The organism is Streptomyces sp. NPDC001980 (assembly GCF_040296885.1).
GTDB lineage: Bacteria > Actinomycetota > Actinomycetes > Streptomycetales > Streptomycetaceae > Streptomyces.
Genome location: NZ_JBEOYD010000011.1, coordinates 227332 through 315942 on the forward strand (window position 1 = coordinate 227332; position 88611 = coordinate 315942).

The 88611-nt window shown below is 73.2% G+C and carries 59 protein-coding genes (1 of these 59 only partly in view); 21 read left to right on the plus strand and 38 right to left on the minus strand.

Annotated features, from left to right (window positions below):
• Together ABT137_RS19620 and ABT137_RS19625 are read right to left on the minus strand one after the other, a co-directional pair.
• Positions 1-219 carry the beginning of an acyl-CoA thioesterase gene (locus tag ABT137_RS19620; protein ID WP_351710432.1) on the minus strand. Its footprint begins 648 nt before the window's first position, so the window shows 219 of its 867 coding nt (coding positions 1-219); its start codon is at positions 217-219; its stop codon lies beyond the left edge, outside the window.
• Positions 220-274: 55 nt separating this feature from the next.
• Positions 275-2788 (minus strand): DEAD/DEAH box helicase, encoded by a 2514-nt coding sequence (locus tag ABT137_RS19625; RefSeq protein WP_351710434.1) that lies wholly within the window; start codon positions 2786-2788, stop codon positions 275-277.
• Positions 2789-2933: 145 nt separating this feature from the next.
• Between ABT137_RS19625 and ABT137_RS19630 the strand changes: the two genes are divergently transcribed.
• Positions 2934-3728: a metal-dependent hydrolase gene (locus ABT137_RS19630; protein ID WP_351710436.1), complete on the plus strand. Its 795-nt coding sequence runs from the start codon at positions 2934-2936 to the stop codon at positions 3726-3728.
• Positions 3729-3769: 41 nt separating this feature from the next.
• Here ABT137_RS19630 and ABT137_RS19635 read toward each other — a convergent pair whose 3' ends face one another.
• The 4 genes from ABT137_RS19635 to ABT137_RS19650 form a co-directional block, all read right to left on the minus strand.
• Positions 3770-4030 (minus strand): type B 50S ribosomal protein L31, encoded by a 261-nt coding sequence (locus ABT137_RS19635; RefSeq protein WP_093497627.1) that lies wholly within the window; start codon positions 4028-4030, stop codon positions 3770-3772.
• A 45-nt stretch (positions 4031-4075) separates the two neighbouring features.
• Positions 4076-4546 carry a DUF5709 domain-containing protein gene (locus tag ABT137_RS19640; RefSeq protein ID WP_351710438.1) on the minus strand — a complete coding sequence of 157 codons (471 nt, stop codon included), beginning with the start codon at positions 4544-4546 and terminating at the stop codon, positions 4076-4078.
• A 204-nt stretch (positions 4547-4750) separates the two neighbouring features.
• Positions 4751-6532 (minus strand): ABC transporter ATP-binding protein, encoded by a 1782-nt coding sequence (locus ABT137_RS19645; RefSeq protein WP_351710440.1) that lies wholly within the window; start codon positions 6530-6532, stop codon positions 4751-4753.
• On the minus strand, positions 6529-8379 hold the full coding sequence (locus ABT137_RS19650; protein WP_351710442.1) for an ABC transporter ATP-binding protein: 1851 nt from the start codon (positions 8377-8379) through the stop codon (positions 6529-6531). Before ABT137_RS19650 ends, ABT137_RS19645 begins: the two co-directional genes overlap by 4 nt.
• Before the next feature lie 194 nt (positions 8380-8573).
• Here ABT137_RS19650 and ABT137_RS19655 point away from each other — a divergent pair, with 194 nt between their 5' ends.
• Positions 8574-9377, plus strand: coding sequence for a L,D-transpeptidase family protein (locus ABT137_RS19655; RefSeq protein ID WP_351710444.1), 804 nt, complete (start codon positions 8574-8576; stop codon positions 9375-9377).
• A 33-nt stretch (positions 9378-9410) separates the two neighbouring features.
• Here ABT137_RS19655 and ABT137_RS19660 read toward each other — a convergent pair whose 3' ends face one another.
• Together ABT137_RS19660 and ABT137_RS19665 are read right to left on the minus strand one after the other, a co-directional pair.
• Positions 9411-11411: an N-acetylmuramoyl-L-alanine amidase gene (locus ABT137_RS19660; protein WP_502984543.1), complete on the minus strand. Its 2001-nt coding sequence runs from the start codon at positions 11409-11411 to the stop codon at positions 9411-9413.
• Between the two features lie 215 nt (positions 11412-11626).
• Positions 11627-13168, minus strand: a complete 1542-nt coding sequence (locus ABT137_RS19665) for a M1 family metallopeptidase (protein ID WP_351710446.1) — start codon at positions 13166-13168, stop codon at positions 11627-11629.
• Between the two features lie 142 nt (positions 13169-13310).
• Here ABT137_RS19665 and ABT137_RS19670 point away from each other — a divergent pair, with 142 nt between their 5' ends.
• A complete protein-coding gene (locus ABT137_RS19670; RefSeq protein WP_351710448.1) occupies positions 13311-14909 on the plus strand; it encodes a peptide-N4-asparagine amidase in 1599 nt (532 codons plus the stop codon).
• 209 nt (positions 14910-15118) lie between these two features.
• On the plus strand, positions 15119-16456 hold the full coding sequence (locus tag ABT137_RS19675; RefSeq protein WP_351710450.1) for a cation:dicarboxylate symporter family transporter: 1338 nt from the start codon (positions 15119-15121) through the stop codon (positions 16454-16456).
• A gap of 51 nt (positions 16457-16507) precedes the next feature.
• Here the strand turns inward: ABT137_RS19675 and ABT137_RS19680 are convergent, their stop codons facing one another.
• The gene (locus ABT137_RS19680; RefSeq protein WP_351710452.1) at positions 16508-16960 is read right to left on the minus strand and encodes a MarR family winged helix-turn-helix transcriptional regulator; all 453 of its coding nucleotides are present in this window, start codon (positions 16958-16960) and stop codon (positions 16508-16510) included.
• A 95-nt stretch (positions 16961-17055) separates the two neighbouring features.
• On the opposite strand from ABT137_RS19680, the gene ABT137_RS19685 reads away from it, so the two are divergent.
• Together ABT137_RS19685 and mltG are read left to right on the plus strand one after the other, a co-directional pair.
• The gene (locus ABT137_RS19685) at positions 17056-18978 is read left to right on the plus strand and encodes an ABC transporter ATP-binding protein (RefSeq protein ID WP_351710454.1); all 1923 of its coding nucleotides are present in this window, start codon (positions 17056-17058) and stop codon (positions 18976-18978) included.
• Positions 18979-19247: 269 nt separating this feature from the next.
• The gene (mltG, locus tag ABT137_RS19690) at positions 19248-20156 is read left to right on the plus strand and encodes an endolytic transglycosylase MltG (RefSeq protein ID WP_351710455.1); all 909 of its coding nucleotides are present in this window, start codon (positions 19248-19250) and stop codon (positions 20154-20156) included.
• Between the two features lie 12 nt (positions 20157-20168).
• Here mltG and ABT137_RS19695 read toward each other — a convergent pair whose 3' ends face one another.
• Positions 20169-21245 (minus strand): NAD(P)-binding domain-containing protein, encoded by a 1077-nt coding sequence (locus ABT137_RS19695; RefSeq protein WP_351710457.1) that lies wholly within the window; start codon positions 21243-21245, stop codon positions 20169-20171.
• Between the two features lie 85 nt (positions 21246-21330).
• Here ABT137_RS19695 and ABT137_RS19700 point away from each other — a divergent pair, with 85 nt between their 5' ends.
• A complete protein-coding gene (locus ABT137_RS19700) occupies positions 21331-21759 on the plus strand; it encodes a secondary thiamine-phosphate synthase enzyme YjbQ (protein WP_351710459.1) in 429 nt (142 codons plus the stop codon).
• Positions 21760-21787: 28 nt separating this feature from the next.
• Here the strand turns inward: ABT137_RS19700 and ABT137_RS19705 are convergent, their stop codons facing one another.
• The 4 genes from ABT137_RS19705 to ABT137_RS19720 all read right to left on the minus strand — a co-directional run bounded on the left by ABT137_RS19705 (position 21788) and on the right by ABT137_RS19720 (position 25826).
• Complete coding sequence (locus ABT137_RS19705) at positions 21788-22243, minus strand: FtsX-like permease family protein (protein ID WP_351710461.1); 456 nt, start codon at positions 22241-22243, stop codon at positions 21788-21790.
• Positions 22240-22593 (minus strand): PadR family transcriptional regulator, encoded by a 354-nt coding sequence (locus ABT137_RS19710; RefSeq protein WP_351710463.1) that lies wholly within the window; start codon positions 22591-22593, stop codon positions 22240-22242. Before ABT137_RS19710 ends, ABT137_RS19705 begins: the two co-directional genes overlap by 4 nt.
• A gap of 104 nt (positions 22594-22697) precedes the next feature.
• Entirely contained in the window at positions 22698-24182 is a 1485-nt protein-coding gene (locus ABT137_RS19715; RefSeq protein WP_502984544.1) for a glycoside hydrolase family 76 protein, read from the minus strand.
• Positions 24183-24314: 132 nt separating this feature from the next.
• Complete coding sequence (locus tag ABT137_RS19720; protein WP_351710465.1) at positions 24315-25826, minus strand: glycoside hydrolase family 3 protein; 1512 nt, start codon at positions 25824-25826, stop codon at positions 24315-24317.
• A gap of 280 nt (positions 25827-26106) precedes the next feature.
• Here ABT137_RS19720 and ABT137_RS19725 point away from each other — a divergent pair, with 280 nt between their 5' ends.
• Genes ABT137_RS19725 through ABT137_RS19745 form a run of 5 tightly spaced genes read left to right on the plus strand, consistent with a single transcriptional unit; the run spans position 26107 to position 31466 of the window.
• Entirely contained in the window at positions 26107-27180 is a 1074-nt protein-coding gene (locus ABT137_RS19725; RefSeq protein ID WP_351710467.1) for a phytanoyl-CoA dioxygenase family protein, read from the plus strand.
• Positions 27162-28481 carry a DUF6271 family protein gene (locus tag ABT137_RS19730; RefSeq protein WP_351710469.1) on the plus strand — a complete coding sequence of 440 codons (1320 nt, stop codon included), beginning with the start codon at positions 27162-27164 and terminating at the stop codon, positions 28479-28481. The genes ABT137_RS19725 and ABT137_RS19730 overlap by 19 nt, the downstream gene beginning before the upstream one ends.
• Positions 28478-29674 carry a type III PLP-dependent enzyme gene (locus ABT137_RS19735; RefSeq protein ID WP_351710471.1) on the plus strand — a complete coding sequence of 399 codons (1197 nt, stop codon included), beginning with the start codon at positions 28478-28480 and terminating at the stop codon, positions 29672-29674. Before ABT137_RS19730 ends, ABT137_RS19735 begins: the two co-directional genes overlap by 4 nt.
• A gap of 59 nt (positions 29675-29733) precedes the next feature.
• Entirely contained in the window at positions 29734-30255 is a 522-nt protein-coding gene (locus ABT137_RS19740) for a GNAT family N-acetyltransferase (protein ID WP_502984546.1), read from the plus strand.
• Positions 30255-31466, plus strand: coding sequence for an MFS transporter (locus ABT137_RS19745; protein ID WP_502984545.1), 1212 nt, complete (start codon positions 30255-30257; stop codon positions 31464-31466). The genes ABT137_RS19740 and ABT137_RS19745 overlap by 1 nt, the downstream gene beginning before the upstream one ends.
• A gap of 13 nt (positions 31467-31479) precedes the next feature.
• Here the strand turns inward: ABT137_RS19745 and ABT137_RS19750 are convergent, their stop codons facing one another.
• From ABT137_RS19750 to ABT137_RS19795, 10 genes are all read right to left on the minus strand, one after another.
• Entirely contained in the window at positions 31480-32616 is a 1137-nt protein-coding gene (locus tag ABT137_RS19750; protein ID WP_351710475.1) for a tetratricopeptide repeat protein, read from the minus strand.
• Positions 32617-32782: 166 nt separating this feature from the next.
• The gene (locus ABT137_RS19755; RefSeq protein WP_351710477.1) at positions 32783-34666 is read right to left on the minus strand and encodes an esterase/lipase family protein; all 1884 of its coding nucleotides are present in this window, start codon (positions 34664-34666) and stop codon (positions 32783-32785) included.
• A 154-nt stretch (positions 34667-34820) separates the two neighbouring features.
• Positions 34821-35561 carry a class I SAM-dependent DNA methyltransferase gene (locus ABT137_RS19760; RefSeq protein WP_351710479.1) on the minus strand — a complete coding sequence of 247 codons (741 nt, stop codon included), beginning with the start codon at positions 35559-35561 and terminating at the stop codon, positions 34821-34823.
• On the minus strand, positions 35548-36426 hold the full coding sequence (locus tag ABT137_RS19765; protein WP_351710481.1) for a helix-turn-helix transcriptional regulator: 879 nt from the start codon (positions 36424-36426) through the stop codon (positions 35548-35550). Before ABT137_RS19765 ends, ABT137_RS19760 begins: the two co-directional genes overlap by 14 nt.
• A 164-nt stretch (positions 36427-36590) precedes the next feature.
• Positions 36591-38456, minus strand: a complete 1866-nt coding sequence (locus ABT137_RS19770; RefSeq protein ID WP_351710483.1) for a hypothetical protein — start codon at positions 38454-38456, stop codon at positions 36591-36593.
• Positions 38453-41962, minus strand: coding sequence for a vWA domain-containing protein (locus tag ABT137_RS19775; protein ID WP_351710485.1), 3510 nt, complete (start codon positions 41960-41962; stop codon positions 38453-38455). The genes ABT137_RS19770 and ABT137_RS19775 overlap by 4 nt, the downstream gene beginning before the upstream one ends.
• Positions 41963-41966: 4 nt before the next feature.
• On the minus strand, positions 41967-43130 hold the full coding sequence (locus ABT137_RS19780) for an ATP-binding protein (protein WP_351710487.1): 1164 nt from the start codon (positions 43128-43130) through the stop codon (positions 41967-41969).
• Positions 43131-43176: 46 nt separating this feature from the next.
• On the minus strand, positions 43177-48129 hold the full coding sequence (locus tag ABT137_RS19785; protein WP_351710489.1) for a hypothetical protein: 4953 nt from the start codon (positions 48127-48129) through the stop codon (positions 43177-43179).
• The gene (locus ABT137_RS19790) at positions 48126-48980 is read right to left on the minus strand and encodes a DUF4132 domain-containing protein (protein WP_351710491.1); all 855 of its coding nucleotides are present in this window, start codon (positions 48978-48980) and stop codon (positions 48126-48128) included. The genes ABT137_RS19785 and ABT137_RS19790 overlap by 4 nt, the downstream gene beginning before the upstream one ends.
• 209 nt (positions 48981-49189) lie before the next feature.
• Positions 49190-49582: a DUF5997 family protein gene (locus tag ABT137_RS19795; protein WP_351710493.1), complete on the minus strand. Its 393-nt coding sequence runs from the start codon at positions 49580-49582 to the stop codon at positions 49190-49192.
• Between the two features lie 178 nt (positions 49583-49760).
• Here ABT137_RS19795 and ABT137_RS19800 point away from each other — a divergent pair, with 178 nt between their 5' ends.
• Positions 49761-50561 carry a LysR family substrate-binding domain-containing protein gene (locus ABT137_RS19800; RefSeq protein ID WP_351710495.1) on the plus strand — a complete coding sequence of 267 codons (801 nt, stop codon included), beginning with the start codon at positions 49761-49763 and terminating at the stop codon, positions 50559-50561.
• Positions 50562-50702: 141 nt separating this feature from the next.
• Positions 50703-51734 carry a methyltransferase gene (locus ABT137_RS19805; RefSeq protein ID WP_351710497.1) on the plus strand — a complete coding sequence of 344 codons (1032 nt, stop codon included), beginning with the start codon at positions 50703-50705 and terminating at the stop codon, positions 51732-51734.
• Positions 51735-51819: 85 nt separating this feature from the next.
• Here the strand turns inward: ABT137_RS19805 and ABT137_RS19810 are convergent, their stop codons facing one another.
• The 3 genes from ABT137_RS19810 to ABT137_RS19820 all read right to left on the minus strand — a co-directional run bounded on the left by ABT137_RS19810 (position 51820) and on the right by ABT137_RS19820 (position 54675).
• Positions 51820-53313, minus strand: coding sequence for an MFS transporter (locus ABT137_RS19810; RefSeq protein ID WP_351710499.1), 1494 nt, complete (start codon positions 53311-53313; stop codon positions 51820-51822).
• Positions 53314-53487: 174 nt separating this feature from the next.
• Positions 53488-54183 carry an HAD family hydrolase gene (locus ABT137_RS19815; protein WP_351710501.1) on the minus strand — a complete coding sequence of 232 codons (696 nt, stop codon included), beginning with the start codon at positions 54181-54183 and terminating at the stop codon, positions 53488-53490.
• A gap of 15 nt (positions 54184-54198) precedes the next feature.
• Positions 54199-54675, minus strand: coding sequence for an Lrp/AsnC family transcriptional regulator (locus ABT137_RS19820; RefSeq protein ID WP_351710503.1), 477 nt, complete (start codon positions 54673-54675; stop codon positions 54199-54201).
• A 214-nt stretch (positions 54676-54889) separates the two neighbouring features.
• Between ABT137_RS19820 and ABT137_RS19825 the strand changes: the two genes are divergently transcribed.
• Both ABT137_RS19825 and ABT137_RS19830 read left to right on the plus strand, forming a co-directional pair.
• A complete protein-coding gene (locus ABT137_RS19825; protein WP_351710505.1) occupies positions 54890-56377 on the plus strand; it encodes an FUSC family protein in 1488 nt (495 codons plus the stop codon).
• A gap of 123 nt (positions 56378-56500) precedes the next feature.
• Positions 56501-57532, plus strand: a complete 1032-nt coding sequence (locus ABT137_RS19830; RefSeq protein WP_351710507.1) for a lactonase family protein — start codon at positions 56501-56503, stop codon at positions 57530-57532.
• Positions 57533-57707: 175 nt separating this feature from the next.
• On the opposite strand, the gene ABT137_RS19835 is transcribed toward ABT137_RS19830, so the two are convergent.
• Together ABT137_RS19835 and ABT137_RS19840 are read right to left on the minus strand one after the other, a co-directional pair.
• Positions 57708-58631 (minus strand): sirohydrochlorin chelatase, encoded by a 924-nt coding sequence (locus tag ABT137_RS19835; protein WP_351710509.1) that lies wholly within the window; start codon positions 58629-58631, stop codon positions 57708-57710.
• Positions 58632-58773: 142 nt separating this feature from the next.
• Positions 58774-59703, minus strand: a complete 930-nt coding sequence (locus ABT137_RS19840; protein ID WP_351710568.1) for an N-acetylglucosamine kinase — start codon at positions 59701-59703, stop codon at positions 58774-58776.
• A 275-nt stretch (positions 59704-59978) separates the two neighbouring features.
• On the opposite strand from ABT137_RS19840, the gene ABT137_RS19845 reads away from it, so the two are divergent.
• On the plus strand, positions 59979-60656 hold the full coding sequence (locus ABT137_RS19845; protein ID WP_351710511.1) for a uracil-DNA glycosylase: 678 nt from the start codon (positions 59979-59981) through the stop codon (positions 60654-60656).
• 128 nt (positions 60657-60784) lie between these two features.
• On the opposite strand, the gene ABT137_RS19850 is transcribed toward ABT137_RS19845, so the two are convergent.
• The 4 genes from ABT137_RS19850 to ABT137_RS19865 all read right to left on the minus strand — a co-directional run bounded on the left by ABT137_RS19850 (position 60785) and on the right by ABT137_RS19865 (position 63433).
• On the minus strand, positions 60785-61156 hold the full coding sequence (locus tag ABT137_RS19850; RefSeq protein WP_351710513.1) for a DUF2255 family protein: 372 nt from the start codon (positions 61154-61156) through the stop codon (positions 60785-60787).
• 71 nt (positions 61157-61227) lie between these two features.
• Entirely contained in the window at positions 61228-62112 is an 885-nt protein-coding gene (locus ABT137_RS19855; RefSeq protein WP_351710515.1) for an aldo/keto reductase, read from the minus strand.
• Positions 62112-62402 (minus strand): hypothetical protein, encoded by a 291-nt coding sequence (locus tag ABT137_RS19860; RefSeq protein WP_351710517.1) that lies wholly within the window; start codon positions 62400-62402, stop codon positions 62112-62114. Before ABT137_RS19860 ends, ABT137_RS19855 begins: the two co-directional genes overlap by 1 nt.
• Positions 62399-63433 (minus strand): alcohol dehydrogenase catalytic domain-containing protein, encoded by a 1035-nt coding sequence (locus ABT137_RS19865; RefSeq protein WP_351710519.1) that lies wholly within the window; start codon positions 63431-63433, stop codon positions 62399-62401. The genes ABT137_RS19860 and ABT137_RS19865 overlap by 4 nt, the downstream gene beginning before the upstream one ends.
• Positions 63434-63740: 307 nt before the next feature.
• On the opposite strand from ABT137_RS19865, the gene ABT137_RS19870 reads away from it, so the two are divergent.
• Together ABT137_RS19870 and ABT137_RS19875 are read left to right on the plus strand one after the other, a co-directional pair.
• A complete protein-coding gene (locus tag ABT137_RS19870; RefSeq protein WP_351710521.1) occupies positions 63741-64652 on the plus strand; it encodes a helix-turn-helix transcriptional regulator in 912 nt (303 codons plus the stop codon).
• A 25-nt stretch (positions 64653-64677) separates the two neighbouring features.
• Positions 64678-65697 carry an aldo/keto reductase gene (locus ABT137_RS19875; protein ID WP_351710523.1) on the plus strand — a complete coding sequence of 340 codons (1020 nt, stop codon included), beginning with the start codon at positions 64678-64680 and terminating at the stop codon, positions 65695-65697.
• 43 nt (positions 65698-65740) lie between these two features.
• Here ABT137_RS19875 and ABT137_RS19880 read toward each other — a convergent pair whose 3' ends face one another.
• From ABT137_RS19880 to ABT137_RS19900, 5 genes are all read right to left on the minus strand, one after another.
• The gene (locus ABT137_RS19880) at positions 65741-66832 is read right to left on the minus strand and encodes an HAD-IIIC family phosphatase (RefSeq protein ID WP_351710525.1); all 1092 of its coding nucleotides are present in this window, start codon (positions 66830-66832) and stop codon (positions 65741-65743) included.
• 29 nt (positions 66833-66861) lie between these two features.
• Positions 66862-67959, minus strand: a complete 1098-nt coding sequence (locus ABT137_RS19885) for an acyl-CoA dehydrogenase family protein (protein ID WP_351710527.1) — start codon at positions 67957-67959, stop codon at positions 66862-66864.
• Positions 67952-68218 carry an acyl carrier protein gene (locus ABT137_RS19890; protein WP_351710529.1) on the minus strand — a complete coding sequence of 89 codons (267 nt, stop codon included), beginning with the start codon at positions 68216-68218 and terminating at the stop codon, positions 67952-67954. The genes ABT137_RS19885 and ABT137_RS19890 overlap by 8 nt, the downstream gene beginning before the upstream one ends.
• Positions 68215-69069 (minus strand): 3-hydroxyacyl-CoA dehydrogenase family protein, encoded by an 855-nt coding sequence (locus ABT137_RS19895; RefSeq protein ID WP_351710531.1) that lies wholly within the window; start codon positions 69067-69069, stop codon positions 68215-68217. Before ABT137_RS19895 ends, ABT137_RS19890 begins: the two co-directional genes overlap by 4 nt.
• A 141-nt stretch (positions 69070-69210) precedes the next feature.
• Complete coding sequence (locus tag ABT137_RS19900) at positions 69211-69879, minus strand: O-methyltransferase (RefSeq protein ID WP_351710533.1); 669 nt, start codon at positions 69877-69879, stop codon at positions 69211-69213.
• A gap of 727 nt (positions 69880-70606) precedes the next feature.
• Between ABT137_RS19900 and ABT137_RS19905 the strand changes: the two genes are divergently transcribed.
• Positions 70607-86851: an SDR family NAD(P)-dependent oxidoreductase gene (locus ABT137_RS19905; RefSeq protein WP_351710535.1), complete on the plus strand. Its 16245-nt coding sequence runs from the start codon at positions 70607-70609 to the stop codon at positions 86849-86851.
• A partial coding sequence (locus ABT137_RS19910) for a type I polyketide synthase (RefSeq protein ID WP_502984547.1) occupies positions 86848-88611 on the plus strand: 1764 nt, incomplete at its 3' end. The genes ABT137_RS19905 and ABT137_RS19910, both read left to right, overlap by 4 nt.

Consider the following 88611-nt stretch of genomic DNA (forward strand, 5'->3'; position numbering starts at 1 on the left):
CGGCACGCCCGGCCGGCCCGGGCGCAGGAAGTACGCGTGCAGCGAGTGCACCGGGCGGTCGCCCTCCGCGGTGCGGCTGGCGGCTACCAGCGCCTGGCCGGCCACCTGGCCGCCGAAGACCCGCTGGAGGGACTCCTGGGGGCTGCGGCCACGGAAGATGTTGACCTCGATCTGCTCCAGGTCGAGCAGGTCGACCAGTCTCTCGGCCGGGTTGGTCATCGGTTGGATTCTCCTGTGCTGGGACCTGTGCTCGGACCTGTTCCGGGGCTCGTGCTCAGAGCTGGCCGACATCGGTGACGCGGACGATCGCGCGGCCCTCGGCGTCGGAGGCCGTCAGGTCGATCTCCGCGCTGATGCCCCAGTCGTGGTCGTCGTTCGGGTCGTCGAAGATCTGCCGGACCCGCCACAGCCCGTTCTTCGGCTCCTCCTGGATCACGAGCAGCTTCGGGCCGCGGGCGTCGGGGCCGGTGCCCAGGTCCTCGTACTCGTCCCAGTACTTGTCCATGGCCTCGCCCCAGGCATCGGCGTCCCAGCCGGAGTCCGCGTCCATCTCGCCCAGTTCGTCGACCCGGTCGAGGGCGGCGAGCTCCACCCGGCGGAACATGGCGTTGCGCACCAGGACCCGGAAGGCACGCGCGTTGGCGGTGACCGGCTTGACCTCGTCGGCCTTCTCCTGGGCCTCCTCGGCGGTCATCTCCTCCGGGTTGGCGAGCTGCTCCCACTCGTCCAGCAGGCTGGAGTCGACCTGGCGGACCATCTCGCCCAGCCACTCGATCAGGTCCTGCAGGTCCTCGGACTTGAGGTCGTCCGGGATGTTGTGGTCGAGGGCCTTGTACGCGCTCGCGAGGTAGCGCAGCACGATGCCCTCGGTGCGGGCCAGCTCGTAGAGCGACACCAACTCGGTGAAGGTCAGCGCCCGTTCGTACATGTCCCGGATGACCGACTTCGGGGACAGCGGATGGTCGCCGACCCAGGGGTGGCTCTTGCGGTAGGTGTTGTACGCGTGGAAGAGCAGCTCTTCCAGGGGCTTCGGGTAGGTGACGTCCTGGAGGCGCTCCATGCGCTCCTCGTACTCGACGCCGTCCGCCTTCATCGCGGCGACGGCCTCGCCCTTCGCCTTGTTCATCTGGGCGGCCAGGATCTGGCGCGGGTCGTCCAGGGTGGACTCGACGACGGACACCATGTCGAGGGCGTAGGACGGCGACTCGGGGTCGAGGAGTTCGAACGCGGCCAGGGCGAAGGTCGACAGCGGCTGGTTGAGCGCGAAGTCCTGCTGGAGGTCGACCGTGAGCCGGACGATACGGCCGGTGGCGTCGGGCTCGTCGAGCTTCTCGACGATGCCGCCGTCGAGCAGCGAGCGGTAGATGGCGATCGCCCGGCGGATGTGCCGCAGCTGCTGCTTGCGCGGCTCGTGGTTGTCCTCCAGCAGGTGGCGCATCGCCTCGAAGGCGTTGCCCGGGCGGGCGATCACCGACAGCAGCATCGTGTGCGTCACCCGGAACCGCGACGTCAGCGGCTCCGGCTCGGACGCGATCAGCTTCTCGAAGGTGTTCTCCGTCCAGCCGACGAAGCCCTCCGGAGCCTTCTTGCGCACCACCTTGCGCCGCTTCTTCGGGTCGTCGCCCGCCTTCGCCAGCGCCTTCTCGTTCTCGATGACGTGCTCGGGCGCCTGCGCGACCACCAGCCCGGCCGTGTCGAAACCGGCCCGGCCCGCGCGGCCGGCGATCTGGTGGAACTCACGGGCGCGCAGGGTGCGCACCCGGTTGCCGTCGTACTTGGTGAGCGCGGTGAACAGCACCGTGCGGATGGGCACGTTGACGCCCACGCCCAGGGTGTCGGTGCCGCAGATGACCTTCAGCAGACCGGCCTGGGCGAGCTTCTCCACCAGGCGCCGGTACTTGGGGAGCATGCCGGCGTGGTGCACGCCGATGCCGTGCCGGACGTACCGGGAGAGGTTCTGGCCGAACTTGGTGGTGAAGCGGAAGTTGCCGATCAGCTCGGCGATCTGCTCCTTCTCCTCCTTCGAGGACATGTTGATGCTCATCAGCGCCTGCGCCCGCTCCACCGCCTGCGCCTGCGTGAAGTGCACGATGTACACCGGCGCCTGCCTGCTCTCCAGGAGCTCGGTGAGCGTCTCGGTCATCGGGGTGAGCTGGTACTCGTAGGAGAGCGGCACCGGGCGGGTCGCCGATCGGACCACCGCGGTGGGGCGGCCGGTGCGGCGGGCCAGGTCCTTCTCGAAGAAGGAGACGTCGCCGAGGGTGGCCGACATGAGGATGAACTGCGCCTGGGGCAGTTCGAGGAGCGGGATCTGCCAGGCCCAGCCGCGGTCGCCCTCGGCGTAGAAGTGGAACTCGTCCATGACGACCTGGCCGACGTCCGCCTGCTTGCCGTCGCGCAGCGCGATGGAGGCGAGGACCTCGGCGGTGCAGCAGATGACGGGCGCGTCGGAGTTCACGGAGGCGTCGCCGGTGAGCATGCCGACGTTCTCGGTGCCGAAGAGCTTGCACAGCTCGAAGAACTTCTCCGACACCAGCGCCTTGATCGGGGCCGTGTAGAAGGTGACCTCGTCCCGGGCCAGCGCGGCGAAGTGCGCGCCCGCGGCGATCATGCTCTTGCCGGAGCCGGTCGGCGTCGACACGATCACGTTCGCCCCGGAGACCGCCTCGATCAGCGCCTCCTCCTGGTGGGGGTAGAGCGTGAGACCGCGCTCCTGGGCCCACGCCTCGAAGGCTTCGTACAGGGCGTCGGGGTCGGCGGTCGGCGGCAGCTGATCGATGAGGGTCACGCCCCCATCTTGCCTGGCCCACCCGCCCAGGGGGGAATCGGCTTCGAGCACGAAGATCACGGCCGCTACGCTGTGTCGCCGACGGAGCGTCATCGCACCCGGTCAACTGGACAGCGGCATACGAGGAATGGGGCGGGCAAAGGCCATGATGGGACCAGCACACTCACTGTCGGGGGCGGCCGCCTGGCTCGGCGTAGGAGCCGCGGCGGCGGCGACCGGGCATACGATGCCCTGGCCGGTGCTCCTGGTAGGGGCGCTGATCTGCGCCGGCGCCGCGCTCGCCCCGGACCTCGACCACAAGGCGGCGACCATCTCGCGGGCTTTCGGACCGCTGTCGCGCTGGGTCTGCGAGATCGTCGACAAGCTGTCGTACGCCGTCTACAAGGCGACCCGGATGGCGGGCGACCCGCGCCGCAACGGCGGGCACCGGACGCTGACGCACACCTGGGTGTGGGCGGCGCTGATCGGCGGGGGCTGCTCGGCCGCGGCGATCCTCGGCGGCCGCTGGGCGGTGCTGGCGATCCTCTTCGCGCACATGGTGCTGGCGATCGAGGGCCTGCTGTGGCGGGCGGCGCGCGGCTCCAGCAGCGACATCCTGGTGTGGCTGCTGGCGGCGACCAGCGCCTGGATCCTGGCCGGCACCCTGGACAAGCCGGGCAACGGCTCGGACTGGCTGTTCACCCAGCCCGGCCAGGAGTACCTGTGGCTGGGGCTGCCGGTGGTGCTGGGGGCGCTGGTGCACGACATCGGGGACGCGCTGACCGTCTCCGGCTGCCCGGTCCTGTGGCCCATCCCGATCGGCCGCAGGCGCTGGTACCCGCTGGGCCCGCCGAAGGTGATGCGGTTCCGCGCGGGCAGCTGGGTCGAGCTGAAGGTGCTCATGCCGGTGTTCATGGTGCTCGGCGGCATAGGCTGCGCGGCCGCGCTGAACGTGATCTGACCCGCGGCCCGGCCGGCCACGGACCCGGTGTGCCCCGGGGGTCAGCCCGCCGTCCCCGAGCCACCGCCGTAGCGGCGCTCGAACGCGGCGACGCGGCCCTCGGTGTCCACCGTGCGGGCCTTCCCGGTGTAGAAGGGGTGGCTCTCGGAGGAGATCTCCACGTCGACCACCGGGTAGGTCTGGCCGTCGTCCCACTCGATGGTCTGGTCGCTGGTCGCGGTGGACCGGGTCAGGAAGGCGTATCCGGCCGCGCGGTCGCGGAAGACCACGGGGTGGTAGTCGGGGTGCTTGTCCTGCTGCATGGCGGCTCCTCGAAGGACGGGGCGGTAGGGCGGGGGCAGGCGGACTCAGCCGTAGGCGGTGTCCTCGTCGACGATGTGCATCGCGGCCTCCTCCGCGGAGGCCCCGGCGCCGTCGATGCCGATGTCGGTCGCGACAAGGCCGTTCTCGTCGTCCTCGTGTGCTCCCTCGTTCGGGGCCACGAGCCGGCCGGAGCGCAGGTCGCCGACCTCGTTGTCCAGAAGTTCGCCGTCGCTGCCCTGGCAGTCGCCGATGCCGTCGCCGTCGGGGACCACCGGTTCGGGCAGCTCCTCGGCGAGCCGCTGGTCCAGCGTCTCGCCCCGGTGGCGCTCCGCCGCGGTCACCCCGTTGTGCTCCACCGCCCACGGCCGCTCGGGCGGGGACCAGCCACGGTCCAGGGGATCGCTGACGCCGTCGGACTCCAGCGTGTCCTCCACGTCGAGCAGCCCCGTGTCCTCCCGGATCTCGGATCCGTCGGGCTGGTAGACGTCGTCCCCCCATCCGTCGGCGGTGGTCACGGCTACCTCCAGGGAGTGAGGACGCGGTCCGCGGGGCGGGCCGCCGGCACGCTCGGCACGGGTGCGCGGCGCGAACCGTACGGTTCCCGGCCGGTCCCCGAACCGGTGCCGCTCTCCAGCCTTCCACCCCTGCTCGCACCCGCGCAACGGCACGGGGCGCGACCTGCGACGCACCACACCCCGCGCCCCGGCCGCCGCGGACTGTCACCCGTGCCACGACCGCCACAGCGCCGCGTACGCGCCGTCGGCCGCCACCAGCGCGTCGTGGCTGCCGAGCTCGCTGATCCGGCCGTTCTCGACCACGGCGATGACGTCCGCGTCATGGGCGGTGTGCAGCCGGTGCGCGATGGCGACCACCGTGCGGCCGTCCAGGACCCGGGCCAGGGACCGCTCCAGATGACGGGCCGCGCGCGGGTCCAGGAGCGAGGTCGCCTCGTCCAGGACCAGCGTGTGCGGGTCGGCCAGTACCAGCCGGGCCAGCGCGATCTGCTGTGCCTGCGCCGGGGTCAGGGCGACCCCGCCGGAGCCGACCTCGGTGTCCAGACCCTCCTCCAGAGCCCGCGCCCAGCCGTCCGCGTCGACGGCCCCGAGCGCCGCCCACAGCTCGGCGTCCGCCGCGCCGGTCCGGGCGAGCAGCAGGTTGTCGCGCAGGGAGCCCACGAAGACGTGGTGCTCCTGGTTGACCAGGGCGACATGGGAACGGACCCGTTCGGCGGTCATCCGGGACAGTTCCGCGCCGCCCAGGGTGATCCGGCCGTCCCGGGGCGCGTAGATCCCGGCGAGCAGCCGGCCGAGGGTGGACTTGCCCGCGCCGGAGGGGCCGACCAGGGCCAGCCGGGTGCCGGGCGCCACCTCCAGGGAGACCTCGCGCAGCACGTCGACGCCCTGGAGGTAGCCGAAGCGGACCTCGTCCGCGAGCACCTCCCGGCCGGCCGGGGCCAGCGCGGCGTCCCCGGCGTCCGGCTCGATGTCCCGGACGCCGACCAGCCGGGCCAGCGACACCTGGGCGACCTGGACCTCGTCGTACCAGCGCAGGATCAGGTTCACCGGATCGACGAGCATCTGGGCGATGAGCGCGCCCGTCGTCAGCTGTCCGACGTCGATCCAGCCCTTCAGGACGAGGACGCCGCCGATCATCAGCACCGAGCCGAGGACCGTGGTGTGGGTGGCGTTGACGGCCGGGAACAGCACCGACCTCAGCCACAGGGTGTAGCGCTCCCAGGCCGTCCACTCCTTGACCCGGCGTTCGGACAGGGCGATCCGGCGGGCGGCGAGCCGGTGTGCCTCGATGGTGTGCCCGGCGTCCACGGACTCCGCGAGGGCGGCGGCCACGGACGCGTACCCGGCGGCCTCGGAGCGGTAGCCCGAGGGCGCCCGCCTGAAGTACCAGCGGCACACCACCACCAGGAGCGGCAGGGCGAGCAGCACGGTGGCGGCCAGCGGCGGAGCCGTGACCACGAGCCCGCCGATCAGCAGCACGACCCACACCACGCCGATCGACAGTTGCGGCACCGCCTCCCGCATGGCGTTGGCGAGCCGGTCGATGTCCGTGGTGATCCGGGACAGCAGGTCGCCCGTGCCCGCCCGCTCCAGGACGCCCGGCGGCAGCCCGACCGACCGGACGAGGAAGTCCTCCCGCAGATCGGCCAGCATCCGCTCGCCGAGCACGGCACCCCGCAGCCGCACCTCCCGCACGAAGACGGACTGGACGGCGAGCGCGAGCAGGAACAGGCCGAGGGTCAGGCCCAGATGGAGCTCGCGAGCGCCGTCGGAGACCCGCTCGACGAGCCCGCCCAGCAGGTAGGGCCCGGCCATGGAGGCGACCACGGCCACCGTGTTGACGGCGATGAGGAGGATGAAGGCCCGGCGGTGCCGGCGGAACAGTTCGGCCACGTAGGCCCGCACGGTCGCGGTGGCACCGACGGGCAGGGTGGTGGCCGTCGTCGGGGCCGCCGGGTCGTACGCCGGTGGCGCGACGCCGATCATGCGCTCTCCTCGATCTCTTCCAGCGCCCTGCGGCTTCGCAGCGCGACTTCGGTCTCTTCGGGCGCCGCGCCTCGCTGCGCGGTCTCCTCGTCGTTCTCGCCCCGCACGGTGGCCTCGTCGTCCGTCTCACGTGTCACCACCGCCCGGTACCGCCGCTCGGTGCGCACCAGTTCGCGGTGCACGCCGACCGCCGCGACCTCGCCCTCGTGGACGAGGACCACCCGGTCGGCCCGGTCAAGCAGCAGCGGCGAGGACGTGAACACCACGGTCGTACGGCCGGACCGCAGTGCGCGGATTCCCTCCGCGATCCGGGCCTCGGTGTGCGAGTCGACGGCGGAGGTGGGTTCGTCGAGGACGAGCACCCCGGGGTCGGTGATCAGCGACCGGGCCAGCGCGAGGCGTTGGCGCTGCCCGCCCGACAGGGACCGGCCCCGCTCGGTGATCCGGGCGTCGAGCGGGTCGGTGACGTCCAGCGAGCCCTGGACCAGTGCCTCCAGGACGTCGGCGCACTGGGCGGCGGCCAGCGCGTCCTCGGCCCGCACGAACCCGGAGGCCGGCACGTCGAGCAGTTCCCGCAGCGAACCGGAGAGCAGCACCGGGTCCTTGTCCTGGACGAGCACCGCGGTGCGGGCGGCCTCCAGGGGCAGTTCGTCGAGCGGTACGCCGCCGAGCAGCACCGAGGTGCCGGCCTCGGCGGGGTGGCCGCCCAGCCGTTCGGCGAGGTGCCCGGCCGCGTCGGGGTCTCCGCAGACCACGGCGGTCAGCCGGCCCGCGGGCGCGAGCAGGCCGGTGGCCGGGTCGTACAGGTCGCCCTCCGGCACCGTGTCCGCCCGCGAGCCGCCGGTGTCCGTGGCCCGTTCCAGGGAGAGCACCCGAGCCGCCCGTTTCGCCGACGGGCGGGAGAAGGAGTAGGCCATGGCGATCTCGGTGAAGTGCTGCAAGGGGTAGTTGAGGATCATGACCGCGCTGTAGACGGTCACCAGTTCGCCGACGGTGACGCGGCCCTGCCGGGCCAGGTGGACGCCGTGCCAGACGACCGCGATCAGCAGCAGCCCGGGCAGCAGCACCTGGATCGCGGAGATCAGCGACCACATCCGGGCGCTGTGCACGGCGGCGTGCCGTACCTCCTGGGAGGCGCGGCGGTAGCGGTCGAGGAAGAGGTCCTCGCCGCCGATGCCGCGCAGTACGCGCAGTCCCGCGACGGTGTCCGAGGCCAGCTCGGTGGCCCGGCCGGCCTTGGTGCGCTGGAAGTCGGCCCGCCGGGTGGCCCGGGGGAGCAACGGCAGCACGGACAGCGCGACCAGGGGCAGGCCGGCGGCGACGATCCAGCCGAGGGCCGGCTGGTAGAAGACCAGGGCGACGCCGACCACGACGACCGTCAGCGCGGCGGCGGTGAAGCGGGAGACCGCCTCCACGAACCAGCCGATCTTCTCGACGTCGCCGGTGGAGACGGCCACCACCTCACCGGCCGCCACCCGTCGGGTCAGCGCGGAGCCCAGCTGGGCGGCCTTGCGGGCGAGCAGTTGCTGGACCCGGGCGGCCGCGGTGATCCAGTTGGTGACGGCGGCCCGGTGCAGGAAGGTGTCGCCGACGGCGATCGCCGTGCCGCACAGCACCAGCAGACCGCCCGTCAGGGCCAGCCGGGTGCCGGAGCGGTCGACCACGGCCTGGACGGCGAGGCCCACGCAGAACGGGAGCGCGGAGACGGACACGAAGTGCAGCAGCCCCCAGGCCAGTGCCTTGAGCTGACCGCCCAGCTGATTCCGCCCCAGCCACCACAGGAACCGGGGACCGGAACGCGCGTCCGGCGCGCCCGGATCGGAATACGGAAGATCTTGAATTTGCATGGCGTCCCAGCGGCTCGGGTCGGGGGAGGTGGCGACAAGCCGTGAAAGGTTCGCGTCGGAGCGTCGTCGAAATCAAACGGTTTTCCCGTCGGCCGTCGAAATCCGCTCCCTTCAGGCCAGGGCGCGCAGCTCAACACGCACTGAATGCCCGGATATTTAATTAATCGACAGGAATGTGATGTCAGGATGACCGGGTGCAGACCAAGAGCATCCGGCGGACGGCCGTCACGGCGGCGACGGTCGTCGGGGCCGTCCTGGTGACCCTGAGCGCCTGCCAGGCGTCACCGGGCGGTGGCGGGAAGAACGGCCTGCCGGGGCCGCACCCCACAGCCCCGAGAAGCCCGTCAGCCGCGAGAGCCGCCGCAGCGGGCCCGGACTGGCAGCAGCCGGACCGGGCCGGGCCCGTCGGGGATCCGGGCCGGCTGCCGGGCGTCGGCGAGCTGTTCCGGGCGGAGATCCCCGCGGACTCCCGCCAGGTGGTCGCCGTGTACGGCGAGGGCGCGGACTCGGCCGACTCCACCGTCGTGCTGTACACCCGGGAGGACCGAGGCTGGCGGCCGGTGGGCAGTTGGCCCGCCCACAACGGGCGGTCCGGCTGGACCATCGACCACCACGCGGGTGACGGACGCAGCCCGGTCGGCGTGTTCACCGTCACCGACGCCGGCGGAGTCCTTCCCGACCCGGGCACCCGGCTCTCCTACGCCCAGGGCCGGGACCTCTACACACCCCCGCACTACTGGAGCCCGGCGTACCGGCACGACTTCGACTACGTCATCGCCATCGACTACAACCGCCTGCGGGGCAGACCGCCGCACGACACCACCCACCCCTGGGGCAGCAGCCTGGGCGGTGGCATCTGGTTGCACCTCGACCACGGCAGCGGCACCTCGGCCTGCATCGGCCTGCCCAAGGAGGCCATGGAGTACCTGCTGCGCACCCTCGACCCGACCCGCGATCCCGTCGTGGTGATGGGGGACAGGCCGAGCCTGCTGCTCTGACGCGGCCTCAAGCCCCGGGCCGCGGTGCGCCGGTCACTGTCCGTCCGGGGCGGCCTCGCTCCCGGACGAGCCCACCGTGCCGTCGGCGCGCGTGTCCAGCACATTCACGTCGTCCGCCCGGACGTAGGCGAGCCGGTGGCCGAACTGGATCTCGTAGTACCGCTCCTGACCCACCACCACGGGCTGAGGTGTGGCGGAGAAGGTGGACCGGTCGACGTAGGAGCCGCCGAGGCCGGACTGCGTCACATACCGCTGGCCCGCCCGCAGGCTGTACGGCAGCGGTGACTCGTCCTCCTCCTCCATTCCGTCCGGGTAGGCCTCCTCCTCCGGCAGGGCCCGCCCGAACACCGGGATCTCGTCCAGGCCCTCCTTCGGCGTCACCATGCGGCCGCTCGCACCGACGGCCGTCGGATGCACCGCGGGGTTCTTGAACCACGCCTTGTTGCCCTGGTACCAGATCGCCGTCCACTCGCCGCTGCGTTCGGCCACGGCGAAGGTCTGGCCGGTGGAGACCCGCGAACCCAGATCGCTCACGTCCTCCGTGGACGGGTCGCCGTCCGGCCTGCGGCCCGGGTCCTGGATCAGCGGAGCGTTCTCGTCCGGCCGGGTGTACAGGCGTACGGCGCTGGAGCCGTGCGGCAGGCACCGTTTGCCGTCGCCCTCGCACCCCGTGTACCGCGGTTTGTGGGTGGCGTAGTCCGGCAGGATCATCACCATGGGGCTGTCCGGTCCGGCCGTGGCCTTCAGCGGTGCGCCGAGGAGGTCGAAGTAGTGCCGCCAGTCCCAGAAGGGCCCCGGGTCCTCGTGCATCTCGGGGATGCTGTCGCCGGTCGGGGACGGCACGTTGTCATGGCCGAAGATGTGCTGCCGGTCCATCGGGACGTCGTACTTCTTCGCCAGGTAGCGCACCAGGCGGGCCGAGGAGCGGTACATCTGCTCCGTGTACCAGGTCCCGGGGTGGGCGAGGAAACCCTCGTGCTCGACGCCGATCGAGCGGGCGTTCACGAACTTGCTGCCGGAGTGCCAGGCCTCGTCCTTGGTCCTGACGTGCTGGGTGATGTGGCCGTCGCTGGAGCGGATCGAGTAGTGCCAGGACGCCTCGGTCGGGTCCTGCACGGTCTTGAACATGTTGGGCAGCGTCGACTCGGTGTCGTGGATGACGATGTACTCGATCTGCTGGTCCCGGGGCCGGTCGGCGAGGTCGTGGTTGCCGTAGTCGCCGTCGTCGTCGATCTGCTCGTAGGGTGCGGCGAGCCAGTCGCAGGCCAGGTCGGTCGGGCACTCGACGTCCTTCGGCCGTTTCGGGGCCGGCGGGCCGTGGTGCGGGCTGACACCGGGAGTGGCGGGCAGGGCGACCTCCTGTCCTTCGATGGTGGTCCGGTGCGCGCCGCGGCGGATCAGGTCGAACACGTCGTTGGCGTACGTCGTCGCCGACGTGACGTCACGGGTGCCGGGGAAACGTTCCACCGCCTGCCACCAGTCGTCCGGGTCGGCGCTGAGCGGCTTGCCGAGATGCCGTTGCGTGGCGGCCAGCAGCGCCGCGCCGCCGCGTACGTTGGCAGCGGCGTCCGTCCGCAGCTTTCCGGCGGGGACCTTGATCAGCCGTGCGGCGCGTTGCAGGTCCGCGGGCTGCACGGCGTGACCGCCCGCGGTGAACGCCGTGCCCGCGAGCGGATCGGCCTTGCCGCCGTCCGGCGCCGCCGGGCCCGGTGCGGGCGACTGGACCGAGGCGCGGGCCCGGGCGGTGTCCACCAGGTGCATCGGGCCGTAGCCGCCCGCGATGCTCGGGGCTCCCGGGTGCATGTCCCAGCGGGACTGCATGTAGGACACGCTCATGAGCACGCTGCGCGGCACGTGGAACTCGCGCGCCGCGTCCGTGAAGGTGTTCTGCAGACGCTGGTCCTCTGCTTCGTCGGTGCCGGACGCCGGGAGGATCAGCAGCGGTGGCAGCAGCGCGGCCGTCGCGATCAGGCAGGCCGCCAGGCCGCACGTCCGGAGGGCACTGGGCACACGTGGAGCGACAGTTCTTCTCATACCAGAGGGTCTCCAACCGCTTGCTGAGGGTCTCCAAGCACGCTCGTCGCAACCAGGGCAAGGGGGTTGCCCTTCACGTCACCCCTCGTACGTTTCCGTGCCCGGCGCGACACGGCGCGCCGAGCGTCGACCGGGTGGCCCAGCGCTCCGGCAGAGGCCACCCGGTCGGCGGGCAACGGCCCGGCGGCCGGCGACGGCCGCCGGGCCGTGCGGGCTCAGTCCTCGACCGGGTCCACCTGCCAGTCGGGATGGCCCGGCATCGGCGGCGTGTCGGGCCCGTACAGCCACGGCGTCAGAAACGGCGTCAGATCCTCACCCGCGACCCGGGAGGCGAGCGCGACGAAGTCCTTCGTACCGGCCGCGCGCCCCCGGTACCGGGTGACCCAGGTGCGTTCGATCCGGTCGAACGTGGCGTCACCGACCTTCTCCCGCAGGGCATACAGGACCAGTGCCGAGCCGTCGTAGCGCATCACCTTGAACAGCGTCGGTTCCGTGGGCTCCGCCGGGGCGCCGTCGTCGTGGCGCCACTGGTCGTGCTGCTCGTACGCCGCCCGCATGGCGTCCGCCATGCTGACGCCGCCGTGCTCGGCGGAGTACAGCCGTTCGTAGAAACGGGCATGACCCTCGCTCAGCCACAGGTCGGACCAGCGTCTGACGGCGACGCTGTCGCCCGTCCAATGGTGTGTCAGCTCGTGGACGAGATTGCGTTCGGCGTCGACCCGGTCGCCCAGCAGGTCGTCCTTCGGTACGACGGACAGCGACTGCGTCTCCAGCGCCACCGGCAGGTCGGTGTCGCCGACGAGGACGCCGTAGCGGCGGAACGGATACGGGCCGAGGCGCTGTTCCAGCCAGGCCAGGTGCTGCGGGGTGAGCGAGCGTTCGGCCTCGGTGTCTGTGACCAGGTCGTCCGGCACCACGTCCCGCACGGCCAGCCCGCCCGGCCCCCTGCCGGCGACGAACGTGAACTTCCCGATCGCCAGCTGGACCAGCTGTGCCGCGATGGGATCCTCGGAGTCGTACGTCCACTGCACCCGCCCGTCGGGCTGACGGACGCGTTCGACGAGCCGGCCGTTGGCCACCGCGCTCAGATCGGGTGGGGTGGTGATGTGGAAGGTGACGGGCGCCCGGAGACTGGGGTGGTCGTCGGCCGGGAAGATCATCTTGGCGCCGTCGGGCTGTGCGCAGATCAGGGTGCCGTCGGGGGTGGGCACCCAGCCGTACTCGCGGATCGCGTCGCTCCGGTGCCGTCGCTGGGTCGGGTCGGCCGTGTAGGCGACGCGGACGGTGAACGTGCTGCCGCGCGGGATCGGCCGCGCGGGCGTGACGACGAGTTCGTCGCCGTCGCGTACGGCGCCGGCCGGCGCGCCGTCGACGGTGACCCGGTGCAGGGTGTTGCCGGCGAAGTCCAGGTCGAAGCGGGACAGGGCCTGGGTGGCGGTGGCGCTGATGGTGGTACCGGCCGGAAAGGGCGTCTCGGGGGCCCGCCAGTCGAGGTCGAGTGTGTAACGGCGGACCGTGTAGCCGCCGTTGCCGTCCAGCGGCATGAGCGGGTCGCCGATGCCGGGCGCGCCGGGGGACGGGGCGGCGCCGGCCGGGGCCGCCGAGGCGCCGGGGGCGGCGGAGCCGTGGCCCCGGTGCGGGACTCCGCCCGCACAGCCGGTGCCGGTGAGCGCGACGGCTCCCGTGAGCGCGAGGGCGGCGCGCAGGGCGTGGCGCCGGCGTACGGCGCAGTGGTCGCGGGCAGTGGTGATCTCCATGGCAGCACTGTGACAGTGTCATCCGCTTATAGCACCATTTGCGGCAATGGTGTATATCCGCCCGGGCCGGGTGGCCGAACGGGCCGCTGTCGACCGGTCGGGGCGTTGCGGCCGACGGTCAACTCCCCGTAGAACACCGGCCATGAGAAGACGGATCGTCATGTCCATGCTCGCCGGAGCGGCCCTCCTGGCGAGCGCGCTCCTCGGTACGGGGGCGCCCGCCGCCCGTGCCGCCGACGTCCCGGCCGAGTTCGGCACCGACTGGCACGACCCGGTGACCGCGGCCCCGCCGGTGTCCGTGCCCAAGGGTGCCAAGTCCTGCCAAGTCACCCTGGCCGAGGCCCAGTTCCGTGACTTCACCCCGTACCGGGGAACGTACACGCCCCCGCAGGGCTGCGGCGACCGCTGGAGCAAGGTCGTCCTGCGGCTGGACGGCAAGGTGAAGGGCCGTCAGTACGACCGCCTGGGCTACCTGCACGTCGGCGGCGTCGAGGTGCTGCGCACCTCCACCCCCGAGCCCTCGCCGGACGGCATCGAGTGGCACGTGGAGAAGGACGTCACCCGCTACAGCGACACCTTCCGCTCCACGCAGGACGTCGAGATGCTCATCGGCAACGTTGTCGACGACACCTACACCGGCGTCATCGACGTCAAGGCCACGCTCACCTTCTACGCGGGACGCCCTGAGGCCTCGGTCCCGGACAAGGTGCTCACCCTCGCCGACGACGGCACCACCCTCACCACCCCGCGCAACAGCGAACGCATCGTCGCCGAGGTGTACGCCACCGGATCCGGCGGCGGCTGCGAGGAGTTCTGGTACCTGACCGTCGCCGACCCGGCGCCGTACTCCTGCAAGGCGGACAAGGGCCCCTACCGGGAGGTGCAGATCAAGGTCGACGGCCGACTGGCCGGAATCGCCGCGCCGTTCCCGAACGTGTGGACGGGCGGCTGGTCCAACCCGTTCCTCTGGTACGTCGTTCCGGGCCCGCGCGCCTTCGACGTCAAGCCGATCGAATACGACCTGACGCCGTTCGCGGGGATCCTCGACGACGGCCGCCCACACCAGGTCGAGATCTCCGTCGCCGGCGTGCCCGAGGGTCAGGCCGGCTGGAGCGCCCCCGTGAACGTGCTGGTCTGGCAGGACGCGCACCGGGCCCAGGTCACCGGCAGTCTCACCGGGGCCACCGCCTCCGAGCCCGTCAACTCCTCCGTGTACACCCCGGGGTCGGGCGAGTACCGGGTCGACACCGACGCCGGGCACCGGCTCACCGTCTCCGGATACGTCGACACCTCGCACGGCCGGGTGACCACCACCGTCAGCCGCACGCTGGCCAACACCTCCGTGCACCGCTGGAACGACGGCGAGACGACGGACGCGCTCGACGCCACCTGGACGGACGACCAGGGCGTCACGGTGAAGGCGGGCGGTGCGGCCCGAACGACCCGCACCGACCGGACGTACACCATGGACGGCGCCACCGCCATCGGCACCGACGACCGGCTGCGCACCGAACTCACCCTCGGCGACCGGGCGGCGGTCAGGCGGTCCGGAGGCGGCTGGTCGCGGCTCGACGACACCTACAGCGGGGACGCGACGTACACCCTGAACGTGCCGCGCGACCAGCGGCACGCGGTCGGCACGTCGAGCGAGCGCTACCGGCTGTACGGATCGGACGGCTGCTACGACCGCTCGCTGGCCACCGAACAGGGGGTGTTGACGGTGGACCGCAGCCGCTGCTGAGCGGTCGCTGCAGGCGGTCGCCGCCGAGCGGCGGCCGCTGAGCCGAGTTGTGTGCGACGCGTCACCCGGCACGTGATTTACACGGCTGTGACACGGCGGTCTCCAACGGGATCAAGAACGCCTCCAGAGTGATCGGCACGGAAAACGCTTTCCGTATCGCAGAAGTCCCGCTCGGCTTCCGCGAGTCGATCCCCCCACTAGGAGTGCCCGTGCCGCCGTCCGTACCGTCCCTGCCGCGACGCGTCGCACGCATACTGCGTACCTCTCTCTTCGCGCAGGTCGCCTGCGCGCTCGTGCTCGGCATCGTCGTCGGGCGGCTGTGGCCCGGGTTCGCCTCGGACCTCCAGCCGCTCGGCGACGGCTTCACCCGGCTCATCAAGACGATCATCTCGCCGCTGGTGTTCTGCGTGGTCGTCGTCGGCATCGCCAAGGCCGGTGACCTGAAGGCCTTCGGGCGGATCGGGCTCAAGGCGCTGATCTGGTTCGAGGTGGCGAGCACGCTGGCGCTGGTCATCGGACTCGTCGCCGCCAACGTCGTCCAGCCCGGTGCCGGGATGCACGTCGATCCGGCCACGCTGAGCACCAAGGCGGTCGACGCGAAGACGGGCGGCGGCTCGCTGCCCACCACGACCGAGTTCGTCCTCGACGCGCTGCCCACCAGTTTCATAGGCGCCTTCGCCGAGAACTCCCTGCTCCAGGTGCTCGTGCTGGCCTGCCTGGTGGGTGCGGCGCTGCTCCACCTCGGGCACACCAGGGTGCCGCAGGTGCTCCCCGCCGTCGAACAGGCCCAGGAGATCATCTTCGCGATCGTCGGCTTCGTGATGCGCCTCGCCCCGATCGCAGTCTTCGGCGCGATGGCCGTCCTGATCGGCCAGTACGGCCTCGGTGTCATCGAGACCTACGCCAAGCTGATCGTCCTCTGCTACGCGGCCGCCGCGCTCTTCGTCGCCCTGCTCGCCGTCGCCCTGAAGGCCCTCACCGGGCTCAGCCTCTGGAGGTTCGTCCGCTACATCCGTGAGGAGCTGCTGCTCGCGCTGGGTACCGCCTCCACGGAGTCCGTGCTGCCGCGCGTGATGCAGAAGCTGCGCAGGGCCGGCGCCCGGGACGACGCGGTAGGCCTGGTGCTGCCCACCGGCTACTCCTTCAACCTCGACGGCGCCTCGCTCTACCTCTCCATCGGCACCCTGTTCATCGCCCAGGCCGTGGGCGTCGACCTGAGCCTCGGTCAGCAGATCACCGTGGTCCTGGTGCTGATGCTCACCAGCAAGGGCATGGCCGGCATCCCCGGCTCGGCCTTCCTCGCCCTGTCCGCGACCGCCTCCTCGCTCGGGGCCATCCCGGCCGGTGCCGTCGCCCTGCTGCTGGGCGTGGACCGCATCATGGACTCGATGCGCGTCGTCACCAACCTGCTCGGCAATTGCGTCGCCGTCTTCGCGGTCTCCCGCTGGGAGGGCGCGCTGGACGTCGAGCGGGCGAAGCAGGTGCTGGGCGGTGAGGCCGAGGTCGTGACGGAGGAGCCGGCCGAGGAACTGGTGTCCGGAGGCTGACCGTACGCCGCAGCGGCTCCCCTTGCCGACGGGGAGCCGCTGCGCCGTGCCTCAGCAGTGCTTCGCCGCCGCCGGCCCGTCGACCAGCGTGTCCAGGAGTCCGCCCAGCATCTCCCGCTGCTCCGGCGAGAGCGGAGCCAGGATCTCCGCGGCCGCCGACCGCCGCGCCGCCCGCAACTCGCGCAGGGTCTCGTGCCCCTCGTCCGTGATCTCGATCCGGGTCACCCGGCGGTTCGTCGGATCCGGTACCCGGCACACCTTTCCGCTCGCCTCCAGGCCGTCGACCAGCGTCGTCACGGCGCGCGGCACCACCTCCAGGCGCTCGGCGAGGTCGGCCATGCGCGGGGGTGCCTCGTAGTGCGCCAGGGTGCGCAGCAGCCGAGACTGGGCGGGGGTGACGCCCAGATCGCGCGCCGCCAGATGGCGCTTCTGGATACGCCACACCCGGCGGGTGAGGCGCAGCAACTGCTCGGCGAGCGGGCCGTCGGGGTCGGGGGTGCTCATGCGGGAATAATAACAGGACTTTGTTCATTGTGAGCGTAGGTAACAGTGAGCTATGCTCCGTGAGTCCGTACACACCACACCCATCCGTAGGAGCCATGCCCCGAGACGAGATCAACTGGACCCCTGACGGCACCTCGGCCGGTCAACCCCGCCAGGTGCGCCGCATCCTCAAGCTCTTCCGCCCCTACCGCGGCCGGCTCGCGATCGTCGGCCTGCTGGTCGGCGCCGCCTCGCTGGTCTCGGTCGCCACCCCGTTCCTGCTCAAGGCGACCCTCGACACCGCGATCCCGCAGGGCCGCACCGGACTGCTCAGCCTGCTCGCGCTGGGCATGATCCTCAGTGCCGTCCTCACCAGCGTCTTCGGCGTCCTGCAGACGCTGATATCCACCACCGTCGGCCAGCGCGTCATGCACGACCTGCGGACCGCCGTCTACGGCCGGCTGCAGCGCATGTCGCTCGCCTTCTTCACCCGCACCCGCACCGGTGAGGTGCAGTCCCGCATCGCCAACGACATCGGCGGCATGCAGGCCACCGTGACCTCGACGGCCACCTCCCTGGTCTCCAACCTGACCAGTGTCGTCGCCACCATCGTCGCGATGATCGCCCTCGACTGGCGGCTCACCATCGTCTCGATGGTCCTGCTCCCGCTCTTCGTGTGGATCAGCCGCCGGGTCGGCAACGAGCGCAAGAAGATCACCACGCAGCGCCAGAAGCAGATGGCCGCGATGGCCGCGACGGTCACCGAGTCGCTCTCCGTCAGCGGCATCCTGCTCGGCCGCACCATGGGCCGCGCCGACTCGCTCACCGCCTCCTTCGCCGACGAGTCCGAGCAACTGGTCGACCTGGAAGTCCGGTCGAACATGGCGGGCCGCTGGCGCATGGCCGTGATCACCATCGTGATGGCCGCGATGCCCGCCGTCATCTACTGGACCGCCGGCATGGCCCTCCAGACGGGCGGCCCGCAGATCTCGCTGGGCACCATCGTCGCCTTCGTCTCCCTCCAGCAGGGCCTGTTCCGCCCCGCCGTGAGCCTGCTGGCGACCGGCGTCCAGATCCAGACCTCCCTCGCCCTCTTCCAGCGCATCTTCGAGTACCTCGACCTGCCCATCGACATCACCGAGCGCGACGAGCCGGTCCACCTCGACCGCGTGAAGGGCGAGGTCCGCTTCGAGAAGGTCGAGTTCCGGTACGACAGGGACAACGGCAAGGTGGGTCCCGTCCTCGACGGCATCGACATCACCGTCCCGGCCGGCACCGGCCTGGCCGTCGTCGGCCCCACCGGCGCGGGCAAGTCCACGCTCGGCTACCTGGTGCCCCGGCTCTACGACGTCACCGGCGGCCGGGTCACCCTGGACGGCGTCGACGTCCGGGACCTCGACTTCGACACCCTCGCCCGCGCGGTCGGCGTCGTCTCTCAGGAGACGTACCTCTTCCACGCCTCGGTCGCCGACAACCTGCGCTTCGCCAAGCCGGACGCCACCGACGAGGAGCTGCACGCGGCCGCCCGCGCGGCCCAGATACACGACCACATCGCCGCGCTGCCCGACGGCTACGACACCGTCGTCGGCGAACGCGGACACCGTTTCTCGGGCGGCGAGAAGCAGCGGCTGGCCATCGCCCGCACCATCCTGCGCGACCCGCCGGTCCTCATCCTCGACGAGGCGACCAGCGCCCTGGACACCCGCACCGAACACGCGGTCCAGGACGCCATCGACGCCCTGTCGGCCAACCGGACGACCATCACCATCGCCCACCGGCTCTCCACGATCCAAGGTGCCGACCAGATCGTCGTCCTCGACTCCGGACGGGTGGCCGAACGCGGCACCCACGAGGAACTGCTCGAACTCGACGGCCGGTACGCGGCACTGGTGCGCCGGGACGCCCGGCTGGAGACGGCAGGGGAGCCGGCACCGGAACAGGCCGGAACCGGCGAGGCGGCCCAGCGGGAGGCGGTCCTCCGGCCGGTGCGCAGGCGGGGCGACCGGGGACGCAGCCACGCGACACCGCCGGCGGGCTGAAGCCGACGGCGGGAGCCGGCCGACCGGAGCTGACCGGCCGGAGCTGACCGACCGGAGCCGGCCGACCGGAGCCGGCCGACCGGAGCCGGCCGACCGGAGCTGACCGACCGGAGCCGGCCGACCGGAGCCCGCAGGCCGAGTCGGCCGATCCACGACGCCCGCCCGCCCCGGCCGACTCACGTCGGTCGGGCATGCCGAAGCCGACACAGCGCAACCGACAAGCAGAAGATATGTCGGGTTTATGGAGATATGCGAGCTAACGTGCCCGCATGCAGATGAACACTCCGCCACGGAACCCGAGTCGACGGACGCCCGCCGGCCGAGGCGCCTCGACACGCGGCAAGTCGATCCGGCTGACCCGCCGGGGCAGGCTCGTCCTCGTCGTGACCGGCGCCGTCGTGGCCGGTGCCGCCGTGGTGGTGCCCCTGCTGTCCCTGGCCGGCGGCAGGGCCGGTACCGCCACTCTGGTCATCCCGGAGGGCTGGCGCGCGTCCCAGGTCTACGACGCCGTCGACAAGGCCCTCGCCCTCCCGGCCGGAAGCACCAAGAGCTCCGTCGGCAGCGCGGACCTGAAGCTCCCCGGCGAGGCCGGGGGCAACCCGGAGGGCTACCTCTTCCCGGCCACCTATCCCCTGGACAAGGACGCGACCCCGCAGTCGGTGCTGCGGTTCATGGTCGACACCGCCAACCAGCGGTTCGGCTGGGCGCCCGTCGCGGCCGGTGCGCAGCGCGACGCGATGAACGTCTACCAGGCGGTGACCATCGCCAGCATCGCCCAGGCCGAGGCCGCCGCCAAGGCCGACATGGGAAAGGTGGCGCGCGTCGTCCTCAACCGGCTGCAGCGCGGCATGCCGCTCCAGATGGACTCCACCCTCAACTACGCCCTCAACCGCAGCACCCTCAACACCACGGTGAACGACACCCGCGTCGAGAACCCGTACAACTCCTACCAGCGCATGGGCCTGCCGCCCACCCCGATCGACAACCCGGGCACGGACGCGATGCGTGCCGCGCTCAACCCGCCGCCGGGCAACTGGCTGTACTTCGTCACGGTCAAGCCGGGGGACACGCGGTTCACCGCCGATTTCGCCGAACACCAGCGCAACGTCGCCGACTTCAACGCCGTACAGAAAGCCAAGGGCCAGCGCTCGCCGCAGGTCACGCAGCCGCCGCGGTGAGCGGCCGGTGCGTCACGCGGCGACCGGTTCCCCGGCCAGCAGCCGCCTGATGTCCCGCACGGCGTCGCGCCCCGCGCGGTTGGCGCCGATGGTGCTGGCGGACGGGCCGTAGCCGACGAGGTGGACGCGCGGATCGGCGACCGCGCGGGTCCCCTCGACCCTGATCCCGCCGCCCGGCTCGCGCAGCCGCAGCGGCGCCAGATGGTCCAGGGCCGCCCGGAAGCCGGTGGCCCAGAGGATGACATCGGCGTCGACGTGCCGCCCGTCGTTCCACGCCACACCGTCGGACGTCACGCGGTCGAACATCGGCTGCCGGTCCAGGACCCCGTCCTCCAGGCCCTGCCGGATCGCGTCGTTGAGCGGGAGCCCGGTGACCGAGACCACGCTCCGCGGCGGCAGCCCCTGCCGTACCCGCTCCTCCACCAGCGCCACCGCGGCCCGGCCCACGCCCTCGTCGAAGGGGCCCTCGCGGAAGACCGGCGGCCGCCGGGTGACCCAGGTGGTGGCGGCCGCGTACGGGGCGAGCTCCAGCAGGTGCTGGGTGGCGGAGGCGCCACCGCCGACGACCACGACGCGCTTGCCGGCGAACTCCTCGGGACCCGCGTACTGCGCGGTGTGCAACTGGCGCCCGCGGAAGGTCTCCTGGCCCGGGTAGCGCGGCCAGAACGGCCGGTCCCAGGTGCCGGTGGCGTTGATCAGCGCCCGCGTCGACCAGTCACCGTGGTCGGTCTCCACGAGCAGCCGCCCGCCCTCGCCCTCGCGCACCGCGCGGACGTCGACCGGCCGGTGCACCCGCAGGCCGAAGGTGCGCTCGTAGTCCGCGAAGTACTCCCCGATGACCTCCGCGGACGGCCGCGCCGGGTCGGCCCCGGTCAGCTCCATGCCCGGAAGCGCATGCATCCCGTGCACCTTGCCGTACGTCAGGGACGCCCACCGGAACTGCCAGGCGCCGCCGGGTGCGGGGGAGTGGTCGAGCACCACGAAGTCGCGGTCCGGCTCGAAGCCGGTACGCCGCAGGTGATAGGCGCCGGACAGACCCGCCTGACCGGCGCCGATGACGACTACCTCGACCTCATGCGTATTGTTCACGCTTCTACCAACAGCGGGGACGGCCGTGGATCTTCCCGGGCCGGCTGCCCGTCCGCCCGTCCGGCGCATGGGCCAGGATGGAGGCATGTCGGATGCCTTCACCACACGAGAGCTCGATGTCGCCACCGGTAGCCGGGAGCGGGTCGTCGACCTGACCGGCGACTGCGGGGCCTTCCTCCGCGAGGCCGCCGCAGGCCGCGACGGACTGCTGAACATCTTCGTCCCGCACGCGACGGCCGGAATCGCCGTCCTGGAGACCGGCGCCGGCAGCGACGACGACCTGCTGGCCGCGCTGCACACCCTGCTCCCCGCCGACGACCGCTGGCAGCACCGGCACGGTAGTCCCGGCCACGGCCGCGACCACGTCCTCCCGGCGATCGTCCCCCCGCACGCCACCCTCCCGGTGATCAACGGCCGCCTGGCACTGGGCACCTGGCAGTCGGTGTGCCTGGTCGACACGAACCGGGACAATCCGCAGCGAAAGGTTCGCGTCACGTTCCTCGCGGGCTCCTGACCTACCCGGCTCGCCCGATGGAGGTGATTCAGACGGCTTCGGCGCTGAGGGTCCGGGCGACGGACCGGCGGGCCGCGATGCGGGCGGGCAGGGCGGCGAGTGCGGCGGTGGCCACCACCGCCGCGAGCGCGGCACCGAACAGCCACCAAGCCGGCGGGTAGATCGTCCCCGCGCCGCTGAAGGGCAGGCAGAAGGCGATGCCCAGGGGGACTCCGGCGAGGGCGCCGGGCACGGTGGGCAGGAGCTGTGCGGCGGACAGCCCGGCCGTGACCTGCCCGGGAGTGGCGCCGAGAGTGCGTGCGACGGCCACGGTGTGCCGTGCCTCCAGCGCCGTCGTCCAGGTGGACGTGAGGGTGTTCACGGCGGCGAGCACGACCAGCGCGGCAGCCACGGCGGCCATCGTGTGCCGGCTCTGAGCGTCCTTCAGGTTGCCCAGGTGGGGCGAGTCGATCCCGTAGCCCGCCCGGCGCTGAACGAAGATCACGAGCAGTGCCGTGAGCGTGATGACGGTGGCCGCGATGCTGCATGCCTGCAGGAACGCGCGGCCGAGCCGGCGGGCTCGGCCAGCTCCTGCTTCGGCCAGTTCACCTCCGTCAGCCAGGCGGCGACCCGCTGCTGTCCGGCCGGTGTCAGCGCGTACACCTTCCGGTCCGGTGGCCCGTCCGCTTGTTCGCGGACGACCAGTCCCGCCCGTTCCAGCCGGGCCAGGGTCACGTAGATCTGGCCCGCGTTCATCGACTCACCCAGCGGACCGAGCGCACGCCGCAGCCACTCACGCAGGTGGTAGCCGTGCGATGGCTCCTTCGCGAGCATCGCCAGCACCACGTCTTGCATGCGCCCCCCTAACGGCTGGCCAATAGACAGCGGTTAGCCGTCGCGGGAGTCAACCGGGCTGTGATCGCAAGAGAGTTGGTGCGGCGGGCAACGTTGTCGGACGGTCAGGACGCCGCGTCGAGCAGATCGACGGCGCTCTGCTGGCGGGCGGCGTCCACCTGGTCGAGCGGCCCGTACCAGCGCAGCCCGTACTGGTCGAGGGCGTTGCGGTCGCTCGCGTGGGCGCGGTCGGCCTGGCGCTTGAGGTAGGCGGTGTAAGGGTGGTCCGGGAGCACCGAGTTGAGCTTGCCGAGACCGCGTACGTCGGCGCCCTTGAAGGACGGGCCGTCGCCTCCGCAGTCGCCGCTCTCGCACGGATCGCGCAGGATGCCGTCGGCGGTGTGGAGCAGAGAGGTCGTGGTGGCGGCGTCGGCGATCTGCCGCGCGTTGGTGAGCAGTGTGCTGTCGCCCGTGGCCCGGTACAGCTCGGCGAGCGCGCCGAGGAGGACACCCTGGTTGTACGACCACACGGCCTGCCCGTTGTTGCCGCAGGTGGACAGGTCGATGCCGTCGTTGACCAGGTGCGAGCCGTTGACCATGCCGGTGCCCTGGAACCAGGTCCAGCCGGCCCGGGCCCGGCCGAGGTATGTCGTGTCGCCCTGGACGCGGTTGTGGAGAGCCGCGTTGAGCTGGATGTAGAGGGAGTTGGCGATCGCGTTCTTGTACGTCCTCGCCGTGCTCCACCACACCCCGCCGCCGCAGGTGGAGTCCCAGTAGGCGGCCATGTGGTCGGCGTCCGCGCGGGCCGTGTCCAGGTAGCGGCTGTCGCCGGTCAGGTCGTAGGCGGCGACCCAGGCGAGGCCCCACCAGCCGGTGTCGTCGATGTAGTCGTTGCGGAACTGCCCGCCCTGCGCGTTGATGTTCAGGTCGTAGGTGCGGGCGATCGCGTACCGGTAACTGCCCATGCCCGTCACGCGGATGTTGTCGATGACCGCGGTCAGGGCGTTGGCGGAGTTCCACCAGCCGGTGGTGTCGAACAGGCCGGTTCCGTAGTCGTAGAAGGTCATCAGGCCGGTGGCCGCGGCGGTGCGCGGCTCGCCCGCGTTCCAGGTGGTGCGGGCCCAGGGGGTGCACGCGATCTCGGCGCGGTCCCCGGCCTTTCCGCAGGCGCGCAGGGCGCCGACGCCGAGGTTGTTCCAGTCGTCGACGTTGTACATGAGCGTGCGCCAGCCCCGCTGGCCGGTGGGCACGCTGGTGTCGCCGAGCTTGCTGCCCGAGCTCCAGGTGCGGCCGCCGTCGAAGGAGCGGTCGAGCCACACCTCGTCGCCGGGGTTGCCGTTGTCGATGGAGGCCCAGCCCATGGCGTCGGCGTCGTCGAAGTGCAGGACGATCGACCGTGCGTAGATGCTCGCCGTGACCGGGGTGCGGTCACCCGGGGAGAGCGCGGGGTCCCGGGTGTCGCAGTACTTGTTGCAGATGGCGGCCGCCGCGCTGGTGTCGGCGGCGGACGCCGGGGGCGTGAGGGGGACGAGGACGGTGAACAGTGCCGGAGCGAGTGCCGCCGCCAGCCGGCGAAGGGTGCGGCTGACCGGTCTGCGCACGGGGAACATGGCACCTCCCTGCTTCGAGGGACGGATGTGAGAGCGCTCTCGGACGGTAGGGAAGGGGAGGGGAGGCGTCAACGTCGCTCACGGGTACGGACGTTGCACTCAGGTCCGTACCAATGTGCACTCAGGTCTGCACTAAAGGGCACCCGCCAGCACCTCGGCGGCGGCCACCCCGGAGGCGGCCGTGGCGCCGTGCGTGAAGATCTGGGCGGCCGAGGGGACGACGGTGCCCGGCAGGCCCATCTCCACGACGATCGCGTCGGGCCGGGCGGCGACGAGCTCCGCGAGGGCCTGCGCCATCCACGTGTGCCGGGCGGCGTCGCGCACCACCACGACCAGGGGCCGACCCGAGGCGGGGGCGAGGGCCCGTGTCTCCAGCGTGCCGGCGCGGGACAGCAACTCCTCGCGGCCCACCCGGACGGAGGTGGTCCCGGGCAGCCGCTCGCCCAGCGGGGCGGCCACGCCCCAGGGGGTCTCCTTCCCGATGGCCAGGTTGGTGGTGGGCACCAGCTCCACCACGTGCGGCGCGTTGACCAGGGGCAGGGCGTGCCGTACGGCTCCGGTCAGCCGGATGGCGCGGCGGGCCGCCGTGAAGCCGATGCCGTCGGCGTCCCAGACGGCGGCGCCGGCCGGCCTCAGCCCCGCCGACCAGACCGCGAACTCCCGGACGCGAAGGCTCGCCTCGGCGAGCCGCTCCTCCGGCAGCCCGCCCGCCAGGACGGCCTCCACGAGGGCGTTCACGAGCAGGCCGGCGGTGGCCTCGTCGGCGTTCTCGCCGCCGACACAGACGGCGTCCGCACCGGCGGCGACGGCCCGAACCGTGGCCCCGCCGATCCCGTACCGGCCGGTCACGGCGCCCATCTCGATGGCGTCGGTGACGATGATGCCGTCGAACCCCAGCTCCTGACGCAGCAGTTCCTCCAGGATGCGGCGGCTCAGCGTGGCGGGCAGGTCGGGGTCGTAGGCGGGGACCAGCAGATGGCCGCTCATCACCGCACGGACGCCCGCGTCGAGGGCGGCCCGGAACGGCGGCAGGGCCTGCTCGGCGATCCGGTCGCGGTCGGCCTCGTAGACGGGCAGCCCGTGGTGGGAGTCGACGGCCACGTCGCCGTGGCCGGGGAAGTGCTTGGCGCAGGCGGCGACGCCGGCCGACTGGAGTCCCCGGATCCAGGCGCCGGTGTGCCGCGCCACCACCTTGGCGTCCACGCCGAAGGACCTGACCCCGATGATCGGGTTGTCGGGGTTGGAGTTCACGTCCGCGCTCGGCGCGTAGTCGAGGCTCACCCCGGCCGCGCGCAACTGGCGGCCCAGGTCGGCGGCGACGGCCTCGGTCAGCTCGGTGTCGTCGACCGTTCCGAGTGCGAAGTTGCCCGGCCGGGTGGAGCCGGTCGCCGACTCGATCCGGGTGACGTCGCCGGCCTCCTCGTCGATCGCGATGATCAACTCCGGGTTCTCCGCGCGTAGTTGCCCGGTCAGGCGCGCCACCTGTTCGGGCGTGACGATGTTGCGGGAGAAGAGCACGACCGATGCCAGCCCGTCCCCGATCTCGCGCAGCACCCAGTCGGGGGCCTCGGTGCCCACGAACCCCGGCTGCAGGACGGAGCGCGCCAGTCGTCGCAACTCCTGGCTGTGCTTGCTGGAGACCATAGCGTGCGCCCTCCTCTTGGTACAGACCAATGCGTCTCCGTCAGGCTAACCGGACGTGTCAAGGGGGCCCGGATCGTGCCCTGTTGGCGAAACGCGCCCTCAACTGGGGTGTTTGACAGGATGAGTTGGTCTAGTCCAAGTTGGAAGTACGCGAGTTCGAAGAGGGGCTGGTGTGGCCCGTGGTGCAGTGACCCTGCCGGCACGGTCCCCTTCCCTCACTCCGCGAAGTTGGCGACCCGGTCGGGCCGCCGGTACCTGATATCGAGGTGTGGAGCACCGCATGCCCACGACTGACCGTTATCTCCATCGAGCCCCCTCGGACATCCCCTACTTCAGCTCGGACGGCGAGACCTACCTCGCCCAGACCCCCCTGCGGGACCTGACCAAGACCCGCCCGCTGCGAGTCCTCTCCGAGGAGGACCTCGCCCACTGGCAGACGTACGGCTATGTGGTGGTGAAGCAGGCCATCCCCGCCGCCTCCGCCCGCCGACTGCTCGACTTCGCCTGGGAGTTCCAGGGGCTCGACCCCGAGCGCCCGGACACCTGGTACGAGGAGCGCGAGTACCGCTCCGACCTCGACCGGGACCTGCACGTCTACGGCTTCGTCGAGGCCTACCACCACCAGCTCATCTGGGACAGCCGCCAGACCCGCCGGGTCTACGACGCGTTCGTCGACGTCTGGGACTGCGAAGAGCTGTGGGTGACGCTCGACCGGCTCAACCTCAACCCGCCCAACATCAAGAACCGTGACCGGGCTCTGATCCCGGGCACGGCCGAGGGCTTCGACATCGAGCTGCACTGGGACGTCGACACCACGCTCGGCGTCCTGCCGCAGCGGGTCCAGGGGATCATCGCCCTGACCGACACCAGGCCGGAACTGGGCGGCTTCCAGTGCTGCCCCGAGCTGTTCAAGCGGTTCGACCAGTGGAAGGCGTTCCAGCCGGAGGACCGCGACCCGATCCGGCCCAGGATCGACCGCGCCGAGTTCCCCGTGGTGCGCCCGGAGCTCGAAGCCGGCGACCTGCTGATCTTCAACGGCCTGCTGGCGCACGGCGTGGCACCGAACACCTCCGAGCAGACGGTACGCGCGGTCCAGTACCTGTCGATGATGCCGGCGCTGGAGTCCCACGACACGATCAGGCGTTCCCGGGTCGAGTCCTGGCGCACCCTCGCCACACCCGACTGGAACGCGACGCTGCTGGGCGACGCCACGCGGCACGAGTCCCTGCGGTACGGCAGGGCCACGCTCGACGAACTCGGCGCCAGACTGCTGGGCCTCACGTCCTGGAGCGGGGCGGACCTCGACGGTACGCAGCGCTCGGCCGGAGAAGAGATATGCGCCGAATCTGCCTGACCCTGCCGACCAACAGGCCCTGCGCGGCGACGATCACGGCCCTGGCCGAGGAAGCGGCCTACGCCGTCCGGCACTTCGACGCCGAGGTGCACCTCCTGATCCTGGACTCCTGCGCCGCTCCGGCCTATGCCGAACACGCCGAGGCCGTGCGCCGGATACCCGACGATCCGCGGATCGTCGTCCACCATCTCGACGAGGCACGGCAGCGGGACTTCCTGCGGATCGTGATCGACCGGTCCGCGGCCACGAAGCCCGACCTCCTGCTGGACCTGATGCTTCCCGCCGGCGTCTCCTACGGCGCCTGCACCAACCGCGCCTTCCTCCTTGCAGCCGCGCTCGGCTGCGAGTCCGTGCACCGCAGGGACTCCGACAGCCGGTACCAGGTGGTGGACGGCGAGCCGGTCTTCCCCGTCCACCACGAACTGCTCTCGCTCGGCAGGCGCGCGGCCGACGCCGCCCGCCACGTCACCGAGACCGCACTCGCCGCCGACCGCATGGACCGGCAGGTGGCCATGGTCGGCAGCTCCTTCGTCGGCGAACTGTCCGTGGACATCGGCGAGATACTCCGGATCGACCCGGACGTGTATCACGACATGGTCGGTCTGTGGGCGCCCGCGCACTGGTCGTCCGAGCAGAAGAGGGAACTCGTCGAGGAGTCCTTCCGGGGCGCGGGCACGGACGCCTTCACCACGGACCACTCCACCCTGACCCTGGTCGACCCGATGCGCGTGGACATGTGCAACATCGCCTTCCACGGCGTGCACGAACACGTGCCCCTGCCGCCGGCGACCGACACGATCGGCAGCGACTACTTCCTGATCCATCTGGTCCACGACGCCGCGCTGCCGGGCGTCCTGCACAACCGGAACATCGTCAACTTCTACACCGGCGAACGCCGGACCGACTCCGGGTTCGTCGCGTACCAGCTGCGCTTCGTCAAGTTCCTGCTGTCGATGCTCTACTTCAACTCCGTCTACGACCACATGGCCCGGGCCGGTGAGTCGCTGCTCGACGCGCAGGGGCAGGTACGCGCGTCCGTCGTGGCCCGGCTGGCCAGGGAGAGCGCGGGACTCGACCGGGGCGAGAACGTCCACCGGCTGGACGTCCTCGACACCGCGTACCGGAGCCTCGGCGGCCGGTACGCCGAGTTCGCCGACCTCCTGGGCGGGCGCCGCGAACGCCTCCTGGACGAAGCGCGCGGCGACATCGAGGACTTCGCCCTGCTCACGGAGGCGTGGGAGCCGCTGGTCGGCGCGGCCCGCCGCACCTCCGTACCCCGGACGCCCGGGCAGCAGCGGTGACGGCGGCCACGGCCCGGGCCTCCGCACCCCTGCTCGCCGCACTGGCGGGCGCCACCGAGGACGGGATCTTCTTCGACCTGGCCGGGATCCGGCGCGGCTACCACACACTGCGGCGTGAACTGCCCGGCGTCGACGTCCGGTTCGCCCTGAAGTCCTGCCCGGTGGACGAGGTGCTCGGCTGCCTGGCGAGCGAGGGCGCGGGGGTGGACGGGGCGAGCCCCGGGGAACTGGAGCAGGCGCTGCGCGCGGGCGTGCCGGTCGGCAGGACGCACTACGGCAACACCGTCAAGTCCGACCGGGACATCGCCGACGCCCACCGGCTCGGCGTCCGGGACTTCGCGACCGACAGCGTCGAGGACCTGACGGCCATAGCGGCCCACGCTCCGGGAGCCCGCGTGTTCTGCCGGCTGGCGACGAGCGGCGACGGGGCGCTGTGGGGACTGAGCAACAAGTTCGGCTGCTCGCCCGCGGACGCGGTGCGGATCCTGGAGGCGGCCCGGGGGCTGGGGCTGACACCCTCCGGTCTGTCCGTGCACGTCGGCTCCCAGCAGATGACGGCCGACGCCTGGCACAACGCCGTCGAGTGCCTGGCGGACGTCCTGGCCGCCCTGGGGCGGCGCGGGATCGTCCTGGACCACGTCAACCTCGGCGGCGGGCTGCCGGCCCTGGGCTACCTCGACCGGCACGGCCTGCCCCTGGAACCGCCGCTGGACAAGATCTTCGCCGTCATCCGCGAGGGGATGCGCCACCTCAGGAAGGTCCACGGCGAGCACCTCGCGTTCGTCATGGAGCCGGGGCGTCACCTCGTCGCCGACCACGGGGCCATCCGCGCCCACGTGGCCCGCCTGTCCGAGCGGCGCCGGCCGGACGGCGAGCGGCAGCACTGGCTCTACCTGAGCTGCGGCAAGTTCAACGGCCTCTACGAGATGGACGCGCTCCAGTACCCGCTCGTCTTCCCCACCCACCCCGACGCCGGGTCCGAGTACGTCCCGGCCGTCCTGGCGGGGCCCACCTGCGACAGCGACGACGCCTACCCGCAGGGGCACGCCCCCGTCCGCGTCCCCCGGGACCTGGCCTCCGGCGACCCCGTCTGGGTGCTCTCCAGCGGTGCCTACGCGATCAGTTACACGACCCAGGGCTTCAACGGCTTCGCCCCCCTCCCGTACACCTGCGTCGACGGAGGACACCCGTGAGCGGCGACGGCGTACGCATACGCCACATCGCCGACGCCGACTGGGACGCCATCACCGCGATGGAATCCCGGGCCTATACGGAACTCGGCCTCACGGAGGGGCGCGCGGCCCTTCGGTCCAGGGCGGACGCCTCACCGGAGACCTGTTTCGTCCTCGACGTCGGCTCCGAGCCGTCCGGGTACGTGCCGTCCGGGTACGTGCTGGCACTGCCGTATCCGCCGTTCAGATACCCGGACCTCGAACGGGCGGAGGAGGCTGCGGCCGTCCCCCCGGGCCCGCCACGCAACCTGCATCTGCACGACATCGTCGTGGCGGAGCGGCAGCGCGGCAGGGGACTGGGACAGCGTCTCCTCACCCACCTCACCCGGACCGCAGGCGCCCGCGGATTCGAACGGATCTCGCTGATCGCCGTCGGCCGCAGCGAACCGTTCTGGTCGACGCGCGGGTTCACCGCGTACCCGGGGATCTCCCCGGACGGATACGGCGCGAACGCCGTCTACATGTCCCGCCCGAACACCCCGGGCGCGCATGTCCAAGACCTCCACGTCCAAGGCGACGGCCGTGCCCACGAAGCGAGTTGATGCGCGTGTTCCCTGTCCGTGATCCCTTCCAGCGCAGCCGGGTGGCGATCGCCGCACTGTTCTGCTCCCTCGGCTTCCAGTACGCCACCTGGGCCTCCAGGATCCCTGCCGTCAAGGCGGACCTCGGGCTGACCGCGGCCGAGGTGGGGGTGCTGCTGATGGCGGCCGGTATCGGCGCCGTGGCGTCGTTCCCCCTGGTGCCGGTGCTCATGAAACGGCTGGGCTCCGCACGGCTGGCACTGCTGTCGGCCCTCTGCCTGACCCTTCTCCTCCTGGCGCTCGCGCTCGCCCCGGACTATCCGGTCGCCCTGCTGGTCATGGTGGCCGACGGCGTGTTCGTCGGGTGCCTGAACGTCGCCATGAACGCACAGGGAACGGCCCTGGAGACCCGGTACTCCCGCAATACCATGGCCCGGCTGCACGCGACGTTCAGCGCCGGCTCGCTGCTCGCCGCGCTGCTCGCCTCCGGCATGAACGCGGCCACCTCCTCGGTCACGGCGCACTTCGGCGTGGCCGCCGTCGTCCTCGTCGGGCTGGCGGCTCTGGCGCGCCCCGGTCTGCTCGAGGACGAGGCTCCCGCGGCGGAGAAGGAGAGCAGGAGCCGCACCGGGTGGAGCCTGCCGTCCCGTGTCACGCTCTGGATGTGCTGCGCCATGGCGTTCGGCACGGTGACCGAGGGCGCCATGAACGACTGGTCCGCCCTCTACCTGCGCGAAGTCGCCAAGGCGACCGCCGAGTTGGCGCCGATGGGCATCGCCGTGTTCTCCGGCATGATGGTCCTGGCCCGCCTCTTCGCGGACGGCTGGCGCAGCCGCTGGGGCGACGGCCGCGTCGTGCTGTTCGGCAGCGCCCTGGCCGCCGCCGGGCTGGCCTTCGCCCTGCTGAGCGGGGGAGTGGTGGCGGCACTCGTCGGGTTCGCCTGTGTCGGACTGGGCTGTGCGGCGGTGACCCCGTGCGTCTACGTCGCCGCGGCCAAACAAGGTTCGGAGGCGCTGGCCCTTGTCGCGGCCATGGGCACGACGGGCCTGCTGGCCGGGCCGCCGCTCATCGGGTTCGTGGCGAGTTCGAGCAGCCTGGTGTGGGGCCTCGGAGTCGTCGCCGCGGCGGCCGTCGTGGTCTCCCTGTGCAGTACGCGGATCCAGTGGACACCGGTGAGCAAGGCCGGTTCACCGATGGGACACGCCGTTCACAGTGCGGATCCCCAGGGATGAGCACCCCGTCCGATCATTCATCGGCAGCTCTTGACCGGTGGTCCTCGCCGCACGGGCAGACCAGGACGCGGCCGCCGGAGTTCGAAGACCGCAGCAGGTGCCGGCTCTGCCGGGCGACCACGATCGCCTGGCGGACCGCCTGGAGGGGATTGCGCACCAGTTCCTCCCTGAGATACAGCCAGGCAGCGCGGGCCATGAGGAGCGCGAGACCCGCCAGGCGCCGTTGGCGCAACCGGAGGTGGAGTTTCTGGGCGAGCAGCACGAGTTCGACCCTGGGCCCCTTCTCCCGGCGGCTCTTGTCGATCCCCTCGGCCAACGCCTTTTCGGCCCTGCCCAGTTGACCGGTACGGACGTAAAAGCGTGACCAGGTGCCGAAGAGCAGTGCCATGCCGTGGCTCTGCTGGCCGACCTGGTCGAAGGTCTGCTGGCTGCGCCGGAGGTGGAACTCGGCCTCCTCGGTGCTGCCGTGGTCGATCAGGACCTCCGCCATCCGCTGGTGGTAGAAGCCGTGTCCGGAGAGGTAGTCGTCCGACGTCGCCTCGGCCTCGACGTAGAGCCGCAGGGCACGGTCGAACTCGCCCCGCTCCGCCGCCGCGCGTCCCAGGAAGTGGAGGGACGAGGCGACAGGCTGGCTGGTACCGAGGCGGTCGAGCAGCGGACGCCCGAGACGGACCGACTCCTCGAAATGGTGGGCGGCTTGTACGGGGTCCGAGTAGTAGTAGGTGAGCCCGAGACTGTGCTGGTACTCCGGGCGCCACTCCGCCGCGGTTTCGTCCTCCAGCAGTTCGGCGCACTCCGCCAGCGCCTGCTGGGCTCCGCGGTAGTCACTGACATCGGTGCGGGCGCGTGACTGGGTGAGCAGTGCTCGTATGCGCTCGTCAGCGGTGCGACTGGCGGCCACCGCCCGCGTGATGAGGTCGCGTCGGGTCCGGTCGCCGTTGGCCAGGAGAGCCTCGAAGCGGGCAGCCGAGAGGAGGTGGCCCGAAACAGGTGCACCTCGCCGGTCGAGTATCTCGATGAGGGCCAGCGTGGACTGCCGAAATTCCTCGTACTCGCGGAAGCGGCTTCCCGCTCCCACGGTCAGCGAGGTCTCGAAGGCCAGAGTCAGCAAGTCGCCGATCATTTCTGCGGTGAGGGACGATTCGACCACAGCGGCACCGTTGACGAGTCGTGCAAGTCTCGGGAATCTGCCGGTGTCCGCGTACAGATCAGGCCGGCTCAAGGCACGCGCGATCCGGGGTGGATACTCGCGTCTTGCCTCGTCCAGCAGCTCTTGCTGCCAAGGCGTCAGCACGCCGGTGGCCGACTGCATGCGGTCAGCTCTGCCTCAACTGGGCTACCGGGCAAGTGTGTTCGTAGAGCAGGCTGTGGATCGAATAGCGGCGCTCACGTCCAGAGGCACGCACCAGTCCCAGACGGCAGGCGGCGGTCAGCAGGGCGTTGAACCGGCCGGTGTCCGCTGGATCGACGCTCTCCTCCAGCAGCTCCTCATAGGTCATGGCTCCGCCGCGGCCGTTGGCGCAGAAGGAGAAGATCAGCCGCCGTGCGTCCTGCCGTGCCGAGCGCTCCGCCAGCTCTTCCAGGGACTTTTCGAAGAGCCACAGCCGTACCTTCTTGCCGAGGTCGCCGGTGATCCGGCCCAGCTCGTCGATGATCTGCGGCAGGGGAAGTCCGCTGACGGCATAGCGACGGGCGATCAGTTTGATCAGGAAGGGATTCCCCTCCGTGATGTCGAAGATCGAACGCAGCTCTTCGTTGCGTGCGCCGGCGAGTTCGGAGTTGCCGTCGCGGGCCGCCAGCCGTACCAAGTTGTACGATTCCTGCTCGCCCAGTGGTGTGATGCGGATATTGCGCACGTCCAGTTCGTCTTCTGAGGCCTGCCACCGGGTGGTCGCCACGATGCGGTGCGGTCGGCGCAGCCCGAGGGCGCGTAGCTGCTCGATCACTTCGTCGGCGGCATGCACGACTTCCAGGTTGTCGACGACCACCAGGAGGCGGGCTTCGGGGAGCTGGGTCTCGATGTGAGTGCGGAGTTCGTCTTCCCAGAGTGCCTGGGCGGCCGGGAGCGCGCAGTCCAGTTGCCGGGCGATGATGCGCAGCAGGTCGTGCCAGTAGATCGAGTTGACCGAAATCTCGCTGACGTTGGCCGCGGAGAAACGGGTGTTCCTGGCGGAGGCCCAGACGAGGTGGGTGAATCCGCTGTGTGCGGCGACTCGCTGCACGGCCGCATACGTGATCGCGGTCTTGCCGAGTCCCCCCTCGCCCCAGACGGCCACCGCCGACCTGGCAGTGGCGCCGGTGTCCTCGATGGCGGTGGCGACATCGTCGATCACCTTGTCGACGTGGATGAGCTGGTCGGGTTCGATGAGCGCGTAACGCTCCCACGAGGTCAGGGACCGGTGCTTCACCTGGTTCACCGTGCCGACGGGCGGACCGGCGGTCATGTCCGGGGGAGCGTCCGCTCGGCCGGGAGCCGCAGACCCGGGACGTTCGTGAAGCGCCAGCAGCTTGGCCTTCAGATGCCGGTAGGAACTGTCCGCGGTGGTCTTCGGGCGGATGATCGTCTTGTGATCACCCGGGAGAACTCCCCAGTCGGGAAAGACGCTGTGGGCCGACGCCTCGGTGACGATTCCGTCCACCTCGCCTGCGTAGCTGGCGATAGGGATGGGCCAACTGCCGGCGCCCGCCTCGGTGGCGTGGACAACGCGGTTGATGACCGTCTGATGGGCACGGGACACGGCGGCGTTGAGTGGACGCAGTTCGGGTTCTTGGGGGTTCCAGCTCAACAGTCCGCTGCGCCGAAGGCTGAGCGCCAGCTGGGAGCCTGTGTTGGGACAGGAGAACATCACGATCTGACTGATCCTGCGCAGGCGGTGTCCCTGTGCGTCGCTGAGGGTGCGGTGCAGATAGCGCTGGACGATCAGGCCCCCCTGGCTGTGGGTGACAAGGACCAGGCGGGGGAACTCGGAAGCTTCGACGTCGATGAAGCCGGCCAGCATGCCGCTGATGGAGTCGTAGGTCGGCACTTTCCGCAGCGGGCGAATCTGGGCGCGGGGCGTGGAGTAACGAAACAGCAGCGGTGTGACGAAGTCCAGCTCAGGATCGTTGTCGATCAGATCGACGAAATCTTTCCATGCTTTGGGGCTCGACATGAACCCGTGCACGAAGATCAGGCCGATCATGTCGTCGCTTGTCGCCATGCAGATCTCCGTCTCCACCGCGGGTCGTCTGTTCGCATGAGAGCCCGACTCAGATTACGGCGGAATGCACGGGATTCTGACGGTGATGGTCAATCAACTCGCGTCGCGGGAGAAGAGCGTGCCCGCGGGCACCCGCCTCGTGGGCGGGCACCGGTCACGACGGTTTGCGCCACACCGAGATGTGCTTCGTGGCGTCCTGGGTGAACGGCGAGCCGTCCCAGTCGGCCACCCGGCGCTCCAGCGCGAGGCCCGCGATCCGGGCCATCAGGTCCAGCTCCGCGGGCCACGCGTACCGGTGCCGGGACGCGTCCCGGCGGTAGCGGCCGTCCTCGCCGTCGCGGGTGAGGTGGTGCGAGACGAGGATCTGCTCGACCAGGTCGAAGGTGTCGAAGCCGAGGTGGCCCGCGGAGACGTCGAACGGCACCGCGACCTGGCCGGGCGGCAGCAGCCGCAGCGGCGGCACCCCCAGTTCGATCACGAACCGGCCGCCGGGCCGCAGATGCCGGGCCGCGTTGCGGAAGCACTCGACCTGCTCGTCCTGGGTGAGCAGGTTCGAGATCGTGTTGTAGACGAGGTAGACCAGGGCGAACTCACCGGACACCGTGGCGGTGGCCATGTCCCCGACCACGACCGGCAGGGTCTCCTCGTCGGTCTTCCGCCGCAGGACCGCCACCATGTGCTCGGAGAACTCGATGCCCGCCACCGGCACCCCGCGTTCCCGGAGCGGGACACCGACCCGTCCCGTGCCGATGGCGAACTCCAACGCCCGCCCGTCTCCGGCGAGTTCGGCGAGGAAATCGACGGTCGGACCGAGTACCGCGGCCGAGGACATCTCGTTCTCCTCGCCGTCGTAGCGGTCGGCTTCCGCCTGGCTCCACAGCTCACTGGTCGTCACGGGCGGCCACTGTGCCGGGCGGACGGCGGCGCTGTCCACCGGATTTGCCGGTCGCCGGCCGTCGGCCGGCCCGGGCCGGATCGGGCGTCGGAACCAGCCCCAGCCGCTGGGCGTGCAGCACCGTGCCGAGGCGGTCGCGGGTGCCGAACTTGCGGTAGATGTTCTCGACGTGCTTGTGCACCGTGCGCGCCGAGATGCCCAGCCGACGGCCGATCGCGTCGGCGGTCAGGGCGTCGGTGAGCAGGAGGAGAACGGTGAGCTCCCGGGGCGTCAGCGCACAGTCCGCCGCGCTCTCTTCCGCCTCGCCGGGCGTCGCGGACAACCGGCGCCACTGTTCCAGGAGCCGGCGCTGCTGCTCGACGGCGGCCAGCAGGGGCTGTGCGCGCTCGGCGATCCGCACGTGGTCGTCGGTGAAGTCCGTACCGGAGCGGTAGACCAGGCAGCCCGTGATCGGTGCGACCGTGCCGGGCAGCGGGAGCGCCAGCACCTCCTTCAGGTCCAGGCTGTCACCGAGCACCCGCGCGGTCTCGCTCACCGGCCAGGCCCGGCCCGCCAGCCGACGGGCCGTCACCGGTGTACGGCCGAGGCCGGCCGCGTAGTGGTGGGCGAACGGGTAGCCGGACCGCAGCACCCCCAGCGCCTCGTCGCCGAGCCGGTCCAAGGCGTCGGCGGCAGCGGGTGACAGGCCGAGCGTGCCCTTGCCCTCGCTCCAGTCGTCGAGTTTGTAGATCAGCGTCTCCCCGCCGCACAGGCCGGTCACGGCGTCGGCCAGCAGTGGCCAGAGCCGTTCGGGCTCGCGTTCGTTGAGCGCGGCGACGGCCAGTTCGGTGAGGCGTTCGTAGGCCCTGTCCAGCCCGTGTACCACGTGTTCCTCTCCGCTCGTGCCCTACGCAGTTATACGCATACCCAGGCGACGGCCGGGTGTCGCATGCTTCAACCGGGCGCCGACACCGGATGGGACGAGTCCGGTCACGCGGGCCGCCGGCACGGGGGAGCGGCGGCCCGCATCCGGGTCGTCGCCGTGCCCGGTCATCCGCCCCAGGCGGCCGCGCAGAGCACCCGGTCGACCTCCTCCGTGTAGCGCCCCGCGGCCAGCCAGGCCCGGGCGAAGCGGCCGGTGTCCGCCGGAAGGAGACGGCCGAAGGCGTCGCGCGAGCGTTCGGCGGCCGCGGCGAGCAACTCGTCGAGGATATCGCCGGCCGTGCCCAGACCGTGCCGGTGCAGACGCCGGGCGTCGGCCGCGGAGTCTCCCGGGAAGGCCAGCACGCGCCGCCCGCCCGCAGCCGCCTGCTCGATCCGGCGGCGCAGCAGGTGCAGGGGCGCCTCGTCGGGCGCGAGCACCGCGTCGATCGGCGCAGACGGTGAGGGAGCCGGGGCGGGCGCCGAGGGGGGAGACGAAGGGGGATGCGGCGACGCCGGAGCCGGCAGGTCCGCGTGCTGGAGCCGGTCCAGCCCCAGGTCGATACGGCTCCCCGCGCTCTTGGGGTGCTCCGTCGCGAGGAGCTGGGCGCGGGCGTGCGGGGCCGCGGTGAGGCGTGCGATCACCCGCAGCCTGCTGCCCCGCGCGGCGGCCAGCAGGCGCAGGTTGTCGCGGTGCGGGAGCGCCGGATGGTCGTGCGCCGCCGTCAGCCGCAACGGCACACCGCCGCAGTCGGCCAGCAGACAGTCGCCCGCCGCCTCGCGCACCGCGCCGACCAGCGTCACCTCCAGGAAAAGCAGATCGTGCCCGCCGCCCAGGGCACGCCCGACCTGCTCGGCCACGGGCACCGCCCACAACCGGTCCAGCGGTTCGGCCCGCCAGTCCGCCCCGGACGCGCGCACCGCCCGTACCCCCGCGCCCGCCCCCAGCCGGCCGGTCGGCGACACCGTCGCCCCCGACACCGCGAGCCCCGCCCGAGCCAACTCGCGGTGCGTGAGCGCCGTGTCCCCGATGCGTACGGCCCGGTCGGCGGCGCCCACCGCCCGGCCCGCGCCGCCCGGCGCCACGTCCGAGACCGTGTACAGCCGCCCCTCGGCGTCGCCGGTCCAGGTCACGGCCCCCGCGTAGCCGCTCGCGGTGAGCACCGGCTCCGAGAACAGGCCGTACAGCCGCAGCGAACCGTCCGGCGTGTACGGCTGCCGTACCGTGCCGCGCAGTCCGGCCAGTTCGGCGCCCATGGCGTACGGGACACGGTGGGCCACGGACAGGGCCTCCGACACGGCGCTGACGAGTTCGGCGAGCCGGAACGCGGGATCGGCCGCGCGGGCCGCGCGCAACGCGGTGACCACGGAGACCGCCGCCGCGGCCGCCCGGGGCAGACCCGCGAGGCGCGCGGTGTGCGCGGCACGCAGCAACTCCGCCTGGAGCACGGCACCGGAACCGTCCGTACCGGCGTCGAGCACGGCGGCCACGGCGTCGAAAACGGCGTGCGCGGCGCTGCGCTGCGGAGGCGTCGCCGACTGATCGGGAACGGATGCCTCACCGGAGCCCGAGAGGGACGTCGGCTGCTCGGCGGTCTCCGCGCCCCCGGTACTCACCGCGCCTTCTGCGCTCTGCGCGGTCCCCGTGCTCGCAGCGCCGGCCGACCCGCTCTCCGTCCTCCCGGCGGCCTCCGCCATGTCGGCCACCGGCGCCGCCGAGGCCGCCGCCGCGCGGTGCAGGCAGTCCGGGGCCAGCAGGCAGCCGCAGCGGATGGCCGCCGCGTCGGCCACGACACCCCCGGGGGCGTGCAGTTCGAGCTCGGAGCCCTCGTCGTCGACGGTGACGCGGACGGTGTCGCCGTCGCGCACGACCGGCCGGTCCGCCAGCTTGGCGATGCCCGCGTCCAGCCGCCTGCGCAACCGGGGCGAGAGGGCCGCGACCAGCTCGGCGGTCACGGCCGGGGCGACGGCGGGCAGTTCCCGTTCCGTGCTCATGCGATCTTCTCCCCTACCCAGCGGGCGAGTTCGAGCGGGCTGAGGGCGGCGACCGGCATCCCGGCGGCGACCAGCTGACCCGCGATCCCGGTGGAGTAGCGGGGGCGCCCCGAGTCGTCGAGGCTCGCACAGCCCAGGACCTGGCAGCCCGCCCCGACCAGCGCCCGGACCTCGGCGAGCAGTCCGCCGACCGGATATCCCTCCTCGAAGTCGCTCACCACGACCACGAGCGTGCGGGAGGGCACGGTCACCAGCTCGCGCGCGTGCCGCAGCCCGGCCGCGATATGGGTGCCGCCGCCGACGCTCACCTCGAGCAGCAGCGACAGCGGGTCGTCGACGTGCCCGGTGAGGTCGATGACCTCGGTGGAGAACGCGAGGAAATGCGTGGACAGGGTCGGCACCCCGGCCAGCACCGAGGCGGTCAGCGCCGCCCAGATCGTCGACGCCTCCATGGACCCGGACACGTCCGTGACCAGGATCAGCCGCCAGTCGGCGGCGCGCCGGGCCCGGGTCCGGAAGACCGGGCGCTCCGGGACCACCCGGACCGTGCCGTCCGCCGCCCGGCGGGCGGTGGCCAGGTTGGCCCGCAGTGTGCGCGGCAGGTCCAGGCCGCCGCCGGGGCGCCGGCTCGGCCGGGGCAGGGCGGTACCGTGCAGCGCGGGGCGCAGCCGGGTCGCCAGCTCCCGGGTCAGCGCGTCCACCAGGCGCCGGACCAGCGGGCGGAGCGCGGCCAGCCGGGCCTCGGGCAGTCCGCCCGCGTGCCGCAGGACCGACCGCAGCAGGTCCACGGAGGGCCGCACACTGTCCGGATCCAGCTCCGCCAGCACGTCCTGCCGTCCCGTCGCGGCAGCCGCCGCCAGGACCTCCTCCCGGATGCCCGGCCCGAACAGCGCCGCCAGTTCCTCCGACCACTCCCGCACCCCGGGATACGACGCCTCGCGTCCGCCGCCCGTGCCGCCGAGGTCACCCCGGCTGCCCTCGCCGCGCCCGCGGCCGTACAGCTCGTCCAGTGCGGTCGCCAGGGCCCGTGCCGACTTCGGGAGTTGATCGGCGCGTCGGCCGAGCAGCAGACGCCAGCGGTCGGCGGGGGCCAGCCGACGGTCCGGCAGGGCCGCGGGGGCGTGGGCCGGTTCGGCCTCCTGGTGCGTCCGCGGCGGTGGCAGCAGGCCGAGCGTGCGCAGGGTTTCGCGGGCGGTGAGGTCCGCGCGGGTCCAGGTGGCCAGCGCGGCCGGGTCGACCGCGCCGGTGTCGGCAATCCGGTCGACGCCGAGCCGCTCCTCGACCCCGGTCAGCAGACGCTCGCGGTCGGCCGGACTCAGCGTGTCGAAACCACCGCGCAGGGCCGGCAACCGATCCAGGAAGTCCTGGTCGGACAGGTCCGACACCCGCACGGCCAAGGGCTCCAATGCCGGTGCGGCCGCCTCCAGCAGCCGCCCGGCGGCCGTCAGCAGGCCCGTCAGCCGGGCGGTGAGCGCCGACCGCGACTCGGCGTCGACCGCCCCGTCCACCCAGGAGGCGACCAGACCGCCGAACGCCGCCGGATCCTCCTGGCCGAGCAGGACGCGAACGGCTCCGGCGGCGCCCCGCATCAACGGAGAGCCGTCGGCGGCCAGCCGGGCCAGGGCGTCGGCGAGCCGGATGCCGCCCGACAGGTCGGCGCGGTGCGCGAGTTCGAGCAGGGCGTGGGCGTCGGCCGGATCCTCGGAACCGGTCAGGCCGTCGACCTGGCGCACCGCGGCCGCCGTCAGCAGCCCGGCCACGTCGACGGCCCTGGCCGTACGGTCCTCGTCCGCGTCGAGACCGGCGAGGTGCCCGGTCCGCAGCCGGTCCAACAGGGCCAGCCCGGTGAGGAGTTCGGGCAGGGTACCGGCGTCCGGGAGCACCTCGGCGGTGTCGCCGAGCCGTTCCTCGACGAGGCCCGGCAGGCCGCAGAGTGCCGCCTGCTCCAGGCCGTCGAGCACCTGCGCCGCCGTCGGGCCACCGGCGTCCCGCTCCCTGCGGCTCCGCTCGCGCAGCAGGCCCTCGGCCGCCTGGGCAGGGGTGACCCCACGGACACCGGCCGCGGTCAGCATCGCGGCGGTCGCCGGGGTCCAGCGCACCTCCCAGCGCGAGGTGAGAGCGTCGGCCCCGCCGGTCCCGGTCACCGACCTGGGCTCGGCGTACGGCACGGAGCACAACGCCAGGCGGTGCAGCAGCAGTTCGCGGCGCCGGTCGAGATCGGAGCGGAGGGGATCGAGCCGCAGGTCCCGGGCGGCGCCGGGGCCGCCGTCCGCGGGGCCGGGCAGGCCGAGTTCGGCGAGCTCGGCCTCGACGGCGGGGGCGAGACCGCTGCGGGGCGCCTTCGGCGCGGGACGGCCGACGCGGGTGCCGACCAGTACGTTCTCCATCGCCCTGGCGACGGCTCGGCCGCGACCGTACGGCTCGCCCTGTGCCAGCACGGTCTGCGTCGCCTCGACCAACTCGCCGCGGCCCGCGGCGGGGAGGTTGCGGAGGCGGGCGAGGTCTCCGGCGAGGCGGGCGATCTCGCGGGCGTCGGCGGGGCCGGAGGGGTGACCGAGGGTGCGGAGTTCGGCGCAGATGCGGACGGCCGCACGAGTCAGCATGTCCGTCAAAGTGCAGGGTTCACCGGCCGCTTCGAGGACCATGTGCTGCCACTCGGGGTCGCGGATGCCGGCGGGGTAGCCGGAACGCTCGTCCAGGAGGGCGTAGGTGTACGGGATGAGGGAGGTTGTCCATGCGGGTGCGGGTGCGGGTGCGGGTGCGGGTGCGGGTGGGTGGGGGCTGGTCGCGCCCACGCGGCGGTAGCCGCACATCGAATGCAGCCCCGCGCCCCTGACGGGGCGCAGCAGTGCCGGGATGTGGAAGGCGCCGACCACTGCGGCTGCTCGCTCACCGTTCTTCGTGGCCGCGGCCAGCTGAGAACACATCCACTCCTCCCGCCGCAGATCCACCTCCGACACGGCCGACTCCTCCCGCAGCGCCCACCCCGTCAGCAGTGCGGCCCGCCGCAGTGCCTCCGGTGTCGAACCGGGCGCGGCGGCCTCGACGAGGCGGTCCCAGAGGTCGTCGCCAGGCCGGCCGGTGAGCCGGGAACGCAGGGCGCCGGACAGCCGACCCGGCCCCTGCGGAACACGCTCCCCTTCCCGCCAACCCCGATCCGCCAGCGGCAGATCGCAGGCGACCACCGGCACCCCGCTCCGCCCGGCCCACCGCACCGCCGCCAGTTCCGGGGAGAAGTCGGCGAACGGATAGAACGCCGGGCCGCCGCTGCCGTCCGCCGGGGCCGCCGCGAGGGCCACGGGGGCCCGGGTCTCCTCGTGGGCCAGCCACGGCAGCCAGTCCTGCAGCTCCGCGGGCAGTTCGACGAGCAGCACGTCCGGGTTCGCCGCGTCCAGCAGGGCCGGGACGGCGGCGGCCAGCGAGGGTGCGTGGTGCCGTACGCCGATCAGGTAAGGCCCCGCCGGGTCGGTGAGAGCGGCCAGGGCCGCCTCGGGGGAGTCGGGCACCGGGTCACGCCTCCAGGACCGTACGGCGGTCCCACAGCGTGCGCCAGGTCGCCGAGCCCTGTTCCGCGCGCCGCCGTACCGGGCCGTCCCAGTAGCCGCGCAGCCGGGCCGCGTCGGCGGGATCGTCCTTGCGCACGACACCGAGCAGATGGCCCGGGAGCAGGCCGAGGACGTCACGGTCCCCGGGGAAGTAGGCGGCCGCGAGGGCCAGCGCGCCCGCCACCGACACCGCTTCCGCCGTGCTCATCACCGTGGACGGGCGCTCCACCTCCCAGCCCTCCGCCGACCGTCCCTCGCGCAGGTCACGGAACGCGGTGACCAGGGCTTCGAGGACCGCGTCGTCGACCTGGAAGGGCGCCCCGGCCCGCTCCACCGACGCCCGGGCCTGGCCGCGTACCAGCGCGGTCTCGGCGTCGAGGTCCGCAATCGGGCCCACGGTCTCGAAGTTGAAGCGCCGCTTGAGCGCGGCGGACATCTCGGAGACACCCCGGTCCCGCAGGTTGGCCGTGGCGATGAGGGTGAACCCGGGCGCCGCATGAGCCAACGCGTCCTCCGTGCCCGCTAGTTCGGGCACCGCGATGCGCCGCTCGGACAGCAGCGAGACCAGGGAGTCCTGCACCTCGGGGAGGCAGCGGGTGACCTCCTCCACGCGTGCGACGGCACCCCGGGACATCGCGGTGAGGACCGGCGAGGGCACGAGCGCCTGGCGGGTCGGGCCCTGGGCGAGCAACAGGGCGTAGTTCCAGCCGTACTTGAGCTGGTCCTCCGTCGTCCCCGCGGTGCCCTGCACGACCAGGCCGCTGGTGCCGCACACCGCGGCCGACAGCAGTTCGGACAGCATCGACTTGGCGGTGCCGGGCTCGCCGACCAGCAGCAGCCCCCGCTCACCGGCGAGGGTCACCACACAGCGCTCGACGAGGGCCCGGTCGCCGACGAACTTGTCCGCCACGACCAGCCGGCGCGGCACGCCGTCCGGTGCCTCGGCGTCGTCGGGCAGCCGCAGCGCCCGGCCGCCGCTGCCCATGACGAAGGTGACGACGGCCCGGGGCGTGAGCCGCCAGGCGGGCGGGCGCGGACCGGCGTCGTACGCGGCGAGGAAGGCCAGTTCGGTGGCGTACCGGTCCTCGGGCGGGACGATCTGGCGCGGGGGCGCGGTGCTGAGGGTCATCGGCGGTCGTCCTTCGGGGCGGTTCGGGCGGTGGTGCGGATCGTGGTCATCTGCGGCGGCCTCCGCGGGTGGCCCGCGTGGTCAGCTGCTCGTACGCGGGTGCGTCTCCGGCGCGTACGCGCTCCCAGGCCCGGGCGAACAGCTCCGGCACCGGGACCAGCGGGAGGGTCCGGTGGCCGTCGGAGACCGGGTAGAGGGTCTCCTTCCAGGTCTCCGACGGCAGGGCCGGAGCCCTGAGCTCGCGCCAGCCGCCGGGCAGGAAGAGAGTGCGGCCGGCGCGCGGGCGCTTCGCCTCGACGACCAGATCGGTCACCGCCAGTTCGGCGCGCGCCTTCTTGATCCGGGCGGGCTTCCAGCCGGTCCAGCGCGCGCAGTTGCGGTCGGTCGGGTCGGGCAGCGCGAGCAGCTGCAGGTAGAGCACCGCCGCGTCCTCGCCGAGACCCTGCGCCGCGGCGACCTCCGCGACCAGCGCGGGCACGGAGACCGTGGGGTCCTGGGCGTAGCCGACGGGTCCCTCGGCCGCCACGGCACGGGCGAGGTCCTCGCCGAGGAGCGTCCGCACGGACCGGAGCCGGGACGCGCGCCCCTCGCCGAGCAGGCCCTCCAGGAGTCCGAAGACGGGGTCGTCGGCTCCGGTCAGCGCTCCCGGCCGGAGCAGCACATGCTCCGTGTCCGAGTACCAGGGGCGCAGCACCAGCGTGTCACCGGCCCTCGTCAGGCCGTGCGCGTCGGCGCCGCCGGCCTCGGGCAGGCCGAAGACCTTGCGCAGCTGCACGCAGGTCGGGCCGCCCTTCTCCGTCCACTCCAGGTCCAGGTCCAGCAGCAGCTCGGGGTCGGCCAGCCGCCGGCGCAGCGCGCCGAGCCCGTCCGTCAGCCCGGCCCGCAGCGGATGCCCGTACGGCAGTACGTACGCCAGCGCGGCCAGGCTCTCCATGGCTCCGGCCAGCGTGTACGAACCGGGCACCGCCGACGGGTCGGCGGGCGCGAAGTCGCCGTCCTTGTCGAGCCGGAACACCGTGGTGCGGGCGAGCCAGGGGGTGCGCGCGGGGTTGAGCACGGCCTCGGCGTGACCGGCGCCCACACCGGTGAGATCGGTGCTGAGGTCCTCCGGCAGGCGCACCAGGGTGCCGAGGCGCTCGGCCCACAGCCGGGCCGCGGCCGCCGTGTCCGGGCCGGCCGTCCACAGCTCGGCCGGGTCGTCCGGCAGCAGCGCGCCGAGGAGCGCCCGCTGCTCGTCCTGGCCCAGTGAGTTCAGCAGCTGTGCGCCGAAGGTCCGCTGCCCGGGCCTGAGTCCGACGGCGGCGAGCCCGTCGGCGACGGGGGCGTGCGGGTGGCCGGCCAGCAGCACGGCGGCCTGGAGGGGGCCGAGCCCGCCGTTCGTCGCGGTCGCCAGCGCCTCGGGGGCCTCGGGCCGCCAGGGCGCGGCGCCCTTCTCCCGGACCAGCCGGGTCAGTTCGGCCAGCCGGTCCGCCGGGATCCCGGCGGCGTACCGGGTCTCCCGGACCAGCGTGAAGTGCCCGACGGCACCGAACGCCCCGGACGGGTCGTGGTCCAGCGCCAGCCACTCGACCGTTTCCAGCCGGACGTCGACGCTCTGGCACCCGAGCACCGCCACGGTGCGGCCGTCCCGGCGCAGCACCTGCCCCACCCGCTGCTGCTTGTCGTGCGGCTCGCTCAGCACGACCACGCGCAGCGTGGTCCCGAGTGCGGGGAGCGGTCCCTCGGTCAGTGCCTCGAACAGCAGGAGCAGCGGCTCGCGCTGGACGTCGGTCAGGGCCGGTGAGGCGGCGCGGTAGGCGAGCGGCCGCAGGGCGCCCAGGACGGGCGTCCAGTCCGCGCCGATGGTGGGCACGGTGTGCTCGTCGCTCTGCCAGCCGTCGCCGACGGTGGCGACCCGCTCGCGTTCCGGCAGCGGCTTGCCGTCGGCGGGCCTGCCGGACAGCACGTGGTTGACGGCGCGGATCTGGCGCAGCGCGGCCCACCCGCCGTGCCACGCGTTCTGCACGGTCACGACTCCGGCCGCGGCGTCGCGCAGTGCCCGGTCCTCACCGTGGAGCGGCGAGAAGTCGGCGAACATGCCCTCGGTCCGCTGCCGGGGCTGCCGCGGCCGCTCCTGCGCGGGCCTGGCCAGGGTCGCGGCGACCTCGGCGAACCGCAGCGCCGCACGGACGAGGGAGGCGACACCGGCCAGCAGCCGCCGGTCGGTCAGCCCGGGCAGCGCCCGTGCCACCGCGGCCACGGCGACCGCGTCCGTGGTCGGCACCGCGGCCCTGGCCCTTTCGTCCTTCCCGGCTTCGGCGAGCGCCTGCTGCCGTTCGTCCAGCGCCGTCGCCGTCGCCCGCATCAGCGCACCGGCCGACGCGTCGGTCAGGGCGCGCAGTACGGCCGACCCGCGTTCGTCACGGGGGCGCAGCGCGTGCCAGAACGCGACCGGCGGCACCAGCCGGGTACCGGCCGCGTACGCCCCGCCGGACTCGCCGAAGGACACCCGCCCGAGCTCGGTGCCGTCGTCCGCGTGCAGGGCGACGCTCTGGTACATCTGCGCGGCGATCGGCTCGGCCCCGCCCGGCAGCCGCAGCGCGCCCAGCGGCACCCCCGGCACCCGGCCGTTGCGGGCCGCCCGCAGGGTCGCCGTCCGCCCGTCCGGCGTACCGGCGGTCGTCCGCGCCTCCGCGTCCTCGCCCTCCGTGCGCACCCACCGCCCGAGGACCGTGCCGTCGGTACCGAACGGGCTGTGCTCAAGCCCGGGTTGCAGCGGCAGCACCTCGCAGGAGTCGTGCAGCAGCGAGGCGTCCTCGTGGACGGCCGACGCCAGCAGCGCGGGCAGCGAGGCCCGCCCGTGCTCGCCGGTCGCCGGGTCGTACTCCAGCCACAGCGACTGCCGGCCCTGCCTGCCCTGACGCCAGTACGTGGTGCCGTCGCCGATGACCGGGCGGCTCGGCGGCAGGACCGTGTCCCCGGCGTGCAGGGTGCGGCCACCGGTGGCCCGGCCGCCACCGGGCAACGGGATCGACGCGTTGGCCGCGTCCATGCCGGACCACCAGCTCGGGATCAGCTCACCGCCGAGCGGGACCACCTCGGACGGGCGGTTCGACCAGTAGCCGTGCTGCTTCGAGCCGTCCCGCCACATCACCAGCAACTCGCCGTCGACGTACCGGAACCGGGGGCGCTGCCAGCGGTCCAGGTCCGCGGGCAGCCGCAGGTCGTGGGTGAGCAGGATCCCCTCGGGGCCGACGACGATCGCCTTGTGACCGCGCACCAGGATCAGCGCGGGCCACGCCTCGGTCACCGACAGCGTGTTGTCCCGGTCCTTTCGCACCTCGGCGTCGAGCAGTTCCAGCGCCTCATCCAGCGCGGGCCAGCCCAGTTCGTCCAGGATCCCGGTGCGGAGCGTACGGCCGAGGACCGGCACGATGTCGTACCCGGTGAGCCGGCGCACCGCCTGCGGGCTCTCCTGCACCACCGCCCGGAAGGGCCGCAACCGCTCCAGATTCGCGTCGACGCCGGGCAGTCCGGCGCCGGCGGCGAACTCCGCGGTCGCCTCCTGCAGCCACTCGCGCAGCACGTCGCCGAGCACCGGATGCGCGGCCACCTTGGGCAGTTCCGCAGGCCCCTGCCCCCGGCCGAGGCCCTCGACCGCGTCGAACAGCAGCGCGCGGTAACGGGATTCGGCGGCGACGGCCTTCAGGTCCCGCTGCCCGGGCCGCTCGTCGCGCAGCCAGACGGCGAGCGGCAGGTGCACATGGGTGTCCGCGTCGAGTACGGCCAGGGGGATGCCCTCCGCGACGCACAGGTCCAGCAGATCGAGGTCGGCGCCCGCCTGCCAGCGCCCGGTGAACAGGTCGACGGGGCGTCCGCCCGCCCGCAGCCGGGGCGCCATCCGCTCGGCCAGCGCCAGCGTCGCGGGGGAGCGGTGCGAGTACGCCGCTCCGTGCTTGCGGTGCTGGGCCCACCGGCCGAGCCAGTCCGCCGGATCGACCTCCCCGGCGCCGTCCTCGGTGAGCAGCAGGTCCGCCCCGCACTCCGCCAGCAGCGTGAGCCAGAACTCGTCGTCCGCCACGTCCCGGCCGAGGCCGGCCGGCATGATCTCCAGCAGCCGTACCCGGATCCCGGGCCGCCGCTCGGCGAGCACCGGCAGCACGCTCCGGTACGCGTTCCAGAAGGAGGCGGGTGCCCGTACGGCGGCCGGGGACGCGAGCAGGTCGGCGACCAGCGCGCACTCCTCGGTGACCCGGTCGAGTCCCGCCGCCTTGATCAGCCCGCGCGCGTCCTGCGGCAGCGAGGCGTACGGCGGCATACCGGCCGCGCAGCGCTCCACCGTCAGCTGCCGGAACTGCGCCCAGGCGGTGGCCGGTTCGAGCCGCCGCGCGAGGTCCTTCACGTACTCCTTGAGCGCCTTGACGGTGAGCGCCCCGGCGAAGGCGAACTCCAGGAACACCGCCCGCTGCCGCTCCTCGTCCACGGCCAGGGCGTGCACCCGCTCGGCCTCGCGGGCCTTGCCGAAGAACGCGGCCGCGTAGGTCGTGTTCTCGTGCTGGAGGAAGATGCGGGCGGCCTGCTCGTAGAAGGTCGGCAGGAAGTGCGGGACCGCGCGGCCGAGCCGCTCGCCGAGCGCCTCGAAGCCCTCCTTCGCGTTGCCCGGCTTGGACTTGGCCTGCCGGGCCAGCCGCTCGACGTCCTTGACCAGGGCGAGGGCGTGATGGCCGTTGGCCGGGTCGTGCACCAGCGCCCAGGCCGGGAAGCCCAGGGTCTCCCGGCGCACCTGACCGACCTCGGGCGCCTCCGGCTCCCGGCCCAGACCGAGGAACTCCAGCGCCAGGTCCTCGGCCTCACCGAGGGTGCCCGGCACCAGCCGGACCACAGTCCGCTCGTCGAGGGCGGGGTGCGTGTACGTGCGCGCGGTCAGGACGTCGGCGTCCTCCCGCGGGCTCGTGCCCGGGGGCAGGATCGCGCCGGCGTCGAGCAGCGCGGCCGTGGTGGTGTCGTCGTAGCCGGTCATGCCGCCCGCTCCTCGTCCTCGATGTCCCGCCCGGCGTACAGCGCCGCCGCCATCCGCATCCCCTCCGACCAGGCGACCGGGCCGACCTGACCCAGCCTCAGCGTCCGGCCCGCCGGATCGGTCCACGCCAGCGGGCCGGTCTCGGTCTCGAAGTAGCTGTCGTAGTCGCCGATCCAGACCCGGGCCTCGGCCCCGCGGCCCTCCTCCAGCACGGAGCACACCGCGTAACCGCCGCGCACGCGGTACCCCAACTGCGTGGCCCTGCCGTGCAGGAACCGCAGCTCCTTGAAGACCCCGCCCGCGTACTCCTCGATCTGGGTGCCCTCCGCGTCCAGCGCGTCCGGGCGGTGCCAGACCTCGCGGAAGAGCTGCTGGGCCTTCTGCTCGACGCCGAGTTCCACGGCGAACTCCCGCAGCTCCGCCAGGTCTTCGAGGAGCACCGGGTGCGGTAGCCGGACCAGCTCGGGGGCGATGCGCACGGTGTCGCCGTCGAGGTCGACCAGGCCGAGCCCGCGTTCGGCGTCGGCGTCCCGCAGGAAACCGGCGACCTCGCCGTCGGCGCCGGTGACCACCAGGTCGCGCAGTGCCGCCTGCCAGGCGGGGTCCGGCCACACCCGCGTAAGGACGGCGAGCGGGACCGGAAGGGACCGGGTCATCCACCGCTCCACGTCGGCCAGGCACTGCCGTTCGTGCCGTTCCAGCCACTCGGCGAGCTGCCGCAGCCCCAGGACGGCCGGATCCTCCGCCAGCTTCGCGGGCACGGACTTCAGCCGCCGCCCCGCCGCGTTGCGGCAGACCACCTTCCCGTCGTCCAGGGCCACCTCGTAGTCCCCGGCCGTCACCCACCCCATGCGTGCCTCCCCGCACCGCAGTGATCAAGTGATGGCGACTGTAGGGGAGAGCACTGACAACGCCTGCCGCGGTCTGCGCCGAGTGGGGAAAACGCAGTTCAGCGTGGGGTGCGAAGGCCGGCAGGAGGGTCGGGCCGGCACGGCGACGGCCCCGGTCCGCAGGCGGAGGTGCCCGGACCGGGGCCGTAGGAAGTCACGCGGGAGGGAGCTCAGCCCTGACCCGACTCCTTGTCCCGCTTCAGGTTCTTCAGCCGCACGGTCTCCTTGCGGACCTCGGCCTGCGTGGCGCGCTCCTTCTCCAGCCACTCGGGCAGTTCGCGCTTGAGCTCCTCGATCTGCTCGGTGGTGAGCGGTTCCGTCACCCCGCCGCGCGCCAGCCCCGCGATGGACACGCCCAGCTTGGCCGCGACCACCGGACGCGGGTGCGGCCCGTTGGCCTGCAGCTCGCGCAGCCACTCGGGCGGGTTCGCCTGGAGTTCGGTCAGTTCGGCGCGCGAGACGACGCCCTCCTGGAAGGCGGCGGGCGTGGCGGGCAGGTACACGCCCAGCTTCTTCGCCGCGGTCGCGGGCTTCATCGTCTGGGCGGTCTGGTGCGAACTCATGAGGTCAAGGGTATCGGCCGGGCACGGAAGCCCTGACCACGGCCGATGGCGCCGGCCCTGCACCGCCGACGGGGGCAGCCCGCGCCGGCCGATGCCGGGGCCAGCCTGCGGCGGCCGATACCGGGGGCCGTCCGTGGCCGATGCCGGGCGGCCGTCCGCGGCCCGTTAACCTGGCCTGGTGACAGGCTCGGAGGAAACACCGTCGTTCCGGCTCGCGTACGTCCCCGGCGTGACGCCCGCCAAATGGGTTCGGATCTGGAACGAGCGCCTGCCCGGCATCCCCCTCACCCTCCTCCAGGTCCCCGCCGCCGAGGCGTCCGGCCTGCTGCGCGCGGGTGACGCGGACGCCGGTCTCGTACGGCTTCCGGTGGACCGTACGTTCTTCAGCGCGATCCCCCTCTACAGCGAGACCACGGTGGTCGTCGTCCCCAAGGACCACGTGATCACGGCGGCCGAGGAGGTCACCGTCGCCGACCTCGCCGACGAGGTCCTCTTCCACCCCCTCGACGACGTCTTCGACTGGGACACCCCGCCCGGCGAGCCCGCCTTCGAGCGCCCCGCGACCACCGAGGACGCCGTCGAGCTGGTCGCCGCCGGTGTCGGTCTCCTGATCGTCCCGCAGTCCCTGGCCCGGCTGTACCACCGCCGGGACCTCACCTACCGGCCGCTCACCGACGGCCCGGAGTCGACCGTCGCCCTGTCCTGGCCCGAGGAGGCCACCACGGACCTGGTCGACGACTTCATCGGCATCGTCCGCGGCCGCACGGTCAACAGCACCCGCGGCCGTCAGGCCGCACCGGCCTCGAAGCAGACGAAGACGGCGGGGGCAGCGGCGGAGAAGGCCAAACGGACGCAGAAGCCGGCGGCCGGGGCCAAGGCGACGCCGGGCGCCCGCACCGCACGCGCGCGTGCCACCGGCGCGAAGTCCGCGAACCCCGCCAAGCCCGCGAAACGCGGCAAGCCCCGCCGTCGCTCGTGAGCGGCGGCCGGACCGGCCCCTCCCTGCCTCACACCCGCTCCCGATCTGCTCCCGCGCGCCCCGATCACGTTCCGTGATACCGGGTCCGCGCAGTGTCACGATGCCTGCGGACATCCCGGACATCCACCGCTGGAGGCGCCCGTGAGCCCGCAAGGAGCCCCGGACGAATTCGTCGACCCCCGTGCGTCGTCCGCGTTCCTCGTCGACGAATCGCTCGGCTACCTGTTCCCGGCCGCCCTGCGCGCCGCCGCCGTCGTGGGCGTGGCCGACCATCTGGCCCACGGCCCGCGCACCCCGGCCGAACTGGCCGAGGCCACCCGCACGGACCCGCGCAACCTCTACCGGGTGCTCCGGCTGCTGGCCACGCGTGGCGTCTTCGAGGAGGACGCCGACGGCCGCTTCCGGCTCACCGCCGCCGGGGACGCGCTGCGCACCGACGCGCCCTGCTCGGCGCGTTCGGCCGTGCTGATGAACACCGACCGCAGCATGTGGCTGCCCACCGCCGATCTGAGCCGCTGCGTGACCGAGGGGACCTCCGCGTTCGAGCACCTCTTCGGGCTGCCGTTCTTCGACTACTTCGGGCAGGACGAGGACACCGCCGACGTCTTCCACTGCGGCATGGCCGCGATGTCCGACGCCGAGAACGAGCCCATCGCCGCCGCCTGCGACCTCCCGGCCACCGGGACGGTCGTCGACGTCGGCGGCGGCCACGGCGGGCTGCTGCTGGCCGTCCTCGACCGCCATCCCGGTCTGCACGGCGTCCTGTACGACCGCCCGCACGTGCTGGCCGGACACCGGCTGGACACGCCCGGGACCGCCGGACGCTGGTCCATCGAGTCCGGCGACTTCTTCACGGCCGTACCGGAGGGAGACGTCCTCGTGCTCAAGCGGATCATGCACGACTGGGAGGACGAACAGTGCGTGACCCTCCTGGACCGCTGCCGTGCCGCGCTGGCGCCGGGCGGGCGCATCCTGGTCGTCGACGCGGTGGTCCCGCCGGGCAACGCACCCCATCAGGCCAAGGCGCTCGACCTGTTGCTCATGGCGTGTCTGGTGGGCAGGGAACGCACCGGGGCGGAGTTCGCGGCCCTGTTCGAGTCCGCCGGTCTGAAGCTGTCGAGGGTCGTGCCGACGCCGACCGTGCTCTCGGTGGTGGAGGCGGTGGCCGCCTGAGCGCTCCGCTGGAAGTGCCGCGATCTGCCGTCTGCCGTCTGCTGTCTGCGGCGGCGTCGTGGCCGATCGCGCAGTTCCTGCTTGGTCAGGGCGCCAGGGGCTCGGGCTCCGGCACCTCCGGCGGCATCTCCCGCGCTTCCCGCGCCTCCGGCGCCTTCACCCGCTCCCCCAGATCGGCCACCGCCAGGCCCAGCGCCACCAGGATGAACCCGACGGAGGTGAGCAGGCCCAGCTGGAGCGCCTCGGTGGCCGGGCCGCGGTGTGCGAGGTGGGCGAAGTACACCGAGCCCACCACCGCGATCCCGCCCGCCGAGCCGACGCGCTGGCCGGTCTGCAGCACCCCGCCGGCCGCACCGGCACGCTTCACCGGGACGCGGGTCAGGGTCAGCGTGGTGTTGGGGGAGACCGTGATGCCGGAGCCGATGCCGCCGATGACCATCGGCACCGCCGCGGCCCACCCGAAGCTCTCCAACGGCACCAGCCGCACCACCGCGATGATGCCGAGCAGCCCCAGCGCCACCCCGCTGAGACCGATGACGACCACCTTGCGTCCGTGGCGCATCACCAGCCGGCCGCCCAGAGCGGCACCGACCGCCGAGGCGACCGCGAACGGCAGCACCGTGACTCCGGCCGCCAGCGCGCTGTATCCCGCCGCGTTCTGCAGGAACAGGGCGAGGACGAAGAAGACCGTGGTGAAGCCGGCGAAGTAGGACAGGCTGATCAGCGCGCCGAGGGTGAAGGACCGCATCGAGAACAGGCTCAGATCGAGCAGGGGCGCCTGTCCGAGCCGGCCCTGCCGCCGTTCCCACACCCAGAACAGGCCGAGCAGCACCGCGCCCACCGGCAGCAGCGCCCACTTCTGTGGTCCGGTCCACTGCTGCTCCTGCACCAGCGGCAGCATCAGCGCGAGCACGCCGCAGCCGAGGAGCAGCACTCCGAGCGGGTCGAACCGCTCCCGCCGGTCCGCCGACGCGGGATATCGGGGCAGCAGCCGCAGGCCCGCGGCGAACGCGGCGACCCCGATGGGGAGGTTGACGAAGAACACCCAGCGCCAGCCGTCGTCGGTGCCCACGGAGTCGATGATCACACCGCCCACCAGCGGGCCGACCGCCGTCGAGACCCCGATGACGCTGCCGAGCAGCCCGAAGGCCTTGGCGCGTTCGGAGCCCTGGAACATCTGCTGGATCAGCCCCGAGGTCTGCGGCGCGACCATGCCCGCCGCCGCGCCCTGGATCAGCCGGAACACCACCAGCCGGTCGGGGCTCGTCGCGAGCCCGCAGGCCGCCGAGGCCACCGTGAACACGGCGAGCCCGATCAGGAAGGCCTGGCGCCGCCCGCGCAGGTCGCCGAGCCGCCCCGCCGGGACGAGTGCCAGCCCGAAGGTCAGCGCGTACCCGGAGACCACCCAGGCCTGGGCGGCCTCCGTGGCGCCCAGGCCGCGCTCCATCGAGGGCAGCGCCACGTTGACGATCGAGGTGTCGAGCAGCGAGATGAAGCCGGCTGCGAGGCAGACCCCGAGCGCCTTCCACCGCCGGTCGTCGGTGGCCGGCAGCTGCGGCTTTGAGCAGGTCGTGGTCATGTGGCCACGCTATGCAGGCATCCCGGGCATCGCACGACCGGCGGAGCGAACGGATGGCCGAACTACTCCCTCCGGGTGACGGCCCGGGCGTCTCCCGCCAGGAGGCCGCCGCCGCGTCGGCGTGCGAACGACGCCTCCCGCGCCGTGCCACCACCCGGTCGCCGTGCGCCCTGGTCAGCGGCCCGGCCGCCACCCGGACGAGGTGAGCCAGTCGTAGGCCGCGCGTGCCGTGAACTCCGCCTGGCCGCCGCGCAGCAGAAGATCGGCCGTGGTGAACCGATCGGCCTGAGCGGTCACATAGGGGACCGCGATGCAGCGCATCCCGGCGGCGTGCGCCGCCGCCACGCCCGGAGCGGCGTCCTCCAGCACCACGCAGTCGGCCGGTGCGGCGCCGAGGCGGCGGGCCGTCTCCAGGAAGACGTCCGGCGCCGGTTTGCCGCGCGGTACCTCGTCGGCCGAGACCGCCGTGCGCAGATACGCGCCGAGGCCCGTGCCGGCCAGGATCGCCTCGATCGCCTCGGGGGAAGAGCCGGAGGCCACCGCCGACGGGACGCCCTCGGCCGCCAGCAACTCCACGAACTTCCGCATCTCGGGGTACGTGCGCGTGCGGGTCCGGGCCAGCTCCAGGTAGCGCCGGTTCGTCTCGGCGAGCAACTCGGCCACCGGGGGCCGCAGTCCATGGCGGTCGCGCAGCAGGGTCACCGTCTCCAGCGTGCTGATGCCGACGAGGCGCTCGTGCTCCGCCCAGGTGAAGTCCGGGACGCCGTGCCCGGCCAGCATCTGCCGCGTCGCCTCGTAGTAGTTCGGCTCGCTGTCCACGAGTGTTCCGTCGAGATCGAAGATGACCGCAAGGCCGCCGAGATCGCTCATGGGACCAGGATGCCGTTACGCGCGTGCGGCCCGGCCGATGGACTCCACCAGCGGCAGCAGCCGGTGCGGAACCCGTTCGCGCAGCGCCACCTCCGTGCGGGTGCGCACCACGCCCGGCAGGCTGATCAGCTTCTGGATCACGTCCTCCAGATGCGCGTTGTCCCGCGCCACCACCCGGGTCAGCAGATCCCCGCCGCCCGTGATCGAGAACGCCTCCACGATCTCCGGCACGGCGGCCAGCGCGTCCCCGACGTCGTCCAGATGCCCCTGGGTGACCTCGATGTGCACGAAGGCCAGCACCGGGTGGCCGAGCGCGCCCGGGGAGAGGGAGGGGCCGGTGCCCGTGATCACACCGTCCCGCTCCAGCCGGTCCAGCCGGGCCTGGAGCGTGCCCCGGGCGACCCCGAGGACCCGGGCGTACTCGCGCACGCTGGTGCGTGGCTGCTCCAGCAGCAGCCGCAGGATGCGGGTGTCGAGCTCGTCCACCGTCATGACGTACGACTGTACCAATGGCTCACCGGCCTGCTCCGCCGACCTGGACCATTGGCATTTCGACCGCCATCACACGTCTTCATGCACTGGACCATTGGCACAGCAGAATCGACGCCACTTGAGCCAGCGGCCCCTCCGATGCTCTCATGGGTGTGTCGATGGCGCTGCGGATCCCCGCGGCGCCTTTTCTGTGCCGTCCGCGGGAGGGGAAGCAGTGCTGAAGAGGGTGTTCGTGGCTCCGGACCCGGGGCGGGTGCGGCTGCGCTTCGCCGCGCGGGCCGTGCTGGGCATCGGACTCGCCGTCGTGGTCTGCGGACTGGCCGGGCACTCCCTCACGGGCGCCGTCACCGGCGGTCTCGCCGCGCTGCTCGCGCTGTTCACCGTCGCGGACGCCACGGTGCGCGGACAGGCCGTCACCACCGCGCTGCTGCCCGCCGTGGGCCTGCCGGTGCTCGCGGCCGCGGCCGAGCTGCACGACGTCCCGGTCGCCCGCGACCTGGTCTTCCTCGCCGTGGTCGGTGCGGGCGTCTACGCGCGCCGCTGGGGTCCGCGCGGCCACAGCCTGGGTGTGTTCGCCTTCATGACCTTCTTCGTCGCCCAGTTCCTGCACGCCACCCCCGGACAGCTGCCCGAGCTGTACGCCGCCGTCCTGCTCTCCGTGCTCAGCGCCGCCGCCGTCCGCTTCGGCCTCTGGTGCTACGAGCGCCGCCTGCCCCCGCCGCCGGTGCCCGCTCCGCCCGCCGGCACCGGCCTGGTCCGGGTGACCACCCGGCAGGCGGTCCAGGCGACCGCGGGCGCGGGTTTCGCGCTGGTCGCCGGCCAGCTGGTGTCCGGCCAGCGCTGGTACTGGGCGGTCGGCGCCACCTGGTGGATCTTCGTCAACACCGCCTCGCGCGGCGAGACCCTGGTGCGCGGCTTCCGCCGGGTCCTCGGCACCGTCATCGGCATCGCGCTGGGCCTGCTGGTCGCCGCCCCGGTGCACGGCGCCCCGGTTCCCACCGCCGTCCTCGTCGCGGCCGCCGTCTTCGGCATCTTCTACACGGCCGCCGTCTCCTACACCTGGATGATGCTCTGGGTGACCTTTCTCGCCGAACTGCTCTACGGCCTCCTGGGCGTCCTCACCCCCGGCCTGCTGGCGCTGCGGCTGACCGAGACCGCGGTGGGCGCCCTCGGTGCCGTTCTCGCCGTGCTGTTCGTGCTGCCGGTCACCACCCACCTCACCACCGACGCCTGGATCCAGCGCGCCCTGCGCTGCGTGCACGCCTGCACGGCCGAGGCCGCCGCCCGGCTCGCCGACTCCGCCACCGCCGACCCGGCACCCCGGGTGGCCGAACTGGAACAGCTCCTCGCCCGGGTACGGCTCTCGGTCGCCCCTCTCGTGCACCCCCTCAACCCGATGCACGGCCGCAAGCGCCGCGCCCGCCGCGTCCTCGCCCTGCTGGACGACTGCGCCCGCGAGATCCGTGGCCTGGTCGCGGTCGCCGCCGACCCGGAGGCCTCGCACGACGCCCGGCTGGCCGCCGCCTGCTGGCGCGTCGAGGCGGCCGTCGAGGCGCTCACCAGAGGCTCGGAGCACATCACCGCGCCCACCGAGCCGCCCGTCGAACCCGCCCTGGCGCACCTGCACGGCCTGGAGCGCGCCCTGTCCGAACTCGCCGAGCCGCTGCGCACCCCCTCGGGCTCGCCCCTGGTCGGCGCCTGAGACGCGCCGCCCCACACGCCCTGGTCTAGACCGCAAGCTGCTACCGTCGGCCCCGGGCGGGCTCGTACCGACTCGCACCGACCAGTACCGGCTCGTGGTGGCTTGCAGCGTTAGGGGACAGCGGTGGCAGACGGCGACAGGCGGCGCAGGGCGTTCATCGGGTCGTTCACGGCCGCGGGCGGCCCGGGGGTCGTCACGGCGGCGGTCCGTCCGGACAGCGGCGCCCTGGCCCTCCTGGAGAGCGTCGACGGCGTCCCCGACCCGTCGTTTCTCGCGCTCGCGCCCGGCGGGCGCACCCTGTACGCGGTCAGCGAGACCGCCGACGGCGCGGTGGCCGCCTACCACGTCCACGACGACAAGCCGCGCCTCGCCGGGCCGCCGGTCCCGGTCGACGCCAGCGGCCCCACCCACCTCAGTGTCTTCGACGGCCACGTCCTGACCGCCAACTACGGCTCCGGCAGTGTCACCGCCGTCCCCGTCCGCCCCGACGGCACCCTCGCCCCCGCCCCCTCCGGGCAGCTCCAGCACACCGGCTCGGGCCCGCACGAACGACGCCAGCGCGGCCCGCACGCCCACCAGGTGCAGTCCGACCCCAGCGGCCGCTGGGCGGTCAGCGTCGACCTGGGCACCGACTCGGTCCGCGTCTGTACCCTGCACGGGGGCGCCCCCGCCCTGCACCGCGAGTTCGCCCTGCGTCCCGGCTCCGGCCCCCGCCACCTGGCCTTCCACCCCGGCGGCCGGTACGCCTACGTCGTCAACGAACTCACCCCGACCGTGACCGTCTGCCGCTGGGACGCCGACACCGGCATCCTCAGACCACTGACGGAGACCCCGGTCCTGCCCGGCGCGCCGTCCGGCGACGTCCACCCGTCCGGCATCGCCGTCTCGCCCGACGGCCGTTTCGTCTGGACGGCGACCCGGGGCGAGGACGTCCTGACCACGTTCGCGGTCGACGGGGACCAACTGCACCTGACGGCGACGGTCCCCTGCGGCGGCCACTGGCCCCGGGCGATCACCGAGTCGGGAGGCTTCCTCTACGCCGCCAACGAGCGCTCGGGCAACATCACCTGGTTCACCCTCGACCAGCAGACGGGCCAGCCCCGCTACGACGGCTCGGTGGAGGTCCCGGCAGTGTCCTGCATCGTTTTTGACTGAGGGTGCCCGGGGCGCCCCGTCAGGGGCGCCGGGGGTACCCCCGGCCGAAGGCTGGGGGAGGAACTGCGCGCTCGACCCCCACCGGCCGGCGGCCGAGAACTGTCCCCACCACCCCGAAGAAACAGACGACGGGGCCCTCTCCGAGAAAGAACCCCGTCGGGAAAGGCTCCCCGCGTCAGCGAACCGGCGCACCCTGCGGCTGCTGCGGAGCGATCCCCAGCGCCGTCGTGTACTTGGCCAGCGCCAGCTTCCCGATCGCCGGGTACGCCCCCAGCGGCTCGGCGGTGGCACAGCCGGCCTCCTCCGCCGCGGCGGCCAGCAGCGCCGCGTCGATCTCCGGCCCTATCAGGTACGGCGCCAGCGCCAGCTGCTGCGAGCCCGAACCCCGCAGCTGCTCCGCGACGGAGGCGATCGAGCCCTCCTGGTCCAGCGCGGCGGCCATCACCGGCACCGCCAGGCGCGCGGCGAGCAGCATGCCGGTGATCCCGGCGGCCTGTACGGCCTCGTCGCCGCCCACGGACGCGAGGATGATGCCGTCCGCCGCCGTCGCCACGGTGAACAGCCGGGCACGGTCGGCACGGGCCAGCCCCGCCTCCGAGAGGCGCACGTGCAGCGCCTCGGCGAGCAGCGGGTGCGGGCCGAGGACGTCGGTCAGGTCGGCGGCGACCCGGCTCTCCATGACCGCGTGGCGGACCTGGCGCAGCAGCGCGCTGTCCGGACCGGCCAGCAGCGGCACGACGACGGCGACCGGGCCGTCCGGGGCCTTGATCCCCTCGACGCCGGCGGCGACGGCCTGCTCGTAGCGGGCGGTGCGCTCCTCGGCGGCACGGGCGAGCACGGACTGGAGAGTGGGGAACTCCGCGTCGTCCCCGTCCAGGTACCCGATGCGGGCGTCCAGGCCGGGCAGCTCGGAGCGGGCGATGCTCACGACCTCCTCGGCGAGGCCGCGCGTGGCCGCGCTGGGCGTACCCGGCACCGCGAGGACGAGCGAGGGCGCGTCCTCGGGAGCCACCAGCGGCTCGGGGCGGCGGTGCCGTCCGGGCTGGCGGGGGCGCGGCATTCGTACAGGCAGGCCGGCGGGCCCAGTGGGGGAGCTCATGGCGCCGCATGTTACTGGCTATCTGGGCTCCCTTGTTCGGGGAGGGTGCAGGTGAGCGGTATCCGTCCGCTTTTGTCTGATGAGTTACGCATGATTCGGAGGGGATTCCGCCACCTGTCGGATGCTTCGTGTCCCAGCGGGATCAATAGCCTTTTTTCTGTACAAGTTTTATGTGCACGACGGAGAGCAGATTTTCATCACTCGGCAGAGTGAGCCGCCCGGCGACCAGGTCACTCGCGACGCGTACCGCTCCGTGCAGCGGATCGCCCTCCGCCGGCACCCGCCGTGCCTGCGGGAGCAGCCGCGCCAACTCCTCGGCCAGCGGTAGGAGCAGCGGGTCGCCCAGCTTGAACAGGCCGCCGGTGAGGGCGACCAGGGGGTCACCCTCCGTGGGGCAGACGGCGGCGGCCGACTCGGCCATGTGCCGGGCGGCGGTGCGCAGGATCGCGACCGCGACCGGGTCGCCCGCACCGGCGCAGTCCGCGACGCGCGGGGCGAAGGAGGCCAGTACGGCGGGCCGGTCGGCGCGCGGATAGAGCTGCCCCGGCAGGCCGGGCAGCGGCCCGAACCGGTCCTCGGCGCCGGCACGCAGCGCGGCCGAGCCGCCGTCCCGCCCGTCGAAGGCGCGTAGCGCCGCCTCCAGACCGGCCCGGCCGATCCAGGCGCCGCCGCCGCAGTCGCCCAGCAGGTGCCCCCAGCCGTCCGCGCGCCGCCACCGGCCGAGATCGGTACCGATCGCGATCAGCCCGGTCCCGGCGGCGACCACCGCGCCGGGTCGCGGCCCCAGGGCGCCGACGTACGCGGTCACGGCGTCGGCGGCCAGCGCGACCGTCCGCACCCCGAGCTCGCGGGCCAGCGCGCCCGGCAGCTCGGCCCGCAGCGCATCGCCGAGACTGGCCAGCCCGGCGGCGCCGACGACGGCTGCCGTCACCCGCCCCAACCCGTACGAGTCCGCCAACGCCCGTGCCATGGGCAGGAGTTGTTCCAGCAGGTGCCCGGGGTCGATGCCCCGCGCCCCGGTCCGTACCGGTTCCCGGGACTCCAGGGGTGCCGACGGCTCGCGCCCCGGCATGCCCACGACGACCCGCAACCCGGAGCCGCCGGAGTCGACGGCGACGAACCCCGCGTCCCGGGATCCGCTGTCCCCGTCGCTCACGGCAGCAGTGGGGTGCGAGGACGGCGGCGGAGTGGCTTGGTCACCGGATGCAAAAGGCTCCCCCTCCTTCCCGGTGGCCGACCGCGCGCATCACCTTGATCAGGAGGAAGGGTAGCGCCGAGGGCGTCGTGCGTGGGCGGGGTCCGGTGCGTCTGTGTGGAACCCGGCGTCTGCCAGTAGGGTGACGCGCTGTGGCACCACGACCGTTGTATGAACTTGTCGAAGCAGGCTGGGCGAAGGCTCTGGAACCTGTGGCCGAACGCATCGCTGCGATGGGGAACTTTCTCCGGGCCGAAGTCGCGGCCGGCCGGACCTACCTTCCGTCCGGGGCGAATGTCCTGCGGGCCTTCCAGCAGCCCTTCGACGACGTGCGCGTCCTGATCGTCGGTCAGGACCCCTATCCCACGCCGGGTATGGCCATCGGGTTGAGTTTCGCGGTGGCGCCCGAGGTGCGTTCGTTGCCGGGGAGTCTGGAGAACATCTTCCGGGAGCTGCACTCCGACCTGGGACTGCCCAGGCCGTCCAACGGCGATCTGACGCCGTGGACGGAACAGGGGGTCCTGCTGCTGAACAGAGCGCTGACGACGGCGCCGCGCAGTCCCGGCGCGCACCGGGGCAAGGGGTGGGAGGAGGTCACCGAGCAGGCGATCCGGGCGCTGGCGGCGCGTGGCAAACCACTGGTGTCCGTCCTGTGGGGACGTGACGCCCGGAATCTGGGGCCGTTGCTCGGGGATCTCCCGGCGATCGAGTCCGCCCACCCCTCCCCGATGTCGGCGGACCGCGGTTTCTTCGGCTCGCGGCCGTTCAGCCGGGCCAACGACCTGCTGATCCAGCAGGGGGGACAGCCGGTGGACTGGCGACTGCCGTAAGCCCCGGTGCGTGTGACGGCTCGGAGGACGGCGGCCCCCTGCCCGGGGCGCGGGGCCCTCGTCGGGCGTGGGGCACGAAGCTCCTTCCCGGCCGGCTTTCCCCCGTCCGCCCTCGGCGGAGGGATGGGTCAGCGCGGTTCGAGGCGGAGGGTGGACTCACGGGCGCGGTCGGTCAGGACGTGCTCGACGATGCTCGTGTACCGGCCGTACTTCTCCCGGTAGGCGGCGTCCACCGCCGCGTACTCGTCGTGGTCGGCCGGCCGGAAGGTGACGTCCTGCCGCACGCCGCCGGCGTGGATACGGCCCTGGCGGCGGGACCGGGTGCCCCGGTACCAGGGGCCGGTGGTGCCCTTGACCGAGCGGACGTAGACATGGTCGCCGGCCCGGACGGCCCACATGGTCACGGGGGCGCGCAGGGTGCCGTCGGCGCGCTCGGACTCCAGGTCCAGCTCTTCCGCCGCGCCGACCCTCGCCAGGTCGGCGTCGTTCCAGTACGTCAAGGTCTTTCCTCCGGGCTGGTCATGGGTGTCAGAGGGGGGCTGCGGGGTCGGTGCTTCTCCGGACGGCCGATTCAGGCTTCGGGGATGGCGCGGCCGTAGGCGGCGAGGGTGACGTTCTCGGGCTCGGGGCCGCCGCGCCGGCCGGTTTCCAGCGCGTCGAGGGCGGTGAGCTCCTCGGCGGTGAGCTCGAAGTCGAAGACGTCGATGTTCTCGGCGATGCGTGTGCGCCGGGTGGACTTGGGGATGACCGAGCGGCCCTGCTGGATGCCCCAGCGCAGCAGCACCTGGGCGGGGCTCTTGCCGTGCGCCTCCGCGATGCGGGTGACGGCGGGGTCCTGGAGGACGCTCTTGCGGTCCTCGCCGTAGCCCGGGTAGAAGGTGATCCCGCCGATGGGGGACCACGCCTGGTTGAGGATGCCGTGCCGGTCGTCGAAGTCGAGCACGGCGCGCTGCTGGAAGTAGGGGTGGATCTCCAGTTGGTTCACCGCCGGGACGACGGAGGTGACGTCGAGCAGTGTCGTCAGGTGGTCGGTCATGAAGTTGCTGACACCGATGGCGCGGACCCTGCCGTCGGCCAGGAGCTTCTCCAGGGCGCGGTAGGCCGCGACGGTCCGGTCGAAGTCGGACGGCAGGGCCTGGTGCAGGATCAGCAGGTCGATCCGGTCGACACCGAGCTTGGCGGCGCTCTTGTCGAAGCCGTGCAGGGTCTCGTCGTACCCGTAGTCGCTGATCCAGATCTTGGTCTCGACGAAGAGGTCCTTGCGGGGTACCCCGGAGTCGCGGATGGCCTGGCCCACCTCGCGTTCGTTGCCGTAGGCGGCGGCGGTGTCGATGTGCCGGTAGCCGAGGTCGAGCGCGGCCGTGACGGCGGCCCTGGTCTCGTCGGGCGGGGTCTGGAAGACGCCGAGTCCGAGAGCGGGCATCTCGACGCCGTTGTTGAGGGTGAGGGTCTGCATCACAGGGACCTTTCGTCGTGGGTGGCCCGTGCGGGCACGTCGAGGATGAGGACGGTCAGGACCGCCGGCGCGATCAGGACGGCGGAGCCGGTCAGGGCTGTGCCCGAGCGGAGCTCCGTTCGATCGCTGCGTCGCGGGTACCGGCGCGCAGTGCGCGGTGGTGGCCGTCGCGTCACCGGCCCCGTCGCCGGCTTCCCGGCGTCGGTTCCGGTGATCGCCCGGACGGCGGACGGGGTGCAGCGGAGGCGCGCGGACGTGTCCACCGGGCTGATCACAGGTTGCCTGCTCACGGCCGTACCAGCACCTTGAGGGCCTCGCGCGCGTCCATGGCCCGGTAGCCCTCGGCGACCTCGTCGAGACCGACGGCGCGGTCGAAGACCCGGCCCGGCTCGATACGGCCTTCCAGGACGTCGGGGAGAAGCTCGTCGATGTAGGCGCGGGCCGGGGCGGGGCCTCCGGTCAGGGTGATGTTGGGGCCGAAGAGGCTGCCGAAGCCCACCGGGGCCTCCTCGTACTGGGGCACGCCCACCCGGCTGATGGTGCCGCCGGGGCTGACCACTCCGTAGGCCTGCTCGTAGGCGGGCCGGTGTCCGACCGCTTCGAGAACGATCGGGCTGCCGCCGCCGGTGAGCTCACGTACCTTCTCGATGCCTTCGGGGCCGCGCTCGGCGACGACATCGGTCGCGCCGAACGCCAGGCCGAGGTCGGTACGGGCCCGGTGCCGGCCCATGAGGACGATCTGCTCGGCGCCGAGCCGTTTGGCGGCGAGCACGGCGAGCAGACCGACGGCGCCGTCCCCGATCACCGTGACGGTGCTGCCGCGCCGCACTCCGCCGCGCACGGCGGCGTGATGGCCGGTGCCGAGCACGTCGGACAGGGTGAGCAGGGACGGGACGAGCGCGTCGTCGACGCCGACCGGCAGCTTCACGAGGGTGCCGTCGGCCAGCGGCACGCGGGCCGCTTCGCCCTGACCGCCGTCGATGCCGTTCCTGGCCCAGAATCCGCCGTGCTCGCAGGAGGTCTGCAGCCCGGCCCGGCAGTGGGCGCAGGTGCCGTCCGAGTAGGCGAACGGAGCGACGACGAGGTCGCCCTTCCGCACCGTCCTGACTTCGCTGCCGGTGTCCTCGACCACGCCGATGAACTCGTGGCCCATGCGGACCGGGCCGGCGGAGCCGGACAGGGAGCGGTAGGGGTGCAGGTCGCTGCCGCACACGCAGGCCGTGGTGATGCGGACCAGCGCGTCGGTTACCTCCTTGAGGGACGGGTCGGCGACATGCCCGACGCGGACGTCGCCGGCTCTGTACATGAGTGCTGCGCGCACGGTGTTCCTTCAGGTCGGTTTCGGGTTCGGGCCCATGTCGGACTCGCGGTCCTCGGCCGTCTCCAGAGAACCGCGCGCAGCCGCACAGGTGGGAGTCACTGCTGTTCCAGGTAATGGCAGTACCTCGCAGGCGCTCGGCGACGGACCTACCGTGAAGTGGCCGGCACCGATCCACACCACCCGATCAGGAGGAGGTCCCCGTGCCCTTGGCCGCCACCGAAGCCCTCACCCACTCCGCGCTCGACGCCGGCTGGTCCGAGGCCATGCCCGCCGACGGCGCCGCGGAACAAGCCCCCGGGGGTTGACCATGGCCGACAGCGACAAGAAGAACCTGGCCGCCGAGGTGCGGGAGTTCCTGAGCACCCGGCGGGCGCGCGTCACCCCGGAGCGGGCCGGGCTGCCGGTCTACGGCGGGAACCGCCGCGTGGCGGGCCTGCGCCGCGAAGAGGTCGCTCTGCTGGCGGGCATGAGCGTCGACTACTACGTCCGGCTGGAGCGCGGGAATCTCAGCGGCGCCTCGGACTCGGTCCTCGAGGCCCTCGCGCACGCACTGCAGCTCGACGAGGCCGAACGCACCCACCTCTACGACCTGGCCCGCGCGGCGACCCCGTCGGGCCGGCGGCCCACGGTGACCTCGTCCCGCGTGCGGCCCACGATCCTGCGTCTGCTCGACTCCATGACCGACGTGCCGGCGTACGTGCGCAACGCCCGGTTCGACATCCTGGCCGCCAACACGCTGGGGCGTGCGCTGTACGCACCGGTCTTCGACTCGCCGCTGTTCGCCCAGCGCGGGCCGGCCAACAGCGCTCGTTTCATGTTCCTGGACCCCGCGAGCAGGGATTTCTGGGTCGACTGGGACAAGGGCGCCGACGACGCGGTGGCTTTCCTGCGCACCGAGACGGGCCGGGCGCCGCACGACAAGGTGCTGACCGACCTGGTCGGAGAGCTGACGACGAGGAGCGACGACTTCGCCCGCCGGTGGGCGCGCCACGACGTCAAGTTCCACCGCTCCGGCGTGAAGAATCTCCACCATCCGCTGGTCGGTGATCTCGCGCTGCCCTATGAGGCGATGGACCTGCCGTCCGACCCCGGCCTCCGTCTCAACTTCTACACCCCCGAACCGGACTCGCGAGAGCGGGAGGCACTCGGCCTCCTCGCCGCGTGGGCGAGTGCGGGCACGGTCGTCCCCTCGGGGAACGACCGACCGGGGAACGACTGACCACACGAACGAGGAGAAGAGCTTCATGCAGTACCGACCGCTCGGCCGCACCGGCGTCCAGGTCAGCCCGCTCTGCCTGGGCGCGATGATGTTCGGCCCCTGGGGCAACGAGGACGAGGCCGACTCGATCCGGATCATCCACCGGGCCCTCGACGCGGGCGTCAACTTCGTCGACACCGCCGACGTCTACTCCGGCGGCGTCTCGGAGGAGATCGTCGGCAAGGCGCTCAAAGACCGTCGCGAGGACGTGTTCCTCGCGACCAAGTTCTTCATGCCGATGAGCCAGGAGGACCCCAACCAGCGCGGGGGCTCGCGGCGCTGGATCATGCGCGCGGTCGAGAACTCCCTGCGGCGCCTCGGCACCGACCACATCGACCTCTACCAGGTCCACCGCCCCAGCCCGGACACCGACGTGGACGAGACCCTCGGTGCCCTCTCCGACCTCGTGCACCAGGGCAAGGTCCGCTACATCGGCTCCTCGTCCTACGCCGGCTCCCAGATCGTCGAGGCCCAGTGGACCTCCCGAGAGCGGCGCCTGGAGCGGTTCGTGACCGAGCAGCCGCCGTACTCGATCCTGGTCCGCGGCATCGAGGAGGACGTCCTTCCCACCGTCCGCCGCCACGGCATGGGCACCCTGACCTACAGCCCCCTGGCCGGCGGGTGGCTCTCGGGCCGCTACCGCAAGGACAGCACCTCCGGCCCGGCCTCCGCGGCGCGCCCCGCAGCCCGCTTCGACATGACCAGCCCCGCCAACGGGCGCAAGCTCGACGCCGTCGAACAGCTGGCGCTGCTGGCGGAGAAGGCCGGCCTCACTCTGATCGAGCTGGCCGTCGCCTTCGTCATCCGTCACCCGGGTGTCACCTCGGCGATCATCGGACCGCGCACCATGGAGCAGCTGGAGGCGTTCCTGCCCGCCGCCGACGTCACCCTCTCGGCCGACGTCCTCGACGGCATCGACGAGATCGTGGCACCCGGGGTGACCGTCAACCCCGCCGACAACAGCTACGGCGACTTCGAGCTGCGAGCCGAGCAGCGCCGACGCTGACCCGATCCGGCCTACGGTTCAGGCGCGGCCACCGTGCCCGGCCCTACTGAGATGTCCCTTTGGCGAGGTCGACCGCGTCGAGCGACATGGTGGCCGGGCCGGGACGCGGTGCGGGAACCAGGTGCAGGCGCTGGACATCGGCGGCGCCGTCGGCCGACGCCTCCTGTCCGTCGTGGCACCCGCAGGGCTGGTCGTCGAAGCCGGCGAACCGGTAGGCGATCTCCATCATGCGGTTGCGGGCGGTGGCCCGGAAGTCGGCGCTCAGATGCGCTCCAGCCGTGGCGGCCTGATCGATGAGCCAGTTGAGGATGACCGAGCCGGCACCGAAGGACACCACGCGGCACGAGGTCGCCAGCAGCCTGAGGTGCCATGTCCCGGGCTGCCGGCGCAGGAGGATCAGGCCCACCGCGCCGTGCGGCCCGAACCGGTCGCCCATGGCGACGACCAGCACGTCGTGCTCGGGGTCGGCCATCAGCCGGCGCAGCGTCGCGTCGTCGTAGTGCACCCCGGTCGCGTTCATCTGACTCGTGCGCAGGGTCAGTTCCTCGACGCGGCTCAGTTCGTCGTCGGTCGCCCTGCTGATCGACATCCACAGATCGAGCGAGCGCAGGAAGTCCTCGTCCGCGCCCTTGTACTCCTCGCGCTCGGCGTCCCGGCGGAAACCGGCCTGGTACATCTCACGGCGTCGCCGCGAGTCCACCGTGACGGTGGCCGGACTGAACTCCGGCAGGCCCAGCAGGTCCGTCACCTGCCCGGCGTCGTAACAGCGCACCTCCGGCAGGTGGTACGACACCTCGGCGCACTCGGTCGGTGTGTCGTCGATGAACGCCATCGTGCCGTGGGCGAAGTTGAGCCGCTCGGCGATGGACCGGACCGAGTCGGACTTCGGTCCCCAGCCGATGTGCGGGAGGACGAAGTACTCGGCCATGCCCAGTTGCTCGAGCCGCTGCCACGCGAGGTCGTGGTCGTTCTTGCTGGACACCGCCTGCAGGATGCCCCGCCGGTCCAGTTCGGCGACCACCTGCTTGACGCCGTCCGTGATCCGGACGTCGTCTCCGTCCAGCAGGGTGCCCTGCCACAGTGTGTTGTCGAGATCCCAGACGAGGCACTTCACCGTCGCCGGCCGCTCGGCCATGGGCCGTCTCCTTCGTGAGTCCGACGTCTCTACGCGTCCGACAGCACGTGCTCGGCCAGCATGATCTGGCACAGCTCGTTGCTGCCCTCGATGATTTCCATCAGCTTGGCGTCCCGGTAGGCCCGGGCGACCGGGCTGCTGTTGTCCGCGCCGGCGGATGCCAGGACCTGCACCGCCGCGGCGGCCCCCCGTGCCGCCTGGGTGGCACCGACATGCTTGGCCAGGACGATGGCGGTGACCGCGTCGGGGGCGTTCGCGTCCCAGAGGGCGCTCGCGTGCTCGCAGGTCCGCGTGGCGATCTGTTCCGAGACCAGCAGCTCGGCGAGGTGCCGGCCGACCAGTTGGTGTTCACCGAGGGGCTTGCCGAACTGGTGGCGGGAGCGGGCATGCGCGGCCGCCGCGGCCAGGCAGGCCCGGAGGATGCCGACACAGCCCCAGCCCACGGACATGCGGCCGTACGCCAGGACGAGGGTGACCAGCATCGGGAGCGGCATTCCCGCCCCGCCCAGCAGCCGGCGTGCCGGTACCCGGACGTCCGCCAGGCGGATCGTGGAGTGTCCGGCGGCACGGCAGCCCAGCGGATCGGGAACCCGCTCGACGGTGACACCGGGAGTGTCCGCGGGGATCACGACGGCCGCGCCGCCTTCCCCGTACCGCCCGAAGACCACGAGTTCGTCGGCGTAGTGGGCCGCGGTGATCCACACCTTGGTGCCGTTCACCACCACGTCGTCCCCGTCGGGCCGGACGGTGGTGGTCATGGCGGAGATGTCGCTGCCCGCCTCGGCCTCGCTGAAGCCGACGGCCGCCAGCCGGCCTCCGACCAGGCCGCTCAGGAGGTCGGTGTGCTGCCGGGCGTCACCGAGGCGCTGGATGGCCCAGGCGGCCATGCCCTGGGAGGTCAGCACGCTCCGCAGCGAGCTGCACAGGCTCCCCACGTGCGCGGTGAACTCGCCGTTGAGAGCGCTGTTCAGGCCGAGACCGCCGTACTCCTGGGGGACCTGGGCGCAGAGCATGCCGCGCACGGACATCTTCCGTAGCAGCTCGTGCGGGATCAGTCCGGTCCGGTCCCAGTGGTCGGCCTGGTCACCCACCAGCTCGGTGACCTCGGCGGCGAGCCGGTCAGGCACGGGTGTCCCCGCCCAGCCGTGTGACGAGCCCGACCATCGAGTCGACCGTGCGGAAGTTCTCCAGGCGCATGTCGGCGCCGCCGATGGAGATGCCGAACGTCTTCTCCAGGTGCACCACCAGCTCCATGGCGAACAACGAGGAGAGCCCGCCGGCCGCGAAGATGTCGGCGCCGGGGTCCCAGCTCGTCTTGGTCCTGGCCTCGACGAAGGCCAGGACGGCCGCCTGTACGTCCGCGGGCCGGTCTGTCGGGACGGTCATGTCGTGCTCTCCTCGTACTCGTAGAAACCGCGTCCGGTCTTCCGGCCGTGGTGGCCGTCGGCGACCTTCTGCAGCAGCAGGTCGCAGGGGCGGCAGCCTTCGTCGCCGGTGCGCTTGAGCAGCACCCACAGGGAGTCGACAAGGTTGTCGATACCGATCAGGTCCGCCGTGCGCAGTGGTCCGGTGGGGTGGCCCAGGCAGCCCTGCATCAGCGCGTCGACGTCCTCGGCGGACGCCGTGCCCTGCTGGACCACCCGTGCCGCGTCATTGATCATCGGGTGCAGCAGACGGCTGGTGACGAAGCCGGGTGCGTCGCGGACCACCACGGGCTTGCGACCGACCTCGTGGAGCAGGCCGCGTACCGCCTCCAGGGCCGACTCACCGGTGCGCACGCCGCGGATGACCTCGGTGGTGCCGATCAGGGCCGGCGGGTTCATGAAGTGCGTGCCGATCAGGTCGGCGGGGCGGCGCACGGCGTCGGCCAGTTCGTCGATGGGGATCGAGGACGTGTTGGAGACGATCGGAGTCCCCGGGGGCACGAGCGCGGAGACCTCGGACAGCACCGCGTTCTTCAGGCCGGCGTCCTCGGTGATCGCCTCGATCACCAGTCGCGCGCCGCGGACCGCGGACGCATCGCCGTGCGGGCTCACCTCGCCCTGGGCACGGTCCCGGGGCAGGGCGCCCATCAGCTGGGCCATGCGCAGTTCCTGGCGGATCCTGCCGGGCGCCCGCGTCAGTTTCCCGGGGTCGTTGTCCACCAGCCGTACCGGCAGGCCGTGGCCCGCCAGGAGCGTGGTGATACCCACGCCCATCACTCCGGCACCGAGAACCGCGATCGGCTCGGTCGTCATCGTCGTTCCTGCTTTCTGGGCATGGCTCGTGGCCGGCGGCCGAGTATGCGGACGGGGGGGGGCCGCCGCGGCCGGCGGGAGCCGGACACTCTTCACAGCCGTCCTGCCGTCGCCGTTCGGGCCGCGGTGGTGGGGGAGTCCTCAGGCGGATCGCTTACGGGCGAGGGTGATGCCGTCGGCCATCGGAAGCAGGGACACGTCGACCCGCTCGTCCTCGCGCAGGAAGGCGTTGAACGCGCGGATCGCGACGGTGTCGGCGTCCTGCGCCTCCGGATCCACCACCCGCCCGAAGAACAGGGTGTTGTCCACCACCACGAGACCGCCTGGTCGCAGCAGCTCCAGCGACTTCTCGTAGTAGTGCAGGTAACCGGTCTTGTCCGCGTCGATGAAGACCAGGTCGAAGTGGCCCGCACCGTGCTCCTGGTGCAGCGCGTCGAGGGTCTCCCTGGCGTCACCGATCCGCAGCTCGATGCGGTCCTCGACGTCCGCCTTCCGCCAGTAGTCGACTGCGATGCCGGGCCAGCGGTCGGTGATGTCGCAGGTCGTCAGGCGGCCTCCGGGCGGCAGGGCCCGCGCCATGCACAGCGTGCTGTAGCCGGTGAAGGTACCGACCTCGAGGACATTGACCGCGCCGGTCAGGCGGACCAGGAGGGCAAGGAGCTGCCCTTCCTCCGGTGACACCTGCATCGCGGCGCCCCCCGGCAGTTGCGCGGAGAAGTCGCGAAGGGCGGTCAGTACCGGATCCTCCCTGAGCGAGACCTCGCGGAGATACGCATGCAATGCATCGGAGAAAGCGAGTTGTTCGGCCATCGTGTATTCCCGTCGGCAAACGTCCGTTTTGCGCAGAGTGGGGTGGGGTCTGACCGCGGCGGCCTTCGGTGTCGTGGTGGTGAATGGCCCCGGGTGATTTCCGCATCGGAAATATGAAGGTTTATTTTGAATTTAGTTGCTTATGGCTCCGGTCTGGCTGGGGGAACGCTCGGATTGCGGCCGAGTTAAAAGCAGATTGCGTCTGGATCTCTTGACGCGGCTTTGTCGTCGAGTGGTTCCGGGGAACCTCCGGGTCGCCTGCCGGGAATGGCCATACCGTGCTTGTCTACCCTGCGCGCGATCGGCTTGTCCAGTCCGGTCGAGTGCTCAAGTGCCTTGCTGTCGAGGTGATCTGAAGCACTGTGGGTGGTTTCCGGACTGGCGCGAATCTGCTGCTCGGGGCCCTCTCATCCCGATACGTGGGGTCTGTCCAGTTGGCGGTGGATATAAAGCGGAGAAGGGCTCGCATTCCAGGATGTGGCTCAAAAACTCTGGCGTGAATCATGTCCATGGTGTGCGCTAGCATCAAATGGTCGTTGCCTGCTGCATGCGTAGCTGTGACCATTGGGCTTTGGTCTCTGTTCTTATGGAGGCCGTGAGGTTGGGCGGCATTGGGTTGGATTGATCGGCGGTGCTTCGTGAGATCGCGTTGGATACCTGTACCTGTGAACCTGCTGAACAGCTCGGAAACAATGCGAAAAAGGTCCGGCACGTTGAGGAGTACGCGGTGACTACGACGGACCTGCCCCAGGCTGCAATCGCGGTCATCGGCTATTCGTGCCGACTGCCCGACGCGCCCGACCCGGAGGCCTTCTGGCGCCTCCTGCTCGACGCACGGCATGCCATCACCGAGGCGCCGGCCGACCGGTGGACCCTCGCCCAGCTCGATGCCGCGGGAACGCCGAACGCCGCCAGTGCGCGCTGGGGCGGGTTCATCGAGCATCCCGACGCGTTCGACGCGGCCTTTTTCGGGGTCTCGCCCCGCGAGGCCGCGGCGATGGACCCGCAGCAGCGGCTCGTCCTGGAACTGGGCTGGGAGGCCGTCGAGCGCGCCGGCCTGCTGCCCGCCGCGCTCGCGGGCACCCGCACCGGCGTGTTCGTCGGCGCGGGATGGGACGACTACGCCACGCTGCGGCGGCAGTCCGCCGACGAGATCACCCACCACACGCTGGCCGGCACACAGCGCGCCCTGATCGCCAACCGGCTCTCGCACACCCTCGGTCTGCGCGGCCCGAGTCAGCTCGTCGACACCGGGCAGTCCTCGTCCCTGGTCGCGGTGCATCTGGCGTGTCAGAGCCTGCGCAGCGGTGAGTCCGTCACCGCGCTGGCCGGTGGCGTCAACCTGAACCTGGCGCTCGACACCGCGCTGGTCGCCGCCGGCGTGGGCGCCCTCTCCCCGACCGGGCGCTGCCACACCTTCGACGCGCGGGCCGACGGCTACGTCCGCGGCGAGGGCGGCGGCCTGGTGCTGCTGAAGCTGCTCGACCGGGCCGTCGCCGAAGGCGACACGGTCCACGGCGTACTCCTCGGCAGCGCCGTCAACCACGACGGCGACGGCAGCGCGCTGACCGTGCCCGACGCCGAGGCGCAGCGCGAGGTGGTGGAACTGGCCCAGCGGGCCGCCGGGGTGTCGCCCGCCGACGTCGACTACGTCGAACTGCACGGCACGGGCACCAGGGTCGGCGACCCCGTCGAGGCGGCCGCGCTGGGCGCCTCGATCGGCTCCGCGCGCCCGGCCGGCTCACCGTTGCTCGTCGGCTCGGCCAAGACCAACGTCGGCCACCTGGAGAGCGCCGCCGGCATCGTCGGCCTGCTCAAGACCGTCCTGGCGGTCCGCCACGGCGAGATCCCGGCCAGCCTCAACTTCGACACGCCGCCGCCCGGCATCCCCCTCGACGAGCTGAACCTCGCGGTGGCCACCGAGCGCGGCCCCTGGCGCGGGAACCGCCGGATCGCAGGCGTCAGCTCTTTCGGCCTGGGCGGCGCCAACTGCCACGTGGTGGTGGCCGGTCACGAACCGGACCGGTCCGCGACGCCGGCCTCCTCCGACCGGCCCGCAGCACCCGGCGCCACGCCCCTGGTGGTGTCCGGGCGCACGCGGGCCGCGCTGCGCACGCAGGCCGCGCGGCTGGCCGACTGGATCGACGACCACCCTGGTACGGACCCCGTCGATCTGGGCGGTTCCCTGCTGTCGACCCGCACCCTCTTCGACCACCGTGCGGTGTCCCTGGGCGGGACCGGGCTGCGGACGCCGGCGGCGGGCGGAGCCGGGGAGGACCTGGTCACCGGACACGCCGCGGCACTCCTCGGCAGGACGGTGTTCGTCTTCCCCGGGCAGGGCTCGCAGTGGGTCGGCATGGCGCGTGAACTCCTGGACGATTCACCGGTGTTCGCCGCCCGCATGGCCGAGTGCGAACAGGCCCTGGCACCGTTCACGGACTGGCGCCTGGCCGACGTATTGGGCGACGCGGACGCGCTGTTACGCACGGAGGTCGTCCAGCCCGTCCTGTGGGCGGTCATGGTGTCGCTGGCCGCGACGTGGCGGTCATGGGGCGTCGTCCCCGACGCGGTGCTCGGCCACTCCCAGGGCGAGGTCGCGGCCGCGGTGGTGGCGGGCGCCCTGTCGCTGGAGGACGGAGCGCGTGTGGTCGCCCTGCGCGCCAGGGCGCTGCGCGCCCTGGCCGGACGCGGTGGCATGACGTCCCTGGCGCTGCCGGCCGCGGAGGCCCGCGCGCTCATCGGGCCGGAGCTCTCGGTCGCCACGGTCAACGGCCCCTCGTCGGTCGTCGTGGCCGGCGCCCCCGAGGCGCTCGCGGAGCTGGAGGCCCGTGCCGAGGCACGGGGCGTCCGCGCTCGTCGGCTGCCCGTGGAGTACGCCTCACACTCCGCGCAGGTGGAGGAGATCGAGGAGCAGGTGCTGGACGCCCTGCGGGACGTGACTCCCCGCGCGGGAAGCGTCCCCTTCTTCTCGACCGTGGACGTGGACTGGGCGGACGGCACGGAGCTCGACGCCGGGTACTGGTACCGGAACCTGCGCCGGACCGTCGAGTTCGAAGCGGCCGTACGGACCCTGGCGGACGCGGGATACGGCGTGTTCGTCGAGGTCAGCGCGCATCCGGTGCTGACCGCGGCGGTGGCGGAGACCGCCGGTGACGTGATCACGGGCGGGACGCTGCGCCGGGACGACGGGGGAGGGGAGCGGCTGAAGCGCTCGGCGGCCGAACTCTTCGTCCAGGGCGTCGACGTCGACTGGTCCCCCGCGCTCGCCGACGCCACCCGCGTCACCCTGCCCACCTACGCGTTCCAGCGGCAGTCCTACTGGTTCGACCGTGCCGCCGGGCCCGCCCCGGCCGTGACGGAGGTCGCCGACACCGGACTGCCCGCACTGACCGACCTGGTCAGATCGCACGCCGCGGCCGTCCTGGGACACGCGAGCGCGGACGACGTCGATACCGGGCTGGCTTTCCGGGCCCTCGGCCTCGACTCGCACTCCTCGCTGGATCTGCGCGGCCGGCTGGCCGCCGCCACCGGCCTGCGACTGCCCGCCGCCCTGGTCTACAACCACCCCACCGTCGAAGAGGTCGCGTCCTTCCTGCACCGCGCACTGCACGGCGCCGACAGCGCCGCGGCGGACGCCGTGCCGGTGGCCGGGCCGGTGGACGAGCCCGTCGCGATCGTCGCCATGAGCTGCCGGCTGCCCGGCGGGGTGGGTTCCCCCGAGGACCTGTGGCGGCTCGTGGAGTCCGGCACCGACGCCATCGGGCCACTGCCCGAGGACCGAGGCTGGGACCTGGACGCCCTGCTCGGCACCGACGGCGGCGGCACCTCCCACACCGGCTTCGGCGGATTCCTGGACGGCGTGGGCGACTTCGACGCCGACTTCTTCGGCATCTCGCCGCGCGAGGCGCTGGCCATGGACCCGCAGCAGCGGCTGCTGCTGGAGACCAGCTGGGAGGCGTTCGAGCGGGCCGGCATCATCCCGGCCGCGCTGCGGGGCAGTGCCACCGGAGTCTTCGTCGGCGCCATGAGCCAGGACTACCTGCCCCGGCTGCACGAGATACCGGCCGAGGCCGAGGGATACGGCCTGGTCGGCACCGCGGGCAGCGTCGCCTCCGGTCGTATCTCCTACACCTTCGGCCTGCACGGTCCGGCCGTGACCGTCGACACGGCCTGCTCGTCGTCGCTGGTGGCGCTGCACATGGCGGCACGCGCGCTGCGCACGGGCGAGTGCGCCCTGGCCCTGGCCGCCGGAGCCACCGTGATGTCGGGCCCCGGCATGCTGATGGAGTTCAGCCGGCAGAACGGCCTTGCCCGGGACGGCCGCTGCCGGTCCTTCAGCGACGACGCCGCCGGCACCGGCTGGGGCGAGGGCGTCGCCGTACTGCTGCTGGAGCGGCTCTCGGACGCCCGGCGCAACGGCCACCCGGTGCTCGCGCTCGTGCGCGGCAGCGCCGTCAACCAGGACGGCGCCTCGAACGGGCTGACCGCGCCGCACGGACCCTCGCAGGAGGGTGTCATCCGCGACGCCCTGGCCGACGCGCGGCTGACCGCGGCCGGGGTGGACGCCGTCGAGGCGCACGGCACCGGCACCGTCCTGGGCGACCCGATCGAGGCCGAGGCGCTGCTGGCCACCTACGGCCAGGACCGCGAACAGCCCCTGTGGCTGGGCTCGTTGAAGTCGAACATCGGACACACCCAAGCCGCCGCGGGCATCGCCGGAGTCATCAAGACGGTGCAGGCGATGCGGCACGCGACGCTGCCCAGGACGTTGCACGTCCGTACGCCGTCGTCCCGCGTGGACTGGTCCGCCGGCGCGGTGCGGCTCCTCACGGAGCAGTCGGCGTGGCCGCATGCGGGCCGTCCGCGTCGGGCCGGCGTCTCGTCCTTCGGCGTGAGCGGTACCAACGCCCACGTCATCCTCGAAGAGGCCCCGCCTGCCGTACCCGACCCGGCCGAAGACGCCCCGGACGCGGTGTCCGGGTCGGCCGAAGACGTCCCGGACGCGGCATCCGAGGCGGCGGAACACGCCCCGGACACCGCACCGGCCGCCCTGCCCTGGATCCTGACCGCCCGGGACGCGCACGCCCTGCGCCGGCAGGCCGACCGGCTTTCGGCGTACCTGGCCGTCGCCCCGCAGCCGCGTCCCGTGGACGTCGGCCACTCGCTGGCGGCCGAGCGGACCGCGTTCGACGAGCGTGCGGTGCTGCTCGGCGGGCCGGCCGGACTGCGCCCGCTCGCCGAAGCGGCGCCCGGTGACGGACTGCCGCTGCCCGGCGTGGTCCGCGGCACCGCGCTGCCCGGCGCCAGGACCGTCTTCGTCTTCCCCGGACAGGGCTCGCAGTGGGCCGGCATGGCCCTGGAACTCGCCGAGGCCGCACCCGTCTTCGCCGAGCGACTGCGGGCCTGCGAGGACGCCCTGGCGCCGCACGTCGACTGGTCGCTGTCCCAGGTCCTCGCCGAGCCCGGAGCACCCGGACTGCAGCGCGTGGACGTCGTACAGCCCGCCCTGTTCGCCGTCATGGTCTCCCTGGCCGCCCTCTGGCGCTCCCACGGCGTGCGGCCCGACCTGGTCGTCGGTCACTCGCAGGGCGAGATCGCCGCGGCCGTGGTGTCCGGTGCGCTGACCCTGGAGGACGGCGCGCGCGTCGTCGCACTGCGCAGCAAGGCGCTGCGCGCCCTCGCCGGGCGCGGCGGCATGGTCTCCGTCGCCGAGCCGGAGGAGGCGGCCGTGCGCCGCCTCGCCCGCTGGGGCGACCGGCTGTCCGTCGCCGCCGTCAACGGCCCCGGAGCGGTCGTCGTCTCGGGCGACCCCGAGGCGCTGGACGAACTCCTCGCCGCGTGCGCGGAAGAGGGCTGCCGCGCCCGCCGCGTCCCGGTCGACTACGCCTCCCACTCGGCGCACGTCGAGGAGATCCGCGAGGCGGTCGTCGAGGCGCTGGACGGCATCGAGCCCCGCCGCGCCACGGAGCCGTTCCTCTCCACGGTCACCGGCGAGATGCTCGACGGCACGGAGCTCGACGCCGCCTACTGGTACCGCAACCTGCGCGGCACGGTCCGCTTCGGCCCGGCCGTCGCGGACGTGCTCTCCCACGGCTCCGCGCTCTTCATCGAGGTCAGCCCGCACCCGGTGCTCACACAGGGCGTCTCCGAGTCCCTCGACCGGGCCCCCGACCGCCCGGCGGCGGCGCTGGGCACACTGCGCCGGGACGACGGAGGCCCCGAACGGTTCCTCACCTCCCTGGCCGAGGCGTACGTGCACGGGGCACCGGTGGACTGGGCGGCGCTGTACGAGGGCAGCGGTGCCCGGCGCACGGAGCTGCCGACCTATCCGTTCGAGCGCCGGCGGTACTGGCTGGACACCTCGCGGGCCGCCGCGCCCGCCCGCCCCGGACCGGACACCTGGCGCTACCGCGTCACCTGGACCCCGCGGCCCGACGCCGACCGGGCACCGGCTCCGGACGCCCTGCCCGGGCGCTGGCTGGCGGTGGTGCCCGAGCACCTCGCCGAGGACCCGTACACCGCCGGGGTGGCGGCCGTCCCGGCCGCGTACGGCGCGGACGTCCGCACCGTGGCCGTGGCGGCCGCCGACGACCGGGCGGCCCTCGCCGGGCGGCTGCGCGCCGCGGCCGGGGAGGGACCCGTCGCGGGCGTGCTCTCGCTGCTCGCCCTGGACGAGCGGCCGTGCCCCGGGCACCCGGCGGCGCCCGGCGGTCTGGTGTCCACCGTGGCGCTGGTCCAGGCACTCGGCGACACCGGCCTGACCGCACCGCTGTGGCTGGCCACCCGGGGCGCCGTCGCCGTGGCCGCCGCCGACCGGCTCACCGCCGCCGCGCAGTCCGCGGTCTGGGGGCTCGGCCGGGTCGTCGGCCTGGAGCACGCCGACCGCTGGGGCGGTCTCGTCGACCTCCCGGCCGCCCTGGACGAGGACACCCGCAGCCGACTGGCCGCCGTCCTGGCGGGTCTGCCCGCGGACGGCGCGGCGGACCCGGCCCGCGGCACCGAGGACCAGGTGGCCGTGCGCGCCACCGGCGTGTCCGTGCGCCGCCTGACACGGGCGACGCGGGGCACCCGCTCCGGGGCTCCCCGCGCCTGGGAGCCCCGTGGCACCACGCTCGTCACCGGCGGCACCGGCGCCCTGGGCGCGCACGTCGCCCGCCGCCTCGCCCGCCGCGGCGCCGGCCACCTGCTCCTCGTCGGCCGCGGCGGGCCGCAGGCCCCCGGTGCCGACGCGCTCCGCCGGGAGCTGGCGGAACTCGGCTGCCGCGTCACGATCGCCGCCTGCGACGTGGCCGACCGCGACGCCCTGGCGGCGCTGCTCGCGACGGTCCCGCAGGAGCACCCGCTCACCGCGGTCGTGCACACCGCCGCCGTCCTGGACGACGACACGGTGGCGGCGCTGCGCCCCGAGCAGATCGACCGGGTACTGCGCCCGAAACTGGCCGGCGCGCGGCACCTGCACGAGCTGACCCGGACGCTGGACCTCGACGCCTTCGTGCTGTTCTCCTCCGTGGCGGCCACCCTCGGCATACCCGGCCAGGGCAACTACGCCCCGGGCAACGCCTTCCTGGACGCCCTCGCCGAGGAGCGCCGCGCCGAGGGGCTCGTCGCGACCTCCGTCGCCTTCGGCCCCTGGGCGGGCGCCGGCATGGCGGGCCTCGACGGTGTCGGCGACCTGCTGGCCCGGCACGGCCTGCCCGCCATGGACCCCGAGGACGCCCTGACGGCGATGGAGCGGGCCGTCACGGACGACGAGACCTGCCTGACCGTGGCGGACGTCGACTGGGACCGGTTCTTCCTGGCGTTCACCGCCTCCCGCGTCCGGCCGCTGCTGCACGACCTGCCCGAGATACGGCGCATCCGCGCGGCGGCGGCCACCGCGGCCGGGGAACCCGGCGCGGCGGGAACCGGGCTCGCCCGGCGGCTCGCCGACGCCGGCGAGGAGGAACGCGGCCGGATCCTGCTCGACCTGGTGCGCGGTCACGTCGCCGCCGTGCTCGGTCACTCCGGCGCCGGGGCGGTCCCGGCGGAGCGCACGTTCAAGGAGCTCGGCTTCGACTCGCTGACCGGCGTGGAGATCCGGAACCGGCTGAGCGCCGCGACCGGACTGCGGCTGCCGGCCACCGTGGTGTACGACCACCCGACCCCGGCCGCCCTGGTGCGCCACCTGCGCGCCGAACTGACCGGCTCCGTGGCCGCCGTACCCGGTCCGGACCGCGCACCCCGACCGGACCGCGCGCCCGGGCCGGCCGCGGCCGACGACGACCCGATCGCCGTCGTCGCGATGAGCTGCCGCTTCCCCGGCGGCGTCCGCACCCCCGAGGACCTCTGGCGCCTCGTCGCCGACGGCACCGACGCGATCGGTGCCTTCCCCGCCGACCGCGGCTGGGACCTGGACGGGCTGTACCACCCCGACCCGGCGCACCCGGGCACCACCTACGTCCGCGAGGGCGCCTTCCTCGACGACGCCGCCGGCTTCGACGCCGACTTCTTCGGCATCTCGCCGCGCGAGGCGCTCGCCATGGATCCGCAGCAGCGCGTGCTGCTCGAGACGTCCTGGGAGCTGCTGGAGCGCGCCGGCATCGACCCCACCGCGCTGCGCGGCAGCCGTACCGCGGTCTTCGCGGGCACCAACGGGCAGGACTACCCGGCGCTGCTCGCCGCCGCGCCCGCGGACCATGCCGACAGCGAGGGCTACGGCAGCACCGGCGCCGCGGCCAGCGTCGTCTCCGGCCGTGTCTCCTACACCCTCGGCCTGGAGGGACCCGCCGTCACGGTCGACACCGCCTGCTCCTCGGCACTGGTGGCCCTGCACCTGGCCTGCCAGTCGCTGCGCCGGGGCGAGGCCGACCTGGCCCTGGCCGGCGGCGTGACCGTGATGTCCACACCGGGTCTGTTCCTGTCGTTCAGCCGGCAGCGGGGCATCGCCCCCGACGGGCGCGCCAAGGCGTACGCCGCCTCCGCCGACGGCACCGCCTGGGGCGAGGGCGCCGGACTGCTGCTGCTGGAGCGGCTGTCGGACGCCCGGCGCAACGGCCACCGGGTGCTCGCCGTGGTGCGGGGCAGCGCCGTCAACCAGGACGGCGCCAGCAACGGTCTGGCCGCCCCGAACGGGCCTGCGCAGCAGCGGGTCATCACGGCGGCCCTGGCCGACGCCGGCCTGCGGGCCGACGAGGTGGACGCGGTCGAGGGCCACGGCACCGGCACCCGGCTGGGCGACCCCATCGAGGCCCAGGCACTGATCGCCACGTACGGGCACGGCCGCGACGCCGACCGGCCGCTGTGGCTGGGCTCGGTGAAGTCGAACATCGGGCACACCCAGGCCGCGGCGGGTGCCGCCGGCGTCATCAAGATGATCATGGCGATGCGGCACGGTGTCCTCCCCGAGTCCCTGCACCTGGACGCACCCTCCGACGTCGTGGACTGGACCGCGGGGGCCGTACGGCCGCTGGCCGAGGCGCGCCCGTGGCAGCCCCGGCCGGGGGCGCCCCGCCGGTTCGGGGTGTCCGCGTTCGGCATCAGCGGCACCAACGCGCACGCCGTCCTGGAGGAGCCCGGGCAGCAGGACGCCGAACGCACCGCGGAACGGCCTGGCGACGGCGACCGCCCGGCCGCCGGAGCCCGGCTGTTCCCGCTCGCCGCCAAGGGCCGCCCCGCCCTGCGCGCCCAGGCCGCGAGCCTGTCGGCGCTCCTCGCCGGCGGGTCCGTGGCCGGCGACGGGCTGACGGACGTGGCGTACTCGCTGGCCACCACCCGCGCCGCGCTGCCCGACCGGGCCGTCGTGCTCGCCGAGGACCGCGACGCCCTGGTGCGCGCGCTCGACGCGTTCGCCGACGGCAGGCCCTCGGCCGGGGTCTTCGAGGGCAGCGCCCGTGAGGACGTCGCCCGGCCGGTGGCCTTCCTGTTCACCGGGCAGGGCAGCCAGCGCCCCGGCATGGGCGCCGAACTGCGCGTCCGCGTCCCCGCGTTCGCCGCCGCCCACGACGAGGTCTGCGCGGAGCTGGACCGGCACCTGGACCGGCCGCTGCGCCAGGTCGTGGACGAGGACGCCGAGGCCCTGGAGCGCACCGAGTACGCCCAGCCCGCGCTGTTCGCCGTCGAGGTCGCCCTCTTCCGGACGCTGCGGGAGTGGGGAGTGCACCCGCAGTGGCTCGCCGGCCACTCCGTCGGTGAACTGGCCGCCGCGCACGCCGCCGGCGTCCTCACCCTCGCCGACGCCGCCGTCCTCGTGACCGCGCGCGGGCGGCTGATGCAGGCCCAGCGCGCCGACGGCGCGATGCTCGCCGTCCAGGCGTCCGCCGACGAGGCGGCCGGCCCGCTCGCCGCCCACGGGGACCGGGTCGCCGTCGCGGCCGTCAACGCCCCGGGGTCCGTGGTGCTCTCCGGCGACGCCGACGCGATCGCCGAACTCGCACGGCACTGGCGCGACCGGGGCCGCAGGACCAAGCTGCTGCGCACCTCCCACGCCTTCCACTCCGCGCACCTGGACGGCATGCTCGCCGACTACGAACGGATCGCGGCCGGCCTCTCCTACGCGGCGCCGCGCATCCCCGTCGTCTCCACCGTGACGGGCGCCGAACTCACCCCCGAGGAGGCGTGCTCGCCGGCCTACTGGGCGCGCCAGGCCCGGGCCACCGTCCGGTTCGCCGACGCCGTACGCACGCTGCGGGCCGCCGGCACCACCACGTTCGTGGAACTCGGCCCCGACGGCGTGCTCTCGGGCATGGTGCCCGACTGCCTGCCCGAGGAGAGCCCGCTGGCGGTGTCCCTGCTGCGCGACGGCCGGCCCGAGGAGCAGACCCTGCTGGCCGCCGTGGCCCGCCTGCACACCGTGGGCGCCGGACCGGACTGGGAGGCGCTGTTCGCCCCCACCGGCGCCGTCCGCCGCGCGGTGCCCACCTACCCGTTCCAGCGCAAGCGGTTCTGGCCGAACGTACCGGCCGCCTCCGGCGCCCCCGGGCGGACCGCCGACCGGTGGCGCTACCGGATCGGCTGGACCGAGCCGGCGCAGCCCGCCGGGACGGGTGCGCCGGACCGCACCTGGCTCGCCCTGGTGCCCGACACCGAGGACGGCGGCAGCCCAGCGCTGGCCGCCTGCCGCGGCTGGCTCCGCGAGCTCGGCACGCCCGTCGTCCCCGTCGCCGCCGGCACCGATCGGGACACGCTCGCACGCCTCCTGCGGGACGCGGCCGGACCGGACCCGGTGCCGGGCGTCCTGTCGCTGCTCGCGCTCGACGAGCGGCCCCATCCCGACCACCCGGCGGTACCCGCCGGCCTGGCCGGCACCCTGACCGCCGCCCAGGCACTGACCGACGCGGCGCTCGGCGCCCCGCTGTGGCTGGTGACGCAGAGCGCGGTCACCGTGGATCAGGACCGGGACACGGCACGGCCCGAGCAGGCGCAGATCTGGGGCCTCGGCCAGGTCCTCGGACTGGAACAGCCCGAGCTGTGGGGCGGTCTGGTCGACCTGCCCGCCGAGGTCGACGAGACCGTCCTCGCCCGGCTGGCCGCCGTGGTCACCGCCGGCGGCGACGAGGACCAGCTCGCCGTGCGGGCCGGCGGTGTCCGGGCCCGCCGCCTGGAGCACGCGCCGGCGGCCGGTCCGCTCTGGCAGCCGCGCGGCACGGTCCTCGTCACCGGCGGCACCGGTGCGCTCGGCCGCCGCGTCGCGCTGCGCCTGGCCCAGGACGGCGCCGAGCACCTGGTGCTCACCGGCCGCCGCGGCCCGGCCGCGCCCGGCGCCGACGCGCTCCGCGAGGAACTGGCCGCCCTCGGCGCGCGCGTCACCGTCGAGGCGTGCGACATCACGGACCGCGAGGCGGTCGCCGCGCTGCTGGCGGCGCACCCGCCGACCGCCGTCGTGCACGCCGCGGGCGCGCTCGGCCTCGGGGGCGCCGTCGCCGACGACAGCGTGGCCGCACTCGCCGAGGTCGCCGCGGCCAAGGTGCTGGGCGCCCGCCACCTGGACGAACTGCTCGGCGACACCCCGCTGGACGCGTTCGTGCTGTTCTCCTCCATCGCCGGCGTCTGGGGCAGCGGAGGACAGGGCGCCTATGCCGCGGCCAACGCCCATCTGGACGCGCTGGCCGCCCGGCGCAGGGCCCGCGGGCTCACCGCCGTCTCGGTCGCCTGGGGGCCCTGGGCCGGCGGCGGCATGGCCGACGACGAAGCGCTGGACCGGCTGCACCGCCGCGGCCTCACCGCGCTGGCGCCCGCCGCGGCCGCCGCCGCCCTGCGCACCCTGCCGGCCGGGCCGGACGCCACGGTCGCCGTCGCCGACGTCCGCTGGGAGGACTTCGCCCCTGCCTACACCGCGGCACGCTCGCGCCCGCTCGTCGAGGACCTGCCCGAGGTACGGGCGGTCCTGGCGGTCCGCGCGGAGGACCCGGCGCCGCCGGCGTCCGCGTTCGCCGCACACCTCGCCGGGCTGCCGGCGGCCGGCCGCGAGGACGCGGTGCGGGACCTGGTCCGCGACCACGTCGCGGCCGTCCTGGGCCATGACTCCGCCGAGGGCGTCGCCGTCGACCGGGTCTTCCGCGACCTCGGCTTCGACTCCCTGACCGCCGTCGAACTGCGCAACCGGCTGGTCGACGCCACCGGGGTGCGGCTGCCCGTCACCGAGGTGTTCGACCACCCCACCGTCGGGGACCTGGCACGCCGGCTGTACGCCGGCCTCGACGGCACCGCGCCCGGAACGGAGCACCGTGCGCCCGCCGCGGCCACCCCGCCGACGGACGCCGACGAACCGCTGGCGATCGTCTCGATGGCCTGCCGGTTCCCCGGCGGCGTGACCTCGCCCGAGGACCTGTGGCGGCTGGTCGCCGACGGGAAGGACGCCATCGGCGACCTTCCGGCGGACCGCGGCTGGGACCTGGAGCGGCTCTACCACCCCGACCCCGACCACGAGGGCACCAGCTACGCCCGCGGCGGCGGCTTCCTCCAGGACGCCGGTGCCTTCGACGCCGCGTTCTTCGGCATCGCCCCGCGCGAGGCGCTCGCGATGGACCCGCAGCAGCGGCTGCTCCTGGAGACCTCCTGGGAGGCGCTGGAACGGGCGGGCATCGACCCGACGTCGCTGCGCGGCACCCAGGGCGGTGTCTTCGTCGGCGCCGCCACGATGGGCTACGGCAGCGGGTCCACCGACGGCGTCGAGGGACACCTGCTCAGCGGCACCGTCACCAGCGTGGCATCCGGCCGTATCGCCTACACGCTGGGCACCGAGGGCCCCGCGGTCACCGTGGAGACGGCCTGCTCGTCGTCCCTGGTGGCGCTGCACCTGGCCGGCCAGTCGCTGCGCTCCGGCGAGTGCGCGTACGCCCTGGTCGGCGGCGCCGCCGTGATGGCGTCCCCCGACGTCTTCGTCGAGTTCAGCCGACAGCGCGGGCTGTCCGCCGACGGCCGGTGCCGGTCGTTCGCCGAGGAGGCCGACGGCACCGGCTGGTCCGAGGGCGTCGGCGTGCTCGTCGTCGAGCGGCTGTCGGACGCCCGGCGCAACGGCCACCCGGTGCTCGCCGTGGTCCGCGGCTCCGCCGTCAACCAGGACGGCTCGTCCAACGGCCTGACCGCACCCAACGGCCTCGCCCAGCAGCGGGTCATCCGCCAGGCGCTGGCCAACGCCGGGCTGACCCCCTCCGACATCGATGTCGTGGAGGCGCACGGCACCGGCACGGCCCTCGGCGACCCGATCGAGGCACAGGCGCTCCTCGCCACCTACGGCCAGGACCGCGCGGAGCCCCTGTGGCTTGGGTCGTTGAAGTCGAACATCGGCCACACCCAGGCCGCGGCCGGCGTCGCCGCGATCATCAAGACGGTGATGGCGATGCGCCACGGCACCCTGCCCAGGACCCTGCACGCCGAACAGCCCAGCACCAGGATCGACTGGACGGCGGGGAACGTCCGCCTGCTCACCGAGGCCCGCCCCTGGACGGGACCGCGCCGGGCCGGCGTGTCGGCGTTCGGCATGAGCGGCACCAACGCCCACGTCGTACTGGAGCAGCCGGAGCCGGAGCCGGAGCCGGTGCCGGTGCCGGTGCCGGTGCCGGTGCCGGACGAGACGACGCCCGCGCCCGGCACCCCGGACCGCCCCGCGCCCCTGCTGCTGTCCGCCCGGACCGCCGGAGCCCTGCGCGACCAGGCCGCGAGCCTGCACCGGCTGCTGCGCGACACCGACGTCCGCGCCGCCGACGTGGCCCGCACGCTGGCCGGCCGGCCCCGCTTCGAGCGGCGTCTGGCGGTCCTGGGCACCGACCGGGACGCCCTGCTGTCCGCGCTCGCCGCGCCCGACGCCGCACCGAACGCCGTGACAGGCGAGGCCGGCTCCGGCCGCACGGTGTTCGTCTTCCCCGGCCAGGGCACGCAGTGGACCGGCATGGCCCTCGAACTCGCCGACGCGGAACCGGAGTTCGCGGCCCGCCTGGACGCGTGCGCCGAGGCCCTGGCGCCGCATGTGGACTGGTCCCTGCGCGAGGTACTCGCGGACGAAGCCGCCCTGAGCCGGGTCGACGTCGTCCAGCCCGCCCTCTTCGCCGTCATGGTCTCGCTGGCCGCGCTGTGGCGCTCCTACGGTGTGCGGCCGGACGCCGTCGTGGGCCACTCGCAGGGCGAGATCGCCGCGGCCGTGGTGGCCGGTGTGCTGAGCCTGGACGACGGCGCGAAGATCGTCGCGCTGCGCAGCCGGGCCATCCGCCGGTCCCTGGCGGGCAGGGGCGGCATGGTCTCCGTGGCGGCGGACGAGCCCACCGTCCGCGGACTCCTGGACGGCCACGCCGGGCGCATCGGGATCGCCGCGCTCAACGGCCCCGCCGCGACCGTCGTCTCCGGCGACCCCGAGGCGCTCGACACCCTCGTCGCCGACTGCGAGGCCCGCGGCGTTCGCGCCAGGCGCGTCCCCGTCGACTACGCCTCGCACTCCGCCCACGTGACGGAGGTCCGGGAGGAACTCCTCGCCGAACTGGCCGGAGTCCGGCCCGCCCCGGGCGAGATACCCCTGCTGTCCACCGTCACCGCGGACTTCGTCGACGGCACCACGATGGACGCCGAGTACTGGTACCGGAACCTGCGCGAACCGGTCGCCCTCCACGCGGCCACCGAACGCCTGCTGCGCACCGGCCACACCCTGTTCGTCGAGGTCGGCCCGCACCCGGTGCTGGTCGCCGGCATCGAGGGCACGGCCGCGGACGCCGGACTCCCGGTCACCACCGTGGGCACCCTCCAGCGCGGCCGGGGCGGCCGGGACCGCATGCACGCCGCCCTCGCCGAGGCGTGGACCGCCGGCGCCGACGTCGACCGGACCGCCCTGACCGGTACCGGCCGCCATGCCGAGCTGCCGACCTACCCCTTCCAGCGCGAGCACTACTGGCTGCCCACGCCCGGCAGATCCGCGGCCGGCGCCCCGCGACAGGCGCCCGACCTGCTGTACCGGATCGAGTGGCACGCCCTGCCGGACCAGGACACGCCCGTACCGCTGGACGGCTGGGCGGTCGTCGTGCCCGACGGCGGCCACCCGCTCGCCGCCGCCCTGCCCGGATCCGTCACCACCGACGCCGACCTCAAGGGCGTCACCGGCCCCCTCGCCGGCGTGCTCTCCCTGCTGCCGCCCGCCGACACGCCGGCCCTGGTGCGCACCCTGGGAGCCGTCGGCATCCAGGCACCCCTGTGGTGCGTGACCACCGAGGCCGAACGGGACCCGGAGCAGGCCACGCTGTGGGGCCTCGGCCAGGTCGTCGGCCTGGAGCAGCCGCAGCGCTGGGGCGGCCTCGTCGACCTGCCCGCCGACCTCGACGACACGGTGGTACGCCGACTGCGCACCGCCCTGGCCGGCACCGAGAACCAGGTCCGGGTACGCGCCGACGGCACGTACGCCCGGCGCCTGGTGCGCACTCCGCAGGCCGCGCCGCCCGCCGAACGCTGGGCACCCGGCCGCGTCCTGGTCCGCGGCGCCGACGAGTCCCTGGCGAGCGGTCTCGCCGGCTGGCTGGAGCGGCACGGCGCCGAGGGCGTCCGGGTCAGCACCGACCCCGCCGCCCCGCCTGCGGCCGACGAACGCACCGTGATCCAGATCGCGTCCGCCGAACCGCCGGCCGGCCCGGTCACCGAGGCCGTGCTCTCCGTGCCGGCCGAACCGGACGGCGCCCCGGACACCTTCGTCCTGCTGCACCCGCTCAGCGGCGTCTGGGGCGCGGCACGGCAGGGTGCCGCCACCGCCCGGTACGCGGGCCTGGCCGCGCTCACCGGACGGCTGCGGGACCGCGGTGTCCGCGCCGTCTCGGTCGCCGTCGGCGGCTGGGAGCCACAGGCACCCGCCGAGACGCCGGTACCCGCCGACGCGGTGATGGCGGCGGTCCGGCGGGCCGTCGAACGCGACGAGCCGGCGCTGATCGTCGCCGACGTCGACTGGGACCTGGTCGTCTCGGCGGCCTCCACCCCGCGCCAGCTCAACCTGCTCTCCGAACTGCCGGAGGCCGCACCGGCGGAGCACGGCGACGACCTCGTGGCACGGCTGTCCGCACTGCCGGAGGCCGACCAGCGCCAAGCCCTGCTCGACCTGGTCACCCAGCAGGTCGGCGCCGCCCTCGGCCACGACACACCCGGTGCCGTCCGGCCCGACTCGTCCTTCGCCGACCTGGGCTTCGACTCCCTGCTCGCCGTCCAGTTCCGCAACCGGCTGTCCGCGGCCACCGGACTGACCATCTCCCCGACGGTCGTGTTCGACCACCCGACACCGACCGTCCTCGCGGACCACCTGCACGGCGAGCTGCTCGCCGAGCCCGACCCCGTCGCCCCGATGCTGGCCGAACTCGACCGTCTGGAGCGGGCCCTGGGCCGGCTGCCGGTCGTGGACGAGATCAGCGCCCGACTCCACACCCTGCTGCGCCGCTGGGACGAGCGCAGCGCACCGGCCGATGCCGGTGAACTCAGTTCGGCGAGCGCCGACGAATTGTTCGACCTTCTCGACAACAACTTCGGCACCGCCTGAGGAGACCGGCCACCATGACAGACGACAAGAAGCTCCTTGACTACCTCAGGCGTGCCACGGCGGAGCTCGGCCAGACCAAGGCGGAGCTGCAAGCGGCCCGCCAGGCCCAGCACGAGCCGATCGCCATCGTCGGGATGGACTGCCGTTACCCCGGCGGTGTCGAGTCCCCCGAGGACCTGTGGCGACTGGTGGCCGACGGCACCGACGCCATCAGCGAGTGGCCCGACAACCGGGGCTGGGACCTGGAGGGCCGCTACGACCCCGACCCGGAACGGTCGGGCACCTCCTACACCCGCAACGGCGGCTTCGTGCACGACGCCGGCCTGTTCGACGCGGGCTTCTTCGGCATCAGCCCGCGTGAGGCGCTGGCCATGGACCCGCAGCAACGGCTGCTCCTGGAGACCGCCTGGACCGCCGTCGAACGTGCCGGCCTCGACCCGCACGCGCTGCGCGGCACCAGGACGGGTGTCTACATCGGCGCCATCGGCAACGGCTACGGCGACCGCTCAAGGGACGTCCCCGAACTCCAGGGGCTGCTGGACACCGGCACCGCCGACAGCGTGGTGTCCGGCCGGGTCTCCTACGTACTGGGCCTCGAAGGCCCGGCGGTCAGCGTCAACACCGCCTGCTCCTCCTCGCTGGTCGCCCTGCACCTCGCCGTCCAGGCCCTGCGCGCCGGCGAGGCCACCATGGCGCTCGCCGGCGGCATCACCGTGATGGCCACCCAGGACGCGTTCGTCGCCTTCAGCCGGCAGCGCGGTCTGTCCGCCGACGGCCGGTGCAAGGCGTTCGCCGAGGCCGCCGACGGCACCGGCTGGTCCGAGGGCGTGGGTGTCCTGGTCCTGGAACGCCTCTCCGACGCGCAGCGAAACGGCCACCAGGTGCTGGCCGTGGTCCGCGGCAGCGCCGTCAACCAGGACGGTGCGTCCAACGGCCTGTCGGCGCCCAACGGCCCTTCCCAGCAGCGCGTCATCAAGGACGCGCTCGCCAACGCACAGCTCTCCGCGGGCGACATCGACGTGATCGAGGCGCACGGCACCGGCACCAGGCTGGGCGACCCGATCGAGGCGCAGGCCCTGCTGGCCACCTACGGGCGCCATCGCGATCGGCCGCTGTGGCTGGGTTCGCTGAAGTCCAACATCGGCCACTCCGCGGCTGCGGCCGGCGTCGGCGGCGTCATCAAGATGGTGATGGCCATGCGGAACGGCACGCTCCCGAGGACGCTGCACGTCGACACCCCGAGCCGGGCCGTCGACTGGTCGGCGGGCAACGTACGGCTGCTGACCGAGGCCCGGCCGTGGGACGACGAGGGCGGCCCGCGCCGCGCCGGCGTCTCCGCCTTCGGCGTCAGCGGCACCAACGTCCACACCATCCTGGAGCAGGCTCCGGTGGGGGAGCCGGTGGCTGCGCCCGTGGTGTCCTCGGGGGTGGTGCCGTGGGTGGTGTCGGGTCGTTCGGCGGGTGCGGTGCGCGCGCAGGCGGGCCGGCTGGTCGCGCTGGCGGGTGCGGACCGGGCTGCGGTGGGTGCGGCTCTGGCGGGCCGGTCGGTGTTCGAGCATCGTGCGGTGGTGGTGGGTGGTTCGGCGGAGGAGTTCGAGGCCGCCCTGAAAGCGGTCGTGGACGACGGGCCGTCGGCGGGCGTGGTGTCCGGTGTTGCCTCACCCGTGGGGAAGACGGTGTTCGTCTTTCCGGGGCAGGGCTCGCAGTGGGCGGGGATGGCGGTGGAACTCCTGGAGTCCTCGCCGGTGTTCGCGGCACGG

Excerpts from the sequence above, each read along its gene's own strand:
- ABT137_RS19630 (WP_351710436.1), top strand. The coding sequence starts at position 2,934 with ATGATGGGACCAGCACACTCACTGTCGGGGGCGGCCGCCTGGCTCGGC.
- ABT137_RS19635 (WP_093497627.1), bottom strand. The coding sequence starts at position 4,030 with ATGCAGCAGGACAAGCACCCCGACTACCACCCCGTGGTCTTCCGCGAC.
- ABT137_RS19645 (WP_351710440.1), bottom strand. The coding sequence starts at position 6,532 with ATGATCGGCGTCGCGCCACCGGCGTACGACCCGGCGGCCCCGACGACG.
- ABT137_RS19650 (WP_351710442.1), bottom strand. The coding sequence starts at position 8,379 with ATGCAAATTCAAGATCTTCCGTATTCCGATCCGGGCGCGCCGGACGCG.
- ABT137_RS19660 (WP_502984543.1), bottom strand. The coding sequence starts at position 11,411 with ATGAGAAGAACTGTCGCTCCACGTGTGCCCAGTGCCCTCCGGACGTGC.
- ABT137_RS19665 (WP_351710446.1), bottom strand. The coding sequence starts at position 13,168 with ATGGAGATCACCACTGCCCGCGACCACTGCGCCGTACGCCGGCGCCAC.
- ABT137_RS19670 (WP_351710448.1), top strand. The coding sequence starts at position 13,311 with ATGAGAAGACGGATCGTCATGTCCATGCTCGCCGGAGCGGCCCTCCTG.
- ABT137_RS19680 (WP_351710452.1), bottom strand. The coding sequence starts at position 16,960 with ATGAGCACCCCCGACCCCGACGGCCCGCTCGCCGAGCAGTTGCTGCGC.
- ABT137_RS19685 (WP_351710454.1), top strand. The coding sequence starts at position 17,056 with ATGCCCCGAGACGAGATCAACTGGACCCCTGACGGCACCTCGGCCGGT.
- mltG (WP_351710455.1), top strand. The coding sequence starts at position 19,248 with ATGCAGATGAACACTCCGCCACGGAACCCGAGTCGACGGACGCCCGCC.
- ABT137_RS19700 (WP_351710459.1), top strand. The coding sequence starts at position 21,331 with ATGTCGGATGCCTTCACCACACGAGAGCTCGATGTCGCCACCGGTAGC.
- ABT137_RS19710 (WP_351710463.1), bottom strand. The coding sequence starts at position 22,593 with ATGCAAGACGTGGTGCTGGCGATGCTCGCGAAGGAGCCATCGCACGGC.
- ABT137_RS19715 (WP_502984544.1), bottom strand. The coding sequence starts at position 24,182 with ATGTTCCCCGTGCGCAGACCGGTCAGCCGCACCCTTCGCCGGCTGGCG.
- ABT137_RS19720 (WP_351710465.1), bottom strand. The coding sequence starts at position 25,826 with ATGGTCTCCAGCAAGCACAGCCAGGAGTTGCGACGACTGGCGCGCTCC.
- ABT137_RS19725 (WP_351710467.1), top strand. The coding sequence starts at position 26,107 with ATGCCCACGACTGACCGTTATCTCCATCGAGCCCCCTCGGACATCCCC.
- ABT137_RS19730 (WP_351710469.1), top strand. The coding sequence starts at position 27,162 with ATGCGCCGAATCTGCCTGACCCTGCCGACCAACAGGCCCTGCGCGGCG.
- ABT137_RS19740 (WP_502984546.1), top strand. The coding sequence starts at position 29,734 with ATGGAATCCCGGGCCTATACGGAACTCGGCCTCACGGAGGGGCGCGCG.
- ABT137_RS19745 (WP_502984545.1), top strand. The coding sequence starts at position 30,255 with ATGCGCGTGTTCCCTGTCCGTGATCCCTTCCAGCGCAGCCGGGTGGCG.
- ABT137_RS19755 (WP_351710477.1), bottom strand. The coding sequence starts at position 34,666 with ATGGCGACAAGCGACGACATGATCGGCCTGATCTTCGTGCACGGGTTC.
- ABT137_RS19770 (WP_351710483.1), bottom strand. The coding sequence starts at position 38,456 with ATGAGCACGGAACGGGAACTGCCCGCCGTCGCCCCGGCCGTGACCGCC.
- ABT137_RS19780 (WP_351710487.1), bottom strand. The coding sequence starts at position 43,130 with ATGACCCTCAGCACCGCGCCCCCGCGCCAGATCGTCCCGCCCGAGGAC.
- ABT137_RS19785 (WP_351710489.1), bottom strand. The coding sequence starts at position 48,129 with ATGACCGGCTACGACGACACCACCACGGCCGCGCTGCTCGACGCCGGC.
- ABT137_RS19790 (WP_351710491.1), bottom strand. The coding sequence starts at position 48,980 with ATGGGGTGGGTGACGGCCGGGGACTACGAGGTGGCCCTGGACGACGGG.
- ABT137_RS19795 (WP_351710493.1), bottom strand. The coding sequence starts at position 49,582 with ATGAGTTCGCACCAGACCGCCCAGACGATGAAGCCCGCGACCGCGGCG.
- ABT137_RS19810 (WP_351710499.1), bottom strand. The coding sequence starts at position 53,313 with ATGACCACGACCTGCTCAAAGCCGCAGCTGCCGGCCACCGACGACCGG.
- ABT137_RS19815 (WP_351710501.1), bottom strand. The coding sequence starts at position 54,183 with ATGAGCGATCTCGGCGGCCTTGCGGTCATCTTCGATCTCGACGGAACA.
- ABT137_RS19820 (WP_351710503.1), bottom strand. The coding sequence starts at position 54,675 with ATGACGGTGGACGAGCTCGACACCCGCATCCTGCGGCTGCTGCTGGAG.
- ABT137_RS19835 (WP_351710509.1), bottom strand. The coding sequence starts at position 58,631 with ATGAGCTCCCCCACTGGGCCCGCCGGCCTGCCTGTACGAATGCCGCGC.
- ABT137_RS19840 (WP_351710568.1), bottom strand. The coding sequence starts at position 59,703 with ATGCCGGGGCGCGAGCCGTCGGCACCCCTGGAGTCCCGGGAACCGGTA.
- ABT137_RS19855 (WP_351710515.1), bottom strand. The coding sequence starts at position 62,112 with ATGCAGACCCTCACCCTCAACAACGGCGTCGAGATGCCCGCTCTCGGA.
- ABT137_RS19870 (WP_351710521.1), top strand. The coding sequence starts at position 63,741 with ATGGCCGACAGCGACAAGAAGAACCTGGCCGCCGAGGTGCGGGAGTTC.
- ABT137_RS19875 (WP_351710523.1), top strand. The coding sequence starts at position 64,678 with ATGCAGTACCGACCGCTCGGCCGCACCGGCGTCCAGGTCAGCCCGCTC.
- ABT137_RS19880 (WP_351710525.1), bottom strand. The coding sequence starts at position 66,832 with ATGGCCGAGCGGCCGGCGACGGTGAAGTGCCTCGTCTGGGATCTCGAC.
- ABT137_RS19890 (WP_351710529.1), bottom strand. The coding sequence starts at position 68,218 with ATGACCGTCCCGACAGACCGGCCCGCGGACGTACAGGCGGCCGTCCTG.
- ABT137_RS19895 (WP_351710531.1), bottom strand. The coding sequence starts at position 69,069 with ATGACGACCGAGCCGATCGCGGTTCTCGGTGCCGGAGTGATGGGCGTG.
- ABT137_RS19900 (WP_351710533.1), bottom strand. The coding sequence starts at position 69,879 with ATGGCCGAACAACTCGCTTTCTCCGATGCATTGCATGCGTATCTCCGC.